This is a genomic window from Buttiauxella sp. (assembly GCF_049686335.1).
In the GTDB taxonomy this organism is placed as follows: domain Bacteria; phylum Pseudomonadota; class Gammaproteobacteria; order Enterobacterales; family Enterobacteriaceae; genus Buttiauxella.
In genome coordinates this window covers 115,344-230,686 of the sequence record NZ_JBAVHX010000008.1, presented here as the reverse complement: position 1 = coordinate 230,686, position 115,343 = coordinate 115,344, and the positions used below count along the sequence as shown (strand labels likewise).

Annotated in this window: 86 protein-coding genes, 3 tRNA genes and 2 pseudogenes (1 of these 91 only partly in view); 43 read left to right on the top strand and 48 right to left on the bottom strand. The window is 49.7% G+C overall.

Annotation, left to right across the window (positions count from 1 at the left end):
• Positions 1-211: 211 nt before the first annotated feature.
• Positions 212-760: a SecY-interacting protein gene (syd, locus tag WBL83_RS06380; protein WP_424588354.1), complete on the bottom strand. Its 549-nt coding sequence runs from the start codon at positions 758-760 to the stop codon at positions 212-214.
• A 68-nt stretch (positions 761-828) separates the two neighbouring features.
• Between syd and queF the strand changes: the two genes are divergently transcribed.
• The 4 genes from queF (at position 829) to WBL83_RS06360 (ending at position 6,369) form a co-directional block, all read left to right on the top strand.
• On the top strand, positions 829-1,671 hold the full coding sequence (gene queF, locus WBL83_RS06375; protein WP_424588353.1) for an NADPH-dependent 7-cyano-7-deazaguanine reductase QueF: 843 nt from the start codon (positions 829-831) through the stop codon (positions 1,669-1,671).
• A gap of 115 nt (positions 1,672-1,786) precedes the next feature.
• The gene (gene ppnN, locus WBL83_RS06370; RefSeq protein ID WP_424588352.1) at positions 1,787-3,151 is read left to right on the top strand and encodes a nucleotide 5'-monophosphate nucleosidase PpnN; all 1,365 of its coding nucleotides are present in this window, start codon (positions 1,787-1,789) and stop codon (positions 3,149-3,151) included.
• A 485-nt stretch (positions 3,152-3,636) separates the two neighbouring features.
• A complete protein-coding gene (locus WBL83_RS06365) occupies positions 3,637-4,935 on the top strand; it encodes an HAAAP family serine/threonine permease (RefSeq protein ID WP_424588351.1) in 1,299 nt (432 codons plus the stop codon).
• 69 nt (positions 4,936-5,004) lie between these two features.
• Positions 5,005-6,369, top strand: a complete 1,365-nt coding sequence (locus WBL83_RS06360) for an L-serine ammonia-lyase (RefSeq protein WP_424588350.1) — start codon at positions 5,005-5,007, stop codon at positions 6,367-6,369.
• A gap of 222 nt (positions 6,370-6,591) precedes the next feature.
• On the opposite strand, the gene kduI is transcribed toward WBL83_RS06360, so the two are convergent.
• A complete protein-coding gene (kduI, locus tag WBL83_RS06355; protein WP_367594360.1) occupies positions 6,592-7,428 on the bottom strand; it encodes a 5-dehydro-4-deoxy-D-glucuronate isomerase in 837 nt (278 codons plus the stop codon).
• Positions 7,429-7,837: 409 nt separating this feature from the next.
• On the opposite strand from kduI, the gene kdgT reads away from it, so the two are divergent.
• Positions 7,838-8,833 (top strand): 2-keto-3-deoxygluconate transporter, encoded by a 996-nt coding sequence (gene kdgT, locus WBL83_RS06350; RefSeq protein ID WP_424588349.1) that lies wholly within the window; start codon positions 7,838-7,840, stop codon positions 8,831-8,833.
• A gap of 52 nt (positions 8,834-8,885) precedes the next feature.
• Here kdgT and WBL83_RS06345 read toward each other — a convergent pair whose 3' ends face one another.
• Entirely contained in the window at positions 8,886-10,070 is a 1,185-nt protein-coding gene (locus WBL83_RS06345; RefSeq protein ID WP_424588452.1) for a PLP-dependent aminotransferase family protein, read from the bottom strand.
• A 304-nt stretch (positions 10,071-10,374) separates the two neighbouring features.
• Here WBL83_RS06345 and xni point away from each other — a divergent pair, with 304 nt between their 5' ends.
• The gene (gene xni, locus WBL83_RS06340) at positions 10,375-11,169 is read left to right on the top strand and encodes a flap endonuclease Xni (RefSeq protein WP_424588348.1); all 795 of its coding nucleotides are present in this window, start codon (positions 10,375-10,377) and stop codon (positions 11,167-11,169) included.
• Positions 11,170-11,331: 162 nt separating this feature from the next.
• Here the strand turns inward: xni and rlmM are convergent, their stop codons facing one another.
• The 4 genes from rlmM to WBL83_RS06320 all read right to left on the bottom strand — a co-directional run bounded on the left by rlmM (position 11,332) and on the right by WBL83_RS06320 (position 14,371).
• Entirely contained in the window at positions 11,332-12,432 is a 1,101-nt protein-coding gene (gene rlmM / locus WBL83_RS06335) for a 23S rRNA (cytidine(2498)-2'-O)-methyltransferase RlmM (RefSeq protein ID WP_424588347.1), read from the bottom strand.
• Complete coding sequence (locus tag WBL83_RS06330; protein ID WP_424588346.1) at positions 12,425-12,820, bottom strand: DUF423 domain-containing protein; 396 nt, start codon at positions 12,818-12,820, stop codon at positions 12,425-12,427. The genes rlmM and WBL83_RS06330 overlap by 8 nt, the downstream gene beginning before the upstream one ends.
• 49 nt (positions 12,821-12,869) lie before the next feature.
• A complete protein-coding gene (gene gcvA, locus WBL83_RS06325) occupies positions 12,870-13,787 on the bottom strand; it encodes a glycine cleavage system transcriptional regulator GcvA (protein WP_064543831.1) in 918 nt (305 codons plus the stop codon).
• A 356-nt stretch (positions 13,788-14,143) separates the two neighbouring features.
• The gene (locus WBL83_RS06320) at positions 14,144-14,371 is read right to left on the bottom strand and encodes a YgdI/YgdR family lipoprotein (protein ID WP_183270466.1); all 228 of its coding nucleotides are present in this window, start codon (positions 14,369-14,371) and stop codon (positions 14,144-14,146) included.
• A gap of 195 nt (positions 14,372-14,566) precedes the next feature.
• Between WBL83_RS06320 and csdA the strand changes: the two genes are divergently transcribed.
• Positions 14,567-15,772, top strand: coding sequence for a cysteine desulfurase CsdA (gene csdA, locus WBL83_RS06315; RefSeq protein ID WP_424588345.1), 1,206 nt, complete (start codon positions 14,567-14,569; stop codon positions 15,770-15,772).
• Entirely contained in the window at positions 15,773-16,213 is a 441-nt protein-coding gene (gene csdE, locus WBL83_RS06310; RefSeq protein WP_424588344.1) for a cysteine desulfurase sulfur acceptor subunit CsdE, read from the top strand.
• Here the strand turns inward: csdE and tcdA are convergent.
• Entirely contained in the window at positions 16,204-17,013 is an 810-nt protein-coding gene (gene tcdA, locus WBL83_RS06305) for a tRNA cyclic N6-threonylcarbamoyladenosine(37) synthase TcdA (RefSeq protein ID WP_424588343.1), read from the bottom strand. The genes csdE and tcdA overlap by 10 nt on opposite strands.
• Positions 17,014-17,103: 90 nt before the next feature.
• Positions 17,104-18,204, bottom strand: a complete 1,101-nt coding sequence (gene mltA / locus WBL83_RS06300; protein ID WP_424588342.1) for a murein transglycosylase A — start codon at positions 18,202-18,204, stop codon at positions 17,104-17,106.
• 207 nt (positions 18,205-18,411) lie between these two features.
• Between mltA and WBL83_RS06295 the strand changes: the two genes are divergently transcribed.
• The 3 genes from WBL83_RS06295 (at position 18,412) to WBL83_RS06285 (ending at position 18,766) form a co-directional block, all read left to right on the top strand.
• Positions 18,412-18,488, top strand: a tRNA-Met gene (locus WBL83_RS06295).
• 62 nt (positions 18,489-18,550) lie between these two features.
• Positions 18,551-18,627 (top strand) — tRNA-Met (locus WBL83_RS06290).
• A 62-nt stretch (positions 18,628-18,689) separates the two neighbouring features.
• A tRNA-Met gene (locus tag WBL83_RS06285) sits at positions 18,690-18,766 on the top strand.
• 142 nt (positions 18,767-18,908) lie between these two features.
• On the opposite strand, the gene amiC is transcribed toward WBL83_RS06285, so the two are convergent.
• Positions 18,909-20,165 carry an N-acetylmuramoyl-L-alanine amidase AmiC gene (amiC, locus tag WBL83_RS06280; RefSeq protein ID WP_424588341.1) on the bottom strand — a complete coding sequence of 419 codons (1,257 nt, stop codon included), beginning with the start codon at positions 20,163-20,165 and terminating at the stop codon, positions 18,909-18,911.
• Positions 20,166-20,399: 234 nt separating this feature from the next.
• On the opposite strand from amiC, the gene argA reads away from it, so the two are divergent.
• The gene (gene argA / locus WBL83_RS06275) at positions 20,400-21,731 is read left to right on the top strand and encodes an amino-acid N-acetyltransferase (RefSeq protein ID WP_424588340.1); all 1,332 of its coding nucleotides are present in this window, start codon (positions 20,400-20,402) and stop codon (positions 21,729-21,731) included.
• A gap of 127 nt (positions 21,732-21,858) precedes the next feature.
• Here the strand turns inward: argA and recD are convergent, their stop codons facing one another.
• From recD to rppH, 12 genes are all read right to left on the bottom strand, one after another.
• Complete coding sequence (gene recD, locus WBL83_RS06270; protein ID WP_424588339.1) at positions 21,859-23,694, bottom strand: exodeoxyribonuclease V subunit alpha; 1,836 nt, start codon at positions 23,692-23,694, stop codon at positions 21,859-21,861.
• Positions 23,691-27,251, bottom strand: a complete 3,561-nt coding sequence (gene recB, locus WBL83_RS06265) for an exodeoxyribonuclease V subunit beta (protein WP_424588338.1) — start codon at positions 27,249-27,251, stop codon at positions 23,691-23,693. The genes recD and recB overlap by 4 nt, the downstream gene beginning before the upstream one ends.
• A gap of 275 nt (positions 27,252-27,526) precedes the next feature.
• Positions 27,527-30,412, bottom strand: a complete 2,886-nt coding sequence (ptrA, locus tag WBL83_RS06260; protein WP_424588337.1) for a pitrilysin — start codon at positions 30,410-30,412, stop codon at positions 27,527-27,529.
• Between the two features lie 209 nt (positions 30,413-30,621).
• On the bottom strand, positions 30,622-33,996 hold the full coding sequence (gene recC, locus WBL83_RS06255) for an exodeoxyribonuclease V subunit gamma (RefSeq protein WP_424588336.1): 3,375 nt from the start codon (positions 33,994-33,996) through the stop codon (positions 30,622-30,624).
• Between the two features lie 7 nt (positions 33,997-34,003).
• Positions 34,004-34,345, bottom strand: a complete 342-nt coding sequence (locus WBL83_RS06250) for a prepilin-type N-terminal cleavage/methylation domain-containing protein (RefSeq protein ID WP_424588335.1) — start codon at positions 34,343-34,345, stop codon at positions 34,004-34,006.
• The gene (locus WBL83_RS06245; protein WP_424588334.1) at positions 34,327-34,761 is read right to left on the bottom strand and encodes a DUF2509 family protein; all 435 of its coding nucleotides are present in this window, start codon (positions 34,759-34,761) and stop codon (positions 34,327-34,329) included. The genes WBL83_RS06250 and WBL83_RS06245 overlap by 19 nt, the downstream gene beginning before the upstream one ends.
• Positions 34,758-35,318, bottom strand: a complete 561-nt coding sequence (locus WBL83_RS06240) for a prepilin peptidase-dependent protein (protein WP_424588333.1) — start codon at positions 35,316-35,318, stop codon at positions 34,758-34,760. Before WBL83_RS06240 ends, WBL83_RS06245 begins: the two co-directional genes overlap by 4 nt.
• Positions 35,309-35,782 carry a prepilin peptidase-dependent protein gene (locus tag WBL83_RS06235; RefSeq protein WP_424588332.1) on the bottom strand — a complete coding sequence of 158 codons (474 nt, stop codon included), beginning with the start codon at positions 35,780-35,782 and terminating at the stop codon, positions 35,309-35,311. The genes WBL83_RS06240 and WBL83_RS06235 overlap by 10 nt, the downstream gene beginning before the upstream one ends.
• Before the next feature lie 184 nt (positions 35,783-35,966).
• A complete protein-coding gene (gene thyA / locus WBL83_RS06230) occupies positions 35,967-36,761 on the bottom strand; it encodes a thymidylate synthase (protein ID WP_424588331.1) in 795 nt (264 codons plus the stop codon).
• A 6-nt stretch (positions 36,762-36,767) separates the two neighbouring features.
• Positions 36,768-37,643, bottom strand: a complete 876-nt coding sequence (gene lgt, locus WBL83_RS06225; protein ID WP_424588330.1) for a prolipoprotein diacylglyceryl transferase — start codon at positions 37,641-37,643, stop codon at positions 36,768-36,770.
• Between the two features lie 231 nt (positions 37,644-37,874).
• On the bottom strand, positions 37,875-40,121 hold the full coding sequence (gene ptsP, locus WBL83_RS06220; RefSeq protein WP_424588329.1) for a phosphoenolpyruvate--protein phosphotransferase: 2,247 nt from the start codon (positions 40,119-40,121) through the stop codon (positions 37,875-37,877).
• Between the two features lie 11 nt (positions 40,122-40,132).
• Positions 40,133-40,663, bottom strand: coding sequence for an RNA pyrophosphohydrolase (gene rppH / locus WBL83_RS06215; RefSeq protein ID WP_120063229.1), 531 nt, complete (start codon positions 40,661-40,663; stop codon positions 40,133-40,135).
• Between the two features lie 453 nt (positions 40,664-41,116).
• Here rppH and WBL83_RS06210 point away from each other — a divergent pair.
• From WBL83_RS06210 to WBL83_RS06190, 5 genes and pseudogenes are all read left to right on the top strand, one after another.
• Positions 41,117-41,212: pseudogene (locus tag WBL83_RS06210) on the top strand (hypothetical protein); the annotation flags it as partial.
• A 137-nt stretch (positions 41,213-41,349) separates the two neighbouring features.
• Complete coding sequence (gene mutH / locus WBL83_RS06205; protein ID WP_424588328.1) at positions 41,350-42,036, top strand: DNA mismatch repair endonuclease MutH; 687 nt, start codon at positions 41,350-41,352, stop codon at positions 42,034-42,036.
• A gap of 75 nt (positions 42,037-42,111) precedes the next feature.
• Entirely contained in the window at positions 42,112-42,825 is a 714-nt protein-coding gene (locus tag WBL83_RS06200) for a TerC family protein (RefSeq protein ID WP_424588327.1), read from the top strand.
• A gap of 126 nt (positions 42,826-42,951) precedes the next feature.
• The gene (locus WBL83_RS06195) at positions 42,952-43,170 is read left to right on the top strand and encodes a YgdI/YgdR family lipoprotein (RefSeq protein WP_064543789.1); all 219 of its coding nucleotides are present in this window, start codon (positions 42,952-42,954) and stop codon (positions 43,168-43,170) included.
• Positions 43,171-43,437: 267 nt separating this feature from the next.
• Complete coding sequence (locus WBL83_RS06190; RefSeq protein WP_424588326.1) at positions 43,438-44,478, top strand: NADP(H)-dependent aldo-keto reductase; 1,041 nt, start codon at positions 43,438-43,440, stop codon at positions 44,476-44,478.
• A gap of 39 nt (positions 44,479-44,517) precedes the next feature.
• Here WBL83_RS06190 and lplT read toward each other — a convergent pair whose 3' ends face one another.
• Positions 44,518-45,714: a lysophospholipid transporter LplT gene (lplT, locus tag WBL83_RS06185; RefSeq protein WP_424588325.1), complete on the bottom strand. Its 1,197-nt coding sequence runs from the start codon at positions 45,712-45,714 to the stop codon at positions 44,518-44,520.
• Entirely contained in the window at positions 45,707-47,866 is a 2,160-nt protein-coding gene (aas, locus tag WBL83_RS06180) for a bifunctional acyl-ACP--phospholipid O-acyltransferase/long-chain-fatty-acid--ACP ligase (RefSeq protein ID WP_424588324.1), read from the bottom strand. The genes lplT and aas overlap by 8 nt, the downstream gene beginning before the upstream one ends.
• 684 nt (positions 47,867-48,550) lie before the next feature.
• Here aas and galR point away from each other — a divergent pair.
• The 4 genes from galR (at position 48,551) to WBL83_RS06160 (ending at position 51,298) form a co-directional block, all read left to right on the top strand.
• Positions 48,551-49,558 (top strand): HTH-type transcriptional regulator GalR, encoded by a 1,008-nt coding sequence (gene galR, locus WBL83_RS06175; protein ID WP_424588323.1) that lies wholly within the window; start codon positions 48,551-48,553, stop codon positions 49,556-49,558.
• 160 nt (positions 49,559-49,718) lie between these two features.
• The gene (gene tssD, locus WBL83_RS06170; RefSeq protein ID WP_424588322.1) at positions 49,719-49,949 is read left to right on the top strand and encodes a type VI secretion system tube protein TssD; all 231 of its coding nucleotides are present in this window, start codon (positions 49,719-49,721) and stop codon (positions 49,947-49,949) included.
• A 30-nt stretch (positions 49,950-49,979) separates the two neighbouring features.
• Positions 49,980-50,852, top strand: coding sequence for a hypothetical protein (locus WBL83_RS06165; protein ID WP_424588321.1), 873 nt, complete (start codon positions 49,980-49,982; stop codon positions 50,850-50,852).
• Positions 50,853-50,854: 2 nt separating this feature from the next.
• Positions 50,855-51,298: a hypothetical protein gene (locus WBL83_RS06160; protein ID WP_424588320.1), complete on the top strand. Its 444-nt coding sequence runs from the start codon at positions 50,855-50,857 to the stop codon at positions 51,296-51,298.
• 202 nt (positions 51,299-51,500) lie between these two features.
• Here WBL83_RS06160 and WBL83_RS06155 read toward each other — a convergent pair.
• Positions 51,501-51,815: pseudogene (locus WBL83_RS06155) on the bottom strand (GntR family transcriptional regulator); the annotation flags it as partial.
• 215 nt (positions 51,816-52,030) lie between these two features.
• Here WBL83_RS06155 and WBL83_RS06150 point away from each other — a divergent pair.
• The 5 genes from WBL83_RS06150 to WBL83_RS06130 all read left to right on the top strand — a co-directional run bounded on the left by WBL83_RS06150 (position 52,031) and on the right by WBL83_RS06130 (position 55,030).
• A complete protein-coding gene (locus tag WBL83_RS06150; RefSeq protein WP_424588319.1) occupies positions 52,031-52,510 on the top strand; it encodes an Hcp family type VI secretion system effector in 480 nt (159 codons plus the stop codon).
• 30 nt (positions 52,511-52,540) lie between these two features.
• A complete protein-coding gene (locus WBL83_RS06145) occupies positions 52,541-53,401 on the top strand; it encodes a hypothetical protein (protein WP_424588318.1) in 861 nt (286 codons plus the stop codon).
• A gap of 15 nt (positions 53,402-53,416) precedes the next feature.
• Entirely contained in the window at positions 53,417-53,866 is a 450-nt protein-coding gene (locus WBL83_RS06140) for a hypothetical protein (protein ID WP_424588317.1), read from the top strand.
• A 277-nt stretch (positions 53,867-54,143) separates the two neighbouring features.
• Positions 54,144-54,584 (top strand): DUF1240 domain-containing protein, encoded by a 441-nt coding sequence (locus WBL83_RS06135; protein WP_424588316.1) that lies wholly within the window; start codon positions 54,144-54,146, stop codon positions 54,582-54,584.
• Positions 54,581-55,030, top strand: coding sequence for a hypothetical protein (locus WBL83_RS06130; RefSeq protein WP_424588315.1), 450 nt, complete (start codon positions 54,581-54,583; stop codon positions 55,028-55,030). Before WBL83_RS06135 ends, WBL83_RS06130 begins: the two co-directional genes overlap by 4 nt.
• A gap of 19 nt (positions 55,031-55,049) precedes the next feature.
• Here WBL83_RS06130 and WBL83_RS06125 read toward each other — a convergent pair whose 3' ends face one another.
• The 4 genes from WBL83_RS06125 to WBL83_RS06110 form a co-directional block, all read right to left on the bottom strand.
• Entirely contained in the window at positions 55,050-55,499 is a 450-nt protein-coding gene (locus WBL83_RS06125) for a GNAT family N-acetyltransferase (RefSeq protein WP_424588314.1), read from the bottom strand.
• Positions 55,496-56,269, bottom strand: a complete 774-nt coding sequence (locus tag WBL83_RS06120; RefSeq protein ID WP_424588313.1) for a GntR family transcriptional regulator — start codon at positions 56,267-56,269, stop codon at positions 55,496-55,498. The genes WBL83_RS06125 and WBL83_RS06120 overlap by 4 nt, the downstream gene beginning before the upstream one ends.
• A gap of 187 nt (positions 56,270-56,456) precedes the next feature.
• The gene (locus WBL83_RS06115) at positions 56,457-57,884 is read right to left on the bottom strand and encodes a glycoside hydrolase family 1 protein (RefSeq protein ID WP_424588312.1); all 1,428 of its coding nucleotides are present in this window, start codon (positions 57,882-57,884) and stop codon (positions 56,457-56,459) included.
• A 7-nt stretch (positions 57,885-57,891) separates the two neighbouring features.
• Positions 57,892-59,229: a PTS sugar transporter subunit IIC gene (locus WBL83_RS06110; RefSeq protein ID WP_424588311.1), complete on the bottom strand. Its 1,338-nt coding sequence runs from the start codon at positions 59,227-59,229 to the stop codon at positions 57,892-57,894.
• A gap of 306 nt (positions 59,230-59,535) precedes the next feature.
• On the opposite strand from WBL83_RS06110, the gene WBL83_RS06105 reads away from it, so the two are divergent.
• Positions 59,536-60,558, top strand: a complete 1,023-nt coding sequence (locus tag WBL83_RS06105) for a LacI family DNA-binding transcriptional regulator (protein ID WP_424588310.1) — start codon at positions 59,536-59,538, stop codon at positions 60,556-60,558.
• Positions 60,559-60,679: 121 nt separating this feature from the next.
• On the opposite strand, the gene lysA is transcribed toward WBL83_RS06105, so the two are convergent.
• Positions 60,680-61,942, bottom strand: coding sequence for a diaminopimelate decarboxylase (gene lysA / locus WBL83_RS06100; protein ID WP_424588309.1), 1,263 nt, complete (start codon positions 61,940-61,942; stop codon positions 60,680-60,682).
• Positions 61,943-62,054: 112 nt separating this feature from the next.
• Between lysA and WBL83_RS06095 the strand changes: the two genes are divergently transcribed.
• Positions 62,055-62,978 carry a LysR family transcriptional regulator gene (locus WBL83_RS06095; protein WP_424588308.1) on the top strand — a complete coding sequence of 308 codons (924 nt, stop codon included), beginning with the start codon at positions 62,055-62,057 and terminating at the stop codon, positions 62,976-62,978.
• 1 nt (position 62,979) lies between these two features.
• Here the strand turns inward: WBL83_RS06095 and WBL83_RS06090 are convergent, their stop codons facing one another.
• Entirely contained in the window at positions 62,980-64,143 is a 1,164-nt protein-coding gene (locus WBL83_RS06090; RefSeq protein WP_424588307.1) for an MFS transporter, read from the bottom strand.
• A gap of 208 nt (positions 64,144-64,351) precedes the next feature.
• Positions 64,352-65,047 (bottom strand): aspartate/glutamate racemase, encoded by a 696-nt coding sequence (locus WBL83_RS06085; protein WP_424588306.1) that lies wholly within the window; start codon positions 65,045-65,047, stop codon positions 64,352-64,354.
• Between the two features lie 165 nt (positions 65,048-65,212).
• Here WBL83_RS06085 and WBL83_RS06080 point away from each other — a divergent pair, with 165 nt between their 5' ends.
• Positions 65,213-65,536 carry a cupin domain-containing protein gene (locus WBL83_RS06080; protein WP_424588305.1) on the top strand — a complete coding sequence of 108 codons (324 nt, stop codon included), beginning with the start codon at positions 65,213-65,215 and terminating at the stop codon, positions 65,534-65,536.
• Between the two features lie 59 nt (positions 65,537-65,595).
• On the opposite strand, the gene wzz(fepE) is transcribed toward WBL83_RS06080, so the two are convergent.
• Entirely contained in the window at positions 65,596-66,711 is a 1,116-nt protein-coding gene (gene wzz(fepE), locus WBL83_RS06075) for an LPS O-antigen length regulator Wzz(fepE) (RefSeq protein ID WP_424588304.1), read from the bottom strand.
• Between the two features lie 693 nt (positions 66,712-67,404).
• On the opposite strand from wzz(fepE), the gene WBL83_RS06070 reads away from it, so the two are divergent.
• The 5 genes from WBL83_RS06070 to WBL83_RS06050 all read left to right on the top strand — a co-directional run bounded on the left by WBL83_RS06070 (position 67,405) and on the right by WBL83_RS06050 (position 72,864).
• A complete protein-coding gene (locus WBL83_RS06070) occupies positions 67,405-68,295 on the top strand; it encodes a carbohydrate ABC transporter permease (protein WP_183270500.1) in 891 nt (296 codons plus the stop codon).
• The gene (locus WBL83_RS06065) at positions 68,288-69,202 is read left to right on the top strand and encodes a carbohydrate ABC transporter permease (RefSeq protein WP_424588303.1); all 915 of its coding nucleotides are present in this window, start codon (positions 68,288-68,290) and stop codon (positions 69,200-69,202) included. Before WBL83_RS06070 ends, WBL83_RS06065 begins: the two co-directional genes overlap by 8 nt.
• Positions 69,203-69,215: 13 nt before the next feature.
• Positions 69,216-70,343 carry an ABC transporter ATP-binding protein gene (locus WBL83_RS06060; RefSeq protein WP_424588302.1) on the top strand — a complete coding sequence of 376 codons (1,128 nt, stop codon included), beginning with the start codon at positions 69,216-69,218 and terminating at the stop codon, positions 70,341-70,343.
• Positions 70,344-70,357: 14 nt separating this feature from the next.
• Complete coding sequence (locus tag WBL83_RS06055) at positions 70,358-71,647, top strand: ABC transporter substrate-binding protein (RefSeq protein WP_424588301.1); 1,290 nt, start codon at positions 70,358-70,360, stop codon at positions 71,645-71,647.
• Positions 71,648-71,733: 86 nt separating this feature from the next.
• Positions 71,734-72,864: an oligogalacturonate lyase family protein gene (locus WBL83_RS06050; RefSeq protein ID WP_424588300.1), complete on the top strand. Its 1,131-nt coding sequence runs from the start codon at positions 71,734-71,736 to the stop codon at positions 72,862-72,864.
• Positions 72,865-73,003: 139 nt separating this feature from the next.
• Here the strand turns inward: WBL83_RS06050 and kduD are convergent, their stop codons facing one another.
• On the bottom strand, positions 73,004-73,765 hold the full coding sequence (gene kduD, locus WBL83_RS06045) for a 2-dehydro-3-deoxy-D-gluconate 5-dehydrogenase KduD (protein ID WP_424588299.1): 762 nt from the start codon (positions 73,763-73,765) through the stop codon (positions 73,004-73,006).
• A 394-nt stretch (positions 73,766-74,159) separates the two neighbouring features.
• Here kduD and WBL83_RS06040 point away from each other — a divergent pair, with 394 nt between their 5' ends.
• A complete protein-coding gene (locus tag WBL83_RS06040; RefSeq protein ID WP_424588298.1) occupies positions 74,160-75,335 on the top strand; it encodes an oligogalacturonate lyase family protein in 1,176 nt (391 codons plus the stop codon).
• A gap of 255 nt (positions 75,336-75,590) precedes the next feature.
• On the opposite strand, the gene WBL83_RS06035 is transcribed toward WBL83_RS06040, so the two are convergent.
• The 12 genes from WBL83_RS06035 to WBL83_RS05980 all read right to left on the bottom strand — a co-directional run bounded on the left by WBL83_RS06035 (position 75,591) and on the right by WBL83_RS05980 (position 91,238).
• Positions 75,591-76,274: a porin gene (locus tag WBL83_RS06035; RefSeq protein WP_424588297.1), complete on the bottom strand. Its 684-nt coding sequence runs from the start codon at positions 76,272-76,274 to the stop codon at positions 75,591-75,593.
• 547 nt (positions 76,275-76,821) lie between these two features.
• On the bottom strand, positions 76,822-78,003 hold the full coding sequence (locus tag WBL83_RS06030; RefSeq protein WP_424588296.1) for an acetyl-CoA C-acetyltransferase: 1,182 nt from the start codon (positions 78,001-78,003) through the stop codon (positions 76,822-76,824).
• Positions 78,004-78,057: 54 nt separating this feature from the next.
• On the bottom strand, positions 78,058-79,092 hold the full coding sequence (locus tag WBL83_RS06025; protein ID WP_424588295.1) for a diguanylate cyclase domain-containing protein: 1,035 nt from the start codon (positions 79,090-79,092) through the stop codon (positions 78,058-78,060).
• A gap of 135 nt (positions 79,093-79,227) precedes the next feature.
• A complete protein-coding gene (locus tag WBL83_RS06020; protein ID WP_424588294.1) occupies positions 79,228-79,584 on the bottom strand; it encodes a hypothetical protein in 357 nt (118 codons plus the stop codon).
• A complete protein-coding gene (locus WBL83_RS06015; RefSeq protein WP_424588293.1) occupies positions 79,568-80,092 on the bottom strand; it encodes a chemotaxis protein CheW in 525 nt (174 codons plus the stop codon). Before WBL83_RS06015 ends, WBL83_RS06020 begins: the two co-directional genes overlap by 17 nt.
• Complete coding sequence (locus WBL83_RS06010) at positions 80,089-81,777, bottom strand: diguanylate cyclase (protein ID WP_424588292.1); 1,689 nt, start codon at positions 81,775-81,777, stop codon at positions 80,089-80,091. Before WBL83_RS06010 ends, WBL83_RS06015 begins: the two co-directional genes overlap by 4 nt.
• Before the next feature lie 11 nt (positions 81,778-81,788).
• Positions 81,789-82,151 carry a response regulator gene (locus WBL83_RS06005; protein WP_424588291.1) on the bottom strand — a complete coding sequence of 121 codons (363 nt, stop codon included), beginning with the start codon at positions 82,149-82,151 and terminating at the stop codon, positions 81,789-81,791.
• Positions 82,152-82,174: 23 nt separating this feature from the next.
• Positions 82,175-84,316, bottom strand: coding sequence for a hybrid sensor histidine kinase/response regulator (locus WBL83_RS06000; protein ID WP_424588290.1), 2,142 nt, complete (start codon positions 84,314-84,316; stop codon positions 82,175-82,177).
• An 8-nt stretch (positions 84,317-84,324) separates the two neighbouring features.
• Entirely contained in the window at positions 84,325-85,749 is a 1,425-nt protein-coding gene (locus WBL83_RS05995; protein ID WP_424588289.1) for a CheR family methyltransferase, read from the bottom strand.
• On the bottom strand, positions 85,746-86,813 hold the full coding sequence (locus tag WBL83_RS05990; protein ID WP_424588288.1) for a chemotaxis protein CheB: 1,068 nt from the start codon (positions 86,811-86,813) through the stop codon (positions 85,746-85,748). The genes WBL83_RS05995 and WBL83_RS05990 overlap by 4 nt, the downstream gene beginning before the upstream one ends.
• On the bottom strand, positions 86,800-88,899 hold the full coding sequence (locus tag WBL83_RS05985) for a Cache 3/Cache 2 fusion domain-containing protein (protein WP_424588287.1): 2,100 nt from the start codon (positions 88,897-88,899) through the stop codon (positions 86,800-86,802). The genes WBL83_RS05990 and WBL83_RS05985 overlap by 14 nt, the downstream gene beginning before the upstream one ends.
• A gap of 146 nt (positions 88,900-89,045) precedes the next feature.
• Positions 89,046-91,238 (bottom strand): EAL domain-containing protein, encoded by a 2,193-nt coding sequence (locus WBL83_RS05980; protein ID WP_424588286.1) that lies wholly within the window; start codon positions 91,236-91,238, stop codon positions 89,046-89,048.
• Between the two features lie 799 nt (positions 91,239-92,037).
• On the opposite strand from WBL83_RS05980, the gene WBL83_RS05975 reads away from it, so the two are divergent.
• The 5 genes from WBL83_RS05975 to lapD all read left to right on the top strand — a co-directional run bounded on the left by WBL83_RS05975 (position 92,038) and on the right by lapD (position 98,763).
• Positions 92,038-94,233: a putative bifunctional diguanylate cyclase/phosphodiesterase gene (locus WBL83_RS05975; protein WP_424588285.1), complete on the top strand. Its 2,196-nt coding sequence runs from the start codon at positions 92,038-92,040 to the stop codon at positions 94,231-94,233.
• Between the two features lie 73 nt (positions 94,234-94,306).
• Positions 94,307-95,227, top strand: coding sequence for an amino acid ABC transporter substrate-binding protein (locus tag WBL83_RS05970; protein ID WP_424588284.1), 921 nt, complete (start codon positions 94,307-94,309; stop codon positions 95,225-95,227).
• 1 nt (position 95,228) lies between these two features.
• A complete protein-coding gene (locus WBL83_RS05965) occupies positions 95,229-96,089 on the top strand; it encodes a transporter substrate-binding domain-containing protein (RefSeq protein WP_424588283.1) in 861 nt (286 codons plus the stop codon).
• Between the two features lie 16 nt (positions 96,090-96,105).
• Complete coding sequence (gene lapG / locus WBL83_RS05960; RefSeq protein WP_424588282.1) at positions 96,106-96,816, top strand: cysteine protease LapG; 711 nt, start codon at positions 96,106-96,108, stop codon at positions 96,814-96,816.
• A gap of 9 nt (positions 96,817-96,825) precedes the next feature.
• Positions 96,826-98,763 carry a cyclic di-GMP receptor LapD gene (lapD, locus tag WBL83_RS05955; RefSeq protein ID WP_424588281.1) on the top strand — a complete coding sequence of 646 codons (1,938 nt, stop codon included), beginning with the start codon at positions 96,826-96,828 and terminating at the stop codon, positions 98,761-98,763.
• Between the two features lie 198 nt (positions 98,764-98,961).
• Here the strand turns inward: lapD and WBL83_RS05950 are convergent, their stop codons facing one another.
• Together WBL83_RS05950 and WBL83_RS05945 are read right to left on the bottom strand one after the other, a co-directional pair.
• Complete coding sequence (locus WBL83_RS05950) at positions 98,962-99,312, bottom strand: tryptophan synthase subunit beta (RefSeq protein ID WP_424588280.1); 351 nt, start codon at positions 99,310-99,312, stop codon at positions 98,962-98,964.
• A 59-nt stretch (positions 99,313-99,371) separates the two neighbouring features.
• Positions 99,372-110,846 carry a retention module-containing protein gene (locus WBL83_RS05945; RefSeq protein WP_424588279.1) on the bottom strand — a complete coding sequence of 3,825 codons (11,475 nt, stop codon included), beginning with the start codon at positions 110,844-110,846 and terminating at the stop codon, positions 99,372-99,374.
• A gap of 399 nt (positions 110,847-111,245) precedes the next feature.
• Here WBL83_RS05945 and WBL83_RS05940 point away from each other — a divergent pair, with 399 nt between their 5' ends.
• The 3 genes from WBL83_RS05940 to WBL83_RS05930 form a co-directional block, all read left to right on the top strand.
• Complete coding sequence (locus WBL83_RS05940; RefSeq protein ID WP_424588278.1) at positions 111,246-112,589, top strand: TolC family outer membrane protein; 1,344 nt, start codon at positions 111,246-111,248, stop codon at positions 112,587-112,589.
• Between the two features lie 129 nt (positions 112,590-112,718).
• Positions 112,719-114,890, top strand: a complete 2,172-nt coding sequence (locus WBL83_RS05935) for a type I secretion system permease/ATPase (protein ID WP_424588277.1) — start codon at positions 112,719-112,721, stop codon at positions 114,888-114,890.
• Positions 114,877-115,343: the beginning of an HlyD family type I secretion periplasmic adaptor subunit gene (locus tag WBL83_RS05930; RefSeq protein ID WP_424588276.1), read on the top strand. The gene runs 907 nt beyond the window's last position; 467 of the gene's 1,374 nt are visible here — the first part of the coding sequence; it begins with the start codon at positions 114,877-114,879; its stop codon lies beyond the right edge, outside the window. Before WBL83_RS05935 ends, WBL83_RS05930 begins: the two co-directional genes overlap by 14 nt.

Here is a 115,343-nt window from a genome sequence, read left to right as displayed (position 1 = left end):
CAGACATAGAATCTACTAAATCGTTCAATCTCGCAAGGCACTCACAACCAATGCTTACGATAACTTTCATTCAAAAGCAGCAGCATTCTTCAGTAACACATTGATAATTAATAATTAGCAGAATAAAGCTAATATAAAGCCCTACAGAAAAGTTAGAGATCTCTTACAGCTTGTGTAAGAGATCTCTCACAAGTTCAGCAGCGATCAACGCTTAAATGACATGCGGCTGAAGCTCCTGAAGGAACAAACTCAGTGATGGTGCGAGAGTGGTACGCTGTTTGGTGCCGATTTTTTCCAGCACGACTTCGCCTGTGAGATTGCAAAGTGACACCACTTCCATTTCATCAGGCGTGGTAGCAAGGAACAGAGTCGGGGATAGTTTTAAACGCTTTTGCGTGACCAGATGGCCAATCAGGTTTTCCTGAACGCGCTGAAAATCCTCTTCGCTCCAGGCCTGTAAAAGCGTTAATGCCTGATGACCAGATAGCGCGGGCATGTCGCCTGCAAACTGAGTGGTATAAAACTGATGCGCACCCGGTTGCAGAGCAATATCCATCGCCCGTTCAACAGCGCTCAGGTCAGCTGCGGGAGTAAAAGGTTGCGGCTGCCAGCGCACATCATCAGCGGTTGTCGTCACGATACACGGGGACGGCACACCAAATAAATCTTCACTCGCAGGCCATCCACCCGCCTGTTCACGCCATGCGTGACAAAAGCGATTCGTAAAATCTTCCAGCGCCTGACGTACGTCGTTATCCACCAATTTCTCACTCCGGTAAGGGTGCGGTACAATAAAGACCAATTGTACCTGCATTCTATCGGTGACACATGTCTTATGAGAAACACCAGGCGCTAAGCGGCCTGACGCTGGGTAAGCCAACCGCTTACCAGGATAAATACCAACCGTCGTTGCTACAAGCCGTTCCGCGCAGCCTGAATCGTGATCCACTAGGTTTACAGGCGGATAATTTGCCGTTTAGCGGCGGTGATATCTGGACACTTTACGAACTGTCCTGGCTGAACAGCAACGGTTTGCCGCAAGTCGCGGTTGGACATGTGCAACTTGATGCAAACAGTGTGAATCTGGTCGAGTCCAAGAGTTTCAAACTCTATTTGAACAGCTTTAACCAGACGAAATTTGCGGACTGGGATAGCGTCGAAGAAGCCTTAAAGCGTGATTTAAGCGCATGCGCCCAAGGTGACGTCAGTGTGGTGTTGTTCCGACTGCATGAACTTGAAGGTCAGGAAATCGCCGCATTCACTGGTGATTGTATTGATGAACAAAATATCACGATTGATAACTACGAATTCAATGCAGATTACCTGAGCGGTGCTGCGGGCGATGAGATTGTTGAAGAAACGTTGGTGAGCCATTTGCTCAAATCCAACTGCCTGATAACCCACCAGCCGGATTGGGGCTCTGTTCAGATTCGTTATCGTGGTCCACGTATCGATCGTGAAAAGCTGCTGCGCTATCTGGTCTCTTTCCGCCAACACAACGAATTCCACGAGCAGTGCGTTGAGCGCATCTTCAACGATATTCAGCATTTCTGTCGCCCACAAAGTCTGAGCGTCTATGCGCGATATACTCGCCGCGGCGGTCTGGATATCAATCCATGGCGCACAAATACTGATTTCCATCCGGCATTTGGTCGCCTGGTTCGCCAATAAGTGCGAAACACCTCGCAGGCTACAGAGGGAATATTGTTTTCAGGTTGTTAAATCCAGGCTGCCAGGGCTATTGTAATCATTGGGAGCGGCACTTTACGCTTCGTAAGGAGTTAACTTGATTACACATATTAGCCCGCTAGGCTCAATGGATATGTTGTCGCAACTGGAAGTCGATATGCTTAAACGCACGGCCAGTAGCGACCTCTATCAACTGTTTCGCAATTGTTCACTTGCCGTACTTAACTCAGGAAGCCAGACGGATAGCAGTAAAGAGCTGTTGTCGCGTTACGAAAACTTCGATATCAACGTGTTGCGCCGCGAGCGTGGCGTCAAACTTGAACTGATTAATCCACCTGATGATGCGTTCGTTGATGGCCGCATCATTCGAGCTTTGCAAGCTAACCTGTTTGCCGTATTACGCGATATTTTGTTCGTCAACGGCCAGCTTTCCAGCGCCGGTCGTTTCCAGAATCTCGATCTGAAAGACCCTGCGAATATCACCAATATGGTGTTCTCAATCTTACGTAACGCCCGGGCACTCCATGTTGGCGAAGCGCCAAACCTTGTAGTTTGTTGGGGTGGTCACTCCATTAACGAAAACGAATATCTTTACGCCCGTCGCGTCGGTACGCAATTGGGTCTGCGTGAACTCAATATCTGTACTGGCTGTGGCCCAGGTGCGATGGAAGCACCGATGAAAGGCGCTGCGGTTGGGCATGCCCAGCAACGTTACAAAGAAAGCCGCTTTATTGGCATGACGGAACCGTCAATCATTGCCGCCGAGCCACCTAACCCCCTGGTTAACGAGCTGATTATCATGCCGGACATTGAAAAACGTCTTGAAGCGTTTGTTCGTATCGCGCATGGCATCATCATCTTCCCAGGGGGCGTGGGCACGGCAGAAGAGTTGCTATACCTGCTCGGCATTCTGATGAACCCGCATAACCACGATCAAGTATTGCCTTTGATTCTGACCGGGCCGAAAGAGAGCGCTGATTACTTCCGCGTGCTGGACGAATTTATCGTCAATACCGTGGGTGAACAGGCGCGTCGTCATTATCAAATCATTATCGACGATCCGGCTGAAGTGGCACGTCAGATGAAAAAAGCGATGCCTCAGGTCAAAGAGAATCGCCGCGAAACGGGTGATGCGTATAGCTTCAACTGGTCGATTCGTATTGCGCCTGATCTGCAGGTACCGTTTGAGCCGACCCATGAGAACATGGCAAATCTCAAGTTGTATCCAGACCAACCGGCGGAACAACTGGCTGCCTCATTACGCAGGGCGTTTTCTGGCATTGTTGCGGGTAACGTTAAAGAAGGCGGGATCCGCGCGATTGAACAGTACGGGCCGTATAAAATCCACGGCGACGCACAAATGATGAGACGCATGGACGATCTGCTTCAGGGCTTTGTTGCCCAGCATCGCATGAAATTACCCGGCAGTGCTTACATCCCTTGCTACGAAATCTGTACCTAAATCCCACAAGGGCGGTGCGTAGCCGCCCTTTTCCCCATCTTTTTTTCCTACTTTTTCTGAACATTCCCCGCTAATTTACCGGGTCACAATGTTACCGGTATCAGCATATTCACCTACTCGCAAAGTGATGACTTACCGTACAGCCATGCTAAAAAACGTGTTTTAACAGACAATTACGCTGCGATAAAATAATGAAACAATTTTTTATTACCTGAGTAATGGCAGTTTTCAGGGTATAAATATCACTCAAATTATCGGATGCAGCGATAAAAACTGCAAAAAACCACACAAATAGTGGATTCTTACAATTGCGATCTCGATCACTGATGAATTCGCTCCATGAATGTATCTTTCCGGCCTCTGATTATCACTGGCAAAAATTACTTTAAAAATGCCAGGAAACAGCATTTAGTTTCAGTCGTCAATGGCAATACATCGCGGTTGGCTCAGATTTCGAATCACATGTTCCTTTGGAGAAGTAATAGATGGAAACCACACAAACCGGCAGTATTGCCTCTGTCGAGAGCGCAAGCTCCTGGCGCAAATCTGATACCATGTGGATGCTGGGCCTGTACGGCACAGCAATTGGTGCAGGTGTATTGTTCCTGCCGATTAACGCCGGTGTTGGCGGTCTGATCCCGCTGTTCATCATGGCAATTCTCGCCTTCCCGATGACCTTCTTCGCCCACCGTGGTCTGACTCGCTTCGTGCTGTCAGGCAAAAACCCGGGTGAAGACATTACTGAAGTTGTTGAAGAACACTTCGGTGTAGGTGCGGGTAAAGTGATTACCCTGCTTTACTTCTTCGCAATCTACCCAATTCTGTTGGTTTACAGCGTCGCTATCACCAATACCGTCGATAGCTTCATCACGCACCAGTTGGGTCTGGTTTCACCACCTCGCGCGCTTCTCTCTCTTATCCTGATCGTTGGCCTGATGACCATCGTGCGTTTCGGCGAGCAGATGATCGTAAAAGCGATGAGTATTCTGGTGTTCCCATTTGTTGCCGCGCTGATGGTTCTGGCCTTGTATCTGATTCCAAACTGGAGCAGTGCTGCGTTTGAAACCATGTCCTTTAGCAACACTCCGGCTACCGGCAGTGGCCTGTGGATGACGCTGTGGCTGGCAATCCCAGTGATGGTGTTCTCCTTCAACCACTCACCAATCATTTCTGCTTTTGCAGTAGCAAAACGTAATGAGTACGGCGAAGCGGCTGAGAAGAAATGTTCTCGCATCCTGTCCTACGCACACATCATGATGGTTATTACCGTGATGTTCTTCGTATTCAGCTGCGTACTGAGCCTTTCTCCAGCAAACCTGGCCGAAGCGAAAGCACAGAACATCTCTATTCTGTCTTACCTGGCAAACCACTTTAACGCGCCGGTTATCGCCTGGATGGCACCGATTATCGCGATTGTGGCTATCACCAAATCCTTCCTCGGCCACTATTTAGGTGCGCGTGAAGGCTTCAACGGGATGGTTATCAAATCTCTGCGTGGTAAAGGTAAGAGCATTGAAGTTAACAAGCTGAACCGCATCACTGCGATCTTCATGCTGGTGTCGACCTGGATTGTTGCCACTCTGAACCCAAGCATTCTGGGTATGATTGAAACCCTCGGCGGCCCAATCATCGCGATGATTCTGTTCCTGATGCCGATGTATGCGATTCAGAAAGTCCCTGCTATGCGCAAATACAGCGGTCATATCAGCAACGTATTTGTGGTAATTATGGGTCTGGTCGCAATCTCAGCTATCTCTTACTCCTTATACTCTCTGTTCATCTAACAGCTCTAAACCGCCTGCTCTCACAGGCGGTTTTTTCGCATCTAAAGTTACTCAGGCAACGGACGCAACATGATTAGCGTATTCGATATTTTCAAAATCGGTATTGGCCCTTCCAGTTCCCATACCGTCGGCCCGATGAAAGCAGGTTTTCAATTTGCTGACGATTTGATAGCGCAAGGGATTTTGCACAACGTCACGCGTGTCGTCGTAGATGTCTACGGTTCACTTTCCCTGACCGGTAAAGGTCACCATACCGATATCGCCATTATTATGGGTCTAGCGGGTAACCTGCCGGACACCGTCGACATCGACGCTATCCCTGATTTCATTCAGGACGTGAATACTCACGGTCGCCTGATGTTAGCCAGTGGCCAGCATGAAGTGGAGTTCCCGGTCGATAGCTGCATGAACTTCCACGAAGCTAATCTTTCACTGCATGAAAACGGGATGCGCATTACCGCGCTATGTGGCAATGACGTGGTTTACAGCCAGACGTATTACTCCATCGGCGGCGGTTTTATCGTTGATGAAGCGCATTTTGGCGTGGAAGACACTGAGCAAGTTGCCGTACCGTATCCGTATAAAAATGCGGCTGATTTACAGCGTCATTGCAAAGAAACGGGACTTTCACTGTCTGGTTTGATGATGCATAACGAACGCGCGATGCGTCCGCAGGCTGAAATTGACGCCCACTTTGCCGATGTTTGGGGCGTGATGCGCAGCGGTATTGAGCGCGGTATCACCACCGAAGGCGTGCTGCCTGGGAAAATGCGTGTCCCGCGTCGTGCCGCCGCGTTGCGCAGAATGTTGGTCAGCAGCGATAAGAACAACTCAGATCCCATGGCAGTTGTAGACTGGATTAACATGTTTGCGCTGGCAGTGAACGAAGAGAACGCCGCAGGCGGGCGTGTGGTGACCGCACCGACAAACGGTGCATGCGGTATCGTTCCTGCGGTACTGGCCTATTACGACAAATTCATCCGTGAAGTGAATGCTAACTCCTGCGCACGATACTTCCTGGCGGCCGGTGCGATTGGCTCGTTATATAAGATGAACGCCTCGATTTCAGGCGCAGAAGTGGGCTGTCAGGGCGAAGTTGGCGTGGCCTGTTCAATGGCGGCTGCGGGTCTTGCAGAGTTGCTCGGCGGTAGCCCTACTCAGGTTTGTATTGCGGCGGAAATTGGCATGGAACACAACCTCGGTCTGACTTGCGACCCGGTTGCAGGACAAGTTCAGGTGCCATGTATCGAACGTAATGCTATCGCTGCGGTGAAAGCGGTAAATGCTGCGCGTATGGCCCTGCGCCGTACCAGTGAACCCCGCGTTTGCCTCGATAAAGTCATTGAAACCATGTACGAAACCGGCAAGGACATGAATGCCAAATATCGCGAAACCTCGCGTGGTGGCCTGGCGATGAAAGTTTCCTGCGATTAGGAATAATTGCCCTCACCCCGACCCTCTCCCCCAGGAGAGGGAGAAAAGCGGACAATTCACTCGCCTGGGTAGAGGGAGAAAAGCGGACTATCCGCACTCCTGGGTAGAGGGAGAAAAACGGACTATCCCCACCCCTGGGTAGAGGGAGAATATCGGACTATCCCCTCTCCTTTGGGAGAGGGTTAGGGTGAGGGGAAAAACAACTCCTCACCCAAAAATTAACTAGCGCAGATCGCCCACTTTTACGTGGTCCATATCATCAAACACCTGATTCTCGCCAACCATACCCCAGATAAATGTGTACGCACGCGTACCCACACCTGAGTGAATTGACCAGCTTGGGGAAATCACGGCTTGCTCGTTCTGCATCACGATGTGACGAGTTTCTTGCGGCTGCCCCATCATGTGGAATACGCAGCTGTCCTGCTCCAGACCGAAGTAGAAATACACTTCCATGCGGCGCTCATGCGTGTGGCAAGGCATGGTGTTCCACAGGTTGCCGGGTTCCAGCTCTGTCAAACCCATGCTCAACTGGCAAGTTTCCAGGACGTCTGGAACGAAGTACTTATTGATAGTACGACGGTTGCTGGTGACGCTATCGCCCAGAGTCACTGGAGACACATCAGCTGGCGTCACGCGTTTGGTTGGGTAAGTGGTATGCGCCGGAGCACAGTTGTAGTAGAAGCGTGCCGGGTTCGCCGGATCAATGCTGGCAAACACGACTTCCTTCGCCCCTTTACCGACATATAAACCGTCACGGGTACCGATTTCATAGCAAGTCCCATCAACGGTAATGGTGCCCTGCCCGCCGATGTTAATCACACCCAGCTCACGACGCTCCAGGAAGTAGCTCACGCCCAACTGTTTGCCCACTTCACCACCAACACTCACAGTGCGAGTTACTGGCATGACACCACCAACAATAATGCGGTCGATGTGGCTGTAGGTCATGGTGTACTGATCGGCCGTGAAAATAGTCTCGATCAGAAACTCTTTACGCAAACCCGCAGTATCCAGGGTTTTTGCATGATCACTATGAATGCTTTGACGAATGTCCATTACTTTTCCTTACTGGGAATAAAGGGCGGAAACACAATAACGCCCGTTACTATTAATAATATTTTAGCAATTAAAATATAGTTGTTCACAAAGAAACTACAATTAACCGCACCACACAGACAGTTTATCACCTGAATAAATAAATAATGTGATCCAAATTGAAATATTGTTTCATTTTGATTGAATTGCAGTTCCAATGGAGCGATAGTTTATCCCATGAAGCGTCGCCGGGGCACATCAGCCGTGGTGATTAGCTCAATGAAGTTAATGAAACTGCCATTAAGAGCAAAGAGCACCTCTGACCCAACAACCTAAATAATAAGGGAAAACTAACGGTTTTCGCTGCCAACTGTTACGCCATTTTTTCATTAATACGTTGTAAAAAATGAAAAAATCATAAGGAATTACCATGAAGATTAAAGCTACCATTGAACGCATTCCTGGTGGGATGATGCTGGTTCCATTGATACTTGGAGCTATTTTAAATACTTTTGCTCCAGACACTGGCGCCTATTTTGGGTCATTTACTAAAGGGATGATAAGCGGAACCGTTCCAATTCTGGCGGTTTGGTTCTTCTGTATTGGCGCTTCAATCGATCTTCGTGCAACGGGTACCGTTCTTCGTAAATCTGGCACCCTGGTGCTGACCAAGATTGGGGTCGCCTGGGTTGTGGCAATGATTGCTGCGTCCTTTATTCCTGAAGGTGGTATTCAGACCGGTATGTTTGCAGGTTTGTCTGTTCTGGCCCTCGTATCTGCGATGGACATGACCAACGGTGGCCTGTATGCGAGCCTGATGAACCAATACGGTACTAAAGAAGAATCAGGTGCATTCGTTCTGATGTCTCTGGAATCTGGCCCACTGATGACCATGGTGATTCTGGGTTCCGCAGGTCTGGCATCCTTTGAAGCTCACCATTTTGTCGGTGCTGTGCTGCCATTCCTGATTGGTTTTGCATTAGGTAACCTGGACCACGATTTCCGTACCTTCTTCAGCAAAGCAACACCCGTGCTGATTCCATTCTTCGGCTTTGCGCTGGGTAACACCATTAACCTGGGCGTGATTATGGACACCGGCTTGCTGGGTATCATGCTGGGTGTTGCGGTTATCGTTGTTACCGGTATTCCATTGATTCTGGCTGACAAATACATTGGTGGCGGCAACGGTACAGCGGGTATTGCAGCTTCATCGGCAGCAGGCGCTGCGGTGGCTAACCCGGTTATCATTGCGCAAATCAACCCGGCATTTGAGCCAGTTGCAGCGTCAGCAACCGCGCTGGTTGCAGCGAGCGTGATTGTGACCGCGATTCTGGTGCCAATCATTACCGCACTGTATTCAAGACGTATGGGTGGGAAAGTTGCTCCAAAGAATGAAACTGATGATGTGGTGGAACTTTCACATTAATAGTTAAAACACGTAATACAAAAATGGAGCCTGTCGGCTCCATTTTTTCGTCTTACAGCGCCGCTTTTAAGCGTTGTACCGCTTCATAAAGCTGCTCTTCGGTGGCTGTTGCGTAAGAGAAACGTAGCGTTTTCTTATCCGCGTGATCGCTAAAGAAGAACTCGCCAGGCACATACACCACACCCTTTTCCAGTGTCTGCTGTAACCAGCGAGTTGTATCAAACTCATAACGGAACGCCGCCCACAGGAACATCCCGCCCTGCGGCTGGTTAAAGGTGATGTGCTCACCCAATTCCTGATGCAAGAACGTGGACAGGCTCAGGCACTTCTTCTTATACGCGTCACGAATCAGCTCAATTTGTGGATTCAGGCGATCCAGCGTCAGATACGCCGACACCAGCGATTGGGTAAAAGAGTTGGCGTGTAAATCCGTGGCTTGTTTGATGATGGCCACTTTTTGCTTCATCCACTCCGGCAGTACAATCCAGCCTACTCGCAGGCCTGGCGCCAGAATTTTAGAAAACGTCGAGGTATAAACCACATTTTCCTGGCTGCCGCGTTCTGTCGCAACTTGCAGCAAGGTTTTCTCACGCGTTTCAGTGAAGCTGATTGCGCCATACGGATCATCTTCGACGATAACGAAGTGATGCTGTTCTGCCAGTTTGACCAGTTGCTCACGGCGGCTGGCACTTAATGTGGTGCCACTTGGGTTGCCAAAAGTTGGCACCAGATAAACACCTTTGATGGTGGTCGTTTTGAGTAGCTCTTCGAGCTCATCGACAATCATCCCGTGCTCATCGCTGCCCACAGATTTCACATCGGCCTCATTCAGGCTGAGGATTTGCAGCGTAGCCAGATAGGTCGGACGCTCAACAACAAAAACATCGCCCGGATTCACCAGCGCGCGCATCAATAAATCCAATGCCTGTTGCGAACCTGAGGTGACCAGAAGTTGATCCGGGTTGGTGGTGATACCACGTTCCTGGCACAACCCGACCAATTGCTGACGTAACTCAACGGTGCCTTCGGTCAAACCGTACTGAAACGCGTCGTTAAAGTTCTCAGCGACCACTTTCTGTGTCGCAATGCCCAGACCTTCTCTATCGAACAACTCACTGGAAGGAATGCCGCCAGCCAGGGAAATGACGCCTGGCATTTTGCTGTGCTTTAACAATTCTCTGATTGCTGAAGGTTGTAGAGCCTGAATACGGTGCGCGAGGTGTGAACTATTACTCATGTTGTTGTCTCTGATTTTTCTATTCATTTAAAATATCCCCATCATCCTTCAAGCCGCAGGGGTGTTGGCTGCAGATGCTCGCCCCAGTTACTTACTCAAGTAAGCTCCTGGGGACTCTCATCCTTGCCGCCTACCGGCATCTCGAACGCTAATGGGCATATATATAGCAACCTAATTACTTAGCAATGTATTTCAGACAATGCTTTTTTGCGAGCGGCTTTCCTGAATTTAAGTCTCGCGTTCGCGGTCATCTCACAGAAATGTTACTGTGTATCAAGAGAATGTCGAAAGCGAAATATCCAAGATGATTCATTTACTTATCGTTGATGCCCTGAACTTAATACGCCGTATTCATGCGGTTCAAGGCTCACCCTGCGTTGATACTTGCCTGCACGCCCTTGATGCGCTGATAACACACAGTCAGCCCACACATGCCGTTGCCGTCTTTGATGACGAAGACCGTCGCGAAGGCTGGCGACATCAGGTCTTGCCAGACTATAAAGCTGGCCGTGTACCAATGCCAGATACCTTACATCAAGAGATGCCCATATTGCGTGCAGCCTTCGCCAAAAGAGGCGTGCCGTGCTGGCACTCTCATGGAAATGAAGCTGATGACCTGGCGGCAACGCTGGCTGTAAAAATAGCAGCAAGTGGCCATCGCGCCACCATTGTCTCGACCGATAAAGGGTTTTGCCAGTTACTCGCACCCACGATTCAAATCCGCGACTATTTTCAAAAACGCTGGCTGGATGCGCCTTTTATCGCGCAGGAATATGGCGTGCTGCCAGAACAGCTTGCTGATTTCTGGGGGCTGGCGGGGATTAGCAGCAGCAAAATCTCTGGTGTACCGGGGATCGGGCCGAAAAGTGCCACGCAGTTAATCAATCAGTTTTCAACGCTTGAAGCGCTGTACGAACACCTGGATGAAGTACCTGAGAAATGGCGCAAGAAGTTAGAGCAGCATCGGGAAAGTGCGTTTATCAGCCGCCAGGTGGCGCAATTGCAGACAGATTTACAGCTTGATGGGAATTTGCAGCAGTTGAGACTGCCTGGTGGAACGCCCTCACCCTGGCCCTCTCCCTCAGGAGAGGGAACTTAACGGTTTAAATCCTGGGTGTTCCCCCTCTCCCTGAGGGAGAGGGAAATTAACCGTTTATCTCTGGGGTGTTCCCGCTCTCCCTCAGGAGAGGGAACTCAACGGTTTAAATCCTGGGTGTTCCCCCTCTCCCTCAGGGAGAGGGTCGGGGTGAGGGTGATTAAATTATCGCTCGTCGCGACGCCCGCCAACGGCTGCCCACATACGGCGCACGTGTACGGTCACTTCTTCGCGGTCATGGTACAACTGGCGCGCCTGAATCTCGGCACTGATACCATGCTCTGCCAGTTTTTCATGAATCAGTGCCAGATTTTGCGACACTTCTTCGTAGCGCTTTTTCATCGGCAACTTGAGGTTAAAAATGGTTTCGCGGCACCAGCCGTTCACTAGCCAGGTCGCCATCAGGTTTGCCACTTTCGCCGGTTTCTCTACCATATCGCACACCATCCAGGAGATGTTGTTGCGGGTTGGCTTGTATTTAAAACCATCTTCCTGCAACCAGGTGACTTGCCCGGTATCCATCAGGCTTTGCGCCATTGGGCCGTTATCGACAGAACAAACCCACATGTTGCGTTGCGTTAACTGGTAAGTCCAACCCCCAGGACAGGCTCCAAGGTCAACGGCATGCATTCCGTTTGCCAGACGCTCGTCCCACTCATCAGCCGGAATGAAGGTATGAAAAGCTTCTTCCAGTTTCAGCGTTGAACGGCTGGGTGCCTCAGAAGGCAACTTCAGGCGTTGGATCCCCATATAGTAAGGAGAATTGTTGGTGGTATAGGAATAGCCGGTGTAACAACATCCCGGTGCGATAAAGAACACATGCACCACCGGACGTTTTGGCGTTTCGTAATTGGTCAGGATACCGGCTTCACGCAGGCTGGCGCGCAACGGCACTGTCAGCTTACGGCAGAACTTCATCAGCTCTTTGCTTTCGTTGGTATCAGCCACTTCAACACGCAGATCTCCACCTTTCTCTACCACGCCAGTTAGCATGCCGGTTATCGGGGTAATACGATCTTCAGGAGGAAGATCTTTGAGCAGTTCACCCGCAACGATCATTTGACGAGCAAAGATCAGATCCCGGAACGGCAATTCACGCGCCAGTTTGTCAGCTTCATCTTGCTGATAACATTCGTAAATCACGTAGCCGCTGTTTTCTTTGACTCGTGCAAAACCATACACGCCACGCTGGTTGGCTTTATCGGTAATCTCCGCCGCACACTCTTTCTCAAAGCCTTGTCGGCAGTACAAAATAACTTTATTCATGGCTTGCGCCCTTACGTTTCAGGCGCATTGCACCAATCAACATCAAGATCCAACCGGCGAGAAAACTCATTCCACCGACGGGAGTAACAAACGCCCACAGGCGTAAGTGAGACAGCGCCAGGCAATAAAGACTGCCGCTGAACAGAACTGTACCCAGAGCCATAAATACGCTGCTCCAGTAAAACCAAATGCTAATCCGGCGCTGCATCGCAACGGCCAGACCAAAAATCGCTAACGTATGAAATGCCTGATATTCGAGGCCGGTTTGAATCCACCCCATCTCAACAACACCAAGCGTTTTACTTAATACGTGTGCCCCAAAGGCGCCAAGGGCGACAAAGATAAAACCGCTAATTGCGGTAAAAATCAGCATGAATCGGCTGGTCATGGTGTAACCCTAAAGTAAGGCGTAGGGGCATGCCTACGCGCTGGTTTGCTTACTGATCGTAGCGAAAACGGAATTTTTCTTGTTCGCTCGCTGTTTTCGCCAAAATCCACTGCCTGAAGGCCGCTATTTTACCCAGTTCTGCCTGGCTGTCATGACAAACAAGATAAAAGGCGTTTTTACTCACCAGAACATCGTTGAACGGGCAAACTAAACGACCCGCTTCAATCTCTGACTGCGCCATAACATTGTTTGCTAAAGCAATGCCTTGCCCGTGAATCGCGGCCTGGAGCACCATCGCACTGTGGCTGAAGATCGGACCTTGCTGCACATTGATATGGCTGACTCCCAATTGGCGAGTGTAGGTCTGCCAGTCACGACGAGACGCATCATGCAATAAAGTATGATGCGCGAGATCTTCTGGGGTTTTGATGGGTTTGTCGCCGGTTAAAAGCATCGGGGAACAGACTGGCAGCAGATATTCTGCGTACAATTTTTCCACACGCAGACCCGGCCAGTTGCCACGTCCGTAAAAAATAGCGACGTCGACATCATCCGAAAGTTTATCTTCCTGACGGTCAACAGCCTGTATACGAACGTCGATTCCCGGATAAGCTGTGTTAAAGCTAGTTAACCGCGGCACGAGCCAATGAATGGCAAAACTAGGCAAAAGACTGACCGTTAACGCGCCCTTTGCACTCCGCGCTTGTAGCTTACGGGTTGCCTCGGTTAACTGCGAAAATATCTCTTTGATGTCCAGATAGTAACTCTGTCCTTCTTCCGTCAGCAGCAACGAACGGTTGCGACGGCGGAACAATTTCAGGCCCAGAAAATCCTCCAGGGACTTAATCTGATGGCTGACGGCGGCTTGAGTCACGAATAATTCTTCGGCGGCTTTAGTAAAACTCAGGTGACGAGCGGCGGCGTCAAATACACGTAAGGCATTTAAAGGTGGCAAACGCTTGGACATAGTTGATTGGCTTAAATGTTAAAGTCTATTAACAAACAGGTGAACTTAGTTAACCTATTAGTTTTTTTTATCTGAGCCATTATAAATTGTCCGTTGAGGATGCACCAGCAAATACCTATAGTGGCGTCACTTCCTGAGCCGGAACGAAAAGTTATCTGAAATGCGTGTTTCGGAGGGCTTTTGGCTTACGGTTGTGATGTTGTGTTGTTGTGTTTGCAATTGGTCTGGCATTCCAGACCCCGGTAGCTAAGCTACCCCTTTTTCACTTCCTGTACATTTACCCTGTCTGTCCATAGTGATTAATGTAGCACCGCAAATTGCGGTGCTTTTTTTTGCCTGTAGTTTGAGCAAAAAGATTACTGATCCAGCTCAACCATCTCTTTTACATCAGTACGGTTAATCTGCTGTTTATTCCCATTAGCATCTTTGTACTGAATCATCCCTGTTTCATCATCGGTTTGCGGTTTGCCATCGGCGACAATGCTTCGGCCATCATTGGTGTGCATCACGTAGTTCGGGCTTGAACATGCTGAAAGCGCGAAAACCATAAGACCTGCGGATACTGCTGCGGCTGCCTTGTTCATATTCTTCTCCTTAGTAGCGATTAATTCTGAATTACTCTTAAAAATAACTGAGGTGAAACATTCACCTAACAGTAATTAGCATAACCCTCTTTCCCGAACCTTGCCTGGTGAAGCAGAATATTCCGAAGGTTATTGATCCCTTGTGTGATTAAGACAAATGCGCGACGATCACCTCATAGTGATACGAGGAAAATCATGAAAACATTTAATCCCGCCAGTTTTCGCAGCCTGTTTCCCGCGTTGGCTGATGCTGGTGTCTATCTCGACAGTGCCGCAACTACACTGAAACCTCGCGCAGTCATTGAAGCGACTCAGCAGTTTTATAGCCTGAGCGCGGGCAATGTTCATCGCAGTCAATTTGCCGAGGCACAGCGACTTACAGAGCGTTATGAAGCGGCTCGTGACAGCGTGGCGACTCTGGTGAACGCCCCTTCCGGCAAAGATATCGTCTGGACGCGTGGTACCACCGAAGCCATTAATCTGGTTGCTCAGTGTTACGCGCGCCCTCGCCTGCAGCCAGGCGATGAAATTATTGTTAGCGAAGCAGAACACCACGCGAATTTCGTGCCGTGGTTGATGGTCGCTGAACAGACGGGTGCGAAAGTTATTAAATTGCCACTGGGTAAAAATTACCTCGCCGATCTCAGCAAACTGCCTGAGTTACTCAACGCACGCACTAAAATCCTGGCTCTGGGGCAAATGTCTAATGTTACAGGTGGTTGCCCGGATCTCGCCAAAGCGATTACGCTTGCCCACGAAGCTGGCGCGATTGTAATGGTTGATGGCGCGCAAGGTGTCGTACATTGCCCACCGGACGTGCAGGCGTTGGATATTGATTTTTATGCTTTTTCAGCTCACAAACTGTATGGCCCAACCGGAATCGGGGCACTCTACGGTAAAACTGAACTGCTAGAAGAGATGTCGCCATGGTTAGGCGGCGGCAAAATGATTACGCATGTCTCATTCGAAGGGTTCAAAACGCAGCCGGTACCGTATCGCTTTGAAGCGGGTACGCCAAACGTTGCAGGCGTTATTGGCCTGAGCGCGGCACTTGAGTGGCTGGAGACCGTGGATTTGACTGAGGCTGAAACTTACAGCCGTGGGCTTGCGACGCTTGCGGAAGCTGAACTGGCAAAACGCCCTGGTTTTCGTAGTTTCCGCTGCCAGGACTCAAGCCTGTTGGCGTTTGATTTCAAAGGCGTTCACCACAACGACATGGTTACGCTGTTGGCTGAATCAGGCATTTCACTGCGCGCCGGTCAACACTGCGCACAACCGTTGCTGGCGGCCCTTGGCGTCGCGGGGACATTGCGTGCCTCTTTTGCCCCGTACAATACACAGAGTGATGTCGATGCGCTGATCAAAGCTATCGATAACGCTCTGGACATTCTGGTGGATTAAATGACAAGTGGATTTTTAGCCGGCCACCCCTTCGGGACCTCTATCACCGCCGACAATTTGCGCAGCACGTTTGCCCCGTTGCAGCAGTGGGAAGACAAATACCGTCAGTTGATCCTTTTGGGGAAGCAACTTCCGGCACTTCCTGCGGATCTCAAACGTGATGAGATAGAAATTGCAGGGTGCGAAAACCGTGTCTGGTTGGGTCATAGTCTGCAAACCAATGGCACGCTGCATTTCTATGGGGACAGTGAAGGACGCATTGTTCGCGGTTTGCTGGCGGTGTTACTGACCGCCATCGAAGGGAAAACGGCTGAACAGTTGCTCAATGAAGACCCGCTCGCCCTGTTTGATGATTTAGGGTTGCGCAATCAATTAAGTGCATCGCGCAGTAGCGGGCTTGCGGCATTAGCGCAAGCCGTTCGCATGGCGGCTCAAGCCTGATTACGCGCCGCTTTTGCCATCATTTTCTTTAATACATGGGACACTGCCACAAAACCAAAGCTGGCGGTGACCATGGTTGCCGCACCAAAACCGGATGCACAATCCATACGTTTTGGGCCATCGGCGGTACTTTTCATCGCACATACCGAACCATCTGCCTGCGGGTAAACTAACGCTTCGGTGGAAAACACGCAGTCCACGCCGAGCTTACCTTTGCTGTTCTTCACCACGCCAAAATCACTTTTAAGTCTTTCGCGCAGTTTCGCTGCCAGGGGATCCTGAATGGTCTTTGCCAGATCGACAACCTGAATCTGCGTCGGATCGATTTGACCGCCCGCGCCACCGGTTGTGACCAGCGGGATCTTGTAGCGTCGGCAATAGGCAATCAGTGCCGCTTTAGGGCGCACGCTATCAATGGCATCAATAACGTAGGTAAAACCTTGATTAAGCAGTTCCGCCGTATTTTCCGCAGTAATAAAGTCATCCACCACGGTGACGCGACATTCTGGATTAATTTCCCGAATACGGGTCGCCATCACTTCGGTCTTGGCCTGGCCGACGTTATCGCGCAACGCGTGAATCTGACGGTTGGTGTTGGTCACGCAAACATCATCCATATCGATAAGCGTAATTGCGCCGATTCCGGTACGTGCCAACGCTTCTGCGGCCCATGAGCCCACGCCACCAATGCCAATCACGCACACATGCGCATCAGCAAACAGCTGCAGAGCATCGCGACCGTACAAACGAGCTGTGCCACCAAAGCGTTGCAGCCAGGCATCAGAGAGAACTACAGACATGACGTTATCCTCGGAAAAATCTTTGCGGGTACTGAATTAGGATGAGCTTGCGGGCTGATTATACAGCCCGCAGAGGGGAAACAGGAGGGATTAACCAGTAAATACGCTGTTAGTGGTGCCTGGTGCGTTTTTCAGCACCCAAACGCGGCCATAGTGATTATACCAACCCGCACGGTGACCGGCATCAGCTCCAATACCCTGGTAAATGTCGAAGTGCTGGCCTTTAATCGCGCCACCCACATCTAACGCCACCATGACACGCAATTCATATTGCCCACTGAATTTCCCATTGTTATCCAGTAACGGGACTTCAGCCAGAATGGTGGTGCCTGCGGGAATAATAGAACGGTCGGAAGCCACAGAAGCACGGCCAATTAACGGCACGGCGCTCGCACCTTTCACTGGCGCGAAGCTGGCAGGTTTAAAGAAGACGAAAGATGGATTCTGCTCAAGCAGCTCCTGCACTTCGGCCTGGGTGTGAGTTTCACCCCAGTGACGAATCGCCTGCATCGACATATCTTCTTTCTTCACTTCTCCGCGGTCGATAAGCACTTTGCCGATACTGCGATAAGCGTGGCCGTTCTTCCCTGCATAACCAAAGAAGGTTAACGGCTGGCCATCACCGAAGTCGATATAGCCGCTGCCCTGGACATCCATAATGAAGTTATCCATTAAGGAGTTGCTGTAAGCAATAATGTAGTTGTCGCTTAGTGCGCCACTGTAGATTTCAGCACGGGACGGTAAACGCCCGCGTTTTGGCGGCATGCGGTAAATAGGATACTGGAACTCACCCTGACGGGTATAACGCGCCTGCACCACCGGCGTGTAGTAGCCCGTGAATTGCACGTTACCGTAGTTGTCGGCACCTTCCATCTGCCAGGCGTCGATACCGTACTGGCTCAGCTTGCTGGTGTCGCCACCGGCTTGCAGCCATTGCTGAACGGCACCGTAAACATCACTCTTACTATTATAGAGGCGAGGAGATGCGGAACGAATCTGGTTAACTTGCTCAGCAAAGTCACCACCGTTAATCGGGGCCCCTACCGCATCCGGTTGGTTTACGAGGGAGAAAGGCTGGGTAAACTTCCCGTCTTTATATTGCTGACCTTTATTTGTCGGTTTCGAGGAACAGCCAGCCAGAATGGCAACCATCACTCCTGTTACAATGTACTTAGTCCAACGTCCTATCATCACTTCCTCGCCCTGTTTATGCCGCTTCACGCACGGGAAGATAGCAAACACACAGCAAGAATTAAACGAGTTGCGCCGCCTGGCAGCCAGATGTGTTCACTATTTGACCTTAAATTAAATTATTATCAATTAGATGAGACAAATCGGGTATTTTTTAAAAAAAGGGTTGCATCAAAAGCCGAGCAGAGTATAGTGCGCTTCCACGGACGCGGGGTGGAGCAGCCTGGTAGCTCGTCGGGCTCATAACCCGAAGGTCGTCAGTTCAAATCTGGCCCCCGCAACCAATTAAAAAGTCGCTGATAGTAGCGCGGTGATGAAAATCATTAGCAGAAAATAGTTATACGGACGCGGGGTGGAGCAGCCTGGTAGCTCGTCGGGCTCATAACCCGAAGGTCGTCAGTTCAAATCTGGCCCCCGCAACCAACTAAGTCGCTGATTATTCGCGCAATGATGAAAATCATTTGGGTACCAAAGAAGTTTACGGACGCGGGGTGGAGCAGCCTGGTAGCTCGTCGGGCTCATAACCCGAAGGTCGTCGGTTCAAATCCGGCCCCCGCAACCAACATTTAAAGCACCTTTACAGGTGCTTTTTTTGTATCTGAAATTCGCGTTATTGGGTGGATGACGCTTACGCTTATCCCCCACGAAATGCTGTTTATTGTCGGATAAGCGCAAGCGTCATCCGACAATAAACAGGCTCTAACCTAACCGCGTCGTGCTAAGCGCGAACTATCCGCAAAATAAGCCCGAATACCTGCCAGAATCGACTCTGCCACTTCCTGCTGGAAAGTCGCGGTACGCAGCTTTCGCTCTTCTTCAACGTTACTTAAGAATGCCGTTTCCACCAAAATCGATGGAATATCTGGCGCTTTCAACACTGCAAACCCCGCCTGATCGACGCTGTTTTTATGCAGTTTATTGACGCGTCCTAATCGGGTTAGCACTTCTTTGCCGAATTTCAGGCTATCGTTGATGGTCAATGACTGGACCATATCGAACATTGTATGGTCGAGATAGCGGTCGCCGCTCTTATTCACCCCACCGATTAAGTCGGCGGCGTTCTGAGTTTGGGCAAGGAATTTTGCAGCGGTACTGGTCGCACCTTTGGTTGAGAGCGCAAAAACTGAAGAGCCACGCGCCGCACCCGAAGTAAAGGCATCCGCATGAATAGAAACAAACAAATCAGCACGTTGCTTCTGCGCTTTTGCCACCCTGACTTTTAACGGGATAAACACATCCTCGTTGCGCGTCATATAGGCTTTCATGTTCGCTTCTTTATCAATCAGCGCTTTCAGACGACGGGCGATTTGCAACACAATGTCTTTTTCACGCGTCTTGTTCGGCCCAATCGCACCGGGATCTTCCCCGCCGTGGCCAGGATCTAACATGATGACAATCGGTCTGTCGCGCCCTGCTTTACCCGGTTTCGGCCCTTGTTCCGGGGATGAAGGCGTGTCTTTGTCCAACTTTCCGTTGTTATAATCTTCCAACAAGGCCAGCAGCGGATCTTGCTCGCTGTTCATATTGGCCGGATAGAGATCCATCACCAGACGTTCTTTGAATTCAGCAACCGGAGCCAGGGCAAACAGATGTGGCGTGACGTTCTGCTTAAGCTCGAAAACCATGCGCACCGTTTGCGGATCAAACTGACCCACACGCGCCGACTTAATGAAAGGATCGTCACCACGAATCTGACCACCGATGCCTTTCAATACTGAATTTAAATTCACACCTTCTATGTCGACAACCACCCTGTCAGGATTGCTTAATGCAAACTGTCGGTATTTAAGCTCCCGGTTCGATTCCAGCGTGACTCGGGTGTAAGACGATGCGGGCCAGACACGTACCGCAACCACCAGGCTTGAGGCTGCAAAGCCAACCTGGCTTACACTGAGTAGCCACATAGCGCCTACGCCCTTTAGTAAACGGCGACGACTAATTAATGAACGGGAATCTGACATAGCTCTCCTGAGCGGTGTGTTTCCGTGAACCGAATAACCAATTTTATTTTTTGAGCCGAAAACTTTAGCGAATCAGGCTGAGGCTGTCACTCATAAAAGGGTAAACATTCGCAATCAAGTACCTGGCGACAGGGACACAGAAATTTCTGCTTTGTGGCAATTGCTGCTTGCACCTGGAGCAATAAAAGAATAAAAATACAGAAATTACGAATAATCATGCAATGAGGGCTTGCCGTGGTGAAGGAACGTAGAACCGAACTGGTACAGGGATTCCGCCATTCTGTTCCCTATATAAATGCCCATCGGGGAAAAACGTTTGTCATTATGCTTGGCGGCGAAGCCATTGAACACGAGAACTTTTCCAGTATCGTTAACGATATTGGGCTGTTGCACAGCCTGGGGATTCGTCTGGTGGTAGTGTATGGCGCGCGCCCGCAGATTGATGCCAATCTGGCTTCGCATAATCATGAACCTCTCTATCACAAACATACGCGTGTCACCGATGCAAAAACCCTGGAGCTGGTTAAACAGGCCGCCGGTTTATTACAGCTGGATATTACTGCACGTTTGTCCATGAGCCTTGGCAACACTCCGTTGCAAGGGGCGCATATCAACGTCGTCAGCGGTAACTTTATTATCGCGCAGCCGTTGGGCGTGGATGATGGTGTGGATTATTGCCACAGTGGTCGTGTTCGTCGTATCGACGAAGAAGCCATTCATCGCCAGCTGGATAACGGGGCGATTGTCTTGATGGGCCCGGTTGCTGTTTCCGTCACAGGTGAAAGCTTCAATCTCACCTCTGAAGAAATTGCCACGCAACTGGCCGTCAAACTCAAAGCCGAAAAAATGATTGGTTTCTGCTCTTCACAGGGCGTTATCGACGATAACGGCAATATCGTGTCAGAACTCTTCCCTAACGATGCACAAAAACGCATTGAAGAGCTGGAAGAAGCCGGTGATTACCATTCTGGCACCGTGCGTTTTCTGCGCGGCGCAGTTAAAGCCTGCCGTAGCGGCGTGCGGCGTAGCCATTTGATCAGCTATCAAGAAGATGGTGCGCTATTGCAGGAGTTGTTCTCTCGAGATGGTATCGGTACGCAAATCGTGATGGAGAGTGCGGAGCAAATTCGCCGCGCGACGATTAACGATATCGGCGGCATTCTGGAACTCATTCGTCCGCTGGAGCAGCAAGGGATTCTGGTGCGTCGCTCGCGCGAGCAACTGGAGATGGAGATCGATAAGTTCACCATTATCCAGCGCGACAATCTGACCATCGCTTGTGCAGCACTCTATCCGTTCCAGGAAGAAGGGATTGGTGAAATGGCCTGTGTTGCGGTGCATCCTGATTATCGCAGTTCATCACGCGGTGAAGTCTTGCTGCAACGCATTGCCACCCAGGCCCGGCAGATGGGGCTCAGTAAGCTGTTTGTCCTGACCACTCGTAGCATTCACTGGTTCCAGGAACGTGGCTTTATGCCGGTCGATGTCGAGCTGCTGCCAGAAAGCAAAAAAGAGATGTACAACTATCAGCGCCGCTCAAAAGTGCTGATGGCAGATTTAGCGTAATCTCAAACTCCCTTCGTAGGTCGGATAAGCGAAGCGTCATCCGACAATACTGGCTAAAATTGGTGGATGACGCTTCGCTTATCCACCCTACAAAACCCGTTCATCGACCCTGGTTGCACCTTTGGGGCTAGTTAAAACTTTCCATTAACCCGCTACGTCGCTCCGTTTTCGTGGTTATCGCCTTTTCCAGTACTCGATCATCGGCATATAAAGACAACTGACTGCGAGCACGTGTGATCGCGGTATAAACCAGTTCGCGCGTCACTACAGCCGTATATTGATTTGGCAGAACCAGAGCCGCATGCTCAAATTCCGAGCCCTGGGATTTATGCACTGTCATCGCATAGGCGGTGTCATGCCCGGGTAAACGACTCGGTTGTACAGACTTGATGGTGCCATCAGGCATCGGGAACCAGACGCGCAGCCCCTCACCTCTATCCAACGCAATACCAATATCCCCGTTGAACAATCCCAGCGAACTGTCGTTACGGGAAATCATTATTGGTCTGCCGTTATACCATCGCGAGACCGTCGGGTTTGGTCGCTCAATCAATCGTTTTTGAACCAGCGCCTGCTCGATGCGGTTATTCAGACCACTAACACCAAACGGGCCATCTCGCAGTGCGCATAACAACTGATAGCGCCCGAAGGCGTCAAGGATCGCGGCGGGTTCTGCATTTTGGCGTATGAGCTCCAGATATGGCCGATATCCTTCCACCGCATCGGCAATCATCAACGCGTAATCTTCAGTCTCACGCAGTGGCTGCTTTGAAATATCGCCAAAGCCTTTGGAAAAGACCTCTTTGGCCTGTTTCACATCGCTGGCGTTGACGGCAAATGCCAATTGCCCGATACCGGACTTGCTATCAAAGCGGTAGCTTTTTTGCAGCAAACAGAGCCCATCGCGCAGCACGCTCGCCAGGCTTCCCTCCCCTGCAGGCAGTGAGTAGCCGGTCAGTCGACTTAACTCCGCCGCTCTTACAGGTGGATAGCCATGTGTAACGTAGTAGCAAATATCCCCCAGTACCGCACCTGCTTCCACGGATGCCAGTTGATCGCGATCCCCGAGGAAAATAACCCGCGCATGTGGCGGCAAGGCGTTAATCAACTTAGCCATCATCGGTAAGTCGACCATTGAGGCTTCATCCACCACCAGCACATCAAGATGCAACGGATTTCCGGCGTGATAACGCAGGCGCTGGCTATTTGGTTGTGCGCCCAATAAACGGTGCAAGGTGCAGGCGTCGTTCGGCAGTGCGGCTTTCTGCGCATCATCCAGCGGCAAACGGCGTAACGCTGAACCCAGTGATTCCGTTAATCGCGCCGCGGCTTTACCCGTCGGAGCCGCCAGTTGAATGCGCAAAGGCGTGGTACTGGTGAGCTGAACCAGGGCTGCGAGCAACTTCGCCACCGTCGTCGTTTTGCCAGTGCCGGGGCCTCCGGAAATCACCGAAATCCGTCGCGTTAGCGCGACAGCAGCCGCCACTTTTTGCCAGTCGGTATCCGCCATCGGTTCAAAAAGCTGATTGAGAACGCTGATAACCTGCGCTTCGTCGAGAGCTATCGCGCAATTTTCCTCACCAAAAAACTGCGCAACCAACAGTTCGTTTTGCCACATCCGATTGAGATACAACCGTTCGCCAATCAGCTTTAACGGCGTGGCACCTTCGTACTCACTCACCGCCTCTGAAGCCTGCAGTACTTCGCGCCAGCCGGACTCTGCTTTGGCCTGCACAAACAACTGTTCCGCCAAATCAGGCTGCCGACCGTCAAAGCAGAATTCGCGCGTTAAACGTGAAAGAGGCAGGCACACATGGCCTTCACCAGCATCATGGCTGACAAGCGCCGCCGCCAGCATCACGGCAGGTTGGTCATCACCGGCAATCATCATGGCGAATTGCGCATCGAGAGATCGCATTAACTTCTGCTCGACCGCTTGCTGTAACAGCTCAGACATTTTCATGGCGCAACCTCATCCTTTTGTTCCGCAACAGTCGTTTTCACCGCAAAAAGTGCATCCATTTGTGCAATTAACTGTTCATCCGGACGCGTGGCAAATATTCCCTGGGACGAGCCGTTAGATTCAACGCCGCGTAAGAACAGGTAGATAACACCGCCGAAGTGAGTCTGGTAGCCATAATCCGCAATGCGATGACGTAAATAGCGGTGCAGCGCCAACGTATATAGCTGATATTGAAGGTCATAACGATGAGATTGCATCGCCATCGCCATGGCTTCCTGGGTGTAAGCGCTGCTGTCTTCGCCTAGCCAGTTCGACTTGTAATCCAGCAGGTAATAACGCCCTTCCCAGCGGAACACCAGGTCGATAAAGCCTTTCAGCATGCCGCGGACTTGTTTGAAGTTTAAAGGCGGGCAACCTGACGATAATGGATCATATTCACGCACCAGCTTGTCCAGTTGCACGGCCTGTAAATCACTCTCAATCGGCAGATAAAACTCCAGCTCGACCTGTTTTTCCTTCGGTGTTAACTGGCTCAGGGACACGCCGGTTTCATTTAATGGTGCCTGCAAAATGGTGTTCAGCCATTCGCTTAATATCGGCTGCCACTCCTCGCCAAAGCCAGGTGCCGCCAGTTGTTCGGCAATCCAGACATCGTTAACTGGCTGCGTAAAATCAATGCCTTCAAATAAGCTATGGAGGAAGGTGCCCGGTCCGGCCCCACGCGGGAAGGTGTGCGGAGTAAGTAATGACTCACTTTGTACGGGAGCCACGCCTGCGGCATCCACATCGAGGCGCGGCAACAAATCCTGTGCGAGGCTGCTGCCGTGCTGTTGCAAACCAGAATAACTGGTCACGCGCCAGTTATCAGCCACCTGGCGTTTCATCACCCGGGCGCTCAGTTGCGGGAGTTCAGCACTCACCGGCTGCCATGGGGTGAAATCATCAGAATGAGCTTCTTTGATATTTATCGACTCGCTCGCCAGCTGCGTTAAGCAAGACTGTAGTCCCGCTGCATCTTTCGCTTCACCTTTTTGCAGCAGATAACCCAATGCCCCGAGATGCAGGTCGCTGGCCCCTTTTTTGGCACGGTTGCCTTTAAATAACGGCGCCACGCCAATACTGCAATGCCAAATAGAACGCGTCAGAGCGACATACAGCAGACGTAAATCTTCCGCCAAACGCTCTTCTTCTGCGAGGCTTAGACTCTCCGCGTCGTCGCTTAAATCCAGCAACGGTGAGTATGTCGAGCGGTCGTGGTATAAGCCGCTGCTTTGCGCACGATAGTTAGCGATGAACGGCAGCCAAACCAGCGGGTATTCGAGCCCTTTTGATTTGTGAATAGTGACCACCTGTACCAGATGCCTGTCACTTTCGAGGCGTAATTGTTGGCTAAACGCGTTGCTGTCAGGTTCGGCAACTTGCTGCGCCAACCATCGGACCAAAGCATGTTCGCTGTCAGTCTGCGACGCTTCTTCTTGTAGCAGTTCACTGATGTGCAGAATATCGGTCAGACGGCGCTCACCACCCGGTGTTGCCAGCAAGTTTTCAGCTATCTGGCGGCGGGCAATAAGTGCTCGCAGCATCGGCATCACACCCCGTCGCAGCCAGGTATTTCGATATTCTGAAAACTCTTCGACCAGTTGATCCCAGGCATTTTCATCTTCGTTAAGTGCTTCAATCATGCGGGCATCAAGACCCAACATACTGGTCGCGACTGCACTGCGCAGTGCGGTTTCAATTTCCGGTGCCAGCACCGCCTGCAAAATCCACAATATTTCTCGCGCTTCCGGCGTGGCAAACACCGAGTCACGGTTTGAAAGATACACGGACGGAATGTTCAGGCTCGCCAGGGCTTCGCGCACAATAGAAGCCTCACCACGGCTGCGCACCAGAATGGTAATGTCAGACGACTTTACCGGCCGCGATGTTTCGCCTTTCCACAGTAAAGCGTCGCCGCGCTGTCCGGCACTCAACCAGTCGCGAATCTGCTGTGCGCACTGCATGGCCATAGTTTGTTGGTAATCACTCACTCCACAACCATCGCCCGACTGTGTCCAGAATGTCATCGCCGCCTGACTTTTACCTTTAAAGGTAAAACGCAGGCCGTTATTTTTTGCCGCAGCTTTCACTGCTAAGAAAGGAATTTGCTGGAATAAGAATGGATTATCCAGTTGCTGGAACAGCGTATTGACGCTGCTTATCATCCCTGGAGATGATCGCCAGTTGGTATCCAACGTGTAGTGGGCACTTACCTCATGACGCGCTTTCATATAGGTAAAAATATCCGCGCCACGGAATGCGTAAATCGCCTGTTTTGGGTCACCGATAAGCAACAGCGCGGTGTCAGGCTGATTGATATATAAACGTCTGAAAATTCGATATTGCTGCGGATCGGTGTCCTGGAATTCATCAATCATCGCCGCTGGGAAACGGCCACGAATGGCAGCAGCTAGCGCATCACCACCGGGTTTATGCAGCGCTTCATCCAGACGAGTCAGCATATCGTCGAAACCCAGTTCGCCACGACGACGTTTTTCCTGCTGCACGGTGTAGCGGATTTCAGCCATTGCGCGGGCGATAACCAAATCACGCAGCGTTAGCGGTTCGCTCAGAAGCGCATTAATCGCTCTGAAAACAGGGTGTTGCGGCGGTTGACCTTCTTTGGTTTTCTCATCTAACATCGATTGAGAGAAACGCTCGAGCTGCTCTGGCAATTTATAAGTCGTGGTTTCTGTTTGCGCCCAGGTACCGACAATATTCAGCCAGTTAGGTAAGTTTTTACTGCTATAACTCCGGCGGTCAATTTTGGCCTCACTGAGAATTTGCGCAATATCATCCGCACAGGCACACCACTGCGTTTTCACATCCTCAATGGCTGTAATGATCTTTTGATGGCGAGCGAGCAGCGTTTCATCATCTGCAGGCGGTTGCTTCAGGACCGGCTGCTCACCCTGCAGCCAGCTGTTTATATCCCTGAGCAATTCTTCCGGCCCTGCCCATTGCTCGGCCATCACTTGCGCTATCGGCTTCGGCAGAGGGTAACAATGGCGGCGCCAGAAATCGGCACAAGCATGGCGGCGTAACAGCGATTCATCTTCTATAAGCTGTTGTTCAAACAGCATGCCCGATTCAAAAGCGTTCAGGCTGAGCATTCTTTGGCAAAAGCCATGGATGGTAAAAATAGCCGCATCATCCATTTGCTGTTCTGCAAGGCGCAAAATGCGGGCTGCCTGGTGAAGATCGGGGATCTCCGCCAACAAGCTTTGGAACAGGGGATTTTCAGTTCGGTTGCGAACGCAGGCAATGCGCAATTCATGAATGTTGGCACGAATGCGGCCACGCAGTTCTTCGGTCGCTGCCTGAGTAAAAGTTACGACCAGTAATTCTTCAACGGAGAGCGGGCGAGGATGAGCATTTTCACCTCCCAGCCCAAGCAGCAAGCGTAAATAAAGTGCTGCGATGGTGAATGTCTTTCCGGTACCGGCAGAGGCTTCAATCAGCCTCTCCCCTGTCAAAGGTAAACTTAGGGGGTCAAGAGGCTGCGTAGTTCCGGTCATTTTTTACCCTTTGTCTTTCAAGTTGCAGGTGCGTTGGCTGCTCTCGCTCACCCGAATCACTTACCTGTGTAAGCTCATCGGGATTCCCTCGTTTGCCGCCTTCCTGCAACTTGAAATCCGCCATATCCTTGTTGCAGGTTTGTTGGCTGCTGTCATTCGCCCGAATCACTTACCTGTGTAAGCTCATCGGGATTCCCTCGTTTGCCGCCTTCCTGCAACTCGAGATCCATTGGCTATAAATCAGTTATATCCCGGTTGCAGGTGTACTGGCGCTATCACTTTGAATCTACGAGCGGCAACGATTGTTGCAGACCGCTGACTTCCTTCCAGGTTTTCCACCCATCTGGCGCGGCGTAGTCAACCTTGCCATTGTTGCTACCAGAAACCTGCGACAGAACGGCCATTCCTTGCGGTTCAATCACAGCCTGATGGAAGAAATCAGCCAGTTTTTGCGGCGTCAGCTTTTTAATTTCGGCAACGACTTTAGCACGTGAATCAAAGTCCAGGTTTCCGCGATCGAAATCTTTGCTCAGCTGCGAAGCTTCCTGGGACAAGGTTTGTGGCGCCTGCATAATTTCACTGATCATCCCCTGCTGCATTTGTGCAAAATCTTCTGCACTCATGCTACGAAGCTTTTGCTCAGCCGTCGGGTAGAACGCCTTAAAGCGTTCATACAGATAGGCCGGTTGTTTATCGTTGCTTTGCAGCAAGAAACCAATCCCCCACTGACGCCCAACCGACATCGGGAAGGCAAATACCGCATAACCCAGTTGCTCTTGAGTACGTAACTGGTTGTAGAACCACGGCTGGATAATTTGCCCTAACATTGAGCTGTAAGCGGTACTCACGGTTTCATCAAAACCTTTCGGCACATAAACCGCTGCCAGGGCTGAGTCCGTACTGCTGCCGGTTTTTTCGAACATCGCTAACTGTTGTTTATCAACCAGAACATCTTTATTACGGCACCATTCATTGCCCTGTGTACCAAGCTGGCTTTGTACATTATGCGCCAGATCTTTTGCCTGCTGAGGAGACATATTACCCAGCACCAAAAACTCAGGTTTAGCATTGTTTTTTAACACGTCACGGTAACTCAGCACATCTTGTAAGGTCAGTTCTGGCAATAGCGCACGGCGTAATTCGCGTTGGAAATAAGGCACCTGTGACACCATTTGCACAGGCATAATCGCCTGATCGTAAGCTTTGCCTTTGTCTGCCGAATCCATCATTTGGGCATACCATGACTTCGCCTGATCCAGTTGTTCCTGGGTCGGTGTATAGGAGAAGTAGCCCTTCAACAACGCTTCAAACAACTGCGGCAAACGTTGAGTGTAACCATTGGCATTTACCATCAAACCACTGTTCGCATTGGTGGAGAAACCAATTCCTCCGACAGAAGCCTGATTGCTTAACTCATCCAGCGCAATACCCGCCAGATAGTCATTCAGAGCAAATAACACCTGATTTTTCGCACTGTCCATCGCCTGCGGATTACGCAGCACCATGGTCACATCGGCCTTAGGTTCGCTGGCAAAATAGTGGCTAGGCATATACAGCACGCGTAAACCCGGCTCTTTGACCAATAGCTCAGGATGAGCATAGCTTTTCTCTGGTTTAACCAACGTAAAGTCGTCAGGAATGTACGGGTTCAACTGAGGCAATTCCAGCTTTATAGCCGCTGCTTTTTGCTGCCAGTCACTGAATATCTGCGGGGTAATTTTATCTACCTGATAAGGCGCATCAACAAAATATGCCGTTTTGTTATGTGGCTCTTTCGGGCTGATATACCAAATGCGGGCATTTTGCGGCGTCATCATATCCAGTCGAGCTTTGATAGCTGCCGGATCGTATTGATCAGCAATATTTACTGAGTCCAAAGTATGTTCGACCGGCACACGCAGCATGGTATCGGCTAACCATTCAACGTAATCCATATTGCGGGTAATGGACGGATAACGGAAGTCGAGATCCAGCACATGGGCGAGCTCATCGAAGTAACTTTTATCGACCCCATTTTCACGCAATTTATTCAAATAACTGAAGATAGCCGCTACGACTTCGTCACGATGAGCGAGGCCTTTATCAGTCAATGACACGGAAATGGCGAACACGCCGCTATTACCATTAACCAGGGGATCGGAGTCAGCTCGAATGCTGTCAGCAAGGCCTTGTTTTTGTAACCAGTCAGAAAGGGTGTCGTTGCTACGATTGCCAATCAAATAGCCAATCAACTCATCCGTTTTACTGCGAAATTTATCGCTATTGTTATCAATACGGAATTCAACACGCACCACTTTGCGCGGCAATGCAGGCACGTAGTGAATCACGATGCCTTTTTGCGCGTCAGTCACCACGGGCACGTCAATGGTCGGCTTTTCGATATTTTTATTCGGCACCCGGCCATAAGTTTCCACTGCAATTTTTGCCAGTTCAGGCAAAGGTTTATTGCTGTAGATCACCGCTTTCATCAGGTTTGCGGAATAGAACTTATCACGGAAAGCCACCAGCGAATCCAACAGCTTGCTGCCCGGTTTGTCGCGCAGAGTTTCCAGGTTACCACCCGAAAAACGTGAGCCAGGGTGCGCTGGGTTGATTGTTTCTGCACTGACCTGCGCCATACGCATACCGTCACGGGCGCGGGCTAAGGTCAGCTCCGCATTGACTGCATTGCGTTCACGTTCGGCATATTCAGGGGCGAGATTGGGCTCAGCGATAGCATCAGACAAACGGTCAACCGAGCCTTCCAGTGCATCGTTTTCCACTTCAAGGTAGAACGCGGTGCGGTAGGTTGCAGTGCTCGCGTTATGGCTCCCGCCATGCTTTTTGAGAAACTCCGACAGGCTATCCGGTTCAGGATATTTTTTAGAACCCATCAGCGTCATATGTTCAAGGTAGTGAGCCAGGCCAAGATGGTCGTCCGGATCTTCTAACGATCCAACCGGAACCACTAATGCAGACAATGACTTAACAGCTTGCGGGTCAGAAACCAACAAGACAGTCATACCATTATCTAAACGAACGGCCTGATACTGACGATTGTCTTTATCACTTTTACGGATAGTTTCCTGGATGGGTTGCCAACCCGTGTCTGCCTGACTTAATGGTGCCCAAAGAGCGGCTAACAAGAAAAGCGGTTTCAACCAGGTGCTGCATTTAGGCATTCACGAACCTCATAATCACGAAACTCCTATACCGACAGGACTTCAAGTTGCAGAACTTGCTGTAATTTGAAGCACTAAGGGTATAACTCACTCATCATTAACAACTTTCAAACAAATTTGTTATTTTTATTGATGCTTTTTTCGCCAATCCTGAGCAAGTTGCGCATCATAGATGAACCTACCGGATTGTGCAATTTTTATACTATTTTTTAAGCTTTATTGAACCGAAATATTGGCAACAAGTAACGCTCAGCCTCGGTGATGATGGCCTCGTAGTAGTCAGGTTCCAGTGTTCGATACAGGCGTTGTAGCCACATATCAGCCCCTTCACCTTCGACTCTTTGATTCCCTTCCCAGGCAGCCAATAATTTACTTTTGGCTTTCAGTTGCGTTTGTTCATCCCATAAAATGGCATCATTCGCCGGTTCGTAACAGGCTTTTATCCACGCCCCCCCACTTATTGGGAGGAGGAGAAGAGGCTGCACTAATCCTTTGCGATAACCATCAATAAGTTGCTGGAGATAGTTTTTTGCCTGATCTGCACTAAGCGATGGGAATTTCCACTCGGTAGAATCCCGTCCGTACAGACGACTTTCACCGCTTCCGCCCATCGCACACCAAACCACATGTTCAATCCACAACTGCAAACCATGTGCAGGGTTAAGAATTGAAGGCCGCCAGCGCAGCAGGCCATCTTGCTGCACATCCGACAACCACCCTTCCAGACTGGTTCCGTCGATGAGCAACGACACTTCCTGGCTATTGCCATTTTGTCGCTCGGTTCTCACTTTTTGTGCCAGCTCTTCCATTTCTGTTAACTGGCTTTCCCATAAAATTTCACCGAAAGCGCCATATGGCAGGACACCTGCCGCCCGATAACGGCGAAAAAGCTGCTGTGTATCGCCTTCCTGAACCAGGGTATTCAATAATTCCTGATTCATCTGGAAACGCTCCAGGCTATCCAATGTGAAAGGCTCAGCATCAGGGAGATCGATTTCTTCAAGACGGAAATTGATGCCCAGACGCATCTGGAAAAAGGCACGAACAGGATGTCGCCAGAAGCGTTGCAGCTGATCCAATGTAATGACGTCGTGCTCAACTTCCTGCAAGGGTTGAATAAATGGCACCTGCGGGCTCCCTTGCTCGCTGGCAGCTGGCAGCCATTCCCTTGCATAACTTTGTGTCGTGACACCGGGGATGAAATTCCCCGACTCAAATGGGGTGCGGTTATGCTGCTGAACCAGATATTTTTTCACGCGCTCGCTGCTGTCATCACACGTTTGTTCTAAGTCCTGCGGCAGACAATGGCTTTGTGCGATGTAATCCAGGAGTTCCTCAACCAATACAGAAGGATAGCGCTGGCTGTTGTCCTGAATAGAACGCCCGATATAACTGATATAGAAGCGCATTTGTGCTGAGTTAAGCGCCTCAAGGAACAAGTAGCGGTCGTCATCGCGACGGCTACGGTCACCACGCTGAGGTTTCTGACTCATTAAATCAAACCCAAGCGGCGCCAAAGCGCGTGGGTACACGCCATCATTCATACCCAGCAAGCAAACCACTTTGAAGGGAATAGAACGCATCGGCATCAGGGTGCAGAAATTGATCGGCCCAGCGAGGAAACGTTGGCTGATACGCTCTTGATCCAGCCGCTGCGCCAGGTCGTCACGTAATAAAATTAAGGAGATATTCTCCTCGTAATGCGATTCAAGACCATATTTGATGATCTCTTGCCACTGCTGTTCAATCAGCGCCAACGCACCTTCTGTTTCCGTATCAGGCAGGAAGAAGCTCGCTAACATGTCACGGCAAACGGTGGTCCAATCCGCCAGCGGGCGCGCTACCGAAAGCTCGTGGCGCCACTTATTCAACTGCATTAACAGCTCGGCCAGTTGCCCTACGAGCTCAGCAATTAAGCCACTAGACTCATCATAAGGAAGGATTGACTGCCACTCTCCTGCCTGGCTATCCATTGCGTAGCCCAATAACATACGCGTTAAACCAAAGCGCCAGGTATGCTGCCCTGTCGCCGGAAGGTCCAGTTCACGTACGTTGTCGTCATCAATGCCCCAACGGATCCCTGATTCATTTACCCACGTACGTAGATAGCGCAGCCCTTCTTCATTAATTGAGAAGCGGGCCGCCAGTGCGGGAACCTCAAGTAAAGCAAGCACATCCTGCGCAGCAAAGCGGCTATCAGGTAGTGAAAGTAAGGAGATAAATGCTTGTAAAGCCGGGTGCGCTTGCCTTGCCCGTCGGTCAGAGATCGCAAACGGTAAGCGCCGTTCGCCGACGGCATTGCCGAATACGGCCTGGATAAACGGACTGTAGCTGTCGATATCGGCCACCATCACGATGATGTCGCGCGGCGTAAGGGTGGGATCTGCATCCAACATCGCCAACAACTGATCATGCAGCACTTCTACTTCGCGTTGAGGGCTATGGCACTCATGGAAGGTGACGGAATAATCTTCCGGTGAAAGAACGCGTTTATTATGGCTGTGTTCAAACTCTTCCAGGGTAAGCCCCGTAATCGCATTGTTTTGTAGTTCCAGCAAATCGTACTGTAAATTGCGCAGTAAATTATTGGGTTCGATATCAACGAAAACGTCAATCTCTTCAAAATGTTGCAGTTCGGCTAACAAGTACGTGTAGTCACGTCCTAATTTTCCCCACGACGCCAGCAAAGGATTGCCAATATCCTGTTCACCGTCGTCGTTGAACAGTGCAGAAGCAGTATTACTGTCTTTAAATAACGGAAGCGTTATGTCTTCCTGAGTGTGTTTACGTCTGCTGCGGCTGATTAACCGGGCAAGGTAAGCCGGATCTTTAATATCCCCCCAGTAATACCGGCAAGGGTTGGTAAACAGTAAGTGCACATCAATGTGTTTACCTAATGCTTGCAGTGCCTGAAGGTAAACCGGTGGTAGCGCAGAAATCCCACAAATAAAGACGCGGGAAGGCAAACCAGGCGGGCAATCATTGCTTGATTCAAGGGTTTTAATGAAACGCTGGTAGAGATTTGCGCGGTGCCATTCTGGCTGCCCAAGTTCTTGCGTATGGCGGACCAACGCAGCCCATAGCGGAGCCTGCCACAATTGGGCTTCGCCCACATTGTCGACAATTTCACCCTTTTCCCAGCGGCTTAGCCACTCTGGGCGATAAACTAAATATTGGTCATAAAGGTCAGCAATTCTTGAAGCGAGCTGAGAAAGTTTTCGGCCATTTTCATCTTCATCAAGATACTGCTTAAGCAGTGCAAACTCTGGCTGTTCCAACATTGTCGGGATGAGCGTCATTAACTTCCAGCTCATGCTTTGCTTATTGAAAGCACTCTGCTCCGGGATATTCGGCAACACGCGCACAAACATATCCCATATAAAGCTCGCCGGAAGCGGGAAACTAATATTGGCCGCGATACCGAATTTTTGCGCCAGCGTCATTTGTAGCCACTGCGCCATACCGGTACTTTGCACCAATATCACTTCGGGCTCGAAAGGATCCGATAAAGGTTGCTGTTCCACAATAAATTCCATAATTGCTTCCAGCACATCCAGCTGGTTGGAATGGTAAACACGCAACATAGAATCGCTACTCCTGACTTTTCTCTTTTTGCAGACAATGTAACCGTGACAGTTGCCCAGTTCGCCCTGCCGGACTCTTAATCGTAACATTGATGCTGACACATCCAGCCGCCGATGTCTGCTGCCGACTGACTTTCCATTCATCAGCCGGTAAGGGTGATTCTGGCTCACTCATTTCCAACGCGAGTCGCCAAAGTTGCCGAAATTGCCACTGTGACTGAAAGCCTTGCTGTAAAACGCGGTGATAGCCCAGCAAAGCCAGCATCACCACCGAAAACAATGCCATCGCACACAGCACTTCAACCAGGCTAAACCCGCGCTGAAATGATTTCATTGGGGAAGCTGACATTTTTCCACCTCATGAAAAGGGCAGAAATCCAGCCAGCCATGGGAGGTTGATAGCCACTGGGAGTGGTCCAGTGTTCCCCATTGCCAAAGAATCATCGGCATTTTTTGCCCTGTTACAATCGCGAACGCTGCCATCACGGCGTCATTTTTTTCAACCACTCGCACACAACTTTTCCAGCCCTTTCCGGTCTGCTGCTGGCATTGCCAGGACTGCTGAGATTGCCACGTTAACTGGCTTCCCCAGGATTGAGCAGAAACAGCACTGGCATATTGTTTAAGGAAATCGACTTCGCTGGCGACCAGGAATCGTTGGTGGCTTAACTGCTGTTGTAAACCACTCAGCATTAACATGCCCATTGCGAATAACAACAGTACAAACCCCAGGGTGATATTGCCCCGTTCAGATTGCCTGCTCACAGGTTATATCCCACGACAGTGTGGCGCAGTGACACTGGGTTTTGACCATTTTTAGAGACTGCGGCAAGGTCAATAATCAACAAGGGAGACATGGACTGGCGAGCCAAACGGGTAACCTTAAATTGCTGTATAACCAGCGTTGTTGGGTCGGATAATTTTTCCCATCCGCCGCCTGCGCAATGGCTCGCTCCACGTGAAGCTTCCAGATCGGTACCGTTAAGTCGAAATCCTGTCTGCTCAGTTTGCGCATGGCTTGTGGGTTCCCAACGCCCGTTGCTATTGCTGTCCCATTGCAACAACACACATTTTCCCCCTTCGCTCAAGACTAGCCCCTGCCCTGAGCAAGTTCCGTGGCAATAGCCTGCACGCTGCAACTGCTTCCCCAAACTGAATGCTAATTGCCATAGCGATTCTTGTATTATCTCTTTCTGATACTGCTGCAATACCGCGCGCTGAAGTACCGGAAATAATCGACCAGCCCCCAATAGCACAATGCTACTTAATGCCATCGCGATAAGCGTTTCAAGTAAAGTAAACCCCTGCTGGTTTAGCTGCATTTGTTACTCCCGATAACCTCACAAACTCGAATTCGCCCTTGGGCTGATAGCACCACGCGCCATTTTCCTGCCGCACTTTGCAATGTGATATGGCCCGGCCAGGCGGTATTTCTCAGGCCATAAAATCCAAGGCCTGCCGTAACTTCGCCAATATCGACATCCGCAAATGGTTGAAGCATCCTCCAGCGTCCTTCAGACAAACACTGGTTTGCATCAATTAGCTTGCTGGACAGGCACCACTTCTTACCTGTGCGATTGACCGTGAGCAAATGGTCGCGATTATGCCAGTTGGCATCGCTGCGCAACTGTTCGAGCAAATGACGAATCTGTTGAGTGGTAATCGACATGCGCTGCTGTTGCTGCCATTGCTGCCAGCCATAAACACCGCCCGCGCTAAGCATGGCGACAATAACCATCACCACCATCATTTCTATCAAGCTGAATCCATGCTGTTTCGTTTTCATGGCAGCAGTGTGCCAGCCATCCAATTCTTCGCTACTGAAGAAGGCTGGGTTTTCGGGATGTCTCGAAGGAAAGTTTTGCTGTTGCTATGCGTTTCAGAAGTGCTGGAAGGAGGCTCGCAATAGCTTTACGCGGGCAAAAAAAACCGGCGCACAAATGGCACCGGTTATGGCAGGCTGTCAGCCGTTAGATAGCGACAGGGGCTTTGATCGCCGGATGAGGATCGTAGCCTTCAATTTCGAAATCTTCGAAACGATAGTCAAACAGCGATTCAGGTTTACGTTTGATGACCAGTTTTGGCAGAGCACGCGGTTCACGGGTTAACTGCAAACGCGTTTGCTCCAGGTGATTGCTGTACAAATGGGTATCGCCACCTGTCCAGACAAAGTCACCCACTTCGAGGGAGCATTGCTGCGCCATCATATGCACCAACAATGCGTAGCTAGCGATATTAAATGGCAGGCCCAGGAAGATGTCGCATGAACGCTGGTAAAGCTGGCAAGAAAGCTTGCCGTCAGCCACGTAGAACTGGAAGAACGCATGGCATGGAGCCAATGCCATTTTATCCAGTTCACCCACATTCCACGCTGAAACAATGATGCGGCGTGAATCTGGGTCGTTTTTAAGCTGGTTAATCACAGTGGTTAACTGGTCAATGTGACGGCCATCAGGGGTTGCCCATGATCGCCACTGTTTACCATAAACAGGGCCAAGATCACCATTTTCGTCTGCCCACTCGTCCCAAATTGAGACGTTGTTTTCATGCAGATAGGCGACATTGGTATCCCCTTTCAGGAACCACAGCAGTTCATGAATGATGGAACGTAAATGACAGCGTTTAGTGGTAACCAGAGGGAAACCATCTTGCAGATTAAAGCGCATCTGATGACCGAAAATCGACAGCGTACCCGTGCCGGTACGGTCATCTTTTGGTGTGCCGTTTTCCAACACATGTTTCATCAAATCAAGATATTGTTGCATGTTTCCTCACGAAAGCTGTTGCTGTGGACGACGACGATACGCCCAAACCATCATTATCACACCGGCCACAATCATCGGAATCGAGAGGATTTGCCCCATGCTGATGTACTGTACCCATGCACCGGTAAATTGAGCATCTGGCTGGCGGAAGAATTCAACGATGATACGGAATGCACCGTAGCCAATCAGGAACAGGCCGGACACCGCACCCATCGGACGTGGCTTACGAATATACAGATTCAGGATGATGAACAGTACGATACCTTCCAGCACCATTTCGTAAAGCTGAGAAGGATGACGTGGCAAGACACCGTAAGTATTAAACAACGACTGCCATTCAGGGTGCGTTGCCAACAGGCCGATATCTTCGCTGCGCGAACCAGGGAACAGCATCGCCCAACGGAAGTCAGGATCAACGCGACCCCACAGCTCACCATTGATGAAGTTACCAAGACGACCGGCGCCCAGGCCAAATGGAATCAGCGGGGCAATAAAATCAGCAACCTGGAAGAAGGAGCGACGAGTTCGACGTGCGAACCAAATCATCACGCAGATAACGCCGACCAGACCGCCGTGGAAGGACATACCGCCATCCCAGACTTTAAACAGGTACAGTGGATCCGCAAGGAAAGAAGGCAGGTTGTAGAAGAATACGTAACCAAGACGCCCACCGAGGAATACCCCGAGGAAGCCGGCATACAACAGGTTTTCAACTTCGTCTTTCGTCCAACCGCTGCCTGGTTTATTGGCACGACGACCGGCAAGCCACATGGCAAACACGAAACCGACCAGGTACATCACTCCGTACCAGTGCAAAGAGACTGGCCCAATGGAAAAAATCACCGGGTCAAATTCAGGGAAATGCAGATAGCCACTATTCATCTGTCACCACAAACCATTGTTACCCCACCGAAAGTCGACGATGGGTTGCAAGTACGCATCTGTGCAGATGCGCTCCGAAAGCAGCGGATCATAGCATAAAGGGCAGCAGGGTTAAGTCGCGGAAGTTGTAAAAGATATGTAATACCCTTCATTCTTCAAGCTGCAGCTGTGCTGACTGCAACTCGAATGATTTGGGAATGAGAAAAATGAACTAAATTGCTAATGAACGGCTTAACGTCCGCCGCGAATCAACCCACCCATGCCACGCCGTTCCATGAAGGAGGCGACTTGATGGCGCACTTCTGTCGCCAACTGGGCCTCAAGGCTACGCCTGGCCAGCAATTGAACCTCTTCCAGACTAATGTGGCGCAGCAAATATTTAACACGCGCCACAGAACGGCCGTTCATCGACAAATGGCGATAGCCCATGCCAACCAGCAGCGCAACACACATTGGGTCGCCCGCCATTTCACCGCAAAGGCACAGGTCGATACCGTTACGTTCAGCCTCTCTGGCGATATGATTTAATGCACGCAGCATCGCCGGGTGCAGGCTGTCATAGAGGCTCGCGACACGCGTGTTGTTACGATCGACCGCCAGTAAATACTGCGTCAGGTCATTCGTGCCGACAGAGATAAAGTCAACGCGGCTGGCAAGATGTCCCAGCATGAACACCATGGATGGGACTTCAACCATGATGCCAATTCGTAGTTTGGGTAATTCGTAGCCGAGAACTTCTTCTACTTCGCGCCCGGCACGGTCAATCAGCCGACGTGCTTCATCTATCTCGTCGATACTGGTGATCATCGGCAACAAAATGCTCAGGTTGCCAGTGGCGGCATTGGCACGCAGCATAGCTCGCACCTGAACCAGGAAAATCTCGGGTTGGTCAAGCGTGATACGGATACCGCGCCAGCCAAGACACGGGTTTTCCTCACTGATTGGCATGTACGGCAGTTGTTTATCCGCGCCAACATCCAGCGTTCGCAGCGTGACGGGCTTGTCGTTAAACATCTGCAACATGCCCTGGTACTGGGCGACCTGCTCTTCCTCAGACGGGAAACCACTTTGCAGCATGAACGGGATTTCGGTGCGATACAGACCAATGCCATCGATGCGGCTGCCAAGCAGTTGTTCATGCTCAGGGCTCAGACCGGCATTAAGCATGACCTGCACACGCTCACCGCTTTTTAACGCAGCAGGGCTATCAACGTCGTCCTCGACCAGGCGGCTAAGTTCGTTCTCTTCGGTAATGAGCCGCTGGTATTCCTGCAACAGCACCGTTTCCGGATCTACCAGCAATTCACCGCGGTAGCCATCAACAACCAAGGTACGGCGATGCAGTACCGAAGGCTGGATATCCGCGCCCATGACCGTTGGGATGCCCAGTGCACGCACCATGATTGCGGCGTGCGAGTTTGCAGCACCATCGCGCACCACGACGCCAACCAGGCGGTTTTGCGGAAGCTCAGCAAGGGTCGTTGCGGACAACTCATCAGCCACCAACACAAAGCGCTCAGGCCAGGTGTTCGGGCTCTGAATGTTGTCATCGAGATGGAATAACAGACGTTGGCCGAGGGTACGAAGATCACCTGCGCGTTCTTTAAGATAACCGTCAGTCAGGCTTGCGAATTGCTCCGCAAACTTTTCGATAACTTTTTTAACCGCCCATTCCGCTACCGAGCCTTTATCCACTTCCTGGAATAATTCGCGACGCAGACGAGCATCGGTTAACAGGTGCGAATAGAGATCAAAGATAGCCGCCGTTTCTTTCTGGGCGCCCGCTGCAAAGCGTTTGCTATAACGGCGAAACTCGTTGGATGCTTCTTCAAGTGCCGCGGTCAGACGCTCTCGCTCAAGCGTGGTATCGAGTGTCGAAGCTTCAGACACTTGCTCCATCAACGGGAGCGTTGAGTCCATCCAGCCTTCAGCAATCGCAACGCCAGGAGACGCTGGTAATGCCCGGATACGTGTCTGGCGGTACTGGCCAAATAAGGCGGCTAACTGTGATTGAGAGAGAATGGCTGCCATTTGTGTGGCGAGCGTGACGAGGAAGGACTCCTCGCTTTCATCATATTGCCGGTGCTCACGTTGTTGCACCACCAGCACACCCAGCAATTGACGTCGCTGGATGATCGGTACCCCAAGGAAGGCTCGAAAACGTTCTTCTTTTACTGCCGGAACATATTTAAAGCTGGGATGCTTTTGTGCATCAGCGAGGTTTATCGGCTCTGCAAGACGACCGACTAACCCGACAATGCCTTCATCAAATGCGAGTGTGACTGTGCGACCACGCGGTTTTTTAAGGCCGCGCGTCGCCATCAGGTAAAAGCAGCGTCGGTCATGATCTGCGAGATAAACCGAGCATACCTCGGTGTCCATCGCAAGGCAGATATCTGTAACCAGAATATCCAGCGCCTCATTGAGGCGCGGAGCACTGGCAACCTTCTCGACTATTTCTCGCAAACGGGTGAGCATTTTTGCGTGACTTAACCTCTTTTACGTCGCCAAGCAGGCGCGTTATTACGTGGTGGCGTAACTTCCTGCAGCGGCATTACGACGCTTGCAAACTCTTTCATCACCCGACGATAAACATCGCGTTTAAAGGAGACGACCTGGCGAACCGGATACCAGTAGCTAACCCAGCGCCAGCCATCAAACTCTGGGGTACTGCTGGTTTGCATATTGATATCGTTATCGCTGGTTATCAACTGCAAGAGAAACCATTTTTGTTTCTGGCCGATACAAACCGGCTTTGTGTCCCAACGCACCAAACGTTTAGGTAACTTGTAACGTAACCAGTTTCGGGTCGAGGCGAGTATTCGGACATCTTTTCGCTGTAAACCCACTTCCTCGAAAAGCTCCCGGTACATTGCCTGTTCCGGGGATTCGCCAGGATTGATGCCACCTTGCGGAAACTGCCAGGAATGTTGACCAAAACGCCTGGCCCACATCACTTGACCCTGCCGATTACAGATTACGATACCAACATTCGGGCGGTAGCCATCATCATCGATCACCGGACTACCTCAAAACAAACTTAGATTAGGGCGATTGTTTCATACAAGCGCTAGACGGTAAACCACTGTGTAACGGTTGCCAGAAGGAATAACAATTGAATAACTCACAAAATATGACCGAGTTATAAACATCAGGCCGTTTGGACCGGTGAGTTTATTCACTTTTTCTGTGGATATAACTGTGAAGAACTACCTAATACACTCGGGACAACTTAGGATAACTCTAAAACTGCTAAACGACTCAAAAATAAAATGCTCAACATTTTCAAAGATATATTGAGTTATTAAATAGTACATCGCTCAGTAGTGTGATGATCATCACATAGTAAGATCTCTCACTGATGAAAGATCGACCAATGACGTTTTTATCCACAGATTGTGCCAACAAGTTAGTCACAAACTGGTGAAAAAATGGGTTTTACCCCCCAGTCAAGGCTGTAAATCGAACCAGTAGTGAGCTTTTTTACCACTTATCCCATTTTTCTGTGGATAACCCGGTGTAAGATCCTGTTCATTGCCAGTGACCAGAATGGGAAAAGGTTTTGGAAGAATTCAAAAATGATAATTTTTAGCGAAAAAAAGGATTCAAAATCAGTACATTGTCATTCTTATCCCCGACACGCTAAACTATTTCCATCTTGTGGGTAAACCACGTTCATTTTTTAACCGATCAGCAATCAGGCACAATGGAAGCACTTCGCCCTTTACTTACCCCTCCAGAAAACGAACAGATTTTACTGGCTCAAGCCCAGAATCTGGCAGGCTATACGCTAGGCGAATTAGCGGCGTTAGCCAATTTGCCGATCCCAGAAGATCTTAAACGCGACAAAGGTTGGATCGGTGTTTTGCTCGAATTGTGGCTGGGTGCCAGCGCCGGAAGTAAACCCGAGCAAGATTTCGCGGCTTTGGGTATTGAGTTAAAAACGATCCCTGTTGATAGAATGGGCCGCCCACTGGAAACCACTTTTGTCTGTGTCGCCCCGCTTACAGGCAATACGGGTGTGATTTGGGAAACCAGCCATGTGCGTCATAAGTTAAAACGCGTGCTATGGATCCCTGTCGAAGGCGAGCGGCAAATCCCTCTCGCTGAAAGGCATATTGGCTCACCATTATTGTGGGCACCTTCCGAAGAAGAAGAACGGCAACTACGTCTGGACTGGGAAGAGTTGATGGATTTGATTGTGCTGGGACAGGTCGAAAGGATTACTGCCCGTCATGGCGAAGTGTTGCAATTACGTCCGAAAGCCGCCAACAGCAAAGCATTAACCGATGCGATAGGTGCCGATGGTGCGCCAATTCTGACATTGCCGCGCGGTTTCTATCTGAAAAAGAATTTTACAGGTGCTCTGCTGGCTAATCATTTCTCGTTGTAGTTTCATTTAACTTGCACCCGATTCAGGGCTGGCGTTTATAATTGGCGTTTTATAAATTTCAGGCAGGATTTTTTAATGTTGTTTGCATGGATTACCGATCCTAATGCGTGGATGGCGCTGGGCACCCTGACGATTCTGGAAATCGTTCTGGGTATCGACAATATCATTTTTCTCTCATTAGTCGTGGCGAAACTGCCAAAAGCTCAACAGGCCAAAGCACGCCGTCTGGGTCTGGGTGCTGCGATGATTATGCGTCTGGTTCTGCTGGCGTCTATCGCCTGGATGACGCACTTAATTCACCCACTATTTTCCGTAATGGGCCATGATTTCTCAGCGCGCGACCTTATTTTGGCCTTAGGCGGCTTGTTCTTAATTTGGAAAGCCAGCAAAGAGATCCACGAGTCCATTGAAGGCGAAGAAGAAAGCATAAAAACCAATGTTCACTCTTTCTTCGGCGCTATTGTGCAAATCATGCTGCTGGATATTATTTTCAGCCTGGACTCGGTCATTACCGCCGTTGGCCTGTCCGATCATCTGTTTATTATGATGGCAGCCGTTGTGATTGCGGTGATGGTGATGATGTTCGCTGCAAAATCTATTGGTGATTTTGTTGAACGCCACCCTTCGGTGAAAATGCTGGCACTGTCATTCCTGTTGCTGGTCGGCTTTACGCTGATACTGGAAGGCTTCGATGTTCACGTGCCGAAAGGATACATCTACTTTGCGATGTTCTTCTCAATTGCCGTAGAAACATTGAACCTGATCCGCAACAAAAAGAATCCGCTGTAACCCGCACAGGGGAAGTCTTCTCGCTTCCCCTCTGTTTCTTTTAAGAATTTACTGCTTATCATCTTCATCAAGTCGAGTTATTACTAGACTGTATATGTCATTCCACACCACATGAGGCGAATAACGATGAAAAAATGGGCAGTTCTTATTTCCGCTGTCGGTCTGGCATTTGCGGTTTCCGGTTGCAGCAGCGATTACGTGATGGCGACTAAAGATGGCCGTATGATCCTGACCGACGGTAAACCCAAAGTCGATGACGACACTGGTTTAGTCAGCTATCGCGATCAGCAAGGCAACGAGATGCAGATTAATCGCGATGATGTTTCACAAATCATTGAACGTTAAATCCCCATCATCTTTCAAGCTGCAGATGCGTTGGCTGCTCTCACTTACCCAAATCACTTACCAGAGTAAGCTCATTGGGATTCGCTCCTTTGCCGCCTTTCCGCAGCTTGAAATATTTTGGGGATGCGATTATCAGCGCCTCGCTGGCCTGTAACACTTTTTCTTTACATCCCTCTTCCGCTTTTGCTTCCCCTCTGCCATGGTATTAGTCCATTTTTTGTCGGGCCTGTGCCTGGCTGATAAGTCAGAAGAATAAGGAAAGCGGCTATGCAATATCACCGTATCCCCCACAGCTCTCTTGAAATAAGTACGCTAGGGCTGGGAACCATGACGTTTGGTGAGCAAAACAGCGAAGCCGACGCGCATGCACAGCTTGATTACGCCGTCCATCAGGGCGTAAACCTCATTGATGTCGCTGAAATGTACCCTGTCCCGCCACGTCCGGAGACACAAGGGTTAACCGAAACTTATGTCGGCAACTGGCTAAAACAGCGCGGTAATCGCGAGAAGCTGGTTATTGCCACCAAAGTCAGCGGCCCAAGCCGCAATAACGACGCAGGTATTCGCCCGAACCAGATTCTGGATCGCAGAAATATTCGTGATGCGCTGGATGCCAGCCTGAAGCGTCTTCAAACCGACTATATCGATCTCTACCAGGTTCACTGGCCGCAACGCGCCACTAATTGTTTTGGCAAATTGGGTTATACGTGGACGGATAATGCCGTACCGGTCACGCTGCTTGAAACGCTGGAAGCGCTCACTGAGTTCCAGCGTGCCGGTAAAATCCGCTACATCGGTGTTTCCAATGAAACGCCGTGGGGCGTAATGCGTTATCTGCAACTGGCAGAAAAACATGATTTGCCGCGCATCGTCACCATCCAGAACCCGTACAGCCTGGTCAATCGCAGCTATGAAGTGGGTCTGGCAGAAATTACTCAACGCGAGGGCGTGGAATTACTGGCCTATTCCTGCCTGGGGTTCGGTACCTTGACCGGTAAATATCTCAACGGCGCCAAACCTGCTGGTGCGCGCAATACGCTGTTCAGCCGTTTTACGCGCTATAGCGGTGAGCAAACTCAACAGGCAGTCGCCGCTTATGTCGATGTGGCGAAGCGACATAATCTCGATCCTGCACAAATGGCGTTGGCATTTGTTCGTCGTCAGCCCTTTGTTGCCAGCACGCTGTTAGGCGCAACCACGCTTGAGCAGTTGAAAACGAACCTCGAAAGCTTGCATCTGGATTTGAGCGAAGACGTACTTGAAGAACTGGAAGCGGTGAACCGCGTTTATACTTATCCGGCACCTTGATATATCTATCCCCTCTCCGAAAAGAGAGGGGAATTCTGTCTATTTTTGACGTATCTGCCAAATCCACAAGCCGCCAATAGCCAGCGCAAATACCGCCCCAAAACCAATGCCAATGCCGACAATCGGCGCACCGGTTTTAACTGCCAGCGAGTAAAGCCCCAACATCAGCAGCATCGCCGCATTTTCACCGAGGTTCTGCACGGCAATCGCATTCCCCGCACCCACCGAATGTTTACCCCGTTCCTGAAGTAACGCATTGAGTGGAACAACGAAAAAGCCGCCCATGATGCCAATCAGCACCAATAATCCGTAAGACGGGAGCAGTGCGTTTTGCATGGCAAATAACAAGACGCCAATGCCAATCAAAATACCGGCAGGCATACACCGTGCCACGGTTTTGAGCGTCACCAGTTTTGCCGCCGCTCCCGCGCCCACCACAATACCCACCGCAACCATGGCATTCAGATAAGTTGGCGTCGCGTTATCGGTAATTCCCAGTGCCACCGGCACCCACAAAACCAGTAAGAAACGCAACGTCACACCCGCCCCCCAAAACAAACTGGTGCCAACTAACGAGAAGCGAGTTTCACCATTTTGCCAAAGTGTACGGCAAGCGCTGAAGAAACTGCGAGTCATAGGGGTAAAACGCCAGGACTGCCCAGGACGGGCTGGGGCAAGTTTCGGAATGAAAATATTCGCGACAACTGCTCCGGCATATACCAGGACACAGACGCTAAGTGCAGCAATGATATGCCAGTCGGCCAGCACACCACCGGCCATAGATCCCAGCAGAATGGCGGCAATAGTCGATGACTCCATCAGGCCGTTTGCCTTTACCAGACGATCGCCGGTGGTGAGCTCTCCAAGGATCCCATATTTAGCAGGTGAATACGTCGCCGCGCCAATTCCCACCAACGTGTAACCGATAAACGGATTGAGTCCAAAACAGATGACCGCCGCGCCGATGAGTTTCAGGCTGTTGGCAAACATCATTACTCGCCCTTTAGCAAAGCTATCCGCCACCTGGCCGACAAACGGAGCAAATAGGATGTAAGCGCCAACAAACACCATCTGCAGAACAGGCTGGCTCCAGTCGGGATAGAACTGCTGCTTCAGTACCGCCAGTGTGGCAAACAGCAAAGCATTGTCACCAAACGCCGATAAAAACTGCGCACAGGTGACAGCCATCATGCCCCTTGACCAAATGGAGGGATCGTTCACGGCACTATCACGCATTCTCTGTCTCCGGTTGGTCCACCAGCGTTTTTAGGCTGACAAAATCAGGTTTCCCACTGCCTAACACAGGGAGCTGTTTCAGGAAGCGGATGTCTCGAGGTATCGCCAGCTCAGGCACGCCATTGGAGCGAGCATATTGCAGCAGTTTTTCGCGATTGAGTTCGTTATCGGTGGTGTACATCACCAGTGCTTCACCTTTTGCCGCATCAGTTTTGATAACGGTTGCATGCATTTTCTCAGGCGATACCCCCAGCGCGAGTTGCTCGACCATCTCCAGCGAAACCATTTCACCGGCAATTTTGGCAAAGCGTTTGGCGCGCCCCTGAATCACACAAAAACCGTGCTCATCAAATTTGACTATATCCCCGGTGTCATACCAACCCGGCTCCACTTCACCTTGAGCATTTTCAGCACCCGGCGCTTCCAGCACGCCTGGGTTTTCGACACGCAGGTAGCCTTTCATAATATTCGGCCCTTTCAGTTGCAGGCGACCACCATCTTCAATCCCGGGAACCGCCATCAGACGCGCATCCATGGCTGGCAAAATACGCCCGACAGTGCCGACTTTTGCCGCCATCGGGACGTTAATGGAGACCACTGGCGCACATTCCGTCACGCCATAACCTTCCAGAATACGCAGGCCAAATTTATCCTGCCAAAGCTGCTTCGTGCTTTCCTGGAGCTTTTCCGCCCCTGCCACCACGTAGCGCAGACGATAGAAGTCATATGGATTGGCGAAACGAGCATAGTTACCGAGGAAGGTCGAGGTGCCAAACAACACGGTGCAGTTACGGTCATAAACCAGTTCCGGCACAATGCGATAATGCAGCGGGCTTGGATAGAGGAACACTTCGGCGCCGGTGAGCAACGGAGTAAACAGGCCGACCGTCAGACCAAATGAATGGAACAGCGGCAGCGCCGACATAAAGCGGTCGTTGGCGGTGAAGTCCGCGATAGTACGAATTTGCTCGACGTTCGCCAGCAAACTTTTATGGCTGTGCACCACACCTTTTGGATTGCCTTCCGAACCGGATGTAAATAATACCATCGCTGCGTCTTCCGGCTGCTGTTTAACCTGTGCCAGGCGCGGCATCAATAAACGACTGAAAATCCAGAGTTTATCCGCAAGCGTCACCTCGGCTTTTAAATCTTCCAGAAACACCCAGCGCACTTGCGTGAGTTGCTCCGGCAGATGCCATAACTTGCCTTTGTCGAGAAACTGGCGGGAGGTGAAAATGGTTTTGAGTTGCGCGGCGGTGATCGCGCTGGTTAGTCCTTTCACACCTGCGGTGTAGTTCATCATCGCCGGAATGCGTCCGCGCGAAGACGCACCAAAAATTACCGCAGCACTGATGGCCGCATTCGGCAACATCAGGCCAATCGTTTCGCCAGGGGCAGTGTATTTATTCAGAATGCGTCCGACAAACAGTGTTTTGGTCAGCAAACTACGGTAAGTGTCGGGTTTGAAATTAATGTCTTCAACGCAGTTTTTGCGTTCGCCATAACGATACTGCGCGGCGAGTAGTGCCTCAAACAACGTCTCACGGGGACGCACCGCCATACGCGCTTCCATCATAATCTGATGTAGCATTTCTCCGGCCATTTTGCGCCGATCGCGCGCGCGGGGTGCATCCGGCATCGGAACCGAGGTCGGCGGTAGAATATGCAGGCTGATACGAGGGAATAAACGACGTTTCACCAGGCCTTTCAGGCGGCTAAAAAATGTCAGTTCAGCGCCATCAATACGAATCGGAATCACGGTCGCATTTGATTTAGCGGCGACAAATCCCGCCCCTTCATAGATTTTCATCAACGAACCGGTCACCGAGATACGCCCTTCCGGGAAGATAACCACCGGACGGCCCTGCTCAACCAGACGCACCAGATGTTTAATCGACATCGGTTTTGTGGGATCAAGCGGCACAAAATCAATCAGTGATTTCAGCCAACGGATGTACCACTGCTGGCTAATAGAGGAGTAGACCGCGAAAACCGGGCGTACCGGTAAAAATAGCGCTAACAAAATCCCGTCAATAAAGGAAACGTGATTGGGGACGATAAGAACGCGCGATTGGGAGAGAACTTGATGATCGCCATAAAGTCGTACCCTGAACAAAATACGAAATAGCGTACGGAAAAAACCAAATAGCATAGCAACTCCCTTTGTCGTGAGTCAGTGCAGACACTTGAGTGTAGTTGCAGCAGATTACACGAGTCATCGGGATGGTGCGAGAGGGAGACTGGGGCAGAAAAAAGGCAAAAAAAAACCTGCGCATCTGCGCAGGTTGGTGCAAAAGAATTGTACTTAACAACGTACCTTGAATTCTCACCAATCAATACCTCTGGGATTTGAATTGTGACGCACTCTGGGATGGCTCACCAGTGAGAAAAAGCAAGGGAATTAGCGGAAAGTGCAACCAGGTGTTTAAAACCTCTTTTCCTGTTACAGGCTGAGGAATTTTGGGCAAAAAAAACCTGCGCATCCGCGCAGGTTGGTGTAATTCATGTGATCAGCATTAGTTGCTGACATCACCTATCAATACCTCTGGGACTTCAAATGTAGCAGTGGGTTGTGAGTTTTCGCCATCGTGAAATAGCAACAGCGCGATGCAAACTGTAAGCAAAGATTTAGGCTGAAATCTTTAAAAATCCATAGCATGCCCGCTGCTGCCGCTGCGCTTGAATATCACGGTAATATAAGTGTAACGATTACACTAAAAATGGCCGCATTTCGCTTTAGTTTGCGACGGCGACTACAGTTGCGCCCTTGAAGTAGCGCGCCTTTTCCGTAACACTTAAAATTGTGTAAACGCTTACCCACTCAGGAACAATTTCGATGGCGACAATAAAGGATGTAGCAAAACTGGCAGGCGTTTCTGTCGCCACGGTATCTCGTGTCATTAATGATTCCCCTAAAGCCAGCGATGCGTCACGTCAGGCTGTGAACAGCGCGATGGAAGAACTTAATTACCATCCCAACGCTAATGCCCGAGCACTTGCCCAACAAACCACTGAAACAATTGGCCTGATTGTGGGTGATGTTTCCGACCCCTTTTTTGGCGCCATGGTGAAAGCGGTCGAACAAGTGGCCTATCGCACTGGCAACTTTTTGCTGATCGGCAACGGTTATCATAACGAACAAAAAGAACGTCAGGCGATTGAGCAACTTATTCGCCATCGCTGTGCAGCACTGGTAGTGCATGCAAAGAAAATCCCTGATAGCGAATTGATTTCGTTAATGAAACAAATGCCAGGCATGGTGGTTATCAACCGTATTATTCCGGGCTACGAGCAGCGCTGTGTGGCGCTCGATGACCGCTATGGAGCCTGGCTTGCAACGCGCCATCTGATTCAACAAGGCCATACCAAAATTGGTTACCTCTGTTCCAACCACCAGATTTCAGATGCGGAAGACCGTCTACAGGGTTATTACGACGCACTCACTGAACACGGAATAGCGGTCAATGACCGGTTGGTCACTTACGGCGAACCCGACGAAAGTGGTGGCGAACAGGCAATGACCGAGTTGTTAGGTCGCGGAAGACATTTCAGCGCGGTGGCTTGTTATAACGACTCCATGGCCGCTGGGGCGATGGGCGTTCTAAACGACAACGGTATTGATGTACCCAAAGAGATATCGCTGATTGGCTTTGATGATGTACTGATTTCACGCTATGTACGCCCGCGCCTGACCACGGTTCGTTATCCCATCATCACCATGGCCGCTCAAGCCGCTGAATTAGCGCTGGCACTGGCAGAAAATCGTGAATTACCCGAAATCACGCATATGTTTAGCCCAACCCTTGTACGTCGACATTCGGTGATTGCATATTCTGGCGAGTAAACAAATAAAACCAGCCAGATAATATATCTGGCTAAAAACAACAAACCATTTATCCATTCGCAATATAAATACCAAACAAAATATTAATCAATAAAAGACATAGCATACATAATTAAAGTAACAATATTCTCCAGAATATTATTATTGCTTTTTATTTATATTGAGACCAAGATTCCATCGTACCAACCGAGTAGGAATGAATAACCTGTATTATAAAGTCAAACTAACCGGTGCCAGAGTTTCGCATATTGAATTCATTGTGCCTCAAAATCTTCTGGATAATAGTGCCGAATCCCAGGAAAAAGTCACCTTCAGCTATGAAACGATAACCTGGGAACATTGTGATGCCGGGACTAGTGCGTACAGCTTGTGGAATGATCGCGTTTTTTAAATATCAATTTTGATAAACAAGGAAGTTATCATGTCTGAATTAAGAGACCCCCATCAAAAACGGCAAGATTACCTACGCGACGGGTATCAATTTCAAACCTATCCAAGTATGAATCCAGTGTTGCGTGATATGGCTGCAATTAACGACAGCTTTATTACTGAGAGTCGATACATCATGTTGCTAACTATAGAAGAGGCACAGGGGGTGTCAGATGAGTTACTTGGCGGGTTAGATTACTTCTTCTCCTACAAACTAGGGCCAGGAAATATTAAAGATGGCCTGGACGGGTTTCGCACCCTCAGCAAATTAACCACTTACTACAGCCCTACTGGAAAATTAGTCTTTAACTTTAAGTGTCTAAAAATAAAAGCTGTAGAGTATGTAATTAATGGCAAGGCATATATCAAAATCACAGGCCATGCTGGCCTGCGTCGCATACTGACAGGCACCCGTTATGGGGCAACAAACCCACAAATGCTTGAATTGGCAATTGGGATGCGTGGTTTTGGAACCGCTCTTATAAAAGGAACAAAGTTTTGTATTTATGCCTCTTTAGCCTTTCGTGTGATTGAATTTATATTTAAATCTGATTATCACCTAAAAGATTTCCTGGTTGATATTACAATGGACGTAGCAAAAATAATTGTTTCAAGTGTTGTGATTGGGATTGTTGGTGGCATATTTACAGTGATTAGTGCACCAATAGTTGGCACGGCCATTCTTGTAATATTTATAGGTATTTCACTGAATATAGGGCTTAACATTCTGGATCATGAGTTGGGGTTTTCTGCAGAACTCAAAAATAAAATACAACAGGCATTAAATGAGCAACAAAAAATGAGTTCCTGGGACTACCAACACTTATCTCCATTTTCAACCCCACTACCCGGCAGAGGATATTAAGCATGAAAGAAAACACAACCTTGCGCTGGTTATTATTTAAATTTGCAGGGATATTTCTTATGATGGCCAGTATGGCCCTCATTTATCTGGTGGCTTATTTCTATAAGTTTTATGACATCAATTCATTAATTAGACTCGGTGATATCATAACATACAATGGAAGAGTTATTATCTGCTTTGGGGGCATACCTATGGTTATCTACATGTTCTTTTTTGCACTCCGTACAGTTTTAAATAAAGGAATTGCACCTCTAAAAAAAGGAACGGTAATTGGACAGATTTGGGGGGTATTTAGCATATTCTCTTTTGCCTTAGGGCTAATCGCATCCTATCTAATCCCTATTGTGTTATTGATGTTACATTACACTTCATGCCATGAGGATAAACTCAGAGTGTACTATGTTACTGATCCGCAACTTTGTACGACCATAATTCATAAGAAATGACTTTCTTTGGTGTCGTGTTTTAAAGCGAGTATCGATAGAGATGAAGCGCTTTATTCGGCTAATCCAGCCCGACACCGATGGACTGCCAGCCAAATCGCTCGTAGTAGTCTTTACAGGCAGAGTAGAAATAAAGTTGTGGGTAGCCCAGCGTGCGGGCGTAAATGATAACGTGTTCTTGTAGTTTTGCGCCAGGTCCGCGCCCACGCTGGTGCTCATCAATGTCGGCTTTGGTCGCCATTTCTGCGGCAAACGCCGCAATATTGCTTTCGAGTAGCTGACGCGCCTGGAGCATTTCATACGGGCCAATATCGCTGCTGAAAAAGGCCTCTTCTTCCGCTTCGTTTTCTGCCGAAACACGAGTGACATACACCCCAGAGCCCTGGCGAATATCAACCGTGCCTTGTAACTCGAGCATCAGCAACGCTTCACGAACAATCGTCCGGCTAACGCCATATTTTTCAGCAATATAACGTTCAGGCGGCAAGCGTGAACCGACTGGATACAATTCCCGCATAATTATATCTGGCTAAAAACAACAAACCATTTATCCATTCGCAATATAAATACCAAACAAAATATTAATCAATAAAAGATATAGCATATTTAAATAAAGTAACAATATTCTCCAGAATATTATTATTGCTTTTTATTTATATTGAGACCAATATTTTAGGTTAATCAACACACAAACCATTATTATATAAATCATATCAATAATATTAAAGGAATAATATGTCAAACTTAGCCTATCTAACCATTAATGGCAAAACACAGGGACTGATCTCTGCCGGATGCTCATCATTAGATTCTATTGGTAACAAAGCGCAAGTCGCTCATCTTGACCAGATTATGGTTTTTGCCGTCACTCATTCGATGTCCCGTGCTCAAAATGTCAATCATCATGAAATGGTGATCATTAAGCCTATTGATAAATCCTCACCTCTATTAGCCAAGGCAATAAATGATAATGAAATGCTGGTTTGCGATCTCGATTTATATCGTACCAACCGAGTAGGAATGAATAACCTGTATTATAAAGTCAAACTAACCGGTGCCAGAGTTTCGCATATTGAATTCCTTGTGCCTCACAATCTTCTGGATAATGGTGCCGAACCCCAGGAAAAAGTCACCTTCAGCTATGAAACGATAACCTGGGAACATTGTGATGCCGGGACTAGTGCGTACAGCTTGTGGAATGATCGCGTTTTTTAAATATCAATTTTGATAAACAAGGGAGTTATCATGTCTGAATTAAGAGATCCCCATCAAAAACGGCAAGATTACTTGCGCGACGGGCATCAATTTCAAACCTATCCAAGTATGAATCCAGTGCTGCGTGATATGGCGGCTATCAATGGTGATTTTATTACCGAAAGCCGATACATCATGTTGCTAACTATAGAAGAGGCACAGGGGATAACAGATGAGTTACTTGGCGGGTTAGATTACTTCTTCTCCTACAAACTAGGGCCTGGAAATATTAAAGATGGCCTGGACGGGTTTCGCACCCTCAGCAAATTAACAACTTACTACAACCCTGCGGGAAAATTAGTCTTTAACTTTAAGTGCCTAAAAATAAATGCAGTAGAGTACATAATTAACGGCAAGTCATATATTAAGATCACAGGCCATGCTGGTCTGCGCCGCATATTGACTGGCACCCGTTACGGAGCGACAAACCCGCAAATGCTTGAAATGGCTATTGGTATGCGTGGCTTTGGGTCTGCTCTTATAAAAGGAACAAAGTTCTGTGTTTATGCATCTTTAGCCTTTCGTGTGATTGAACTTATATTTAAGTCTGATTATCACCTTGTTGATTTTCTGGTTGATATTACAATGGATGTAGCAAAAATAATTGTTTCAAGTGTAGTGATTGGGATTGTTGGCGGGGTGATGACATTTTTCAGCTTTCCGGTTGTTCTTACTGCTGCTGTTATTATAGTCGGCGGTGTAATTTTAAACATAAATTTAAACACACTAGATAGTGAACTGGGTTTATCAGAAGATCTAAAGAATAAAATGCGCAATGCACTAAATGAGCAACGAAAAATGAGTGAATGGGATTATCAACATCTTTCTCCTTTTTTTAAATCACTTGACTGAAAGGGGGATTTAAAAATGAAAAAACATACCAGACTACAATGGTTGGGATTCAAGTTTGCAGGTATTTTTTTAATGATATCAATGCTAGCATTTATATACTTAACTGCACGTTTAATCCCAGAATATCAACTCTATTCAATGATTACTCTCGATAATATTATAATATATAATGGGAAGGTAATTACCGCCCTTGGAGGAATACCGGTTTATATTTACGCATTCTTTTTCTCCTTCCGAACAATTTTGCAAAAAGGCGTTGAGCGACTAAAAAAAGGAACGCTCATTGGTACTATCTGGGGATTGTTTAGTCTTGCATGTTTCGTATTTTTCATGTGTATGTCCTGGATCGTCCCTCTGGGATTGATGGCGTTAGATTACACGTTATGCGACGAGGAAGGAGATGTTCCTGGACTGTATTACGCCAGTAAGCCCGAACTCTGTAAAACAATTATTGCGAATCCTTAATTCATGAAAACTAAAAACCGAAAACTATCAAGTGATGTTCCATTTATCCTGCGATATCATTGTCTGGAATCACAGACAATTGGGATAGATTCAAAGCGTCTGGAAATAATGAATACTATAATGAATATATTATGTCTTATGGATGTAATACCAGGTTAACTTCAGGCAAAAAACATAAAATACAACAGGCATTAAATGAGCAACAAAAAATGAGTCAGTGGGACTACCAACACCTATCTCCATTTTCAACCCCACTACCTGGCAGAGGATATTAATTATGAAAGAATACACCACCATGCGCTGGTTGTTATTTAAATTTGCAGGAATATTTCTTATGATGGTCAGTATAGCCCTCATTTACCTGGTCGCTTATCTCTATAAATTTTATGACATCAATTCATTAATTACACTTGGTGATATCATAACATATAATGGAAAAATTATTATTAGCCTTAGTGGCACACCTATTCTTATTTACATATTCTTTTTTGCTCTCCGTACAGTTTTAAATAAAGGGATTGCCCCTTTAAAAAAAGGAACTATCATTGGAGAGGCGTGGGGGCTATTCTGTATATTATCATTTGCATTAGGGCTAGTCGCATCTTTTCTCATTCCTATTGTGTTATTAATGTTACATTACACTTCATGTCATGAGGATAAACTCAGAGTGTACTATGTTACTGATCCGCAACTTTGCATGATGATAGAAAATAAATGAGACCATATACTAAATTACATTGGGTAGGTTTTAAATTTGCAGGGGTGTTTTTAATGGCTGTATCATTGGCTATGATATACTCCACTATATTTTTTATTGAGGAATATCGTCTTTACTCAATAATTACTCTCGATAATATTATAATATACAATGGGAAGGTAATTACCGCCATTGGAGGGATACCAATTTACATTTACGTATTCTTTTTCTCCTTCCGAACAATTTTGCAAAAAGGCGTTGAGCGACTAAAAAAAGGAACGCTCATTGGTACTATCTGGGGATTATTTAGCCTTGCATGTTTCGTATTTTTCATGTGTATGTCCTGGTTAGTCCCGCTGGGATTGATGGCGTTAGATTACACGTTATGTGACGGGGAAGGAGATGTTCCTGGACTGTATTACGCCAGTAAGCCCGAACTCTGTAAAACTATTGTTTCTAAACCTTAATTTGTGTGCGGGGAAATATTTAAAGCGCAAACCGATACAAATGCACAACCTTATCCGGGTAATCCAGCCCGTCGCCGATATACTCCCAGCCAAAACGCTCGTAATAGTCTTTGCAGGCGGAATAGAGATAAAGCTGGGGATATCCCAGCCTCCGGGCGTAATCAATAACGTGTTCTTGCAGCTTTGCCCCAAACCCACGTCCACGCTGGTTTTCACTAATATATAAAGCGGCTAACCACGGATACAAATCCTGGCGGCTGATTAAATCGCAGCGCCATAACCCAACCGTTCCGACCAGCTTCTCACCTTCAACCGCCACAAAAGTTAGGGGTAACTGCCCTTCCCGCTGGCTGGTCGCCACAATCGAAGCGAAAAAGTCCCGGCTGTCAGGAGTGCCAAACGCTTGCCATATCCAGTCAGTAACCTGCTCAGCATATTGCGGCACCGCGTGCAGTGGTAAAATTTTCACATCAGTTTCCCCTGGAAGATGGGAACCGACTCAAATAGATAACCATCAAAATCCGGCGCATCGGAATCAGATTGCTCGAGCAGACTGTTTTTGACGTTTTCTAAATGCTGCCACATCGCCTGCCAGGAACCCATAACATCACGACGACGCAGAGCCGCCAGTATCGTTTGCAGGTCACCCAGCCATTTCAGACGATAGCTACGGGTATCAATATTTGCCCGTAATTTCTGCCACATCGGGCTGCTATCAAGATGACGCCAGATACTTTCCACCGTCGCCAGCAACATCTGGTTTTGCGAAGCACCTGCCAAGACCAGATGAAACATTTTGCAGTTATCCTGGCTAAGATCGTTTATCGCAATGGCTCGCTGTTCCTGTTCAAGGATACGTTTGAGATTGTCGATGTCGGCTTTGGTCGCCATTTTTGCGGCAAACGCCGCAATATTGCTTTCGAGTAGCTGACGCGCCTGGAGCATTTCAAACGGGCCAATGTCGCTGCTGAAAAAGGCCTCTTCTTCCGCTTCGTTTTCTGCCGGAACACGACTGACATACACTCCAGAGCCCTGGCGAATATCAACCGTGCCTTGTAACTCGAGCATCAGCAACGCTTCACGAACAATCGTGCGGCTAACGCCATATTTTTCAGCAATATTACGTTCAGGCGGCAAGCGTGAACCGACTGGATACAATCCCTGCATAATTTGTGCGCGCAGGTCCTCACCAATTTCCTGGTATTGTTTTTTTTCTGGCGAAAGTACTACCTTGTCCACAATATCACCCGCATGTGTTGATTCTCAGCGCCATCGTTTTGGCGCTGATTTATTCCCGCTAGCTTATCAAATTAATCTACCGACCAGGTCGGATAAGCGCAGCGTCATCAGACAGCACTAGCGCAAATGTTGGATGATGCTAACGCTTATCCACCTACAAAACCGATTTAGCGATCTTTATCAGTGACTATTTCCATTCATCATCAATGTCGAGCTGTAAGATTCGGGACTCGCTCAGCGCACGATACCAATGGGCCGATTTTTTCGCCCGACGCTCGCGGTTATTTTGCAGGTTGATTTCAATCAGACCGTAGCGGTTTTTGAACGCATTCATCGGCGAAACGTTGTCGGTAAACGCCCACAACATGTAGCCCTGGCAATTTGCGCCATCTTCGCGAGCCTTCAGCGTTTGGAACAAATGTTCACTAATAAACGCAATACGATAATCATCTTCAATCACGCCATCTGTATTGCGGAATTGCGCTTCGTTTTCCGTTCCCATGCCGCTCTCCGCCACAAACCACGGGATATTGCGGTACGCGGTTTTAATCCGCATCGCCATGTCGTAAACAATGCGCGGATAAATCTCCCAGCCACGCGACTTGTTCATCCGCCGTCCTGGCAATTCAAAAGGTTCGTAGTAATAAGCGGGATGGAAAGGTGTTTCCGGATTCCACGCCCGTGACGGCGCTTTCACCCGGTGCGGGTAGTAAAGATTGATACCCAGTTCATCGACCGTATTTTCACGAATGATCGCCAGTTCTTGTGCCGTGTAATCCCACTGCACATGATGTTTTTCAAGCAGTTCAATCAGCTGTTGCGGATATTCACCGTGCACTAAAGGATCTAAAAAAACGCGGTTGTAGAACAGATCGTAAATCTGCGCGGATTGTTGATCGTGTGCCGCACTGGATCGCGCATAAGTGACTTCCGGGTTGAGAATACAGCCGACAGTCCCGCTATAACCTTTCTCGCGGAACAGTTTCACCACTTTCGCCGTAGCGAGGTTTTTATGGTGATTCCATTGCATCCATTTATGCGTGTTTTGCTCGTATGGCCAGCGTAATGCGTCAAGATAAACGCGGGTTTGCACCACAATGGGCTCGTTAAAAGTAAACCAACGCTTCACCTTATGGGCGTAGCGGGCAAAGACTTTTTCCGCATATAACACAAACAGTTCGACCACTTTCTTCGACGCCCAGCCGCCATAGTTTTCAAATAGCGTGGCGGGCAACTCATAGTGTTCAAGGCAGATCATGGGCTCAATGCCAGTACGCAGCATTTCATCGATAAGATTATCGTAGTACTGAGCGTACTCTTCATCGACGATGCCATTTTCGTAATCGGTGAAATAACGCGACCAGTTTATCGACGTGCGATAGTGCGTCAGCCCCGCCTGTTTCATCAGCCCCACGTCTTCGCGGTAACGATTAATGAAATCGGTAGCGACTGCCGGACCATACCCTTCGTGCCAGACATGTCTGTCGTTTTTGTACCAGGCATCGAGCCAGGAATCCTGCCCTTCTTTTTTGCCGCTCCAGCCTTCGGTTTGCCACGCCGAAGCCGCTGCGCCGAGAATAAAATCTTTTGGAATGGTGACTTTTACGTTGCTCATGCCTTCCTCACACGTTTTTGGCTAGTTGTTGCTGTTCGGCCTGTAATTGCGCCTGTTCAGCACGGCGAGAGGCAATTTTCACAAACGGCAGGTAAATCAGCACGGAAACCAGAATGCAGCCCAACTGCGTCACGACCGCCCCCATAGAACCCGCAGTGGAAAGCCAGGCGTTAATCAAAGGCGGCGTGGTCCACGGCACCATGACGACCGCTTTGCCTGCAAAACCCATTGCCGTGGCGAAATACCCAATCGTTCCGGTGACTAACGGAGTGATGATGAAAGGAATAGCCAAAATTGGATTCAGCATAATCGGCATACCAAAAATCACCGGTTCGTTAATGTTGAAGATCCCCGGCCCAAAAGAGAGCTTCGCTATCTCTTTCATTTCTTTGCGTTTAGTCGCGATCATCACCGCAATCAGCAGGCCGATAGTTAAACCCGAGCCGCCAATGCTCATGTACACATCCCAGAAAGGCATGGTGATGATATTGGGGATCTCTTTACCCTGCTCAAACGCGCTCATGTTGACGGTTATCGCACCCAGCAGCAGCGGCTCGCGGATAGGTTTAATCATCTGGTTACCGTGAATACCAATAACCCAGAAAAGCTGTGCGACAAACATCAGTAACAGAATGCCAGGCAGACTTTGCACCACTTTTTCCAGCGGCTGCTGCACCACCTGATACACCGCGTCATACAGATACATGCCGGTAGTTTGGTGGAAAATAAAGCCAAAGGTCGCAATAGCTGTGACGGTAATAATTGATGGGATCAGCGCTGAGAACGAAGCGGAAACATTGGGTGGAACCGTGTCGGGCATCTTTATCTTCAGCCCTTCGCGTTTTTCCAGCCAGCAGTAAACTTCAACCGACAAAATAGCGATAAACATGCCGAGGAACAGGCTGCGAGTGTCAGAGAACTGGCGTGCCAGAATGTCTTTCACCATGTGCATCTGCCCATCGACCATCATTTCGATGGTGGTTGGCGTCACGCAAATAAAGCAGATAACCGCCAGTAAACCGGGGAACAGGCTTTTAATTCCGTTAATGCGCCCCAGTTCGATACCAATCAGAAAGACCGCGCCAATGTTGAGGAAGTTAAGTGTGGCGTAGTTAATCGCCGCGGTAATTGGCTTTAATTGCGCGAGAAATGACAATGCAGAAAAGCTGGCGAGGCCGTTTTTAGGGTCCAACACCATATTTGAAATCAGTACCGAAAATGCCCCGACAATGATGACTGGCATCAGGGTGATGAACGATGCCTTAATCGCCATGATGTAGCGGTAGCTGTTGAATTTAGTCGCGAAACTCCCCAGAGAGTCGATTAATTTTTCCTGCAATGCCATAGGGTATACCTCAGTTATGTCGTTTTTTATTATTAAGGGCGATGGATAACTAACGATTTGGTATACCAAAAATAGAACCAACCTCTTAACATTTCCGTGATAAATGTCCCAAGTTGTTATATTGGAATTCCAATGGCGACCAATTCCATTATTTTGGTATACCAAATAATGATAAGTGGCGTGAATTATTGAAAAGCGTGATCCGTGACATAACGAAGCCGCAAGCCCGATGTTTCACAATCTCAGCATGGTAAACTAGCGAAATTATGCGACCACGCTGCAAGCGTCTTAATCAGGAATGAATTGATGGTCACTATGCTGGATGTCGCGCTACGCGCAGGCGTTTCCAAAGCAACGGTATCCCGCGTGCTCAATGGAATTGGACAGGTTAAAGAGAGCACCCGCGAGCAGGTTTTTAACGCCATGGAAGAGTTGGGCTATCGGCCTAATTTCCTGGCGCGCTCCCTTGCGAATCGCAGCAGCAATAGCGTGGGTCTGGTGGTGTCGACTTTTGATGGGTTTTACTTTGGCCGCTTGCTACAGCAAGCCTCGCGTCAGACTGAAGCATGGGGTAAGCAACTGATTGTCACTGACGGTCACGATACACCTCAAAAAGAGCTCGAAGCCGTCCAGATGTTGGTTGACCGTCACTGTGATGCCATCGTGCTATACACCCGCTTTATGAATGAGCGGACGTTGCTTTCCCTTATGAGCAGCATAAAAGTGCCGCTGGTGGTGATTAACCGAGATGTCAGTCAGGCACGGGATCGCTGTGTTTTCTTTGAACAACAGGATGCCGCATTTAAGGCGACCGATTATTTAATCCAGCAAGGGCATCGCGATATTGCCTGTATTACGGTGCCGATTTCTACGCCTACCGGTCAGGCACGATTAATGGGTTATCGCAAAGCACTGCAAAAACATGGCATTGCCTTCAACGAAGACCGCGTCAAATACGGTGATTCGACGATGACTCTCGGCCACAAGCTGTGCCAGGATTTACTCGAAAGCCGCGTGTCATTTACCGCGCTATTCGCCTGTAACGACGACATGGCGCTTGGGGCGTCAAAAGCGCTGCATCAGGCAGGCGTGCGGATACCGCAGGATATTTCGTTGTTTGGTTTTGATGATGCGCCGAGCGCGCAGTGGCTGGAGCCTGGATTATCGAGTGTTTATTTACCTATCGATAGCATGATCACCACCGCGATTGATCAGGCAGTAAAACTGGCAAACGGCGAAGCGATCGAAGCGATCCCTCCGTTTGTTGGCAAGCTGGTGTTGCGAGAGTCAGTGGCGCCAGGGCCGTATTACGAGCCACGTGAGCTTTGAAAAAAATGGTGGATGACGCTGCGCTTATCCACCCTGGATAATTTTTTCGAACGTCGCATGCACCGTTCAATAGCTTTTCCCAGGTCGGATAAGCGCAGCGTCATCCGACATAACCACGAAATCAGAACAATTCTAAATCCAGCAACTCCTGAATAGTCTGGCGACGGCGAATCAGCCGCGCCTGGCCATTATCAAACAACACTTCAGGGAGCAACGGGCGGCTGTTGTAGTTAGACGACATAGATGCGCCATACGCGCCCGTATCGTGCAGCACCAGATAGTCCCCGACCTGCACCGGCGGTAAGTTGCGAGTTTCCACTTTGCCGCCTTCTTGCTGGGTAAACACATCGCCCGACTCACACAACGGCCCCGCCACCACGGTCTCAACTAAAGGCTGAGCCGCCAGTTCACGCCCGTCTCCCGCCAAAGCAGAAATATGGTGATAGCTGCCATACATCGAAGGACGCATCAAATCGTTAAACCCGGCGTCAATCAGCACAAAGTGACGCGACCCCATATTTTTAACCGAACGAACCTCCGCCACCAGCACACCCGACTCCGCAACCAGGAAACGGCCCGGTTCAATCTCAAGTTTTACCGGATGTCCCAGGCGCTCAGCAATTTTTTCACGCGCGGCGTTCCACAGGCCGTAATAGTGATCGGTATCGATCGTCTCTTCGCCTTCGCGATAAGGAATCGACAAACCACCGCCCGCTGAGATCGCTTCCAGATCCTGACCAAAATCAATCACCTGTTGCACCATTGCGCCACAAACACGCTCCAGGTGACCGTAATCAACACCGGAACCAATGTGCATATGAATGCCGACTAAATGCAGTTTGTAGCGCTGAATAACCTCCAGCGCCTGCGGTAAATCCGCATGCCAGATGCCATGTTTGCTATTTTCGCCACCGGTATTGGTTTTCTGGCTGTGGCCGTGACCAAAGCCCGGATTGACGCGCAACCATACGCGATGCCCCGGCGATACTTCGCCAAGCTGCTGCAACATATCAACGGACCCGGCATTCACCGGAATTTGCTGTTCGGCCACCAGCGCAAGGGTTGGCTTGTCAATCATATCGGCGGTAAAGACGATGTCGTCCTGATTTTCCAGCGGCTGATACCCCGCTGCCAGGGCACGCTCAATTTCGCCCTGAGATACTGAATCGACCTTCACGCCCTGCTCGCGCATCAGACGCAAAATATGAATATTCGAGCATGCCTTTTGGGCAAAACGAATCACATCAAACTGGCGCAGCTGGGCAATCTGCTGGCGAATAATATCCGCATCGTAAACCCAGACCGGGCAACCAAATTCCGCAGGCAGGGCCAGCAGATTTTGCGCGTTCAAAGCAGTGTTGGTGTTATTCAATAGGCGTGGCATGACGAGCTCCGGCAATCTTTCATTTTCTTCATTACGCCATAGAGTGAGATGAAGAAAAAATATCGATTTCTCGCAAGTCTATTCATATATGATATGGATAAAGGAGATAATCATGCCCTCAATTACCTTACGCCATATCGAAATTTTCCATGCAGTCATGACCGCCGGAAATCTCACCGAAGCCGCAGGGCTGCTACATACTTCGCAACCGACGGTCAGCCGGGAACTGGCGAGGTTTGAGAAGCTGATTGGTCTGCAACTGTTCGAACGCAGTCGCGGACGACTCCATCCCACGGTTCAGGGTTTGCGGCTTTTTGAAGAGGTACAGCGTTCCTGGTACGGGCTGGACAGAATTATCAGTGCCGCTGAAAGCTTGCGTGAGTTCCGCCAGGGTGAACTGTCTATTGCCTGCCTACCGGTATTTTCGCAATCTTTCCTGCCGGTTTTAATTCAGCCGTTTCTGGCGAGATACCCGGAGTTAAGCCTGAATATTGTGCCGCAAGAATCTCCGTTGTTAGAGGAGTGGCTGTCCGCGCAACGTCACGATTTAGGCTTGACCGAAAATACGGTAACGCCCGCCGGTACGGAGCGCCAGACCTTGCTGACGCTCAACGAAGTCTGCGTGCTGCCTGCCGGGCATCGCCTTGCGGATAAGAAAGTGCTTACGCCACAAGATTTCGCCGGGGAAAACTACATCAGCCTGTCGCGCACCGACAGCTATCGTCAGCTTCTGGATTCGCTGTTTCAGGAGCACGATGTTAAGCGGCGGATGGTGATGGAAACCCACAGTGCGGCGTCGGTTTGCGCGATGGTTCGGGCTGGAGTGGGAGTGTCAGTAGTCAATCCTTTGACTGCACTGGATTATGCTTCGAGTGGCGTGGTGGCACGGCGCTTTAGCGTCGCCGTGCCGTTTACCGTGAGCCTTATCAGGCCGCTGCACCGGCCTGCTTCCGCGCTCGTCAGCGCGTTTAGCGAACATCTACAAAACAGTATGCAAATCTACATCAAGCCGCTGGATACGCTGCTTGATGCCTGAATTATTCGGTCGCAGGTTGTTGATGCCCGGTGCCATTACTGAAGTTAATCAGGCAAATAATCAGCCCGATAACGGCAAGCCCTGCCGCCGCTACCGGAACGGCGGTGAGGCCGTATCCGTGGGCTATGACTGCGCCCCCCACCCACGCGCCTAACGCATTACCAACATTAAAAGCGGCAATGTTGAGCGTGGAGACCAGATTCGGCGCATCTTTGCCGTGAAGCACAACGTTGATTTGCAGGGCAGGAACGGTGGCAAATGCCGCCATCGCCCAGAGAAACAGCGTGATTTCCGCAAGCCACATACCATGGCTGGTCCAGCGGAACAGCAACGAGAAGAGTGCTATCAGGCTAAAACTCAGGATCAAACTGAAAGAAACGCGCCAGTCGGCCAGACGCCCACCGAGAATATTCCCCACCGTTAAACCCGCGCCAATCAGGAACAGCGTCCAGCTCACGCCCTGATGCGTCACTCCCGTGACCTGTAGCAGCATCGGTGCAATATAACTAAACAGGGCAAACATCGCGGCGGCAAAAAACACGGTCATAGAAAGAGAGAGCCACAATTTGCCATTGGCCAGTGCGCTGACTTCGCGTTTCAGGTCTGTAGGCGTCTCCTCTTTTTGCGAAGGTAAGCTGACAATCAACGCCACGAACGCCACCACACCGATGATCGCCACGCCCCAGAAGGTCGAGCGCCAGCCATACATCTGCCCAAACCAGGTGCCAATCGGCACGCCCAATACATTGGCTAATGTCAGGCCGGTGAACATCAACGCCACCGCCGACGCTTTGCGATTTGGCGCGACCAGACTTGCGGCCACCACCGCACCAATACCGAAGAATGCACCGTGGCACAGCGCCGTAATAATGCGAGCCAGCATCAGGAATTGGTAATTCAGCGCCAGCGCACACAGGATGTTTCCGATGATAAAAATCACCATCAGCAGTATCAGAGAAAGTTTGCGCGGCAGTCGTGCCGTCAGTAACGCCATGATCGGTGCGCCGATTGCCACCCCGAGTGCGTAGCCGCTAATCAGCCAACCCGCCGAGGGAATAGAAATCGCCAGATCCCCCGCCACATCGGGCAGCAGGCCCATAATAACGAACTCCGTCGTGCCGATGGCAAACGCACTCATCGCCAGCGCGAGTAAGGAAACAGGCATGGAATGACTCCAGGTTGCAGAAATAACAAAAGGCGGGAGAGCGCCGCTCAACCGCCAGATTACGGGGATGTCAGAGGTGCAGCTTGTTTGAAAAACTGTGCGCTGCTTAACAAATTAATAACACAAAAAACGCCGGGGGTGACCCGGCGTGCGCTAAGGATACTCTGTTTTATCGATTAACTATTTGAACTTTAAAATAAAAAAAAGACTACTCTTCCAACATGAAATTTACTGCATCGGCGGCATGAATTGCCGCAGTATCAAAGACCGGAAGCGGACAATCTTGTTGATTGAGCAGCAAGCCGATTTCCGTACAACCAAAAATCACCCCCTGCGCGCCCTGTCCCTGCAATTGCTCAATCACCTGCTGATAATAGTGCTTAGACTCGGCGGTGATTTTCCCGAGGCACAGTTCTTCGAAGATAATCTGGTTAATCCGCAAACGCTGTTCCTGGTCCGGGATTAACGATTCAATGGCGAATTCGGCATTCAGGCGACCGCGGTAGAAATCCTGCTCCATGGTGTAACGCGTACCCAGCAGTGCGACGCGCTGTACCTTTTGCGCGGTGATAGCGCGCCCCGTCGCATCAGCGATATGTAAGAACGGCAGCGAGCAACGTGACTCAATGTGATGCGCCACTTTGTGCATCGTGTTGGTACACAGTACGATGCCTTCAGCACCCGCTTTTTGCAGGCCGAGCGCCGCTTGCGCCAGCATATCGCCGGCTAAATCCCATTCACCACTGGCCTGACAAGCTTCTATCTCATGGAAGTCGACGCTGTGCAGCACGATTTTTGCCGAATGTAATCCACCTAATCGCTGCTTAATCCCTTCATTAATCAAACGATAATAGGGAATGGTCGATTCCCAACTCATCCCACCTAGCAGGCCAATTGTTTTCATTACGCGTTACCGGATTAATTTCATTTCAATGGTTATATCAGAGAGATGTCGAAAAACGAAAGCGTGATCAGCATTACAAAACTCCGGCACGAACTATCGCAAAGGCATATTTCAGGATACGATTATTTAAATGAAACGATGTTTCACATAACAAAGGATCAAGAAATGTTCACTTTTATTAAAGATACTCATCTGGAAGATTTAGGTGCGGGCGTGAGCCGCCGTATTCTGGCGCACGACGGTAAAATGATGGCGGTGCAGGTTAACTTTGAAAAAGGGGCCATCGGCCCGATGCATAATCACCCTCATGAGCAGTTAACGTATGTGCTGTCGGGCGAATTTGAGTTCACTATCGGTGAAGAAACCCACCGGGTGACCGCAGGCGACACCTTGTATAAAGAACCCCACGTGATGCACGGTTGTGTATGCCTTGCTGCGGGAACACTGCTGGATACCTTCACTCCAGTGCGTGAAGATTTCCTGAAGTAAGCGAAAAAACGGCTTCTTCCTGGTTTTGGAAGAGGCCGTTAATAGCAGAAAACCTTAAATTACATCTCTTTTATATCTACACGAGATGCCATAGCGCCACGGATCAGCACCGCTCCCGCCGACACGATCAAGCCAATCAACGCAGCCAGCACGATAATCAGGCCCTTACCCACACCATCTTTTTTAACCGGTAACGAAGGCTGCATCTGGAATTTGTAAGGCGTGAAATCAATCTTTCCCAAATTTACCGCTTCTAATGCGCTAAGAACGTGTTCACGGTTTTGCACCGAGACATTCAACTGCGCCACATCTTTAATCGACTTTTCAATCTTGAGCTTTTCGGTTAACCCATTTGCTCCGAGAGAAACTGAGTAATCAGGATCATCTTTTACTGCCTGTCCATTGCTGTATACCGGATTTTTTAGACCCGCCGCATTGGCTACCTGTAATGAGTAACCCAACCGTTCAATATTGATATTATGTTGATTTTCCAGGTTGTTTCGATCTAATGCCAATTTGTCTTTTTCAAAGGCTATTTTTAATTCAAGGGCATTTTTAACGCTTGAAATGAGATCTTTATTCACCTCAGTGGCGATAAACTTAATGTAATTTTGCAGCACTTGTTGGGCATCAGTGGCATCAGGCGCGGTAAAATTCAAAGTCCAGGAGGTATAAGGTAAATTGTTGGTTTTTTTAGGGTCACTATTATCCATAGCCGTGAATTTTTGCGAGACGCTAACGATGGCTTTATATAATTCACTCTTATCGACATCGCTATTTTTCGCCAGTGCCTGCACATAAGGAGATTGAGCAAGAAATTGTTCGCGAAGTTCCTGCGACTCAAACTTCTCTAAAAACGAATGATACAAGCTACCAGCATCGAGATTGGTTTCTACGCCAAGAACAGTCAGATTCACCATCGCACGATGTAATCCAATAATCTCTTCAGTTTCAGGTGGGGTAACAATCGCCTGGCTGGTCCATTTTTGTGGCAACAGAAAACTGACGGCCAATCCACATAGAGAAAACAGTAACGTGATAATAATTATCTGTTTTCTTGCTGCAAAAAGTGTGAAGAACAAGTCCAGAAGATCAATCTCATTATTACCCGGTGTCATAATCGGGTATGGAGAGACACTTTCTAAACCATTAATTTTCATTTCTTTAGAAGACATAACTGGCCAATTTTTAAATGATTAACAAAAAGACTCGCGTTACTTCAACGCAGCGGGAAGTAAAAACAGCGTTTACCCGACAGAAAGAGAAGGCGGAACAGGTTTGTTTTTAAATCATGAGAAGACTGCATAGCATTTCCCTCTGGACTGTCGTTTTCGCTAATAACAACATGTTTCGAGGAATATTCTTACAAGCAAGTAACACCACCAAAACAAGCCTATAACTTTGTAATTAAAGGTAATTCTCTTCAATGAAACGTCATTATTCCTAAGAATTTTCTTAAAGACAACTAACAAATCCTACCTTTTAACCTTAAGTAAAATGTCATTCGTCTCGCCCATCGCTTAAAACCTCGCCCATTTCACAAAACCAAAACAGCGTTTCGACTTCGATCACATTTCCGTAATGAATAGAATGACTCGGTTACAAATAGTAATAAGATTATTTAAAACGCTGTTTTACAAATCAGGAACCACGGTTCGCATGTTTATGAAATCTGTACTCCCCTGCAGAGACCCGAAACAGGCAGCAGTGTTTAACGTTTAATTATCAATCAATTATCAGGGACTGAACATGATGTATACGCCCACCGCTTTCCGACCCATCCGATTTGATTCACGGGTGTGGCAATGAGTTTCAAGAACAATTCTGTAAAAACATTTTTTAAACCATTGATCGCCAGGTAGGTATGTATGAATGAAAACAAAATGCTGGGATTGGCATGGATATCGCCCTACATAATAGGGTTGCTTATCTTTACTGCCTTCCCATTTGTTTCATCTTTCTTCCTCAGTTTTACTGAGTACGATCTGATGAACCCGCCGGTGTTCACCGGTATTGAAAACTATCGCTACATGTTGACCGAAGATTCACTCTTCTGGAAATCCATGGGCGTGACTTTTGCGTACGTGTTTTTAACTATCCCGTTAAAACTCGCTTTCGCACTGGGTATCGCATTTGTTCTGAACTTTAAACTGCGCGGTATCGGCTTCTTCCGTACTGCGTATTACATCCCATCTATTCTGGGCAGCTCAGTCGCCATCGCAGTGTTATGGCGTGCACTGTTTGCCATCGATGGTCTGCTAAACAGCTTTATCGGTGTGTTTGGTTTAGATCCAGTGAACTGGTTGGGCGAGCCTTCTCTGGCGTTGATGTCCGTTACGCTGCTGCGTGTCTGGCAGTTCGGTTCTGCAATGGTCATCTTCCTGGCTGCACTGCAAAACGTTCCGCAATCACAGTATGAAGCGGCAATGATCGACGGTGCATCTAAATGGCAGATGTTCATGAAAGTGACCGTGCCTTTGATTACACCGGTTATTTTCTTCAACTTCATCATGCAGACCACGCAGGCGTTCCAGGAGTTTACCGCACCGTACATCATCACCGGCGGCGGCCCGACTCATTACACCTACTTGTTCTCGCTCTACATCTACGACACCGCGTTCAAATACTTCGATATGGGTTATGGCGCAGCGCTGGCGTGGGTTCTGTTCCTGGTCGTGGCGGTCTTTGCCTCCATCGCCTTTAAGTCATCGAAATACTGGGTGTTCTACTCCGCAGATAAGGGAGGCAAAAATGGCTGATATTCCAACTAACCAGCTCGGTTCACCAAGCCAGACGGATCTGGCCGAGCAAGAAATCGCACGTACATTACGTCGCGAAAAGATCAGCCGTACCATCCGCTATGTGGTGCTGATATTTGTCGGTCTGTTAATGCTCTACCCGTTGGTGTGGATGTTCTCTGCGGCATTTAAACCGAACCACGAGATCTTCACCACGCTGGGTCTGTGGCCGTCTAACCCAACCAGCGACGGTTTCGTCAATGGCTGGAAAACCGGTACTGAGTACACCTTTGGTCACTACATGTGGAACACCATGCAGTATGTGATTCCAAAAGTTCTGCTGACCATTATCTCTTCAACGATTGTCGCTTACGGCTTCGCCCGTTTCGAAATCCCGTTCAAGAAGTTTTGGTTCGCGACTCTGATTACCACCATGCTGCTGCCAAGCACCGTGCTGTTAATCCCGCAATACCTGATGTTCCGTGAAATGGGCATGTTGAATAGCTATCTGCCGCTGTGGCTGCCAATGGCGTTCGCAACCCAGGGGTTCTTTGTCTTCATGTTGATCCAGTTCCTGCGTGGTGTGCCACGCGATATGGAAGAAGCCGCGCAAATTGATGGCTGCAACTCCTTCCAGGTGCTCTGGTATGTGGTAGTGCCGATTCTGAAACCGGCCATTATCTCCGTCGCCCTGTTCCAGTTCATGTGGTCAATGAACGACTTTATCGGGCCGCTGATTTATGTGTACAGCGTAGACAAATACCCAATTGCACTGGCGCTCAAAATGTCTATCGACGTGACTGAAGGCGCACCATGGAACGAAATTCTGGCAATGGCGAGCATCTCCATTCTGCCATCGATCATCATCTTCTTCCTGGCTCAACGCTACTTCGTACAAGGCGTGACCAGCAGCGGAATTAAAGGTTAAGTGAGGGAATATCATGGCTGAAGTTATTTTCAACAAATTGCAAAAAGTTTACTCCAACGGCTTCCAGGCGGTTCATGGTATCGACCTGAAAATTGAAGACGGTGAGTTTATGGTTATCGTCGGCCCATCTGGCTGCGCGAAATCAACCACCCTGCGTATGCTGGCGGGTCTCGAAACCATCAGCGGCGGTGAAGTCCGCATTGGTGAGCGTGTGGTCAACAACCTGGCACCTAAATCTCGCGGCATTGCGATGGTGTTCCAGAACTACGCGCTGTATCCGCACATGACGGTGCGTGAGAACCTGGCGTTCGGCCTGAAACTGAGCAAGCTGCCAAAACAGCAGATCGAGTCCCAGGTGAATGAAGCCGCGAAAATCCTTGAGCTCGATGAGCTGATGGACAGGCTGCCGCGCCAGCTATCGGGTGGCCAGGCACAACGTGTGGCTGTAGGCCGTGCGATTGTGAAAAAACCTGATGTGTTCTTATTTGACGAACCACTGTCGAACCTTGATGCCAAACTGCGTGCCTCGATGCGTATTCGTATCTCTGACCTGCATAAGCAACTCAAGAAGAGCGGCAAACCGGCAACGACCGTGTATGTAACCCACGATCAGACCGAAGCGATGACCATGGGTGACCGAATCTGTGTGATGAAATTGGGTCATATCATGCAGGTAGATACACCAGATAACCTCTATCACTACCCGAAAAATATGTTTGTGGCAGGCTTCATCGGCGCGCCAGAAATGAATATTCGTCCGAGCAAGCTGATTGAGAAAGAGGGCCGTCTGCAGATTAGTGTCGGTCACGACACCCTGGCATTAAACGAGCGCCAGCAGAAGCTTTGTGCTGCATACAAAGATCAGGACATCTTCTTCGGCATCCGTCCTGAATTTATTTCAATCTCTGATGAACCGTTCGCTGAAAGCCACTCCAGCGGTGAAATGGTGCGTGTGGAGAACATGGGCCATGAGTTCTTCATCTACCTGAAAGTAGCTGATTTCGAAATGACCTGCCGCATCCCTTCCGATGAAGCTAAGCCGATGATTGAAAAGGGTCTTCACCGTAAGGTGTATTTCAAGTTTGACATGGAAAAATGTCATATTTTCGACGCTAAAACTGAACAGAACATCTCTCTCTAACAGGATCTATCATAATGAAAAAAGTGCTGTTAAGTACCCTGATTGCTTCTACTTTAGGAATGGCTGCCGGCTCGGCATTTGCGGCGGATGATGTTGATTTACGTATGTCCTGGTGGGGCGGCAACGGACGCCATCAGGTGACGCTGAAGGCAGTTGAAGAGTTCCAGAAACAACATCCAAATATTAAAGTGAAATCTGAATACACCGGTTGGGACGGTCACCTGTCCCGTCTGACCACCCAGATTGCGGGCGGTACTGAGCCGGACGTGATGCAAACAAACTGGAACTGGCTGCCAATTTTCTCTAAAACCGGCACGGGCTTCTACGATCTGAACACCGTAAAAGACGAGCTGAATTTAGCGCAGTTTGATCCTAAAGAACTGCAATCAACCACCGTTGACGGCAAGCTGAACGGGATCCCGATTTCCGTCACCGCGCGCGTGTTCTATTTCAACGACGAAACCTGGAAAAAAGCAGGCATCGCTTACCCGAAAACATGGGATGAGCTGATGGCGGCGGGTAAAACCTTCGAAACCAAACTGGGCAAACAGTACTTCCCAGTGGTGTTAGAGCATCAGGATACGTTATCTTTGCTGCGCTCTTACATGGTGCAGAAATACAATATTCCAGAAATCGACACCGCTAAAAAGCAGTTCGGCTACAGCAAAGAGCAGTGGGTTGAGTTCTTCGGTATGTACAAGAAACTCATCGACAGCCACGTGATGCCTGACACCAAATACTATGCGTCATTTGGTAAGAGCAACATGTATGAGATGAAGCCGTGGATTGAGGGCGAGTGGGCCGGTACTTACATGTGGAACTCCACTATCAACAAGTACTCCGACAACCTGAAGCCACCAGCAAAACTGGAACTGGGTTCTTACCCGATGCTGCCAGGTGCAACAGATGCCGGTCTGTTCTTCAAACCAGCGCAAATGTTCTCAATCAGTAAAACGACTAAGCATCCGAAAGAAGCCGCCATGCTGATTAATTTCTTGCTGAACGAGAAAGTGGGCGTGGAAGCGTTGGGTCTGGAGCGTGGTGTTCCGTTGAGCAAAGCCGCTGTCACTCAGTTGACTGCTGATGGTGTTATCAAAGATACCGATCCAGCGGTTGCGGGCCTGAAACTGGCGCAATCTCTGCCAAATAAACTGTCAACGTCTCCGTACTTTGATGATCCGCAAATTGTGTCCCTGTTTGGCACCTCTTTGCAGTACATCGATTATGGCCAGAAAACCGTTGAAGAAACGGCTGCTGAGTTTGAGCGTCAGGGTAACCGTATCCTGAAACGCGCAATGCGTTAATCAATCAGCCTAAGTTTTCAGTTCTGTACCCTGCCCCGCCTTCTGGCGCGGCAGGGTATTTTTTTAACCTCATAAGGAGCTTCGTTATGGCTAAGGGTAAGAAAGTCCAACTTTCCTTCCGCGCCCGACGCGACAAGGAAACCGGTACTGAAGTCTTGCGTTTGACCCCGCCTCACATTATTTGCCATCGCAATTACTTCTATCAAAAATGCTTTAGTAATGATGGGCAGCGGCTGATTTTCGGCGGCGCATTTGAAGGGCACTGGAACTACTACTCTCTGAATTTAGAGAAACAAATCGCCACTCAGCTGACTGAAGGCAGCGGCGACAATACCTTCGGCGGCTTTTTATCGGCTGACGATCAATCGCTGTGGTATGTGAAAAATACCCGCGAGTTGCGCCGCGTCGATCTTGAGTCGCTTGAAGAGTACGTCGTTTATGAAGTCGATGACGAATGGGTGGCTTACGGAACCTGGGTGGCGAACTCTGATTGCAGCCAACTTGTGGGTATTGAAATCAAAAAAAGCGACTGGTCGCCGCTGGACACCTGGCAAAAATTCCGCGATTTCTATTTCACCAACCCGGAGTGTCGCCTGATTCGCATTGACCTGAATACCGGTGAGCAGCAGGTGATTTTGCAGGAAAAACGCTGGTTAGGTCATCCGATTTACCGTCCGTTCGACGATGAAACCGTCGCGTTTTGTCACGAAGGGCCGCGTGATGCCATCGACGCTCGTATGTGGTTGATTAATCAAGATGGCAGCAACATGCGTAAAGTGCGCCAGCATGAAGCAGGTGAGAGTTTCACCCATGAGTTTTGGGTGCCGGATGGTTCAGCACTCTATTACGTCGCGCACAAAGAGGGCGATGCAAATCGTTATTTGTGGAGCGCCTGCCCGCAAACTCTCGAAAATCGCCTGCTGCGTGCTATTCCCCCTTGTTCACATTTGATGAGCAACCACGACGGTTCACTGGTGGTGGGTGATGGTGCGCCGCACAAAACCGGAAATATCGATCTCAACGATCCTTTCATTTGGGTGTTTGATCTGAAAAAGGGGACGCAGAAAGCGGTTTGTCAGCACAACACATCGTGGAAAGTGCTGGACGGCGATCGGCAGGTGACGCATCCCCATCCGTCCATTAGCCCGGATAATCAGTGGGTGCTTTACACCTCGGATGAAGAAGGGATGCCAGCGTTGTATCTGGCGAAGATCTAGCTATAAAAAAACCTCCTGATTTCAGGAGGTTTTTCGTTTGATGTTGTCGGGGGCGCTACGTTTGCCCGACCTACGAAAGAACAACATTTCGTAGGGTGGATAAGCGCAAGCGTCATCCACCGCGTACATCAATCTCGAATTAACGGGCTAACCAGCCGCCGTCAACTGCAACAGTATAACCGTTGATGTAATCAGAAGCAGGAGATGCCAGGAACACGATTGGACCTTTCAGATCTTCTGGCAAGCCCCAACGACCCGCTGGGATACGCTCAAGAATCGCAGCGCTACGCTCTTCATCAGCACGCAGTTGCTGGGTGTTATTGGTTGCCATGTAGCCAGGTGCGATGGCGTTCACGTTGATACCGTGTTGTGCCCACTCGTTCGCCAGCAGACGGGTCACGCCCATGACTGCGCTTTTTGACGCGGTGTAAGAAGGTACGCGGATGCCACCCTGGTAAGAAAGCATAGAAGCGATGTTAATGATTTTGCCGCCTTTGCCTTGAGCAATGAACTGGCGAGCAACAGCCTGAGACATGAAGAACACGCTCTTAATGTTCAGGTTCATCACGTCGTCCCAGTCTTTTTCGCTGAAGTTGATTGCATCTTCACGACGAATCAGACCGGCGTTGTTAACCAGAATATCGATTTGGCCGAATTCAGCCACTGCGCGCTCCAGCAGATCTGGAATGCCATCAATCTGACGCAGGTCAGCGGTCAGGCTCAGGAAGCGGCGACCCAGAGCGGTAACACGCTCGATGGTTTCTGCTGGCTCAACGATGTTGATACCAACGATGTCACAACCAGCTTCAGCAAGACCGATAGCCATACCCTGGCCCAGACCTGTATCACAACCAGTAACAACAGCAACTTTACCTTCCAGGGAGAACGAATCCAGTATCATGTAGGTTTCCTTTTTTATACGGGCCTGCTGTTAGCGCAAGCATTTTGGGGAACATTTTAGTCGCGCTAACAGCGCAATTCATAAAGTACTTACGGTGAAAAACAGTGTTCCGTAATCTTTGATGGCGTAATAGTAATCTTGTTGAAACTGCTTTTCAATTATAAATGAAACGTTGTTTCAAGTTTTGGGTAATACTTATCAAATTTGATATTGGGATCACGGTTAACCGCTATTTTGCCGGTTCAGACTCATTTGTTTGATGGAAGAAATGTGAGCTGAGTTACTGTTTAGTGAATGCAATCACACACTTTGAAACATTGTTTTGATAAATTGATACCGGTTGTTCGAACATACATTTTCGACAGGTATGACTTGTCATTTTAAGGAGAGCATTATGGCTAAAGGTATGCGGGTTAAGCTGGTTTACGAAGTGAGTCAGGACCCAGACACAGGCGTCGAAGTCACCCGCTTAACGCCACCAGAAGTAACGTGTCATCGAAATTACTTCTATCAAAAATGCTTCACCAATGATGGCAATAAGTTACTGTTTGCTGGGGAATTTGACGGCAACTGGAACTACTATCTGTTGGATATCGCAGCCTGCGAAGCGGTGCAATTAACCGAAGGCACGGGCGACAACACCTTTGGCGGCTTCCTCTCCCCGGATGACAAATCTCTCTATTATGTGAAGAACGAACGCACGCTGCTGGAAGTGAATCTTGAGACGTTGGTTGAGCGCGAAGTTTACCGCGTTCCGGCTGACTGGGTCGGTTACGGCACCTGGGTGGCAAACAGCGATTGCACCAAACTGGTGGGTATCGAAATCTCCAAAGACGACTGGGTTCCATTGAACGACTGGAAAATCTTCCACGACTTCTTCCATAAAGGTCCAAACTGCCGCCTGCTGCGTGTTGATCTGCAAACCGGCGAAAGTGCGGTGATCCACCAGGAGAAAAACTGGCTCGGCCATCCTATTTATCGCCCATTCGATGACAATACCGTCGCATTCTGCCATGAAGGTCCACATGACCTGGTTGATGCGCGTATGTGGATGGTCAACGAAGATGGCAGCAACGTGCGTAAAGTTAAAGAACATGCGGAAGGTGAAAGCTGCACGCATGAATTCTGGGTGCCAAACGGTTCCTCATTAATGTACGTTTCTTATCTGAAAGGCCAGCAAGGTCGCACCATTTATAGTTACAACCCGGATACCGGCGTCAACGCAGAAGTCATGCAAATGCCTGCATGTTCACATCTGATGAGTAACTTTGATGGCACGCTGCTGGTTGGTGATGGTTCCGGTACGCCAGTAGATGTGAAAGATACCAGTGGTTATACCATCGATAACGACCCTTATTTGTACGCCTTCGATGTAGAGAAGAAAGCTTATTTCCGCGTCGCGCGCCACGATACTTCCTGGGCAACATTTGCTAATAGCCGTCAGGTTACGCATCCGCATCCTTCATTTACTCCGGATGACAGCGCAATTCTGTTCAGTTCTGATAAAGACGGTAAGCCAGCGCTATATATTGCGAAAATGCCTGCTAACCCTGAATTAATTTCTGCCTGATAGAAATATAGTGTGTCCGGTACAGGCCTTGCCCTTTCATAAAGAGAGGGCTTTTTTTTGGCGCAAATGGTGGCTTATCCACCCGACTTATTAGCCTCAATCATCGGTCGGATAAGCGCCAGCGTCATCCGACAAAATTTGCGTAAATAATAAGATGTTTTTATATCCGTCATATTATCTATAAAATATAAAAAAGCCCCCGCAATAATGCGGAGGCCTTCTTGAGGGTTTAGATAGATACAGAAATTAAATCAATTAGAAAGAATACGCTACACCGACACGATAACGAGTCTGACGTTCATCAGTGGATTTGCTGCCGCTGACGTTGCCCAGTTCGGCATACGGAGCCCAGTTTTTATCCCACTTATAAGCCAGTTTCACGTTATATTCTTCAGAGTCTTTTTTGTTATTAGAACGAATCTGGTGGTCGCTCTTCGCATAAACATAGTTCAACTCAGTACGCCAGTCACCCAATGCATAGCCAACCCAGGCATCGCCACGGTTTACTTTATCATCTTCTTTATTAGAGTCATTTGGGTTACGCGTGTATTCGAAACGATAACGAGCAGCAACATAGAAACCATTATCAAAGCTGTATTGCGCATGAAGGTTTGGTTTCCAGATAGTACGGCTGTCATTACTTTCAACGGTCAGTGCCGGAGTCAGAGAAATATTAGGCGTCGCTTTCCAGCGCCAGCTAATTTGGTCTTCATGACCACTACCCACCAGGTCTGAGAATGGCTCATCTTTATTGGTACCGCCAGATTTCCACTTGGCCTCGACGCTAAAACCCAGACCATTGTCAAAACGATGCGACACGGCTACACGATCGGCGTTAATACCGCTATCAATATATTCATGACGTAAATCAACAGTGACTGCTTGCGCTACAACACTAACACCACAGAGAACAGCCACGCCCAGAGCTTTCTTCAACATAATCGCATTCCCTTCATTGAAATATCGTTTCATTATTATGAAACTGAATTTTATTTTTAAATGAACAATATTTTAGTGATCGAGATCGTAAAAATTTATGTCAAATGACACACATGGTAATCTTCGTGATGGGAGTCAACAAAACAAACCACAACACCTTACTTTTAGCGACAAACATCACATTAAAATAATCAAAAACTCCTTTGAAACAATATTTCAATCATGTTTTGAATTATTTACATAAGAATTTTCCCTGCACTTATATAAAATTAAAAGGGAATACCACCGGATATGAAAAATGAGGAATAAGTGAAATTATGTGACGCAGTTAAATAAAGCGAGGCGAAAGTGTGACGGACATAAAAAAAACGCCTTCACCAGGAAGACGTTTTTAGAAGTTGATTAGTAAATCTAAAGGAGATAGCCCAAATAATTCGAGTTGCATCGCGGCGGCAACTGAGCAAGTCCCTGGGAGCTTACATAAGTAAGTGACCAGGGTGAGGTCACGCAGCCAACAAAGAGGCAGCTTGAAGTATGATGGATAGGGTCAATCGCGCTCAATAGCGAGCGCCACACCTTGCCCGCCCCCAATACACAATGTCGCCAGCCCTTTTTTGGCATCACGCTTGATCATTTCATGAACCAGTGAAACCAGGATGCGACAGCCTGATGCGCCGATAGGATGCCCCAGCGCCAGCGCACCGCCGTTGACATTGACCTTTCGCTCATCCCATTCCAGCATTTTGCCTACGGAAAGCGCTTGCGCGGCAAAGGCTTCATTCGCTTCGATAAGATCCAGCTCTTCAAGCGACCAGCCTGCTCGTTCGAGACAACGCTGGGTTGCGGTCACGGGCGCAATCCCCATGTAAGCGGGATCAACACCGACGCTGGCAAAAGCCCGAATACGCGCCAGAACCGGCAAATTCAACTCTTCGGCTTTACTGGCACTCATCATTAACACGGCGGCTGCGCCATCATTAATAGAAGAGGCATTTCCGGCAGTGACGCTGCCGAGACTATCAAAGGTGGGACGCAACTGCGCCAGGGCTTCCGCGCTGGCATCGGTTTGCGGTTGTTCATCCGTATCAACAATCACGGAATGACCGGCATTCAGCTCGACCGTCACCGGCACGATTTCATCTTTAAAACGTCCGGCATCAATGGCCGCCCGCGCTTTATGCTGGGACGCCAGTGCATAGGCATCCTGGCTTTCCCGGCTGATACCGTATTCACGGGCGAGGTTTTCTGCGGTGACGCCCATATGGTAATCATTGAATGCATCCCACAGCCCGTCATGAACCAGGCTGTCGATAAGCTGACTATTTCCCAGACCTGCGCCATTGCGGCTGTCAGCCAGCACGTGCGGTGCCCGGCTCATATTCTCCTGGCCACCGGCAATCACGACATCAGCTTCACCGCATTGAATGGCCTGAGTCGCAAGGTGCAACGCTTTCAGGCCGGAGCCACACACGTCATTAATGGTGATAGCCGAAACAGACCACGGCAAGCCGCTATTGAGCGCGGTCTGGCGCGCGGGATTTTGCCCGGCTCCGGCGGTCAACACCTGGCCGAGGATCACTTCATCAACTTCTTGCTCGCTCACGCCACTGCGTTCGAGCAGCGCTTTCACTACCGCACTTCCCAGCTCCGAGGCACTGCGTGGGGCGAGAGCCCCCTGGAAGCAGCCTATAGGCGTTCTTGCAGCCCCCACGATGACGACATCTTTCATTGTTATCTCCGCAACCCCGTCATGCTTCGCGCTGCTGGTGCGATGCAACGTGAATTATTTAAGGGGGGCTAGTGAGGTTAGTCGATCTCGCCGCCGCTCCTTTTCGAGGTACATCGCGGCATCGGCTTCGCGCAACGCCAGGTCATGGTCGGTCAGCGCGGGATTAACCGCGACCACCCCGATACTCGGACCGGCATAATTAATCACACTGGAATGTAGCTGATACTCGCCAGTCAGCAAGTTTGCGAGACGAATTTTGAAGGCGTCCACCGCATGTTGCGCTTCATCAAGCACACCCGGCCCCACGCCTGCGACCACAAACTCATCGCCACCCACCCGACCTGACACCTCGTTAAGGTGCAGGCCGTCTTTAAGACGCTGACCAACTGCGACGAGGAAATCGTCGCCGGCTTCATGACCGTAAACATCATTGATCTCTTTGAAATCGTCGAGATCGGCAAAGGCTAACAACACATAACGCGCGTCATCCCGGGCTTTGGAAAAGAGTTTCGGCAGCTCCTCAAACACCGCCCGGCGATTGGGTAATTTCGTCAGCTCATCAGTATAACTGGCGGTAGTCAGCGCGACATTGACCTGCTGTAACTGCTGCAAAAGCCGTTCATTTTGAATTTGTTGAGCAATCAACTGCGCGAAGAGATGCAGGACTTGTTCACTGCGCTCGTGGAATTCCCGGTGCTCTGAGCTGGCCGCGCACAGCGTGCCATAAAGAGAGCCATCCGCAAGGGTTACCGGCGTACTGACATAGGTCGTGATCCCCAGCGCTTTCGCCGCCCCGGAATCCCCCCAAACATTCGCCACATTACTGGTGTAGCGCTTTCCCTCATCCAGCGCACGCTTACAAAGCGTATCGCCCCAGGGAACCGAAAGTCCTTCGGGGATCTGCATTTGTCGGGTATTACGAGAAAAAAGAATATGTTGGAAGCTGCCATCTGGTTCAATGCGGGTCAGGTAGGTTGACTCCATATTGGTGACCAGTTCGAGCATTTCAAGCAGCTGTCGGACAAGTCCTTCGAGCGTGTATTCAGATTCTAACGCCGTGGAAATGCGCTCGATAAGATTGTCGGACATAAAGCACAATGACCTTTTTAAAATTATGCGTAGACGAAAGCTTTTTCAGGCTCGTTTTTAACATATTTTAAATACAACTTCCCCTACCGGATATGACAATTGAGAGACGGCACCGCGCCGTTTGAATGCAATGCCCTACCAGCTTAACAGTGGGCTAAAACTATTATCTTTGACCAGTGCACGTAACGCCGGGAGCCTGCTGCATTGCTGCATCAGTTCTGGCAGGGGGAAAATTTCACTCGCCTGCAGCGTCACATTCTCAAGCTCCCCCCAGAAGTACCATCCCTCGCTCACCTTGCTGGCAGGCACCCATAAATGAAGATGCAGTCCCTGCTCAGGTTCATCAGGCAGGCCAAGCCATTGGCTAAATCGCGGGATGTCAGGGGTTTCATACTCCACCAGCGCACAACGCTGCACCTGGGCTGCGGGAATATAAAAGCGCAGCGCCCCCAGTGTGATGCGCACGCTCGCAAGGTTAGGCGAGTGAGTCATAACCGCAGGTTTCCAGATAACGCTCAAAAATTAAATTCAAATCCAGCAGGGCGTAATACTCATGCCCAACCGGAACAATCCCCACCACCACTTTCTGCATCGCGGCCGATAAATGTTCCGTCGCAGGGTGAATCTGGCTTTCGGCGACATCCAGTACGTCGACTAATCTATCGACCAGAATCCCGCTTTGCATTTTCTGTCCACGCCCCATCAGGATCGAGCGCTTACCCACGCCTTCCGAGGCAGGGGCTTCAATAAGAGAGTTAATGCTAATGACGGACTCCACGCGCCCACGATGATTGATCACCCCTTCAAGCGACGGCGGGCAGCCGGGCACCCAGGAAACCGGACGATCCGCAAGAATCTCTTTGATGTGCGAGCCATAAAAAGCAAAGCTTTTGTCTGCCACTTTGAATAACACCAGGCTGCATTGCGGCTCGTCAACATTGGCGATTTCGCGGTTTTCGTCCTGATAGTGGCTGAGTATTTGCTCTAATTGTTGATTCATGCGACCTCCTTTTCGCCCGCCAGGCAATAGCGATTGCGGCCATGCTGTTTGGCGCTATACAACGCCTGGTCAGCACGTTCACGGATGGTTTCGATTTCATCGCCCGGCAGCCAGGACGCAATTCCGGCGCTGAAAGTGTTGCTAAAGCGGGTCTGGTTAACCGAGAAGTGGATTTTTTCAAACCCCTGACGCAGCCGTTCAACCACCGCCGCCGCCTGCTCCTGGGTTGTCGCAGGCATGATTATCGCAAACTCTTCCCCGCCGTAACGACCGACAATATCGGTGCTACGCAGGCGATGGGAAAACAGCTGGGAGATCCCGAGGATCACCTGATCGCCCGCCACATGGCCGTAAGTATCATTGATACTTTTGAAGTGATCCAAATCGACCATCACCAGGCTGAAAGGCACGCCGCTGTAATTGGACTCGGTAATCGCGCTTTCCAGATAATGGGTGGTGGTCGAGTGGTTATACAGGCCGGTCAGGCTGTCCTGCGACATGCGCGCACGCAGGGTACGCATTCTTTCCGCCCGAATTGAGACCGCATTAATCAACTCCTGCGGGTCAGCCTGCTTGATGATGAAATCTTCCGCGCCGGTGCTCATCGCGCCAAACTGGGTGGTTTTATTGGTTTCGCTGGAAAGATAAGCGATAGGTAAACCGATGTGCTGCGGGATCTGACGGATAAGTTTTGTCAGCTCTTCGCCGCTGTATTCCGGCATATGGAAATCCATCAGCACAATGTCGATCGGATGGGTATTGAGCACATTCAGCAGATGCGGCACGCGCGTCAGAACGTGGACTTCCATGCCCGCCATGCGCAACATTTCTGCGTTGTACTGCGCCACTTCCGGCTCATCGTCAATCAACAAAACCTGATACGGTTTTTTCAGCGAAGGCTGGGTTAAACGATGCAGTTCCTGCACCAAATCCGTGGTAGCCGCAGGTTTAACGTAGTAACCATCGCACCCGGCTTTAATGGCGTTAATACGGGCGTGGAAATGGCTGTGACAGGAAAGATAGAGCACCGGGAAAGGGGTACCGACTTTCTTTTTCAGGTCAGACATCGCCAGCGGGCCGCCGTAAGCGTGTTCCGGGAAGCTGACATCCATAATCACCACGGACGGAGGCTGCGAGATAACCGCCCTGGTAAAATCTGCCGTATTGGTGAAGACATAACAGATAAAGCCAAAACAGCGCAGCTGAGTCGCCAGCAGTTCCGCCTGTTCGCTTTCATCATCACACAGGTAAACAGGCTTGATGGTACGGTTAATCGCCACTTCTTCCTGGCTGGACGCGGCAATCGGGAATTTCACCAGCGCATCGCCGCCCCGACGTGCGCTTTCCGCCTGCTCGTCCGTCAACGCAGACAACTGCTTAAGTACCTGATCAAGCTTCTGGAACAACGGCTTATCCAGTGGCAGTTTCACCAACAAATGCTCGCCTTCCGCCGCCTGGCTGGCGATTTTGGTAAAGCCAAACGAGGCGCTGGTGCCGTGAATGCTGTGCAACAGCAGATGCAGTTGCTTGCTGTCCGCTTCATCGGGTTGCGCGATTAATTTGCCCAGCAACTCTTGCGCCTGAGTCAGCATTTTAGGAATGCGTTCCAGGAAGCGCTGGCGTAAGCGCGCAATTTTATCCTGAGCGGTAGTCATTGTGGTTTGCGTCAATTCTTGTTTCATCATGATTGAGTAATCTATTCAGCCGCTTCGGCGGGCATCAGTATTTCATTCACCACAGCCACCAGGCGCTCTGCCATATTTTCGTCTTTCTTCACCCAGCAATCGGGAATAACAGTAATGTCTGTCATCTCGCTGGCGCTGAGTAAAATAAACGGTTTAGACCATCCATTGGCACGCAACATCTCTAATAGATCCAGCCCGGTAATGTCCGGCATATGGAAATCACTGATCACCAACGCGATATCGCTGTCGGAATCAATATTGGCTAAAGCAGTCATCGCACTTTCGGCAATCATCACTTCATAGCCACTCATTTCCAGAAATACTGAAGCCAGTTCTGCCGCGAATAAATCATCATCCACTAATAAAACACGCATCTTTTTTCTCACTTATTAAGCCGTTAGCACAAAAGCATTTTTAATGTTTCTATGAGGCTATCCTGCTCAAAATCACCCTTGGCGATATAAGCATCCGCACCGACCTGGATCCCGCGACGCCGGTCTTCTTCTTTGGCTCGTGAGGTCACGATAATAATGGGAATATGTTGGTAATTTTCTTCGGCTCGCAGCGCTTTGGTGAGCGAGAAACCATCCATCACCGGCATTTCGACATCCGTCAGTACCGCGTCAAACTGCGTCAGACGCGCTTTTTGCAAGCCCGAGAAACCATCTTCTGCCAGCGTCACCTGGTAGCCATGGGCTTCGAGCACGTTCTTCTCGATTTCACGGGTGTTCATTGAGTCGTCGACGATCAATACATGCCACGCGTTCGGCCTGACTTCGGGTTTGGTGGCCGTGGCGCGTGACTGCCCGCGCTTCTGCGCCATCTCCATCAACACCGGAACCTGTAAAATACTCACCAGTTGGTTATCAGGGGAAAGCACCATGCCGGAGACTAACGATTGCTGCTGCATATGTTTTGGCAGCGGCTTAATCATCATGTTGCGCTCGTCGAGCAGGTTATCCACCAGCATCGCCATCTTGCCAAACTGGTTCTGAATAATGATAAGCAACAAGCTGTTTGCCAGCGCCGGTTGAGTCTGGCTGCCAGGCCGGTCATGGATGCGCAGCAACTCGGCGGCGGAAATCACCGGGATAAATTCGTTATGCAGAATAATGGCCGGACGACCCGCGATGTCGCGGATTTCATCACGGGAATATTTCACCACTTCAACCACATACTGCGCCGCGAGACCAAACAGATGGTTCTGCTGTTCGAACTGCAAAATGCGCATCATCGCCAGCGAAATCGGCAAACGGATAATAAAGGTGGTGCCCACCCCTGCACGGCTATGGACCTGCAACGTACCCTGCAAATCCGAGACTATGGTCTTGCGCACGATATCCAGCCCGACCCCGCGACCGGATAATTCGGTCACAATCTTGCTGGTGGAAAAGCCTGGATGGAAAATCAGCTCGTTACATTCCATCTCGGAAAGCCGATCGGCAACCGCCTCGTCCACCAGTCCCCGAGCCACCGCTTTGGCGCGGATCCCCGGATAATCCAGACCACGGCCATCATCTTCCACGCGTAGCAAAATTCCGCGCCCGTCTTGTTGGGTGGTCAACGTGATGGTGCCGCGCGCTGATTTGCCGAGCTCCAGCCGCTCCGTGACTTCGCCAATGCCATGATCGATGGCGTTACGCAGCAGGTGAGTCAGCGGTTCAGACAGACGATCGATTAATTGCCGGTCGATCTCGATTTCGCCGCCTAAAATACGGCAATCCACCTGCTTATTGAGCGATGTGGCAAGCTCACGCACCTGAGTGGACACCGGTTCAAACAGCATCGATACCGGCAGCATCCGGATGGTGGTCGCTACGTCATACAGCTCAAACATCTGCAAATGCTGAACCTGGAAATCTTCTTTTAATTTGCGGCTAAATTGCATGATCTGCTGGCGAAGCTGCCCGGCATCCATGTGTGCCAGGCGTGGCCCGAGGTTCGACAAACTTTGCACCTGCTGTTCAAGCCGGTCATGCGTGGCGACCACTTCACCCAAAATGTTAATCAGGTCGTCGAGTTTTTCGAGTTTGACCCGTACCGAACTCGCCTGTTTAAGCCCGTTATCCACCGCGTCTAGGTTGAGCGCTGTGACCTGCTTTTCCATCGGCGGTGAGGTGATTTCCTGCGCTGGATGCCCCATTTCGCCACGGCTGGCGCGCGCCAGGCGTTCGCACAAAGCCACATCGGCAGGCGGCAACTGATTGTTGCCGTCGGTGGCCGAAAGCTGGGTCAGTTGGTCAGAAAGGTAATCGCAGGCTTGCAGAATCAAGGTGCCCAGGTTCTGGTCGGGGGCGAGTTTTTTATCGCGAAGCTCGCTTAAGATCTCTTCAAGCTGATGGGTGACGTCGGCGATGCTTTGTAGTTTCAGCATCCGCGCCCCCCCTTTCACAGTGTGTGCTGCACGGAACATCTCGCCGATTTGTGCGTCAGTACTTTCGCCAGACGAGAGCAAGAACGCGCCCTCTTTCACGGTGTGCAAATGGCCACTGGCTTCATCAATAAAGCGCAGCACAAATTTTTTAAGATCAATAGCCATACGTTTCTCTACTGCCCATCCTGACGGGTGAACTGCGCCAACTGATGTTCACAAAGAAAACGAAACGAATTACTCGGAAATGAGAGCGGCAACCGCAGTGCGCAGGCATTGCCAGGGCTGTTCATTTCCGCGTTGAGTAATTGCAGTGCGATGCGGTAGGTCCGCAGAGCCGGGCGATAAAGCTCACTCTGGCGATACATTTCCGCCAGATAATAATGAGCAGGCCAGTAGCCCGGCTGTTGATAAACTACCTGTTTAAACCAGGCAATCGCCTGTTCCGTGTGTTGCTGCCACATCATCGCCAGCCCAAGAAGCATTTTCGCTTCCGCAGACCATTCATCCCGTTCCAGTATGTGTTGCGCGCTTTGCGCCGTTTGCCCGAACTCGCATTTTTCCAGCGCAATTGCCCCCTTGATAACCAACGCTTCCTGATGGTGAACATCGCAATCCAGCACTTTGGTTATCCACTCTTCGGCCTGGGCAAAGCGTTTTTCCGCCACGCAGTCGAGGGCCTTTTTAATCAGGCTATCGCACTGTTGCGTGGAGAGCGTCGGCGCCACGACACAAGGTGCCGCAGCGGGAATGGCGCGAGTGACTTTGGCAGATGGCACACTGGCGGAAGCAGCCGGAGCGCGTGATGATTTCGGCTGGCAGAAGTAAAACAGGCCGTGCTCCTGCTTGAGTTTCAGGATGCCAAAGTTATTGGCCAGCGTTTCCGCATTGCCGAAGAACAGCGCACCGTCTGGCTCGAGGATATTAAGCAAATTGAAATGCAGCAGACGGCGGGTTTCGTCATCAAAGTAGATCGAGACGTTGCGCAGCAAAATAATGTCGAACTTCGGTTGGATCTGCTCTTTGACAATATTCGAGCGGTGGAACGTCACTTTCGTGCGGATCACTTCATGCAGCTGGAACTGGTTACCGGTACGCGTGAAATAGGTTTGCTGCAATAACGGATCAACGCCGCGAAACGAGTAGCTGGAATAGTTTGCGGCGCGTGCTTTGGCGAGAATTTTGGTGTCGATATCGCAGCCGTGGATCTCCACGCGAGCAGCAAATTGATCGTGGTATTTCTGATGGAGTTTAATCGCCAGGGAATAGGCTTCTTCACCGGAGGAACAGCCCGCGCTTAAGATACGTACCGGCCCGCTACGTTGCTCCAGCAGCTTCGGCACCAGGGTTTCACAGACGAAATCCAGCACTTCCGGTTCACGGAAAAAGTAGGTTTCGTTGATGGTCAACAGGCTCAGCAGCTTGTCAAACTCGACAGTCGAGACGCAGATCTCTTCATAATATTTCTCGCTGCTCTCTTTCCCGCGCTCGCTCATACGCTGCAACAAAGCCGTATTGAGCAACCCTTCCATGCCGTTGAAAAAATGCAGACCAACTCTGTCTTTGATCAGTGTTTTGAAGGCCGCAATATTGGGGATCATGGCAATTTGCCCTCGAATTTCCCTTGATGAGCCATCGCCATTAAGGCTCCGGCCAGCTTTTCCAGCGGAAGAATTTTGTGGATGACGTTTTTATCGATAGCGAATTTGTTCATGCCGAATACCACAGAGGTGGCTTCATCCTGCGCAAGCGTTGTGCCGCCGTTCTGAAAGATGGCGTCGATGCCACGGCATCCGTCGCTGCCCATGCCGGTCATAATCAGCCCCACCGATTTGTCGCCGTACACCTCAGCCACCGACTCCAGCAGCAAGTTACAGCTCGGGTGATAGACATCGCTAATCTGGCGCGGGATTGCCGCTAACCGATGGTGCTTTTTCACCACCAGATGATGCTCCGGCGGCAAGATATAGACGCGCCCGGCGGTCAACAAATCGTTCTCCTGGGCGAGATGCACTTCCAGTTCGGTGATGCTGTCCAGCCACTGCACCATGCTCTTCGCAAAACCGTCGGCAATGTGCTGGGCGATAAGAATCGGACAGGGGAAAATTGCAGGTAGCGCCTGCAATAATTTACTTAGTGCCTGCGGCCCGCCCGTTGAGCAGGCAATCGCCAGTACAAACGGCCATTGATGATGTGGAGCTTCGTTCATGACCGCGGGAGGAACACATTTGGCGGGGGACTCGGTATGGTGGCGCAGCCCCTGGATATGGCGAATCACCTTCACCCCCACCAGCATTTCGACCTGGCGATGCAGGGCTTTGGTCGCTTGCAGCGATTCACCCTGGTTATCGACCACCGCCAGTGCGCCACGCGTGATGTATTCCGCATCCCACCGGGCATCGGCGTAGTAACGCATCACCATGATGGGGATTGCGCAGGTCGCCATAATGGTTTCGACGGTTTCCACGTTTTCGCGGTCGGGCGCACCTAACGTTAGCACCAGCAGATTGGGCGCCATCTGTTGCACCAGACTTGCCGCCTGTTCGCGATGAACCGCCTGCCCCACCACGGCAATGTTTTTATTAATCTCAAGCTGTCGGATCAGCGAGTCTCGCGACTCGCTGCCATGATCAACGATCAGCACACGGATTTTAGGCGTGTTCATCAAGGCTATCCGTCAATTTGAACGACCCGGTAGCCTGGTTCAACTCTTTGGACAGCTGAGTCATATCCTGGCTAATTGAGAGAATGTCTTTGATGGATTGAGAGGTGTAATTGCTGGCGACTACGATTTCGCGCAGCGCCATAACAACCTGATTACTTGCAGTTTTCTGCTGCTGCGTGGACAGTGAAATCTGCATCGCCGCCGTCGAGGTTTGTTCTGCCGTCGCGACTATTTCATGTAAACGATCGGCGCTGACTTTACAGGCTTTGGTGCCCGCTTTAATGCTGTTGCTGCCTTTTTCGGCATTGAGAACCAGACGGTTAATTGAGTTTTGGATCTCGCTGATTTTGTTCTCAATTTCATAGGTCGACTCGGTAACGGAATCGGCCAGGCGGCGGATTTCTGCGGCCACAACCGAGAAACGTTTACCCGACTCACCCGCGCTTGACGCTTCCAGAGCGGCGTTAAAGGCGATGAGTTTGGTTTGGTCTGCCACGTTGTTGATGATGACCATCACGCGGCTAATCTCTTTGGACTTGTTGCCCAACATCATGATTTCACGCATGCTTTGCTGATTGTCGCTGTCGATATCGGCCATGCGTGTCAGCAATTCGCCCATCGAGTCAGAACCTTTATTGCAGTCCTCGAGGGTGACATTGGCAATATCAACCACCGCGCGAGAATGCTCGGCAATCTGCGTTGAAGAGGCTGACAACTCTTCCATGGTTGAGGTGATTTCTGCCACCGACGACGAGGTTTCGACGCTGGTAGAGGCCTGGCCATCAACCGCTTCGGTAATGTTGAGTGCCGCTTCATGGACATGATGAGCATGGGAAACCACTTCGCTGACTAATGCGTGCAATGAAGCTCGCATCTGTTCATTGGCACTCAGCAGATCACCGATTTCATCATGGTGATCGACACGCACTTCCGAGCTGAGATCGCCCTGCGAAATGGATTTTGAAATCTTCAGCACATTGTTTAAACGACGGGAAATCAGGATGCGGCTGGTTCCGGCAATCAGCAGCAAAATCACCGGCATCAGCAGCACACTAAACAGCAGCAGACTGTTGCGCACCAGGTTGCTGCTTTTGGCCACATCATCAACGTAACTGGTGGTGGAGATTATCCAGTTAATCCCATCAATGTACTCAAACACCGAGACACGCTTACGCGGTGCTGCGCCATAGCCGCTGACGGTTTCGTAGTAAATGGTGCCGTTTTTGCGCGCCAGCATATCGGCATAGCGTTTGTAGCCGTGGGCGTCGGTGACATTCTCCACTTTCTGGTTGGCAAGTGTTGGGTGAGCCACCATTAAGCCCGGGTTAAATCCGCCATCCAGCACGAAGGCGTAACCGCCGTCTCCGATATGCACGTTTAACAGCTCTTTAATCACCGGTTGCAGTGCCAGTTTAACGTCAAAACCGATCGCCACCGCCCCGACAACCTGGCCGTATTTATCGGCAATCGGTTCGTAGTGGCTGATGAATTGTTTACCGTATAGCGCCACCACGCCGGAAAACGGTTTGTTGTGGACTAATGCTTCCAGCGCGGGGTTGTCATGGCTCAGTACCGTGGCGATAGCAATTCTTCCTTCTTTACCCTGCAAGGAAGTGGAGACGCGTACAAACTGATCGCCTTCGCGTACAAAGGTAGAAGCAAAGACACTGGTTAATTCGGTGAAGTGAGCGTTAATGCTTTTATCATTTAATAACGCTTTTAATGACTCAGCATCTAAAGAGTGCAGCGGTGCCGGAGACATATTCTGATAGTTATTAATATAAACGTTGCTGTAACGCTCAGCGTCTCGCGTCACTCGTTTATATTCAGTGAGAATATTGTTATGGAATATGCGCGTGTTAGAACGCAGCACTTCCAGGGCATTGCTTTCCAGTTGCGTCGCTAAATAGGACGAAAGCAGAAAGGATGCGCCAATCAGCAGTACGCCGATACAGGCGACCAGCATCAGGCCCAGTTTCATGGCGACACCCACGTGTAAGGTATGCAGCCATGCAGTCAGACCACTTTCCTTGTCATTTGAATATTCAGCGTCTCCATGACGCTTGAATTTAAAAAAGTTACTCATGGGTTTCCATTTTTTTGTGGTGTAAATAAGTTTCGTCGTTGTTCATTGGTGGATGACGCTTCGCTTATCCACCCTACAAAAACAGTTCACACGAGAGAGAGCAGTTCCGTAGGTCGGGCAAGCGCAGCGCCCCCGACAACAACGGTTCACACGAGTGAGAGCAGAGGAACGGGCTTACCGATGTGATACCCCTGAAGCCAGTCCACATTCATTCGTTCAAGGCAAAGCTGAATATTTTCATTTTCAACATACTCAGCCACCACCTGCATATTTTTCATTTTTGCCACATGGCAAAACGACTCAACGATGTAATGACTGAGCTCGCTCTCAGTAATTTCACGAATAAAAGAACCGTCTATTTTCAAAATATCCGCACTGACATCCCGTAAGCGGGCATGGCTGGAAAAGCCAGTGCCAAAGTCATCAATCGCCACCCGACAACCGAGACTTTTCAACGATCGCACGGTGTTCTGCGATTGTTCGGTATCGGATAGCGCGTCGGCTTCGGTTATCTCAAAGATGATGCGATGCGGATCGACACTAAACTGGGTCAGTAAAAGCTGAACGTTGTGCACAAAACTGGCACGACACACCGTCACCGGCGCGAGGTTAATCGAGAAGCAACGATCCGGATGCTGTTGCATGGTTTTGAGCGTGTTGCGGATCACCCACAGATCGATGTCCGGTGCCAGGCCCGCTTCGGTCGCCACGGGTAAAAAGCGGTCCGGCGGAATAAAGCGCCCTTCTTCATCCAACATGCGCAGCAGGATCTCGTGATAACGCTCTTCCCCACGCGTGCTGACAATCGGCTGTGCCATTAACACGAAGGCATCGTTATCCAGGGTTTTCTGCAGCACGGTGCGAATGTCAGTACGCCCAACAATGTAACTTTCCAGAATGCGGCTGGACTGCGCTTCGAGGTTTTCCGGTTTGCCATTCACCAGCGATAGCCCGGAAACAATCCCCAGCTTCCCGGTCAGGCTGTAAACGTCATTACAGAACTGCGTTGCCCGGCAATAACCGAGGCCGCTACGGAAACCCAGTTGCTGATTGTTATGCGAATAACGGAAAGTGTTGGCTGATTTATACAGCAGGCTGAGTCTTCCCCAACTCGGTTCATTGAGTTTGAGCAGCAGACCAAAACCGGCGTGGTAGTAAATTTTTTCGTCGTCGTTCAGTTGCTTATGCAGATGATCGGCGAGCTTCTTTTGGTATCTGGCGCGGAAGTGCAAACCGTAACGGCGTGAGAAAAGCTCCATTTCGGGGACCTGAATCAGGCAAACCGTGGAGTGTGGTGCCGCCTTGATATCCGCCTTTAAGGCACGAAGATTCGGCATGTTGGTCATCGGGTCGGTTAAGCCAATTTCCAGCAGTTCATCAAACCGTAACTTATTGAATCGGGACAACACGCCCATAATGACGATGGTCAGGGTAAAGACAAAAATAGCCGTCGAAACCAGCACCTGATGCAGCATGAAGTCATCGTTCAGGGCAATGTAGTTTTCGTTATTTTTGCCCAACACGATAAGCATCACCGTCCAGACTGGCGTGGTGATGATGTAGCCGAAACGAACCGAACTCCACAGCATCAGCGGGAAAATCAGGATCAGGCTGTAAAAGGTAAAAAAGACGTTACCCTGGAAGGGAATATTGAGACACACCATCAAGATAAGCAGCGTGGTGAGCCAGGCAGCAAAACGGGTGTAACCGACATTTTCTGAGAACTGCGCAACCACAGATTTGCAGCACACGGCGGCATACTTCGGACGGCTGATAATTCTTAACACGGTATAAAACAAAGGAATGCCGGTGACGCAACCATTCATTACGCCCTGGATTCTGACCAGCGTTTGCGCGTTAAACAGATGATCCCACACCATTCCAGAACAGGGATGTGCCATGGTGAAAAAGCAAATCACTTCGCTAAAAACGGTATTTAGCAACGCATTACACAAGCACAACCAGATGATGCGCTGGGTGGTCAGACTGATGCGCCCAAAACTTGATGGGCTACGCCAGCCGGTGCTTTGGGTATAGAAGAAGACGCTAATTAACCCTGCTGCCAGATAACCAAGCAACTCCCAGGTTTCAGCAAGAGGACGTAATAACAGGGAGAGAACCGTGAGGAGAACCAGGCCGGGGATGGCCCGGTAGCCGAACAGCACCAACACCGCGGAGATGGCGGCTAATTCCAGGTCATAGACCACCAGAACCCGCCCATCGACGATAAGATGGCTGCTGAGCAGCTGCGCCAGTGCGTAAAGCAGGCAGGGTAAAATTAACGGTAAACCCCACCGTTTATTTGAATGCGCTGTGCTATCGCTCGCTATAGAGTTCAAGAATTTAACCCGTGTTGTATGCTGTTGTGTGCTATTTATGTGTTTTGGAGAGTGTATTGCTTAATGGACAAAAACGTGTAGATGACATAATTAAACAAAACAACTACCGCAATTAATTAACATCTACCGTTAAATAAAAAGAAATATCCACACTTTTAAAGCGGCCTTGCTGCAAACAATCCATTAACAATCATCATTGGTTATTTTTAATATTGAATGGAGGCCGTTTAACGAGTAAAAATCGCAGTCATTGTTTAATGATTTTTAATTGTATTCAGTTTCGGCTCAAAAAAGAACAGCCACTTATAGGTAAAAATGGACATTTCCATAACGTGAAAACCATAAACAACCCAGATGAAATTAACACCCAAACCACTGAAAGTTATGAAAATAAATTTAAAACACATTATTCCATTAATCTTTTATATTGGTTATTGAAGGACAAACAGACATCACCGTTAAACTGTTTATTTAATGGCAAAGCTAAAGAGAATCAATCAATAGTTAAATTAGTGTTTAATACCTATCTTTAATCATTGACTTGCCCCCGCCGGTTATCTATAGTCCCGCCGCGTATTTATACCTTTATTTATTTTCTCAGCAATTATGTTACGCAATAGTTCTTTATTGTTGATTCAACATACAACTCTATTAATAAAAAACTCACATAATAATCGGGTAATAACCGGTGGATGACGCTGCGCTTATCCACCCAACAAAATCCTCATAATAACCGGTCGGATAAGCACAACGTCATCCGCCCCCCCTAAGTATCTCATCCTCAGGAAGCTGGTAATCTGTGGCTAAAAGTTTTTTGTCGCTGAAAAGCGTTAAAGGTTGGCACCATTCTATTGCAGGAAAAATTACCCAGTTTTTATTGGCGGGGATCCTGATTGCATTTGGTGCTGGCGCCTGTGCGGGATGGGGGCTGATTGATAGCTTCTCTTACCAGCAATGGGTTCACCAGGCTGAAGCGAATGCTCAGATAATGACGTATATCGTGCGAAACGTTTATACCAACGTCGCCGTAGGAACCAGTGCCACCGGGCAAATTACGCGGATTGTTTCTGAACACAAATTGGGTGATGCGGACTCCGTCATTCAAACCGGCTATAACCCGGTCGATGTGCTGGCGCTAGCTTCGGTACAAACCCGCAACCCGACGTGGCTTTTCCTTTATACGCCTGAACAAGGCTTCCAGGGCATCAGCAACAACTCCGATTCGCAAGAAGCCAAAATCACCTTTAAGGGACACAAAGCCACCGATGTGCTGGTGAACTACTACATCGGTTTTGCTTCCATTAACGGTAAAGAGTGCTTTATCAGTGCCGTTCCGATTCTTACGCCTGGCGGTGAGATCCTCGGTAGTTTAATCAGCAGTATTGGTAATAAGAGCCAGCTGTATGCGGCTTATGACGCCATGCTGAAGAAAACGCTGGTGATCCTGACGCTGATTTTATTGGGCACACTGGCCCTGGTGACGCTGTTTATGCGCCGCCTTTTCCGCCCGGTCCCGCTGCTGATTAACTCTTTGACGCGCATTGCTCATGAGCAAACCGATCACATTACCCCTTACTTAGATCAGGATGACGAAATCGGCCGGTTAGCAGCAGCAATTGAGAAACTCCGTATTGCGATGGTGGAACGTGATTACCTGCAACGCATGCAGGATATGTCGCAAAAAATGGAATACATGGCTCACCATGACTCGCTGACCGGCTTCCCGAACCGTGCGTCCTTTAGCCAGGCGCTGGATAAATGTATCCGCGAAATGAATCAGAACGGTCAGCTATTCAACCTGCTGCTGATTGACCTCGATAACTTTAAGCCGGTGAATGACACCTTCGGCCACTCTGCTGGCGATGAAGTGCTGATAGGCGTTGCCCAGCGTTTGTCTTTGCTGTTAGGGCCAGCGGATTTTGCCGCACGCTTAGGCGGTGATGAATTTGCCATTTTGCAGAGCGTGAAATCTGACAACTGCCAGGAAGCTGGAGCACTGTCGCAGAAAATTGTGCGCGCGTTGAGCATTCCTTTTACCTACGGCACCCACTCTTTCGCCATTAGTTGTAGCGTCGGTATTGTCACCGCTCCGTCTCAGGGTACCAGCGCTACGACGCTGATGATTAACGCCGACCTCGCCCTGTATGCCTCAAAACATAGCGGGCGCGGCTGCTACCACTTCTTTGAAGATGGCATGATGATGAAACACACCAACAGTGTGTTTGTGAATCAGGAAATCATCAACGGCATTGATAACAATGAGTTCGTGCTGCACTACCAGCCGATTATCGATCTGGAAGATGAAACGGTTTGTGGCTATGAATCGCTGATCCGCTGGAATCATCCGACTAAAGGTCTTATCTATCCTGACTACTTTATTAATATTGCCGAAGAATCAGGGCTGATTATCCGTCTGGGTGAGTGGATTATTCGCGAGTCCTGTAAAGCCGCTGCGAAATGGCCACATTCCACCAAAGTTGCGGTTAACATTTCGGCTTATCAATTACATAGCCCTGGCCTGATTGATATTGTGGTTGATGCTCTGGCACAAAGTGGCCTCGCGGCTAATCGCCTGGAAATTGAAGTGACTGAATCGGAAAAACTCGATCAGTCGATTGCGCTGCCGGTATTTAAGAAACTTCGGAAGATGGGCATTTCCATTGCCATGGATGACCTGGGCACCGGCTATGCGGCGCTGGATTACCTGCTTATTTATCCGTTTACGCGCATCAAAATTGCCCGCACCTTGATTATGAAACTTGAGCAAGAGAGTGCCAGCCAGTATCTGGTGGTGATGCTGATTCAGTTTGCGCAGAAATATGGCATGAGCGTGACGGCTGAAGGCGTGGAGACCGAGCAACAACGTACCATTTTGCGTCGTATTTCCTGCCAGAATGTCCAGGGCTACTATTACAGCCGGCCGTTGCCAGAAAAAGATCTCGAGCCGACCTTTGGCAATAAAGTCATCGACGGGGAAGTTTGCGATGTTTGTTAAACCTTTAGTTGCTGGACTCTTTCAAAGGTCGGATAAGTGTAACGCCATCCGACACCGCTCACCGAAATGGGGGATGACGCGTGCGTTTATGCACCCTTCCTGTCTGTCAGCCATCTGGTTTCTGTCACTATTTTTGCTCTGTAGTCCGGTATGCCATGCCCACGGTATACACAGCAAGAAGACCCTTGAGAGGATTGCGGAAACGAAGACCATCACACTCGGTTATCAGGATGATGCATTCCCGTTTTCGTATGTCGAGTCGCAGCAGCCCGCTGGTTATTCCATTGATATTTGCAATAAAATCGTCGATGACTTAAAAACCAAACTGAAAATAAAAGATCTTAAAGTTCGCTGGGTAAGAAGCAGTACCGCCTCACAGTTTGTTTTAATTAAAAATCATGTCACTGACATGATGTGCATCCCGGCTTTTTACTCGGAATTGCGTCATCAGCAAGCGGAGTTCACCCTGCCGTTCTTTTTCTCCAGTACCCGTTTTATCACCCGAAAAAACAACAACACTGACACCATTAAAGAATTAGCCGGGCACAGTGTTTTAGTGAAAAGTGGCACCATCTATGTCGAGCAACTTCATCAGCTTAATAAATCCAACGATCTCAATCTCAATATAGAACTGGATAACAGCAATAATGCCGCCTTCAGAAGTATCCAGGCGGGTGAATTACCCGCGCTTATTTCCAGTTACGTACTGCTCAAAGGCATGATCGCACTCTCGCCTGATCCCCAGGACTTTGAAATCTCAGATGAGGTCTTTAGCCAACCGATACCCGCGGGGCTGCTCCTTCCTCTGTATGATCCCGAGTTTAAAAGCTTCGTCGACGAGTCAATGAGTAAGATCCTTATCAGCAAAGACTTTACCAGCCTTTATCAGCATTGGTTTATGTCGCCGATTGCGCCGAAATCGATAAACCTTAATATCCCTATGTCGACTGCGCTAAAAGCCTTGATCGCATCAACATTAAACAATGCGAACTAAAATGAAAAAGTTATTCAATAACGAGCTTAAGCATCTGTTCCGTGGGGTGACATTACTGCTGGTGGCACTGGTTTCTCTTCCGCTTTGCGCCGAGCAAATCTCGCCGACATTTGAACATATTAAATCCAGCCATATGCTCAACATTGGCTACCGCCAGCTCGCACCGTTCTCTTTTCGAGATAACACCGGCAAGGTCAATGGTTACACTATTTCGCTGTGTAATATTATTGCCGGTGAAATACAGGTATATCTGGGATTACAAAATCTCGACGTTCATTATATCCCGGTGATGTTTGCTGAACGAGTGACCGCACTCAATAGCAACCGAATAGATTTAGACTGCAGTGTGAATACCGATGCACCGGAAAGAAAAAATAGCGTCTCTTTTTCGACAGATTATTTCACTGCGAATTTACGCATCATTTCACTGCGCCAGACGACTATCCATACTCTTGAAGATTTAAAGGGGCGTACCGTCAGTGTGCCTCGCGGCTCTAAAGACCTGTTGGAACTGAATCGCGTCAATCGTGAAAAACATCTGAGCCTGTCAATTATTACCTCAGAAACGACGGAAGAAGCGTTTGATATGATGGCGCAAAAACGTACGGCGGCCTTAATCCTCGATGATATACTGGCCTACCCTTTTATCAACCAGAGCAAAGATCCTGAAGCGTTCACTGTTTCGCATGAAGTTGTGGGGGAGAAAATGAAGTACGCCATTATGATGAAAAAACAGGATCCGTTATTTGTTGCGTTTGTCGATAAAACTCTGGGGCACATTTTCGCGTCATCAGCCCATGAGCAGATGACCAAGAAATGGCTGTCGCAGAAAATCATCACTACAAACGATCAGAAAAATTAAACAGTTAACGATACTGATGACACCGTTCTTTCCCAGGACAAGCAAGTACAGCGCCAGACGGGTATCAACGAACCTTATATTATCAGGGTTGCTGTTGTTATTATTGCTGGGGAATTCGTTACGTGCCGCCTGGGACTTCACCACGATCCAACAACGCACCAATCAGCTATATGGCCCCGCGACGCCTGAAGCAGAAAAACGTATTGATGCCTGGCAACAACTGCTTATCCAGCAGCTTAATAAAAGTGAATCTGAACAATTAAACGCAGTTAATCTATTTTTTAACCAAAAGCTACATTACCGCGAAGATAGCGAAATCTGGAATTCTGTTGATTATTGGGCAACGCCTGTGGAATCACTGCGTAAAGGGCAAGCGGATTGTGAAGATTATGCTCTGGCGAAATATTTCACCTTACGCCATTTAGGTGTTTCCGGGGAAAAGCTGCGAATTACTTATGTTAAAGCCATCCGCCTTAATCGCGCGCATATGGTATTAACCTGGTATGAAACACCTAATGCGATCCCTTTGGTATTAGACAGTTTGACCGACAATATTCTACCCGCAACAAAACGTACAGACTTATTACCGGTTTACTCTTTTAATGATAGTGGGCTGTGGTTACCAGGCAGTCAAAATAATAAACGTGTCGGGGATAGTAAGAACCTTTCTCGCTGGCAAGATGTATTGAAAAAAATGCGGGAAGAAGGATTCCCGATTGATGAATAGGATGAACCTGTGTCACTTTTCAAACAGCTTCTGATAGCTATCTTTCTTTTTATGCTGATTATTTTCAGCGGCAGCTTTGTGGTTAATCTCGAAAGTTCACGGGATCAATACACCAATCAGCTGTTATCCCATGCTCAGGATGCCGCGACCGCATTAGGTCTGTCGCTGACGCCGCATGTTGACGATCCGGCGATGATTGAGCTGATGGTAAGTTCGATTTTTGATAGCGGCTATTACGACTCGATCCGCATAGTTGATCAGAACAACGGCAAAACTATTCTTGAGCGCAGCGCCTCGACGACGATTGCGGATGTTCCTCACTGGTTTACCCGCCTGGTCAATGTTAAACCGCAACCCGGTGAAGCGACGATTATGCGCGGCTGGCAACAGGCAGCACGCGTGGAAGTGGTCAGCAATCCGGTGTTTGCAGTGAAGCGTTTGTGGGAAAGTACGCTGGCGAATTTGCTGTGGATGCTGGCATGCAGCGTGGTGTGTATTCTGGCGGGCGCCATGTTGTTACGTCGTCAGTTACGTCCACTCAACTATATGGTTAAGCAGTCACAAGCGATTACCCGACGCGAATATCTGACGCAACTCGATTTGCCGAAAACCCCCGAGCTGCGCCGTGTTGTTGAAGCCATGAACCTGATGGTTACCAAGCTGAAATCGCTGTTTGAGGATCAGGCCGAGCACAGCGAACGTCTGCACAATGAAGCCTATCTCGACAGCCAGACCGGTATTGCCAACCGCCGCGCTTTCGATATGCAGATCCAGTCCCGTTTGAGCGATGAAGAGACGGCTCCGGGTTATTTGTTGTTGCTGCGTATTCAGGATCTTAGTGGCCTGAACCAACGTTTTGGTGGCCCGCATACCGATAATCTGCTCAAGCATGTCGCGGATATGATGAGTGTGGTGAAAAGTCAGCATGCCAACTCAGACAGCATTCTGGCGCGTATTCGGGGTGGCGAATTTGCCCTGCTTTGCCCGGGCGTGACCCATGGCGAAATGGTGAATCTGCAACACTCGCTCACCCAGCAACTGTCCGCATTCTATGCGACGGGAATGTCAGATATTAATCCTGTCGCTCATAGTGCGATGGTGCCATTTAATTCCGGCGATACCCCGAAATCACTGTTCGTTCAGGCTGACCGTTTACTGGTTGAAGCAGAGACACATACCACGCATCAGACCAACGATGTGCCGGCAGGTGACAGCACCGGGACTGAAGATCAGCATCTGTGGTTCACCCGTCTTGATACTGCCTTGAACAACCAGCAGTTCCAGTTATTCTTCCAGCCGGTGGTGGATTGCAAAAACCCGCAAAACATCATTCATTACAAAGTGTTGTCACGCATGCTGGATGAAGAGGGTAATAGCATTACCGCCGGCCGTTTCCTGCCGTGGATCCATCGGTTTGGCTGGAGCCATCGTCTGGATCAGGTGATGTTAGGTCTGACGTTGAAGCAGTTGAAAAGCTATTCAGGGCACCTGGCGCTGAGTTTGTCGGGGAGTTCTCTGACCAATGAAACCACCATCAAACAGCTGCTCAGTCCGTTGAAGTTGCATCCTCAGCTTGCCCGTCGTTTGATTCTGGAGCTGGATGAAAACCAGTTACCGAAGCCTGAGCAGATGGAAGTGTTTGTGAAGTTACTCAATCAGCACCGCTGTGGTTTGGGTCTGCAACACTTTGGTAGCCGCTTCGATATGATTGGCCACTTCTCGCAGTGGGGGCTGGCGTACCTGAAAATCGATTCCAGCTACATTCGTCATATTGATGTCGAGAGTGATAAGCGGCTATTTATTGATGTGTTACACAGTGCGACCAACAATATTGATTTGCCGTTGATTGCCGAGCGCGTGGAAACCGAAGGTGAATTGCGTGTTTTGCAAGAGGTGGGGATTTATGGGGCTATGGGGCAGTTGCTCGGTGAGCCGGCACCGTTTTAATTATACCCGTCATATTTCAAGCTGCCTCTGCGTTGGCTGCAATCACAAACCCCAGTCACTTACTTCAGTAAGCTCCTGGGGATTTGCTCTTTTGCCGCCTTGATGCAACTCGAACTATTGAGGGTATGCTATTAATTTTTGATGAAAAATCATTTTGTAGGGCGGGCAAGCGCAGCGCCCCCGCCAGCCCGTCAAAAGTCAGAAGATCCCCTGGTCGTCGCTATTAAGCAGATCTTCCAACCCACCTAATCCCTGACGTGCATGCGCACGATTCATCAGCTTAACCTGCGCCATTTCTGGCAAATCGGTAATCGTAATCACGCCTTTCTGGATCAGCAGAAAAATCAGGTCATCCAGAACGCGCACCATTTCCAGGTCGCTTTTTTGCAACAGCTCGCGGTGATGCATACTCTCGTCCACCACACTTGCGGCGTTATGCCACGCTTTTATTTCAGCGGTCTGGGCAAAAACTTCGCCCGTCATGCCAGTAAACGGCGCGTTCTCAACCCGCGTCAATTGGCCTTCATCATTTCGTTGTACGTAATACATGGTTGCTACCTTTTAGGGCATGCGAAAAACACCGCCCGGTGAGGGGCGGTAAGTCTCAATTATGAATGGTAATGCTCAGGCTTTGGGATTAAGTGATCCAGCGAGTAGTGCGATGATCCGTGTGAATCACTGCTCATATCTGGCGCACTATGTACCGGATGTGCCGGGTTTGCGGCATCACCTTTAGGCGCATGAGGCTCTGAACCGCCCTTGATAAGCTGCGCAATATCCGTCTCTTCGTGCAGTTGATGCGCGAGATCACTCAGGTCAATCTTGTCATGATGGCTGTCATCTTTACCGGTAAAGACTTTAGTATCGTCCCGACCCGGATGAGCTTTTGCATCATGGCTAAGATTGAAAGAAAGCGCATCATTGCTGTCGTCGAACAGGTTGCTTAAGCCGTGATCGTGACCCGCCGCATGGTGCGCTTTGCCCGCAGTATCAACGTCATGCTTCCCACGATGGGACGGATCATCCATCGTAAAATCTGACGTTTGATGGATAACGTTGGTGTTGCCATGATCGTCGTGAGCAGTCACTGAAACATCCACGCTATTTTTTCCGATATGAAGCTCATGGGTATTTACCGGAACGTCGTACGTCAGGTGGCCATTCTCTTCGTGCAGGACCGCGTCATAAGGTTTGTGATTGATGGTAACGCTAATATGTTCGTTGTTATGCACATCGGCGCTGTCGATTTGGCCGGTAATATGAGTCACATGATGACGCGCTTCTTGCGAGTCGATGTGGTTATCACGGGTGACATTGTTGATGGTGATTTTGGCGTCAGCGTGGGTGTCCACCAGCACATCATGTGAGTCATGAACGGTGATGGCGTTACCCGCTTTATCGGTCGCACTGATACTCACATCAAAGGTGTTTTTCCCTTCATGCAATAACGCTTTATCAACGGGAATGGCGTAACCCAGGTGACCGTTAATCACACCAACCACACCCGGGAACGACTTGCCGTTGACCGTCACCATTACATGATCGCCCAGTTGTGCATCGGTATCCCGGTCAATCGTGCCGGTGACAGAAACATGGTCAACTTCCTGGGCATTGATAACATTGTTCCCCGCCACATTGTCGAGATGGATTTCAGCCCTGAGTTGGGTATCCATCAGCACATCGTGTGTAGTGTGCGCAGTAAACGTGTTGCCGGCATCGTCCTTCACGGGAACATCAACAACAATACTGTTGCCACCTTCCCGCAAGTCACCTCTGAGAACGGGAATGTCGAATTGTTTATGGTCATCCAGCGTGCCGGAGTATGGCTGTCCGTTGACGGTCATCGCCACCGTGTCGCCCGGTTGCGCATCTCCATCAACCGTACCCTTAATAGACACACTGTCAGCCTCTTTGGCGTTGATGACGTCGTCCGTTGCCACCGGTTGCAGCGTGATGTTGGCACCAATCGTCGTATCGAGGGTAATAGTGTGAGTATCGGTCGAGGTGTACACGTTACCGGAAGTATCATGCCCGGTGAACGAGACATCTATCTTGTTATTGCCTTCGGTTAAGAGGCTGTTATCAACCGCAATGGCGAAGGTTTTCTCGCCACCTTGCAGCTGGTACTCCGCACCCGGCACGGGTTTGCCATTAAGCATCAGCGTCACGGTATCGCCGTCCTGCGCATCGCCCGCCACGGTGCCGGTGACCATCGTTGTGGCGTGGCTATGTTCTTCAATATTCACCTTGTCGTCGCCAGCAACAGTCCCGATGTGGACTTCATTTTTCACATCGTGGTCGATGGTGAGGGTGGTGGTATCAGTGACGGTCAAGGTGTTACCGACAGCATCGACACCGGTGACTTTGTAGGTAATTTCCTGATTAGTGAGCAGGTCGGAGGTCGGGACATCCAGTTTAAAGGTAAACCCACCGTGTCCATCACTGTGCAGCGTCGCTGGCCGTTCGTTGCCATTGACGGTCAGAATCACGCTGCCGCCCTCTTTCACATCCCCCGTGACCGTGCCGCTGATCTGCGTGGTTGACTGGTTGCTTTCGTCGATATTCAAAATGTTATCGCCCGCCACTTTATCCACGGTCAGCGTGACGTTAGCGTGATCGTCGATGGTGATCGTTTTAGACTCACTTTGGCTGAAGTCATTCCCCGCATTATCCTGCCCGGTGACCGTAACGATAATTTCGGGCTTGTCGGTATGCTGGGATGCTAATTCCGCTTTTAAATTATCGGTGTTCACTTCCAGCGTGTAGACCAGTTTGCCAGTGAGGTTATCGAATACCACATCCGCCGTTTCTGTGACGCCATTGAGCATGACGGTCACTTTATCGCCGACAGCGGCATCGCCACCCACCGTGCCGCTGATCCCGGTTTTGTCCGCCCCCAGATCTTTGGCCGAAAGGATATTGTCGCCGGAAACGGTATTGACGTGGATGGTCGCTGCCGCCGAAATATCGGTTGAATACGTTTGAATGGCGCTACCGGTGGTGGTGTTTCCGTGCTCGTCATGCCCGGTAACTTCGGCTTTGATTTCGTTGCCGGGCTGCAAATCGCTGGTTTTGACATTGACCGAGTAACTCAGGTCTTTACCAATCTCAATGTTTTGATAAACCTGCCCATTTACGGTCAGCGTGACGTATTCACCCGGATTCACATCGCCGGAAACATGGCCGGTGATGGTGGTGGTAGGCTGCTGTGTTTCATGAAGATTCAGGATGTTATCGTCAGTAACTTTGTCGATAGTGACTTCGGCTTTAACTTCCGTATCCACGGTAATGGTTTTACCGTCGGTTGCCGTAAAGGTGTTGCCCTGCTGGTCCTGCCCGGTGACGCTGACGGTGATGGTCGGGGTATGGCGCAGGTCATCAACGCTGACGTCTTTGCTAAATCGCATCACACCTTTTGAGTCAGTATGAACCTGCGTGGTCACAGGATTGCCGTTCACCATGATGGTCACGTTACTGCCATCATGAATGCCGTCGCCTTTGACAATACCGCTGACGGTGGTCGTCCCGGACTGTGATTCCAGAATATTGATAACGTCGTCGACTGCGATGTTATCGAGGTGAATTTCAGCGGTAGCCAGCGTGTCCACATGCACGGTTTTTTGCACACTGCTATCTGCTGTTTCACCTGCGCCATTATGCGCGTGGGCCGTGACCGAAATATCAGGGTGAGCCATCAGAAGTTTGGTATCAACTTCAACCTCATAACCCAACTCACCTGGCAGATTCGGACGCTCAACAATCTTAACCTGCATATCTTGATCGCCGATATGCAGCGTGACGAACTCGCCCGCTTTAACGTCGCCTTCGACGGTGCCACGGATCGTGGTGGTACCTTTTTCCGATTCGGCTTTATTGATCACATCGTTACCCGCAATCGGGCTGATGGTGATTTCGGCGTGTGGCGGATCGTAATCAGGAGTGGTTGTGCCACCGGTATTACTATCGGTTGGATGACCGTTCCCATGAGCGACGATATGGTCGGTTGCAGTTTCAGTATTACCGTAATCATCGGTAGTCGTGATCTTCACGACAATATCTGAATTTGGGCCAACATCACTCGGGTTGATGTAAGCCGGATTACCCGTTAAGGGATCGGTGGTGTGATCGGCGTTATAACCCAAATGTCCGTCAGGGAATTGCTCAACCGTCGTTTGAACAGTTTTACTACCGACCGTAATGGTGACGACATCCCCAATTTTCGCATCTCCGCCCACATTGCCAGAGATTACCCAGAAATCATTCGTACCGTTTACATGGACTGAGCCTGGCGTGATATCAATTGTTGCCTCAGCGCGCGTATCAATACCCACCGCATGAGAGGCGGTTGCCAGTACGGTATTGCCCGCCGCATCGTAACCGGTTACTGATGCATGAAGGACCGGTTTATCGCTGCCGGAAAGCAGATCATCTGTGCTGACATCAATGCTGTAACCTAAACCGTGGCCCTTGCCTTCAGAAACGACTTTTCCGGTGTAATGCTGGTTGTTCACTTCCAGGTCAACGATGTCGCCGATATGCACATCGCCAGTAACTTTTCCGGTGATGGTGGTGTATTGCTGGTGTGCATCGACATTGTTAATCCAGTCATCACCCGAAACCGTACCAATGGAGATGGTCGCCTGTGCGCCATCATCTCTGGTGACATCGTGATCCGCATGGACGGTGATGGTGTTCCCGGCTTTATCCTCAGTGCTAACGGTCGCTTCAATATGTCCGTTGGCGAGCAGGCCCGCCGTTCTCACTTCCACGGAATAACCTAACGCGTTATTGAGATGCGGCTGCGGTTCAACCGCGGCTTTATATTCGACACCATCGACCCAAACATGCACCGTATCGCCTTGATGAACATCGCCGCCTACCGTGCCATTAATGGTGGTAGTTGGATGTTTTTGATCGAGGTGATTCAGGATATCGTCACCAGAAACCACGTTGATCGTCAGTGATGCACTGGCGTGATCGTCAATATTTACATGGTGATCGGCAGTAGCAACGATGCTGTTTTGCGCCTTGTCCGTTACGCTGATGCTGGCATGAATATTTGGATCCTGATGCAGATCGGTCGTTTCCACCATCACGTTATAAACCATGTCGCCATTGGAGTTGAGCTCAACGGTTCCATGGTATTCATGGCCATTAATCTTTAGCGTCAGATCATCACCCGGCTTCATTTCCCCCTTCACAGTCCCGCTCACCAGTGAGTAATGGTGATTGAGTTCTTCATTATTGAGGGTGTTATCCGAGGTAACCGAATTAACGGTAATCTCAGCTTCCACTTTAAGATCAACAACCACAGTCCGGTCCGCATTCGCCGTTGCCGTGTTGTTGGCGTTATCGGTGCCCGTTACGGTTGCAGTGAAGTGCGGGTTAACCATCAAGTCGTGGGTACTAACCGGTTTGCTCCACACCAGATTGCCATGAGTATCTTTGGTGACTTCCGTCGTCAGTTCATTACCGTTAATCACCAGATGGACGACATCACCTTCTTTCACGTCGCCGCCGACGGTGCCTGACACCGTGGTGAATTCTTTATCCGACTCTTTGCCATTGATCATATCGTCGCCGGTCACTTTATCGATGGTGATGGTCGCTTCGGCTTGCAGATCAATACCGATCTGATTGGTGAAGGTGAAATGGTCCTGGTTACCCGCGGCGTCGTGTGCCACAACATGGGCTATCGGGTTCGGGTCAGCTAACAGATCTTTGGTCGACACGTCCACGCTATAACCCAGAGCACCATGTTGATTCAGCAGCTTGATAACGGTGGTTTCATAGGTGTGGTTATTGACGGTGATAGTGACTTTATCGCCTTCATTAATCTCGCCGCTCGTCGAGCCGCTCACCGTGCCGGTGATTTTGGTGGTGTGCTCTCTTGATTCGTGGTGATTGATGATGTTATCGCCGGTCACCGGTCCCATCGTGATGTTGCCATCAGCGTGGTTATCAATATGAACGGTGTGTTCGGTGGTCTTCGTGACTTTGTTGTGCAGTTCGTCGTATGACGTGACTGAGGCGGTAAATTTAACATCACCATCAATTTTGCCGTGGTTATCGCTGATGGCGTAACTATCCACTTCAATGCTGAAGCCTAAACCATTGCCCACAGGAATGACCTTGCCTGGGTACTTATCACCGTGAATCTCAATCACAACGTCATCGCCGACTTTTGCATCGCCACCGACCACGCCGGTGATCGTCACTTTTGGCTGATCTAACTCATTGTAATTGAGCACATCATCAGCGGTGACATTATCAATTTGAATGGTCGCATCTGCGTGGGTATCCACCGCAATATCATGGGAGTGTGAGGTAGTGACGCTGTTGCCGTGCAAGTCGCTGCTGGTTATCGACACTTTCACCGTGTCGAGGCCTTCATAAAGCCCGCCCGGTGGCACCGGCACCGAGTAAAACAGATTGCCGTTTGAGTCCACGTGAACCACGCCTGAATAATCGTGGTGGACTTCCTTACCGGAAGCATCATGGCCGGTCACCCGAACGGTAACTTTATCGCCAAATTTTGCATCATCACCCCAGACCGCACCCCGAATAATGGTGTTACTGCGGGATTCAATTGCGCTGACCCAGTCATCACCCGCCACTGTCTCGATGGTGAAATCGTTTACTGCAAAGTTATCGATATGCATCTTGTGATCGGTAATGACGATAACTTCATTCCCATGATCATCATGAGAGGTAATTTTCGCCGTGAAGGTGAGATCTTGATCAAGATGGGCTTTGTTGTTACCAAACTCCGAGGATTTAACCTCAATATGGTAGCTCAGATCTTTACCAACGGTGCCGGGGTAATCGGTTCCGTTAAAGGTGATGACCACCCTGTCGCCTTCTTTGGCATCGCCACCCGCGATACCGCTAATCATCTGGGTATCTTTAGCCAGTTCAGAGTGGTTCAGGAGATTGTCCTGGGTAACGTCAGCAATGGTCAGCGTGGCGTTGGCGTGGTTATCAACACTCACCGTGTGTTCATAGTGCGCAGTGACCAGGTTGCCATGATCGTCGTGTGAATCCACCTTGACGGTAATTTTCACATCCTTGTCTACTTCAGTTTTGTTGTCGCTGAAATCAGACGACTTCACATCAATCTTGTAGCCCAAATGGCCTGGCGTTAGCTCCACCACTCTGCCGAAGTATCTCTGACCGTCGACTTCCAGTGTGACTTTATCCCCTTCTCTGGCATCACCGTGAACGTCCCCGGTGATGGTCTGAACGGACTGATCCAGCTCGCTATGATTGAGGACGTTGTCCTGCGTCACATCTTTAATATCGATGGTCGCATTAGCGTGATTATCGATACCAACCGTATGTTCTTCGGTTACGGTGACGACATTCCCGGCTTTGTCATGAGAGGTGACGCTGACATGGAAGGTGACATTGCCATCGACTTCGCCTTTGTTATCGCTCAATAGCGATGGGTTCACCGGAATACGATAACCCAATGAATTATCGTCGAAAGTAATGACTTTGCCGTAGATATGCTGAGTACCGATCTGGATATCAACCACATCCCCAGGGCGTGCATCAAGACCGACTTTGCCATGGATCCACTGTTTATCAGCACCCAACTCACTGTGGTTCAGGACGTTATCTTTCGTGACATTTTCAATGGTAATGCTGGCGTGAGCCGCAGTATCCACGTCAACATTTTGGTGCGCGATGGCTATCGCTTCGTTCCCTGCTTTATCGTAGCTGGATACCTTCACCTGAACGTCATTCTTGCCTTCATGAAGTGCGTCACGCGGGACCGGAACGTTGTATAACAGGCGGCCAGCGGCTCCTTCAAACACGGTACCGAAGTAGCTTTTGCCATCGACGGTCACTTCCACCACGTCACCCGCTTTGGCATCTTTGCCGCTAACATGGCCGGTAATGTCGGTATCGTGCTGGTGTTCAGCATTGTTAACCACGTTATCGCCCGCTACGGTTTTGATAATCACGCTATTTTCTGCATGGTTATCAAGATGAACCCGATGGTCGGTGGTTACGACAACTTCGTTATTCGCTTTGTCATGAGAGGTGACCTGAACAGTGAACGGTTTATCGGCATTCACTTCACTCTGGTTGTTACCAAACTCAGAAGTCGGAACCTCAATGCTGTAAACCAGGCGACCGTCCGGGGTTTCAACCACCAGCCCGGTATGCTGATTGCCATTAATGGTCAGGATGACTGGATCATTCGCTTTTGCATCGCCGCCCACAGTGCCTGTGATGGTCTGCGTCTGGTGTTCCAACTCAGTATGGTTCAGGCTGTTATCGTCGGTAACACTGTCGACGGTAATCGTGGCGTTGGCGTGGTTATCGATATAAACCGTGTGCTCACGAGTCTGAACAACGACGTTACCCGCCGCATCGTGAGATTTCACCGTGGCGAGGACATGAACTTTGTCGTCCACTTCGCCCAGGTTTTGACTGAACAGCGCAGAATCCACTTCAATGTGGTAGCCGAGACCGTTGCCAACCGGCACCACTTCGCCGGTAAACTGGTGGCCTCTCACTTCAATGCTGACCACATCACCCGCTTTAGCATCGCCGCCCACCATGCCACTTATCATCTGCTTCGATGCAGTCAGTTCGTCATGGTTGAGGACGTTATCTTTGGTGACATCTTCAATGGTGATAGTGGCATTGGCGTGGTTGTCGATATTAACCGTGCTCACCTGAGTCGCGATCGCTACGTTACCCGCGCCGTCGTGCGAGGTAACTTTGGCGTGGACATCGACCTTGCCGTCCACTTCACCTTTGTTGTTGCTAAATACCCGCGGATCAACCGGGATGTTATAGCCCAGCTGCCCATTGCCAAGATCAATCACCTCCCCTTTGAAATGATTGCCTTTAATTTCGATATCCACGCGGTCGTGAACTTTAGCATCACCGTCTACAACACCATGAATAAACTGGGTTTTAGCCGCCAGTTCATCGTGGTTAAGTACATTATCTTTGGTAACATTTTCAATGGTGATGGTGGTGTTTGCGTGGTTATCAATATGCACCGAGTGCACAGCGGTCTGCACCACCACGTTACCCGCATCATCATGGGATTTAATCGTGGCGTGGATCTTAACGTCGCCATCGATTTCACCTTTGTTGCGGCTAAATGCGGAAGGCTCCACTGCGATGTTGTAGCCTGACTGGCCGTTGCCGAAATCAACCACGCTGCCGGTGAAATGCTTGCCGCGAATCTCGAGATCCACCACATCCCCCGCACGTGCGTCACCGCCGACGTTGCCGTGAACAAACTGTTGCGCGGCGTTTAATTCGTCGTGGTTGAGGGTGTTATCTTTGGTGACATCATCAATAGTGATGGTGGCATTAGCGTGGTTATCGATTTGAACGTTATGTTCAGTCGTCTCAACCACTTCGTTGCCCGCCGCATCATGTGCTTTGACGCTGGCAATCACTTTCACAAAGCCGTCTACGTCGCCCTGGTTATGACTAAAGTCTTTCGGATCTACCGCTATCTGATAACCGAGTTGGTTGGGGCCGATTGCGATAACATTTCCGCTGTAATGCTTGCCGTGGATCTCCAGGTCAACCACATCGCCGGGCTTTGCATCACCGCCCACTTTGCCGTGAACAAACTGTTTAGACGCATCAAGCTCGTCGTGATTGAGGATGTTGTCTTTGGTGATGGGATCAATGGTGATAGTGGCATCGGCATGGGTGTCGAGCGTGACGTTGGTATGCTCGACCGCAATCGCTTCGTTGCCCGCCGCATCATGGCTGATAACCATCACGCTGACTTTATTATGGCCCTCGGCAAGCGTGCCAACTGGCACTGGCACTTTGTAATGCAGATGGCCTGCGGAATCAGCCGTGACCTCACCGACGAAATCTTTCCCCTGCACATGAACCACCACCCGATCACCAGGCTTCGCATCTGCCCCGCTAACCCGACCCGTAATAAAGGTGTCTCGCTGCGATTCAAGGTGGTTAACCACGTTATCGCCCGCCACGGTTTTAATGGTCAAACCATTCCCGGCATGAGTGTCCAGCACCACGTTTTTGTGCTCAACCACCATCGCGGTGTTACCGGATGCATCGACACCGGTAACCATCACCTGCACGTCGTTGCTGCCTTCGGTGAGAGCGTTAGTCGGGACCGGGACTTCGTAACGCAACTGGCCGTGTTCATCGACGGTTACGTCACCGTAGAAGTTTTGGCCGTTGACGCTGACCACAACTTTATCGCCTGCCTGCGCATCACCGCTGACCACACCGGAAATCATGGTCGGCATACGGGCTTCAGTAGCGTTGACGATGTTGTCACCGGCCACCGTCTGGACGATCACATGGTTTTCGGCATGAGTGTCCAGCACCACGTTTTTGTGTTCCACCGCAATGGCGGTGTTACCGGCGGCATCGACACCGGTGACCATCACCTGTACGTCATTATTACCTTCGTTCAGCGCGCTGGTGGGTACAGGAATTTCATAGCGCAGGCTGCCGTTTTCAGCCGTCACCACTTCGCCACGATATTCGTGTCCGTTTACGCTGACGACCACACGATCGCCAGCCTGCGCGTCACCGCTCACCACGCCGGAAATCAGGGTCGGCATACGGGATTCGGCAGTATTCACCGTGTCGTCGCCCGCTACCGTGTCGATGATCAGCGCGTTATGCGCCTGGGTATCAAGGACAACGGTCTTATGCTCAGTGGCGATGGCTTCGTTACCCGCCGCGTCATGGCTGACGAGCTGCACGGTGACGTCATTCGCCCCTTCTTTGAGAAGCTGGGTTGGCACCGGCACTTCATAGCTCAACTGGCCGTTATTGTTCACCACCACACCATGGAAATCGCGACCACCAACGGTTACGGTAACCGGGTCGCCCGCCTGCGCATCGCCACCGGCCAAGCCGGTAATCATGGTTGGCATACGGGATTCGGTCGCGTTAACGATGTCATCGTTAGCCACGGTTCCGATAGAAATAGTGTTATGAACGTCGAGATCGATATCAACGTGATGGTCAGAAGAGGCTTGAGTGGTGTTGCCCGCTTCATCCGTCGAGGTGACGGTGGCATGGATATTGGGATCAGCCAGCAGCCCCTGGGTTGAAACGTCGATGCGGTAACCCAGCGCACCATTTCCCAGGTCGATGACCACGTCGGTGTATTCATGCCCATTCACGGTGAGGGTAATTTTATCGCCGATTTTGGCATCGCCGGAGACGGTGCCATGCACCGAAGTCCGGGCGTTGTGAGATTCCGCAATATTAATAACGTTGTCTGGCGTCACGTTATCAATGGTGATGTTGTCATGCAGATCGGTGACATCGATGATCGCGTCAGCAGTACTGTGCGCGGTGCGTCCAGAGACATCTGTGGCAGTGGCGGTGACGCTAATCTCGCCTTCAACAAGACCACTTAAATCAGGTTGCGTTGTCCAGTGACCATTTTTCACCTCCACATCAAACGTCAATGTGTTTTTTTGGCTATCGGTAAAGGTCAACGTGACATGGTTCTGGTTGCTGGTGCCGTTAATGGTGGCGTGATTTATTTCATTTTTGTTAATGAAGCCATCGTTACCGGCGAAGTCGTCAATCTGAACTAAAGGAGGGAGAACGGGAGGGGAACCGGCAGTTTGAGCACCTTCGGGTAACTCATGCGTCCAGGTGGGAGCGCCGATACCCTGGGTTTTAAAACCCGCAGTGGGATCAATAATTTGCCCGGTCATATCCAGTTGGACGAGGGTATGACCACCGCCGCCACCTTCAATTTGTACCGGGGGCTCATTGCCCGCCGCGGTCGCTTCTAAGGCTTGCGTCGGGTCCGCGCCATCAGCAATGGCTTTCTGTAATGATGCGACATCCTGCGTGTCATGCTCACCACTGCTGACCGCGTTTAAACCATGCTCAGTCCAGTGGCTGTTACGCCCAAGGTCAAGAGTCTTACCGTCCGGCAGAGAGACGCTCACCGCGCCGCTGTCCCCGGTGACAATCTCCTCACCACTGTAGATACGGTCACCTTCTTTCAAGAGGCGTTGGGAGCCATCTGCTGCAACTACATAAACCTGGCCAATTACTGCTCTGATGACACCGAGTAAATTACTCACCGAACCCTCTCTTGAAAATCTTCATTATTTTTAGATGTCGCGATAAATTAAATAATTAATAACATTATTTTTTCATTTACTGGATGCAACGCAATAATAAGGAATGCCCATTAATGGACATTCCTCAAATAGAGTTAATTAATAAATGTAGAAAAAAACACAGTTATTAGAATTCTATTACCGTGAGCTTGACTGAGGATTAAATATAATCAAAAATGACGCAAAGTGAAACATCACATTACAAAACATTAAATTTCATTTCGAATGAAAGCCCATTTAATGTAATCAGACAAACACCTCTGCATTTGTTAACCAATATGATGTTTCGTGTTAAATGCACAAATGGATATAAAGCGTGGCATAGGGATATCATTTTCTCGCGTAATAAGGCTTCATTAAATGCAGAAGTATCTGTTGTTTATATTTGGTGTTTTATCAATACAATCTGTTAACGCAGAAAGCTTACAAAATACCGTCGAGCATGCCCTCTCTAGCCACCCTGAAGTTAATGCCTCAGTCAATAGTCGCTATTCGGCAGAACAAGATTTACGTGCTGCACGTGGAGGATATCTCCCGTCTTTAAATTTAAATGCTGAAGCGGGCCAAAAAAACCTGAATGACGCAACGACACGTGCGGGCGGCAATAATAACGGGATGAACCTTTCCCCGAACGATGCCACGGTAAGTCTTGATCAGAACGTGTTCGATGGCTTCGCCACAACCAGCGAAGTGGGCCGCCAGAAAGCGACCGTCGACTCCCGCGCATTTACCGTGTTGAACGTCAGCGAAACCACCGCATTGAACGTGGTTCAGGCCTATCTCGACGTGCTGCAACGCGAGGAATATGTCCGCCTGGCACAAGACGATCTGGCGAACCACGAGCGCATCTACGACCAGATTCGTTTGCGTACCGACCAGGGCGTTGGGCGCTCCGGGGATTTGATGCAGGCGGAAGCCCGTCTGGCACAAGCGCGCAATAACTTACTGACTGAGCAGACAAACCTGGAAGATGCCAATACCACGTTTGTCAGCGTGACCGGGGCTGCGCCTGAAAACCTCAGCCTGCCTGAAAGCATTGACGGTAAACTGCCGAAATCGCTGGAAGATGCGAAACGCGTCATGGAAGCGAATAACCCACTGTTGAAGTCGGCGAACGCCGATATTGAAGCTGCGCATCAGCAATACCAGGCGGCGAAATCCACGTTCTATCCGCGGGTTGATGTTTCACTTTCCCATAGCATCAGTAACGATACCGACACGACTCGCGCCCATTCCGAAGAGTGGCAAGCGATGGTGAAACTGCATTACAACCTGTATCAGGGTGGAAGCGATAAAGCCGCAATGGATTCCCGTGCTTACCTGGAAAAACAAGCGCAAGACGTGAGAAATAATACCTTGCGCCAAATGAACCAGGAAATTGGGCTGGCATGGTCGGCTTTAAAAAATGCCCGCGACCAATTACCCGCGGCTGCAGATTATGCTGACCGTAGCGTAAAAGTCCGAACCGCTTATCAGGATCAATTCAGCCTGGGTGAACGAACCCTGCTGGATTTATTAGACAGTGAAAACGAAGTATTCTCATCTAAACGTCGTCTGGTGGAATTACGTTATCTGGAAATATCTTCCGGCTATCGCATATTTGCGCGCACCGGTGAATTATTAAAAGCTCTGAAAATTAATCCAACGCCTGCGGGTCAGCCAATTGATTCGGCGAGTAATAATACGTTGCCAGAATTGCAGTAGCGTTTAAGGAATATATTTCCGTAGGTCGGATAAGCGCAGCGCCATCCGACATTATTTGGTGGATGACGCTTCGCTTATCCACCCTACAAACACCGACATAACGCCTAAATGACTTCACAAGTTGAACAAATGAATAACCTGTCAGAGACTCCCCCCGTTGAAGAGTCGAGTTACCATGACCCGCGTAGTCGCCATGACGATCCTTTGCTCGATTGTCTGTTGGTACTGTGCTCTTTGCATGGTAAATCCGCGAGCCGTTCGACGTTAAGCAGTGGTTTGCCGCTTGAAAACGACCGCCTGACGTTAGCGATATTACCGCGCGCAGCAGCACGCGCGGGTTTGAAAGCGCGGGTCATTAAACGTACGCTGGATAAAATCCCGGAGATGTCGCTACCCGCGATCCTCTTGCTGCGTGATGGCGGTGCGGCGGTGTTGCTGGGCCGGAACGCCGACGGTTCCGTACGCCTGATGCCGAGTGAAAGCGAAGGCGGTGAAATCCGCGTTGACGCCACCACACTTGAGCAAAGCTATGCCGGCCAGGTGATTTTTGCCCATCCTCGCCATGAGTTTGACCTGCAATCTGAATCCTTCCTGCCGCGCACTAAATCGTGGTTCAAAGACACGTTGATGCTGTCCCGCTTCCTGTATATGGACGCGGTGCTGGCAAGCTTGCTTATCAACCTTATTGCGCTGGGCACCCCGCTGTTCACCATGAACGTGTATGACCGGGTTGTTCCCAATCATGCAACGGTGACGCTGTGGGTTCTGGCGGTCGGTATTTGTCTGGCGTTCATTTTCGATTTGATATTAAAAATGCTGCGCGGGATCTGTCTCGATATTGCCGGCAAGAAGAGCGACCTGATTATTTCCGCTACGCTGTTTGAGCGCATCACCGGCATGGAGATGAAGGCGCGCCCGGCACGTGTCGGTAGCTTTGCGCAGAATATCCATGAGTTTCAGTCGCTGCGCGATTTCCTCTCGTCACTGACGCTGACCACGCTTATTGATCTACCGTTTACGCTGGTGCTGTTGTTAGTTATCGCCATTATCGGCGGCTCGCTAGCCTGGATCCCGCTGCTCACCTTCCCCATCGCATTGCTGATTAGCTGGGCATTACAAAAACCGGTGAATGCGGCGGTGGCCAAAACCATGAGTCTGGCAAGCGAGCGCCAGGCACTGCTGATTGAAACACTCAGCGGCCTTGATGCGATTAAAGTTAACAATGCCCAGAGCGAGCGCCAGTATCAGTGGGAACAAACGCTGGGCAGCCTGAGCCGCCTGGAGTTGCGCGTCAAAACGTTATCCAGTTTTGCCAGCAACCTGACCGGCTGGTTCCAGCAAATGTCCGGCGTGATCATGATTATTGTCGGCGTTTACATGATTATTGGCGGCAACTTGAGTATGGGTGGCCTGATTGCCTGCTACATGCTCAATGGCCGTGCGCTAATGCCAATGGGACAACTCACCGGTTTAATCGCCCGCTACCAACAAGCACGTCTGACCATCAACAGCACAGAGAAAATGATGTCGATGCCGCAGGAACGTCGCGAGCATGAACATCCGCTGAAGCGCGAAAACTTCCGTGGCAGCATCGAATTTAAAGATGTCGATTTCAGCTATCCCGAGCAGAAAAATCCTTCGCTGCATAAGGTCAATCTGACCATCAAGCCTGGGGAACGTGTCGGCATTATCGGCCGCAGCGGATCAGGAAAAAGCTCCATCAGCAAACTCATTATCAATCTGTATCAGCCAACCGGCGGTAACATTTTGATCGACGATGTCGATGCTCGTCAGTTAGACGTAAACGATCTGCGCCATAGCATTGGTTACGTACCACAGGACATTCAGCTGTTTAACGGCACGCTGCGCGATAACCTGATTTCTGGTGCGCGTTATGTTGATGACGAAACCATGCTGCGTGCCGCAGAACTCGCGGGTGTCAGTGAGTTTGCGCGTATTCACCCTGATGGTTACAACCTGCAAGTGGGGGAACGTGGTATGCAATTGTCAGGCGGTCAACGCCAGGCCGTTGCCCTGGCGCGCGCCCTGTTGCTGGAGCCACCGGTTTTGTTGCTTGATGAGCCAACCAGCTCCATGGACAACACCAGTGAAGACCGCATCAAACAGGCGCTGGTGCCATTCGTCGCTGATAAAACCTTGTTACTCGTGACTCACCGTGCGTCGATGCTGACCCTGGTTGATCGCCTGATTATTGTTGATAAAGGACGCATTATCGCTGATGGCCCGAAAGCCATTGTTATGGATGCGCTGAAGAAGGGTCAAATCAATGCGTCTCGCTGATTTATTTACACGTTTGCGTCAGCAAATCCGCCCCTACTTTAACGGGCGCGATGAGAATCAGGCCGATAACATTAATGAAGTCAGTCATGCACTGATTGATGATTCACCGCGTGTTATCCGTCTGACACTGTGGACCATTCTGGCGTTAGTGATTCTGGCGATTGTGTGGGCCGGGTTTGCCCGACTCGATGAAGTCACGCGGGGTGAAGGCAAGGCTATTCCCTCTTCGCGTTTGCAGAAAATACAAAACCTGGAAGGCGGGATTGTCACGGAGCTGTTTGTTCATGAAGGGCAAATTGTCGATGCCGGTACGCCATTGTTGCATCTGGATGATACGCGCTTTGCCTCGAATGTCGGCGAAACAGAAGCGGACAAACTTGGGTTACGCGCCAAAATTGACCGCCTGACTGCGGAAGCTGAAGGCAAAGATTTTGTGATTTCTGATGAGATTAT

Bases quoted from the DNA above. Each gene is read 5' to 3' on its own strand.
- queF (WP_424588353.1), top strand. From the start codon at position 829: ATGTCTTATGAGAAACACCAGGCGCTAAGCGGCCTGACGCTGGGTAAG.
- WBL83_RS06365 (WP_424588351.1), top strand. From the start codon at position 3,637: ATGGAAACCACACAAACCGGCAGTATTGCCTCTGTCGAGAGCGCAAGC.
- WBL83_RS06360 (WP_424588350.1), top strand. From the start codon at position 5,005: ATGATTAGCGTATTCGATATTTTCAAAATCGGTATTGGCCCTTCCAGT.
- kduI (WP_367594360.1), bottom strand. From the start codon at position 7,428: ATGGACATTCGTCAAAGCATTCATAGTGATCATGCAAAAACCCTGGAT.
- kdgT (WP_424588349.1), top strand. From the start codon at position 7,838: ATGAAGATTAAAGCTACCATTGAACGCATTCCTGGTGGGATGATGCTG.
- WBL83_RS06345 (WP_424588452.1), bottom strand. From the start codon at position 10,070: ATGAGTAATAGTTCACACCTCGCGCACCGTATTCAGGCTCTACAACCT.
- xni (WP_424588348.1), top strand. From the start codon at position 10,375: ATGATTCATTTACTTATCGTTGATGCCCTGAACTTAATACGCCGTATT.
- rlmM (WP_424588347.1), bottom strand. From the start codon at position 12,432: ATGAATAAAGTTATTTTGTACTGCCGACAAGGCTTTGAGAAAGAGTGT.
- WBL83_RS06330 (WP_424588346.1), bottom strand. From the start codon at position 12,820: ATGACCAGCCGATTCATGCTGATTTTTACCGCAATTAGCGGTTTTATC.
- gcvA (WP_064543831.1), bottom strand. From the start codon at position 13,787: ATGTCCAAGCGTTTGCCACCTTTAAATGCCTTACGTGTATTTGACGCC.
- WBL83_RS06320 (WP_183270466.1), bottom strand. From the start codon at position 14,371: ATGAACAAGGCAGCCGCAGCAGTATCCGCAGGTCTTATGGTTTTCGCG.
- csdA (WP_424588345.1), top strand. From the start codon at position 14,567: ATGAAAACATTTAATCCCGCCAGTTTTCGCAGCCTGTTTCCCGCGTTG.
- csdE (WP_424588344.1), top strand. From the start codon at position 15,773: ATGACAAGTGGATTTTTAGCCGGCCACCCCTTCGGGACCTCTATCACC.
- tcdA (WP_424588343.1), bottom strand. From the start codon at position 17,013: ATGTCTGTAGTTCTCTCTGATGCCTGGCTGCAACGCTTTGGTGGCACA.
- mltA (WP_424588342.1), bottom strand. From the start codon at position 18,204: ATGATAGGACGTTGGACTAAGTACATTGTAACAGGAGTGATGGTTGCC.
- amiC (WP_424588341.1), bottom strand. From the start codon at position 20,165: ATGTCAGATTCCCGTTCATTAATTAGTCGTCGCCGTTTACTAAAGGGC.
- recD (WP_424588339.1), bottom strand. From the start codon at position 23,694: ATGAAAATGTCTGAGCTGTTACAGCAAGCGGTCGAGCAGAAGTTAATG.
- recB (WP_424588338.1), bottom strand. From the start codon at position 27,251: ATGACCGGAACTACGCAGCCTCTTGACCCCCTAAGTTTACCTTTGACA.
- ptrA (WP_424588337.1), bottom strand. From the start codon at position 30,412: ATGCCTAAATGCAGCACCTGGTTGAAACCGCTTTTCTTGTTAGCCGCT.
- recC (WP_424588336.1), bottom strand. From the start codon at position 33,996: ATGTTGCGTGTTTACCATTCCAACCAGCTGGATGTGCTGGAAGCAATT.
- WBL83_RS06250 (WP_424588335.1), bottom strand. From the start codon at position 34,345: ATGTCAGCTTCCCCAATGAAATCATTTCAGCGCGGGTTTAGCCTGGTT.
- WBL83_RS06240 (WP_424588333.1), bottom strand. From the start codon at position 35,318: ATGCAGCTAAACCAGCAGGGGTTTACTTTACTTGAAACGCTTATCGCG.
- WBL83_RS06235 (WP_424588332.1), bottom strand. From the start codon at position 35,782: ATGAAAACGAAACAGCATGGATTCAGCTTGATAGAAATGATGGTGGTG.
- thyA (WP_424588331.1), bottom strand. From the start codon at position 36,761: ATGCAACAATATCTTGATTTGATGAAACATGTGTTGGAAAACGGCACA.
- lgt (WP_424588330.1), bottom strand. From the start codon at position 37,643: ATGAATAGTGGCTATCTGCATTTCCCTGAATTTGACCCGGTGATTTTT.
- ptsP (WP_424588329.1), bottom strand. From the start codon at position 40,121: ATGCTCACCCGTTTGCGAGAAATAGTCGAGAAGGTTGCCAGTGCTCCG.
- mutH (WP_424588328.1), top strand. From the start codon at position 41,350: ATGGAAGCACTTCGCCCTTTACTTACCCCTCCAGAAAACGAACAGATT.
- WBL83_RS06200 (WP_424588327.1), top strand. From the start codon at position 42,112: ATGTTGTTTGCATGGATTACCGATCCTAATGCGTGGATGGCGCTGGGC.
- WBL83_RS06195 (WP_064543789.1), top strand. From the start codon at position 42,952: ATGAAAAAATGGGCAGTTCTTATTTCCGCTGTCGGTCTGGCATTTGCG.
- WBL83_RS06190 (WP_424588326.1), top strand. From the start codon at position 43,438: ATGCAATATCACCGTATCCCCCACAGCTCTCTTGAAATAAGTACGCTA.
- lplT (WP_424588325.1), bottom strand. From the start codon at position 45,714: ATGCGTGATAGTGCCGTGAACGATCCCTCCATTTGGTCAAGGGGCATG.
- aas (WP_424588324.1), bottom strand. From the start codon at position 47,866: ATGCTATTTGGTTTTTTCCGTACGCTATTTCGTATTTTGTTCAGGGTA.
- galR (WP_424588323.1), top strand. From the start codon at position 48,551: ATGGCGACAATAAAGGATGTAGCAAAACTGGCAGGCGTTTCTGTCGCC.
- WBL83_RS06165 (WP_424588321.1), top strand. From the start codon at position 49,980: ATGTCTGAATTAAGAGACCCCCATCAAAAACGGCAAGATTACCTACGC.
- WBL83_RS06160 (WP_424588320.1), top strand. From the start codon at position 50,855: ATGAAAGAAAACACAACCTTGCGCTGGTTATTATTTAAATTTGCAGGG.
- WBL83_RS06150 (WP_424588319.1), top strand. From the start codon at position 52,031: ATGTCAAACTTAGCCTATCTAACCATTAATGGCAAAACACAGGGACTG.
- WBL83_RS06145 (WP_424588318.1), top strand. From the start codon at position 52,541: ATGTCTGAATTAAGAGATCCCCATCAAAAACGGCAAGATTACTTGCGC.
- WBL83_RS06140 (WP_424588317.1), top strand. From the start codon at position 53,417: ATGAAAAAACATACCAGACTACAATGGTTGGGATTCAAGTTTGCAGGT.
- WBL83_RS06135 (WP_424588316.1), top strand. From the start codon at position 54,144: ATGAAAGAATACACCACCATGCGCTGGTTGTTATTTAAATTTGCAGGA.
- WBL83_RS06130 (WP_424588315.1), top strand. From the start codon at position 54,581: ATGAGACCATATACTAAATTACATTGGGTAGGTTTTAAATTTGCAGGG.
- WBL83_RS06115 (WP_424588312.1), bottom strand. From the start codon at position 57,884: ATGAGCAACGTAAAAGTCACCATTCCAAAAGATTTTATTCTCGGCGCA.
- WBL83_RS06110 (WP_424588311.1), bottom strand. From the start codon at position 59,229: ATGGCATTGCAGGAAAAATTAATCGACTCTCTGGGGAGTTTCGCGACT.
- WBL83_RS06105 (WP_424588310.1), top strand. From the start codon at position 59,536: ATGGTCACTATGCTGGATGTCGCGCTACGCGCAGGCGTTTCCAAAGCA.
- lysA (WP_424588309.1), bottom strand. From the start codon at position 61,942: ATGCCACGCCTATTGAATAACACCAACACTGCTTTGAACGCGCAAAAT.
- WBL83_RS06095 (WP_424588308.1), top strand. From the start codon at position 62,055: ATGCCCTCAATTACCTTACGCCATATCGAAATTTTCCATGCAGTCATG.
- WBL83_RS06090 (WP_424588307.1), bottom strand. From the start codon at position 64,143: ATGCCTGTTTCCTTACTCGCGCTGGCGATGAGTGCGTTTGCCATCGGC.
- WBL83_RS06085 (WP_424588306.1), bottom strand. From the start codon at position 65,047: ATGAAAACAATTGGCCTGCTAGGTGGGATGAGTTGGGAATCGACCATT.
- WBL83_RS06080 (WP_424588305.1), top strand. From the start codon at position 65,213: ATGTTCACTTTTATTAAAGATACTCATCTGGAAGATTTAGGTGCGGGC.
- WBL83_RS06070 (WP_183270500.1), top strand. From the start codon at position 67,405: ATGAATGAAAACAAAATGCTGGGATTGGCATGGATATCGCCCTACATA.
- WBL83_RS06065 (WP_424588303.1), top strand. From the start codon at position 68,288: ATGGCTGATATTCCAACTAACCAGCTCGGTTCACCAAGCCAGACGGAT.
- WBL83_RS06060 (WP_424588302.1), top strand. From the start codon at position 69,216: ATGGCTGAAGTTATTTTCAACAAATTGCAAAAAGTTTACTCCAACGGC.
- WBL83_RS06055 (WP_424588301.1), top strand. From the start codon at position 70,358: ATGAAAAAAGTGCTGTTAAGTACCCTGATTGCTTCTACTTTAGGAATG.
- WBL83_RS06050 (WP_424588300.1), top strand. From the start codon at position 71,734: ATGGCTAAGGGTAAGAAAGTCCAACTTTCCTTCCGCGCCCGACGCGAC.
- kduD (WP_424588299.1), bottom strand. From the start codon at position 73,765: ATGATACTGGATTCGTTCTCCCTGGAAGGTAAAGTTGCTGTTGTTACT.
- WBL83_RS06040 (WP_424588298.1), top strand. From the start codon at position 74,160: ATGGCTAAAGGTATGCGGGTTAAGCTGGTTTACGAAGTGAGTCAGGAC.
- WBL83_RS06035 (WP_424588297.1), bottom strand. From the start codon at position 76,274: ATGTTGAAGAAAGCTCTGGGCGTGGCTGTTCTCTGTGGTGTTAGTGTT.
- WBL83_RS06030 (WP_424588296.1), bottom strand. From the start codon at position 78,003: ATGAAAGATGTCGTCATCGTGGGGGCTGCAAGAACGCCTATAGGCTGC.
- WBL83_RS06025 (WP_424588295.1), bottom strand. From the start codon at position 79,092: ATGTCCGACAATCTTATCGAGCGCATTTCCACGGCGTTAGAATCTGAA.
- WBL83_RS06020 (WP_424588294.1), bottom strand. From the start codon at position 79,584: ATGACTCACTCGCCTAACCTTGCGAGCGTGCGCATCACACTGGGGGCG.
- WBL83_RS06015 (WP_424588293.1), bottom strand. From the start codon at position 80,092: ATGAATCAACAATTAGAGCAAATACTCAGCCACTATCAGGACGAAAAC.
- WBL83_RS06010 (WP_424588292.1), bottom strand. From the start codon at position 81,777: ATGATGAAACAAGAATTGACGCAAACCACAATGACTACCGCTCAGGAT.
- WBL83_RS06005 (WP_424588291.1), bottom strand. From the start codon at position 82,151: ATGCGTGTTTTATTAGTGGATGATGATTTATTCGCGGCAGAACTGGCT.
- WBL83_RS06000 (WP_424588290.1), bottom strand. From the start codon at position 84,316: ATGGCTATTGATCTTAAAAAATTTGTGCTGCGCTTTATTGATGAAGCC.
- WBL83_RS05995 (WP_424588289.1), bottom strand. From the start codon at position 85,749: ATGATCCCCAATATTGCGGCCTTCAAAACACTGATCAAAGACAGAGTT.
- WBL83_RS05990 (WP_424588288.1), bottom strand. From the start codon at position 86,813: ATGAACACGCCTAAAATCCGTGTGCTGATCGTTGATCATGGCAGCGAG.
- WBL83_RS05985 (WP_424588287.1), bottom strand. From the start codon at position 88,899: ATGAGTAACTTTTTTAAATTCAAGCGTCATGGAGACGCTGAATATTCA.
- WBL83_RS05970 (WP_424588284.1), top strand. From the start codon at position 94,307: ATGACGCGTGCGTTTATGCACCCTTCCTGTCTGTCAGCCATCTGGTTT.
- WBL83_RS05965 (WP_424588283.1), top strand. From the start codon at position 95,229: ATGAAAAAGTTATTCAATAACGAGCTTAAGCATCTGTTCCGTGGGGTG.
- lapG (WP_424588282.1), top strand. From the start codon at position 96,106: ATGACACCGTTCTTTCCCAGGACAAGCAAGTACAGCGCCAGACGGGTA.
- WBL83_RS05950 (WP_424588280.1), bottom strand. From the start codon at position 99,312: ATGTATTACGTACAACGAAATGATGAAGGCCAATTGACGCGGGTTGAG.
- WBL83_RS05940 (WP_424588278.1), top strand. From the start codon at position 111,246: ATGCAGAAGTATCTGTTGTTTATATTTGGTGTTTTATCAATACAATCT.
- WBL83_RS05935 (WP_424588277.1), top strand. From the start codon at position 112,719: ATGAATAACCTGTCAGAGACTCCCCCCGTTGAAGAGTCGAGTTACCAT.